This window comes from Streptomyces sp. NPDC028314 (assembly GCF_055565795.1).
The window spans coordinates 170066-283683 of sequence record NZ_JBVHTP010000011.1; the positions used below are offsets into that span (position 1 = coordinate 170066).

Below are 113618 nucleotides of genomic sequence, written 5' to 3' on the forward strand. Positions count from 1 at the left end.
AGCCCGAAGGTGATGTCGTGCGGGCCCACGTCCGAGGGCGAGATGATGTCACCGCGCAGGGCTGCCGTCATCAGCCAGATCACGCCGACCCCGAGGACCGGCGCGCCGAGCGCGAGCAGCGGGCCGCCCAGGCGGCGCGCGTACGCGCGCCCCAGGGGCGCGCGGGCCAGGACGAGGCACAGGCCGACGCCGAGGACGCCCGTCACCACGGCGATGGCGCAGCCGATCAGCAGTTCCTCGAGCTTGCCGAGCACGAAATCCTGACGCCCCTCACGCAGGGGATAGGCCAGGACCAGCCAGGTCACGGCTACCAGCCCCAGGATCGTGCGGCCGCGCTGCATCCAGGCGATGACCGGGTCTTCGATCCGGCCCGGGCCGGAGGGGCCGGTCAGCGCCCGGGCCGCCGCTATGGGATTGGGTATGGAGCCGACGTGCGCGTTCAGGCGCTGACGGGTGGTCAATTGTGCTCTCCGGAAAGTGTTCGCGTGTTTCGTCGCGTGTGCCGGGGCGGCCGGACTTGGCCGCCGGGCGTGCCCCGGCGGCCCGTGTCCTGGCATGCCCACGACACTATTATCGTCGCAGCGACGATAATAAGCCATCGCCGTCGCATGAACGAAGCACCGGGCGAGAACACCGGTCCCACGGACAGCTCGGCGGCAGACTGTGGCGGGAGCGGCACGGGAGCGGTCCGGCAGCGGTCCGGTCAGCCGGTGTACTTCGTGCCCTCGAAGGAGTACGGGAGGTTCGACTCGGCCGCGACGGACACCTCGCCCGAGGCGCCCGCGGAGACCTTCAGCACGGTCAGGCCCATGATCCGCTGGGTGTACGAGGTCCACGGGATGCCCGTCGTACCGGCCCAGCCGCTGCTGCTGAAGGTCGTCGACCGCCCCGCGCCCAGCTCCGTGTACGCCTTGCTGACAGCGGTGCAGGCCACGAGCGCCCCGCCGTCCGTCGTGCGCCAGACGGGGCCGTGCGGGGTGCGGTTGATGTCGACGCCGACGTCGACCTTGGCGCCCTTCCCGAGCGACTTGCGCATGGCCTCCAGCCCTTCCGCGGAGGCCGTCTTGCGCTCGGTGACGTCCTGGCTCCACTTCACGCCCCCCGTACCGGAGCCGGTGTGCAGGTAGTCGCCGTACTGCCCGCAGACCTTCGCCGGGTCGGCCCCGAGCCCCGCCGTGTCCCCGCCGGTGACCGCCCGGCCATCGGGTCCGACCGCGACCTGGGGCAGCGCCGTCGGCTCGGGAGCGCGGGCGACGAAGGCCGCGAGCCAGGGCGCACCCGCCCGCTGCTGGTGGAACAGCGACCAGCGCAGCACGGCCTCCTTACCGGCGTCGCCGATGGTGTAGCCCTGGACCTCGTGGGCGCCGAGGATCCACCGGTCGCTGCCGTCGTCCTTGCCGGTGCTCCACGTGTGCACCGCAGGGTCCGTCTCCGGGGAGTTGGCAGGCCTCGACTCCCGGTCGGTGCCGTACTTCTTGCCGGTCTCCACGACGGCGAGCTGCTGCTCCAGCAGCGGGCCCTCGGTGACGCCCTTCCAGTACGCGGCGTCGAAGTTGTCGGCCTCGACCTTGAGGGTGAGGTCCTTGACGACGCCCCGCGCCTCCTCCTGCGAGAGCGGAGGCGCCTTGACGGGGGCCGAGGGGCTGCTCGTCACGGGGCCGGCAGCGGGCTTCGCCGGGCCGTCGGCGCCCGCCTTGGCGCCCTGCCCGCCGCAGCCGGTCGTGGCGGCAAGTGCGAGCAGGACGGCCAGGGCCGCGGGTACGGGTACGGGTACGGAGCGTCTCATCAGAATCCCCCTAGGGAACGGTGCAAAGGCTCCTGATCATGCACGACGCCTCCGCCAGCCTCCGCACCGCCCGCACCATGATGTCGCCGCCCGAGCCCGCGAACCCTGCGCGACGAAATCAACCGGGCCGCGCGGATCGCGCTGGCCCGACCTCCTGTGGGCGCAGACGCCGGGTGGATCTACACTCGCAGCGTCCCGGCGAACATCTGTCAAAGGAAGCAACTACCTTGCGCAAAACACGAATAGGCACTGTCCTCGGTGGTATCGCCGCCGCGACCTTGCTCACGATCAGCACCGCTTCGGCAGACATCGACTTCGAGATCGACAGGGCCGACGACGCACCGTGGGACGGAAGCGTCTCGTACCCCTTGGTGTGCACCACCAACTCCGTGGGGAAGGCGTGCTTCCGCGAGGAGGGGGACTGGTTCGAGATCGTCGACCACAAGGAGGACGGGCACTCGGCCCTCGTTGCCTGGCGCAGCATCTACCCCGAGAGCCAGGCGACGGTTCGGCAGGGGACCATCTGGAACACCAGCGGCTTCCAGAAGTACGCGTACAAGAACAAGGACCTGCCCGAGAAGTGGATCCTGGAGTTCCGGGTCTGCGCCGGCGAGTACGGCAACCTGCACGTCATCGACAACACCTGCGGCCCGTGGAAGACGACCAAGTCCTGACGCGCCCACCGCGCATCGGATCACCAAGGGCCAGAGCCTTCCGGTGAGCGGGCGCCAGTCTGCGGCGTCGCAGCGGACGCGGCGCCCGCCCCCGCCCGGCGGGCAGGCGCGCGGGCCACACCCTCTACGACGCCGGGCCGTCGAACGACTCCTCCTCCGCGCGGCGGCAGATCATCGTGTCCCTGCCAGGCACCTGCTCGGCTCGGTCGAGGATGAGGAGGGGCATGAACGAGTTTCCCCAGGCACTGCGGGCCTGGTTCGCCGAGAACGAGGAAAGTCTGCGGGCACGCGGACTTACCAGTGACGTGCGGCGATCCCCCGAGGACGGCCGGCCCAAGAGCAGTGCCTGCCTCACCGTGGAGACCGGTGACCACCTCGCCATGCTCATCGTCTGGAGCAGCGGTGAAGCGGAACTGGAGTACGGGAACCTGGACAGCGGCCAGACGTATCAGGAACACCGAGACTTCCGGTCCCAAGAGGAACTCCTCGATTCCATCCAGACCGTTCTCGGATGGGTCGAGACGCACACACCAACGAGCGACGCTTCGCGGCCGTGACGTGTCACGAGGCTCTGAGTGGGCCTGAGCTGACCCCGGAGCGCGCGCTGCGGTTCTACACGGACCAGCTCGGCCTGGAGAAGCGCGTCGACTACCCGGGTCCTGACGTACGACCAGCAGGTCGGGGACCAGCTCTGTTCCTTGCCGGCGAGTGCGCTGAACTCACCAAGGGCTCCGCACCCTGACGCCGAGGGCCCGGACGCGGTCCTGGGCCTGCGGGTCGAGCTTCAGCAGCAGGTCCTCGCCGACGACTCCGTCGCGCCGCCAGATGGTGCAGAGGGTCTCCAGACCCGCTTCGGCGACCTCCGGCTCCGCGTCGGCCGAGGTCTGCACCAGGGCTTCGACGACCGGCCTGCCCTGCAGTCCCGCGACCGCCCGTGCCATCCGGGCCCGCTGCTCTGCGGGGACGGCCGGGTCGGCGAGCGAGCGCAGCACGTCCGCCGTGTCGCGGGCGTCCTGACAGGGCAGCACCCACACCAGGTACACGAGCTGCGCGCCGAGCACGATCAGGTACTGCAGCGGCACGAGAAGGGCCACGGGCAGCAGCAGGACCAGGGGCAGCACGATCAGCCAGCCGCCCCGGATCCGCGAGGGACCGCCGGTCGGCGGCTCGAACCGCCGACCGGCCAGCAGGACGAGTACGAACATGGTCACGACCGTCAGGAGCGGCACCACGATCAGCCCCGCTCCCAGCCCCGCGCCGAACGACGCCCAGAAGGGATCGTCGCCCAGAACGGGCAGCACCAGGGCCGCGGCCACCCAGCCGAGAGCGGCGGTCATGACGTAGCGCTGTAGGCAGACCCACAGCCATCTTCCCGTACTCATTGCAGCTTCCTCATCTCAGCAGCTCTTCGTACAGGTGCCGTTGATCCACGTCCGGTCGTCGCGGTCCTTGTAGAAGGGGCCGTCGAGACCGTCGGGGGCATCGTAGCCGCTGGTGCGGGCCATGCTGTGGTGGGCGATCCACCGCGGCCTCTGGTGCTTGCTTCCGGTGCTGCACGACCTCCATTTCCGGCCGCAGCCGACGATCCACCTCCGGCGGGCCCTGAAGGACGAGGAGCCCCGGCTGCGACAGCTCGACACCGCCTGGGGCCCGAGCCCACTGCGACCGCCGCAAAGAAGCACCGCACCAGAGTCCACCTTCCCGGCCTCCCCTGCCGGCGTCCCAGCAGCACGAGTTGGCTTGTCAGAGGCATCCGCTAGCTTGTGGGCCATGGGAAACTCAGGCGGATCATTGACGACCCGGTCCACGGGGGAACTGCACCAGCTCATGCGGGCAGCCGGGTTCACGGGCATCGACGACCCGGAGGCGTTGGCGGAGGGCTGGCAGGTCACGGACTTCGCCGACGCCGGGCGGCGCAGCCTGGCGAACCTCGTCCAGAGAACCGGGGCACCGGCCGTCATGGTGTCCTTCCTGGACGGCGACGTGGGATTCGTCGAGGCCGTCACCCCGGGCGGGAGCAGTTGGGAAGCCCTGCTCAATCGCGAGACGGCGAAGAGCTACGAGATACCCCTGGAGCACTTCCCCGTCGAACCCGCCGTGGCCGGCGCACTCGCTTGGTCGGCGGCTGCCGGACTCACACCCGACGAGGAAGCCATCCGGCAGACGCTCACCGGCTCGGCCCTGTTCGCGGAGGAGCTCTCCTCAGCCCTCTTGGCCGCCCTGGGGCTACCCGGCGCGACCTAGCCCACTCAAGCCAGGACCTGGGGGAGGGAAATACCCGCGCCGGTACGGTCCCTGGCCCCGGGTAGCCCAGACCATCACCCGTCGGCGAGTCGATACCGGTGGGTTCCTTCGAGCCGAACTTCAGCCGGACGACGAACAGCGCCAGCCGGATCCCGGCCTACTTCCTCGCGTACGGAGCCCTGCGCGAGCGCCCCCGAAGGAGCCCCTCCGGTGAGCGGCCGCCTCCCCGTCCGGGCAGGACCGTGCCAGGATCCGGGCGTGGAACGCGTACTCGTCCTGGGGATCAGCGGGGCCGGCAAGTCCACCCTGGCGCGGGCGCTGGGACGGAGGCTCGGCCTGCCCTTCCACGAGCTGGACGCCCTGCACTTCGTCGGACCGGGGTGGGAGGTCAGTGCCACGTCCGCCTCGCTGAACGGGTGGACCGGGGCGGCCGGGGAGAACCGGGGCGGCCGGGGAGAACCGGGCGCCCTGAACGCTCCGCTCAGCAGGCGAGCGTCCCCCGCCGCAGCGCGTGGCCGCCGGTGTTGCCGTGAACAGGGAGATTCCCTCGCCCGGGAGGGCCCGGGCCGGCCCTCCCGGGCCCTCCCGGGCGAGGAGACCGGCCGCACGTCCTGGAGGAAGAGGCGACACCCACCTCGTGGCCTCCGCTAGCGCATCACTTACCCTCCCCGGTGATCATCTCGATCAGGCCGTGGGCCGTGTTGTCGCCCGACAAGATCTCGGAGAGCTCGGCACCTTCAAAAGTGGCGTCCTCCGTGCTGCGGAGGAACATGGCCTGCTCGTACTCGGCGAACGCAGCCTCGATGTCGTCGGGGTGCACGGCAAGGGCCCTGCCGAGCTCGGCGCCGTCGAGCATGGCCAGGTTGGCGCCTTCGCCGTTCGGGGCCGCGAGGTGGGCGGCGTCGCCGAGCAGGGTCACCCCCGGCACCCGGTCCCACCGGTGCCCGGTCGGCAGGGCGTAGTGGGGGCGCAGGACCGGCCCGGTGTCGCCGTCGGTGATCAGGGCGGTGAGCTCCGGCGCCCAGCCGTCGAACTCCCGCGCGATCCGCGCGCGGGCCGCGGCGGCATCGGTGAAATCGATGGCGGCGAACCAGTCCTGCGGCCTGGCCAGCGCCACGTAGGTGTGCAGGGTGTCGCCGCTCTCCCGGTGCGCGAAGATCTCCCTGCCCGGCGCGGGCGCGATCAGCATCCCGCCGCCGACCGCCTTCGCGGCGGCAGGGTGCCGGGTGTCGGCGTCGAAGAGGTACGTCTCGACGAACGAAGTCCCGGCGTACTCGGGTGTGGCGGCGGAGAGCAGCGGCCGGACCCGTGACCAGGCGCCGTCCGCGCCGACCAGCAGGCTGGTGACGACCGAGCGGCCGTCGGCGAACGTCACCTCGTGGCGACCTTCACCGAGGGCGCGGGCGGCGCTGACCTTGTGCCCCCACCGGACGGTGCCGGCCGGGAGCGAGTCGAGCAGGATCTGTCGCAGCTCGGCCCGCTGCACCTCGGGGCGTCCGCCCGTGCCGTCGTCGGCTTTGTCGAGCAGGACGGTCCCGTCCCGGTCGAGGACCCGCCTCGCCTGACGGCCCTCCAGGACGATGGCGTGGAACTCGTCCATCAGGTCGGCGGCTTCGAGGGCGAGCTGCCCGTTGTAGTCGTGGATGTCGAGCATCCCGCCCTGCGTGCGCGCCGACGGCGAGGACTCCGCCTCGTAGACCGCGACCGGGATTCCACGGACGTGAAGGACGCGGGCCAGCGTGAGTCCGCCGAGTCCCGCGCCGATGATCGTGACGGGCGTGTGCATGGTGGCTCCTTCGGGATCGGGCCGTCCGGCGAGCTCCGGTCGGCCGTCTCCGGAAAGGTGCCAGGCCCCGCCGACGAGCCGCCGACATCGGACCGACAGCCGCCGATGGATGACCGACACCCGCGGCCCCGCCGCCCGATCACCCCGGGTCAGAGCGCCGATCAGCCGGGAGGAGGCTCAGCGCACCATGTGATGCGGATGCCCCTCAGGCCCGAGTGGCCACCCGACTCACTTCACTCTTCACTCTTCGCTGAGACAGTTCACCTGGTGCCGCGGCGTGGTGCGCGCCGGCCGGGGCGGGGCAACGGCGCAGCTGGCCGCCCGCGCAGGGCCGTCACGTCTACGGTGTGATGCCCAAGGACCGGATGAGCTGGGCGAGTTCTTCGCGGAAGAGCTTTTCCGGGCTGAGGGCCTGGGTCTGCAGGTGGCCGTAGATCTCGAGTGACACCAGGCCGTGCAGGTGGCTCCAGATGCGCAGGGCAAGGGCCACGGCAGCCGGTGGCAGGTCGGGGAAGGCCGGGCGGACCTTGTCCAGCAGACCGGGGTCGAAGTCGGACCACTCGAAGTCACTGTCCGAGTAACGGAGTCCGGCGTGCGGCCAGGCCGCGGCCGCTAGCGCGGTGATGCCGGTGCAGACACGGTGGGCGGCTTCCGGGGCGGCGCCGCCCTCGGGGGGCCGGTAGCCGGGGACGGGGTCGCCGTAGATGAGGCGGAAGCCCTCGGGGTTGGCCAGTGCCCAGTTCCTGAAGGCGTGGGCCCATGCCTGGATCCGGGCGGCCGGGTCATGGGCGGGGGCGGCGTCCCAGGCGGCGTCCACGGTGTCGGCCAGTGCGGTGTAGACGTTGCTGATCAGCGTGGTGACGAGGTCGTCGCGGGTGGCGAAGTAGCCGTAGATGGCGTTGGCCGTCATGCCCATCTCGCGCGCGATGGCCCGCAGCGTGATCGCGTCCGGGCCCCCCGCGGCCATCAAATCCAGCGCGACCTTCTTGATCTCGGCGGTCGTCTCGGCCCTCAGCCGCTCGCGGCGCCCCTTGGTGTTTCCCACGCTTTCCATGGCCGCTCACTCTACAGCGTCACAATTCCGTGCCCCGTATCGATACTTCACACCGTATAGTTTCTCCATGCCGTGAAGGTGGGCGGCCGTACGAGCAACTACCCAGGGAGAGCCATGCACATCGGAGTCATCGGGGCCACGGGCGGCATCGGCAGTCGCGTCGTCACCGAAGCCCACGGCCGCGGGCACCAGGTCACGGCCTTCAGCCGCGACGCCACGCAGATCGAAGAGAACCGGAAGAACGTCGTCTGGAAGAGCGTCGACGTCCTCGACGCCGACGGCGTGGCCGCCGTGATACCCGGCCTCGACGTACTGATCAGCGGATTCCAGCCCGGAAACGCCGCCAAGGACATCGCCGACACCGTGGCCCGCTCGATCGCCGACCCCACGGTGTACGCCACTGCCGCGCGAGCACTCCTGAAGGCGTTGGAGAGCCACCCAAGGACCCGGCTCATCGTCATCGGCGGCGCCGGCAGCCTGGAGATCGAGCCCGGAGTCGTACGGGCCGACTCCGACGAACTCCTGCACGAGGCCCTCGACGAGATCGGCCTGCCGAGGGAGTACTCCGCCGCGGTGCGCGGCCACCGCGACGCCCTGAACGTCCTGCGCACCTCCAACCGGCTGTGGACCTACTTCAGCCCCGCGGAGGACATCGCACCCGGCGAACGTACGGGCCGGTTCCGGATCGGCGGCGACCAGCCGGTCCTCGACGCGGACGGGCGCAGCCGCATCTCCATGGAGGACGCCGCCGTCGCCCTCGTCGACGAGGCGGAGCTGCCGCGCTTCGTCCAGCGCCGCTTCACCATCGGCTACTGACCCGCGCAGACGGCCACGCCCGTCCTTCGGCCGATCGTCAGCGTGCGGCTGCGGCTGCGGCTGCGGCTGCGGTGCGCAGGGCTGTGGTGGCCTGCGCGGCGTCCGCGAGATCGGTGGGGGTGACGATCTGGAGCGCTCCGAAGGTGGTGATGTCGCTCCACGCGCAGGTGGCCCGTTCGCCCACCGGCCATGTGACGTATCCGCAGTTGAGGACGCCGCCGACCGGTCCGGGGGCGAACTGCGCGACGTCGTGGGCTTTGGCACCGGCGAAGAAGCTGCGGAATTCCTCCTCCATCGGCTTGCTGGCCTTTTCTTCCACGAGCGACTGGTCCCACGCCGAGCTCTTCACGCTGAGGATGGCGTGCAGGCTCTCGTCCCCTTCCTTGCCGTAGTACCAGAGCCTCCACGCGGCCGGCGCGGACCTGCCTCCCCGCACGCTGGCATCGGCTCGCTCGGCGGCGGCACCGGTCAGCAGCCGGTAGGTTCCGAAGGCCTCCGGCGCGGTCACCAGGCTTGCGCGGGTCGGCGCTGCCGCGGCGGGGCCGGGGGGTGCCGACGCCCCCGCGTCACTGGGAGGTGCCGCCTGCGGTGCCGACGACGACGGCCGAGCTGCGAGCACGGCCCCGGCGACTGCGGCAGCCGCGATCAGCACCGTCGCACCGGTGATGATGCTGCGGCGTTTGCCCTCCAGCCGCACCGTCGCAGACGGATCGCCCCCGTCGGGGGTCGCCGGCGCACGCCACGACGCGCTGAGCCGCCAGAGCAACCCGACGGCGACAGCGCCGACAAGGAGCACGCCGACGACCCAGCCGAGGGCGAACTCGTGAGCCGTTGAGTCCATCGAAAGGGAGATCATGCGGTGATCGTATGTCTCCCTGCTGGGTGGGAGCTTGTGGCACCGACTGACTACATGACCAGCTGTTCGTAGAACTGCTGACGTGCCTTCAGCTCGTCCCACAGAGCGCCGTAGTCGACAGGAACGGGCGTTTCTCGCCTCTCTTCATGGGGTGAGGATCCGCAGGCACTCCATGACAAAGCCCCGCCTGCAAGCGGGGCTTCGGTCGTCGAGAGGGGCGTGTCCATCCGGCCAGAGCTTCCGCCACGGCTCCAGGCCACAGAGTGATTGCAGCTCGGGTAGGCAACCGGGCCGACTTCGGGCCAGCCGTCCCTCCACTCCGCAGACAGGCGGTCTGGTGCCCGGCCGGCTCGTGGCCGGGCACCAGACCCATGTGCGTACCGTCAGCCGCCGGTGATCGAGAAACCGATCACCACGCCCGCCGTGACACTGATCTTGCCGGGGGTGAGGTCACCCTCGCCGCCGGCGCCACCAGCTTGGCGGTGCCCGCGGTAGGAGTTCTGCAACTGATCGGCGTCCACGTCCTTGATGTGGATGACGGGCCCGAGCCGGACATCGGCGGCCTCGGCATACAAGGCCGCTTTCTCACGTGCGGCGGCTACGGCGGCCGTGCGCGCCTGGGCGCGAAGTTCCTTCTTGGTGCTCACATCGAACTCGACACCATCGACCTGGTTCGCCCCGGCCTCGACAGCGTCGACGAGCACCGTCTCCAGGATATCCAGCTCACGCAGCTCGATCACGAACGAAGCCGTGCACTCGTAGCCGAGGAACGTGCGCTCATTGCCGTAGGCCCATGAGGACTTCAGGTCCAGGCGCGATGTGGACACGGCAGTGTCCGGAACCCCGTGACCGCGCAGCACCTCCCGGATCCGGTTGACGCTGCCACGGGTGACCTCGAACGACTCTCCGGGCTTGTGCCTCGTCTGCTTGATTGCCAGGCGAAGTCGGGCAACATCCGGTGTGGCATCCACGCTCGCCGCGCCGAATACGGATATGCCCCAAGGGGCGTCTATGGACTGAGTACCGTTCATGCCGCCCATCCAACCAGGGAGCGATCAGCGAGGTGCGATTTCAGGTCGCCTGACATCACCGTACGGATCGACCGGACCACCACCCGCCAGGGATCTCGCAGTCCGGGGAGTTCGGAGCGTGCGCGAAGAGGTGCAGGCCCCGCTCGGAGGTCGTCGCGTGCATCGGGTGCCGGCACTCCACGCAGGCGATCGGGGCGGGGCGGCCGGCCCTCCGCACCGCCTCCCACGCCCGCCCGCACCCAAGGTCCGGCAGGTGCGAGAGCACGTCCGGCGGGCGGTTCGGGGTGGGTCACACCCAGGTGTAGTTCGCGTCCGTGATCGCCTCCAGGGCCGCGTCGGTGACGGCGGCGCGGGGGTCGGTGAGGGCGGCGAGGGCGGGGCCGATGGGCGGGAAGATCGGCAGCTCGGCGGTTTTGCGGTAGTCGATCCACTCGATCACGCCGACTTCATGGCTGCCGTCGGGGAGCTCGTCCAGCTCCTGCTCGGCGAGGGTGGCGCGGATGTCGGGGCTGATGTGGAAGCGGTAGATCAGGTGGAGCTTGCGCGGTGGCGGGGTGGGGCCGGGGCGGGTGACGCGCTGGTCGACCACCCACATCAGGTCCCCGCCGTCTGCCAGTGCCGTGTCCAGGGCGAGTTCTTCCGCGAGTTCCCGGGCGAGGGCGGCGACGAGGTCCTCGCCGTCTTCGACGTTGCCGCCGGGTGGGCTGTAGTGGGTGGAGTCGGCGCGGTCGCGGCGGATGAGGGCGACGTCGTCGCCGCAGAACACCAGCGCCGCGGTCCGGATCTTGATCCTGGAGAACGGGACGGGTGTGGCAGGGGTGTTCGTCATGGTCGCCAGTATCTCGGACGGCTCCGGCGGCCAGGCGGGCTTTGCCCGTCGCCCTGGGCCAGCGGTGCAGTGGGCTCCTGCCTCGGATACTGCTGCGGATGGGGAGTGCGGAGTCTCCGATGTAGTCGCCGACGCCCCGGACCTCTTCGCCGAGGCGGACCTTCGGTTGGTGCAGGTCGTCCAGCTCGTGCCTTGATGTGCTCGGCCAGGACGGGGTCGGCCCACAGGGGTGCGGCTCCTTGAGGTTGCGGCCCGGCTTGACCACGATCCGGCCGGCGGCGGTCTCCTGGGGGTTCGCCTCCGCCGTCTCGGCCGTGAAGCAGGAGTCGCGCTGAGAGGCGCGCCGGTCAGGCGGCCTCCCGGCGGCCGGGCGCCTTCCGCGTCTTCACCCCGCCGACGATGAGCGCCAGCCCCACGACGAGGACGCCGAGGTAAGCGGTGGACGGAAGGTCGACGACCTTGTGCATCCAGCCCCACTCCGTGCCGAAGAAGGTCTGCGAAGCGAAGCTGATCAGCCCCTGGGCTCCTACGACGTAGCCGATGCTTTCGACGGTGTATCCGATGGTTGTTCGCACGGATCAATCCTCTCGCGGCGGTGCCGCAAGATCGTCCTCCCCAGGGCCGAAAACACAGTAGGCCAAAGGATGCAGTCGTACCCACACCACCGGGACACGGCCGACGGGCTTCGCTGAGACAGGTCAGGAGTAGGGGAGGCCGGGCGGACTACGGCCGAGGCTCGCCTGATTCCCCGTAGGCCTTGACGACGTCGCGTGCCTGCCAGGCCAGCCGGTAGGCGAGGATGATGATCTGGAAGATTTCGGCCGTGCTCGGCAGTTCCTCGCCGGGAATGATGGACGCGACATGGCGGTAGTGGACCGTGTTGGCGACGGCGGTGACGCCGGCGGGAAGCAGCCCGTCCTTCTCGGCCCGCTGGTAGGTCTCAACGACGTTCGATGACCAGCTTCCCGGGATGTCGCCGTAGTAGCAGTGCGCCAGTTGCAGGGCACACACGCGCAAGACCTCCCAGCTCGATGTCAGGGCCCGCTTCGGGTCTTTCGGCGCGACCGCGCACGCCTCCTCAAGGCTCAGGCCCGTGGTGATCTCGGGGATGTCGGTACGGACGGACGTGAGCCAGTCGGGTACCGGCTGCACCGCGGCCGGTCGCCCTCGCGCCGCGACCCACCGATCACGCAGGTCGTCCGCATCCGCGCCGAGTGCGGTGGCAAGTTTTTCGACGAGCGGCCAGGTAGGGAGGCGCCGCCCGGCGAACGCCTCGCTGATCGTGCTCTTGCCGTACCCGGTCCGTGCCGCCATCTGGCGGGTGGAGGGCGCGCCCGCTGTGGCGTGCAACTGGCGGAGATGGTGGGCGAAGTCCTCAACTGCGGTCACGGCAACCTCCGGTGGTGCGGATGTGCCCGCCCAGCGTAGAGGCGTCCGATGCCGCTGTCCGGCTCTGTCCGGTAACCGTCCGGACAGAGCCGCAACTGTGCCGGAGTCCTGTCCGGACACCCGCCGGACACGGTTTCGTGGACATCGCCGACCCACCGCACACCAAGGCCAAGAGCCAGGAAGAAGGCCGCCTGATGAGCACGTCGACGCAGCAGCCGGAGGCGTCTCCCGCACCGCCCGCGCCCCGGACGGGCATCACTCGCAGGACGGGCGTCACCGTGCTGGGCGGAGCCGCCGCGATCAGCGCGCTCACCTTCGTCGGGGCGCCCTGGTGGGTGGTCGCCATCGCGGTGGTGCTCGCGATCGTCACGCCCGGCGCGATTCTCCTCGTCCAGGCCGTCGTCCCTCAGGACTCCGAGCACAAGCGGGATCTCTGGCTGGCCGGGATACGGCTCATGGACCGCTGCTCCCGACCTGAGCGGACCGGCCGCACCCGTAACTCCCACGGCAGCTATCGGGTCCGGCCACACCCGGTGTCCGGGCCGTCCGGCCGGCGCCGGGGCCGGGACGCCTGACGGACACCGGTGCACGCGGCCAGCGCCACGTCCTCGCCCGCGCGGGCATCCAGCTCACCGCCCGCACCCGGGCGCCGTCCACGCCGGCACCGGCCCCGATGGCTCCCAGGCGGTGAACGCCCGGGCCGGCCCGCACCCGGGCCGGCCCGCACCCGGGACTGCCCACCGACGCCGCCCGGGAGCCCGCCGCCCTCGCGGCCGAGGGCACCCCTACGATCGGCGGCATGTACCACCCCGCGCGCGGCCACGGCCGCCCGCTGTCCGACCTGGCAGCGTTGGGTGCCGACATCACCACCGACGCGGAGGCCCACTGATGCCCGTCCCGTTCACCGACGACGCCACCGCCCGCCTGACCGAAGCCCTCGACGCGGTCATCGCCGACGGCGCCACCCCCGGCGGGATCATCGCCCTGGGCACCCTCGGCTCCGAACCCCGCTTCCTGACCGGCGGCCGGATCGCCGGCGAACTCGGCGAGACGGCCCCCACCCAGGACACCGCCTACGACCTCGCCTCCCTGACCAAGGTGGTCGCCACCTGGCCGCTGCTCTGCCGGGCCTTCGACGCCGCCCCCCACATCGACCGGACCGCTCCTGTACGCGACTACCTGCCGCCCTTCGACGGCCCCGCACCCAGCGGCTCCGCCACCGTCGAGCAGCTGCTCACCCACACCTCCGGCCTCAAGGCGTCCACCCGCCTCGACCACTACCGCGGCAGTGAACTCCCGCTGCACGAGCTGCTGTGCCGCGAACCCCTCGAATCCGAGCCCGGCGCCCACCGCTACATCAACCGCGGCTACATCCTCCTCGGCCTGGCCCTCGCCCATGCCCACGACCGCCCCCTCGACGCGCTCGGGCGCGAGCTGTGGGAAGACCTGGGGATGACCTCCACCCTCTACGGGCCGCTCGCCCGCGGCCCCGAGGTCGCACCGACCGAGCAGCGCCTCCTCGGCGCCCCCCGAATCTGGGGACAGGCGCACGACGACAACGCCGCCCTCCTCGGCGGCATCGCCGGCCACGCCGGGGTGTTCTCCACCGCCCGCGACCTCGCCCGCTACGGCGAATACCTCCTCGACCCCGGCACCGACCTGAACGGCTGGCTCCGCGCCTCCATGGTCCCCGCCGCCCCGATCGAACCCGGCCTGAACCGAGGCCTGTCCTGGATCGTCGCCCCCGGCGAAGTCGCCTACCACCACGGCTTCACCGGCACCAGCCTCTACCTCGCCCCCGCCACCGGCCGCTACCTCGCGCTCCTCACCAACGCCGTCTACCACGGCGAAGCCCGCGGGGGACCAGGGCGGCGAGGCGTACGCCCTCTACAACCTGGGACTCACCGCCCGCCACCTCGGCCGCACCGACGAGGCGGTGGCCAGGCACCGCGAGAGCGCCGAGCTGGGAGCTAGCTACGGCTCTCCCGTCATGGAGGCGATGAACCTGGTGTCGGAAACGGCCGCCCAACTGGCCGGGAACCGCCTGCCGGACGCCGTGGAGTGCGGCGAGCGGGCGGTCGCCGCGACCCGCCGGCTCCGCTGGCACACCGCCGAGGACCGGGCCCTGCGCCTCCTGGGCAGCGCCCTGGCGGCCGCCGGCGACCGCACGCGCGCCGGGGCCCGACTGGAACAGGCCGCAGAGGCGCTCACCCTTTCCGGCCTGCCCCACCCCCTGCACGCTCCCCTCCTGCCCCCGGCCTCCCGTCGCCCTGACCCGCCCGCCCGAACTACCGGCTGAGCGACTTGAGCGCCGCCGCGTCGTACGGCTTCAGCTCGTCGAAGCGGTTGCCGAGGACCTTCGCCGCCCACTGCGGGTCCTGGAGCAGCGCCCGGCCGACGGCGACCATGTCGAACTCGTCGCGTTCCATGCGGTCCAGGAGGTTGTCGATGTCGCCGAGCGCCGCACCCTCGCCGGCGAAGGCGCGGAGGAAGTCGCCGTCGAGGCCGACCGAGCCGACGGTGATGGTCGGCCGGCCGGTGAGCTTCTTGGTCCAGCCGGCCAGGTTCAGGTCCGAGCCCTCGAACTCCGGGAGCCAGTAGCGCCGGGTGGAGGCGTGGAACGCGTCGACGCCCGCCGCCGCCAGCGGGGCCAGGATCGCCTCCAGCTCCTCCGGGGTCTGCGCGAGCCGTGCGTCGTAGGCCTCCTGCTTCCACTGCGAGTAGCGGAAGATCACCGGGAAGTCGGCCTGGACGCGCTCGCGGACCGCGGCGACGATCTCCGCGGCGAACTTCGTACGGGCCACCGCGTCGCCGCCGTAGGCGTCGGTGCGGCGGTTGGTCCGCTCCCACAGGAACTGGTCGAGCAGGTAGCCGTGGGCGCCGTGCAGTTCGACGCCGTCGAAGCCGATCCGCTCGGCCTCCGCGGCGGCGTCGGCGAACGCGCCGATGACGTCGTCGAGGTCGGCGCGGGTCATCGCCTTGCCGGTCCCCTCGGTGCCGTCGACGCGGATGCCGGACGGGCCGACGGCGGGGGCGTCGGCGTACGGTGCCTCGCCCTGCTTGCGCACCATGCCTATGTGCCACAGCTGGGGCACGATCGTGCCGCCCGCCTCGTGCACGGCCGCGGCGACCTTCGCCCACCCCGCCAGCTGCTCCTCGCCGTGGAACCGCGGCACCCGGTCGCTCTGCCCGGCGGAGTCGTGACCGACGTAGGTGCCCTCGGTGACGATCAGGCCCACACCCGCGGCGGCCCGGCTGGCGTAGTACGCCTGCACGTCCTCGCCGGGTACGCCGCCGGGGGAGAACATCCGCGTCATCGGCGCCATCGCGATGCGGTTGGGGACGGTCAGGCCGTTCAGCTTGACGGGCCGGGACAGGATCTGGGCCGCGCGGGAGGCGGTGGACGTGGTGACGGTCATGCGGGTCCTCCGGGTTGAGCTGTGGCTCGTCGGGGTGGGACGAGAAGTGCATAGTACACACGCTATGTATCATGCATATTGCAGTGCCCGGCCGTCGTGCGGCGCCGCCCGCAGGACCAGCCGTGCAGGGGCCCGCCGGTTCCCGGGTTCACAGGTCCGCGATAATGGAGCGCCGGAAGGAGTGGGAGGGCGCAGTGCTGGAGAAACTGGAGCGGGAACTGATGCTGCTCTCGCGGCACCAGGTGCTTGCCCGCCGCGAGCGCGACCCCGAACGCCTGGAGCGGTCGGCGTACCTGCTGCTCAGCCGGATCGACACACAAGGCCCCATGTCCATAGGACAGTTGGCGGAGGCCTTCGGGCTCGATACCTCGACCGTGAACCGCCAGACGGCCGCCCTGCTGCGCTGCGGACTGGCCGAGCGCGTCGCGGACCCGGACGGCGGCATGGCCCGCAAGCTGTGCATCACCGTCGAAGGCGGGCGCCGGCTCGCCGAAGACCGTGAGGTCAACCGGTCCTGCCTGGCCCGGGTGGTCGCCGGCTGGTCCCCTGAGGAGGTACGGGAGCTGGAGGACGTCCTGGTCCGGCTCAACCGCAGCGCCGAGGCCCTCGAAGGACGGTACTGGCCGCGCACGGAGGAAGGCGACCCCTGCGCCGCAGTCCCCCCGCCGGTCCCCGCTCCGCAGGCACCCGCGGCCCCCGCCCCGTAGGAACGCCCGCGCACGGGACGCCGCAGCGGTCCGCGGGCCGGCGGCCCGGGAGGAGTGCATGACCATGAACCCGAGCACACGGAGATGCCGCGCCCCCCTCCCACCGCGCAGCGCCGTCAGCGCCACACCGTCCACACCGCGACCGTCACCGCCAGCAGCGCCAGGCCGGCGAGGGCGAACAGGCCCTCGAAGGGCCGGCTGAACGCCTTTGCGATGCTCTTGCTGCTGGCCAGGCCGACTTCCCGCTGGACGTGGCTCTCCTTCCTGCTGTCCACGCGCAGGCTCAGCGCGTGCAGCGGCAGGACTTCGCGCAGCGCCTTCAGGCCCAGCATCGAGGTGACCACCAGCAGGGGCCGTGCCTTCTCTCCCAGCAACTGCGCCTTGGCCGGGTCGAACACGCCGTCGCGGGCCTGCTGGTCCACCTCCAGCAGGATCGCGGCCGCCCGGCGGCGGGTGTCCCCGGTGTCCCGGTCGACGCGGACCAGCCCAGGATCGTACGGATTGGCCTGCTCAGGGCCGGCCGGCAGCCCCGCCCGGGCCTCGGTGAGCAGGGCCGACCACCTGTTGGCGTCCACCGCGAAGCCCGCGGTGCCGGCCGGCAGCCCGTAGACGACCGGCAGCGGGTCGGACAGGCCGCCCAGCAGGAAGCGGTGCGTTACGGCCAGCAGATCCGCCGGCGGCAACCCGGACCCCGATCCGGAGCCGATGCCGAGGACCGAGGCCCGGATGACGCGGCCCATGTGGTCGGGCTGGTCGTCCGGCGCCCCGGGCAGGCCGGTGATCAGCAGCAGCCAGACCGGCCCCGCCCCGGCACCCGCTCCGCCGTTCCCGCCACCGGCGCAGTACAGCAGCAGCGAGGAGGCGGAGTCGTCGATCAGGTCATACACCGCCTTCCCCCGGCAGCCCCGCGCCAGCAGCTTCGCCGCCGCCCGGACGTCCTGCCCGCCCGCCCCCGCCGCCTGCCAGCTGTAGTCCTGCTCCGGCAGGTAGCCCCGGGACTCCACGAACCAGCTGCTGTCCGACACCGGCGTCACCGCCCCCCGCGCGTGCCGGTGGGTGACCCCAGCCGCGGATGGTCCTGCAGGACTCGGATACCCGGCCGGGAGACCGTACCGGAGGCGAAACTGTCCACCGCGGCCCGCAGCGCGTCGTCCGTGCTGAACATCCCTTCGACGGCTTCCCGCCAGAACCCCCGCCGGTCCTGCCGGTACACATTGAGCACGAACCGCAAGACGTAGCGCAGCGGCTGATCGGTGTCGACCGGGGAGTACGGGGCCCCAGGGCGGCGGCTGCGGTAGTGGAACTGGAGCCGGCCGTCCGCGGACTCGGTGATCGAGGAGAACACGATCGACCCGGTGGTCTGCGCGGGCACCACCACACAGCCGACCCGGGGCCGCACCTCCTGATGCGCCAGATGGTCCAGCAGCGGCTTGTACCCTTCACGAAGCCGCTCCAGCAGATGGTGCGCCCCCGCCTCGGTACACACGTACTTCTCGCACTTCAGCGGCACGATGACCAGCAGCCGGTGCCGCTCGTCCCCCTGGAGCAGCGCCTTGATCTGCTCGTACATCAGATGTGCCTGGTTGATCCGCTCGTGGTACAGGCCGTCCTGTTCGAGCAGGGCCGCGGTGTCCACCGTCAGCAGGATCACCGGGCTGTTGGCCAGGGCCTGCTGGACCTGCTCGCCGACTCCGCCGCCGCCCCGCTCCCGCAGCAGTCCGCCCGCGTAGTCGGTGAACCGCAGGGTGAACCTCGGCTTCTTGCCCTTCCGGCCCACCGCGATGAGATACCGGTGCAGAGCCTTACGGGCGGTGCCGTCCACGCTGTCCCGCACCTGCACGGACCGGGACAGCGACTTCAGCCGGGCAACCGCGTCGGACAGCTTCACCGCCGTGTCACCGACCGGCGACAGCTCCAGATCCGTGGACCCGATGAGATCGGCGTACTGCGCGTACATGGAGGCGAGCAGCGAGGTCTTGCCGACACCGGAGGGCCCCAACATGCTCACTTCGATCGTGTACCGCTCTGGGGTGGTCATCGTGCCGCCTCCTCGGGCGCGTCGAGCAGTGCGGCGACCCTCGCCACCGCCTCGGACCAGCGCCGCAGGTGCGCGGCGTCCTCGGCGAGTGCGGCGAACCGGCCCGGCCAGATCTCCGCCCGCGCGTCCTGGTAGAAGACCAGCCACTCACCGGCGGCGCCGGCCGCCGAGACCACCCGGTCGTAGAACTCCTCGACGATCGAGAAGATCGCGGCGCTCGGCTCGGCCAGCGCCTTGTGAAGCTCGGCCCGGCAGGCGTACAGCGATTCGGTGTAGCAGACCTCCAGCATCTCCCTCACCTGCGCGGCCGTGGGCACCGGGCCCTCCGGGAACCGCATCGCAGGGGTGTCGGCGTGCAGCCCGTCCAGGCAGGCCCGCACCCGGTGCTGCAGCATGCCGCGATAGGACAGCTGGAAGTCGGCCAGCAGCCCGAGCGAGTACCGGATCTCGCTCTCGCCCTGCTCCCGCACCTTGGGGATCCGCTCGGCGAGCGCCAGCAGGAATCCGGCGCCCTCCGCGGTGCCGAGGGCGGCCAGACCACCCGGGCCCTTCAGGATCTCCGCGATCCGGTGTTGCATCTCGGTCGTCCGGACGTGCAGCGCGACATCGCACTCCAGGAAACGGCGGGAGATCCGGGCCCGCGACTCGTTGAGGTACTTGCCGTAGGCGACGCTCAGGCCGTCCTCGGCATCGGCGCGCACCACGATCTGTTCGACCGTCGGATGCCCGGGATCGCGGTGTGCCATGTCCAGGATCCCGTCCACCGCGTCGGCGAGCGAGGTGTCGGCGTAGTCCCGTTCCTCGCGCAACTCTCGTACGTACGCGGCGAGTGCCGTGGTCAGCCGGCTGGAGGCCTCCTTGAACAGGGTGGTGAACGGCAGGAACCAGACCTCGCTGGGCTGCGCCAGATCGGCGAGCCGGCCCGCCTGCGCGAGGAGCCGGGCGGTCCGCTCCCGCAGTTCGGCGGCCGTCTCGGTACGGGCCGCCAGGTACTGCGCGTCCAGGTCGTCCAGGTGGAGGAGGAGGTGGTCCAGCACCCGGTCCATCACGGCCGCCACCTCGGTCGGCTGCGAGCAGTCCGCGATGTGCGCCTCCGCGACCTCGAAGCGCGAGGCCGGCAGCCACTGGGTGAGCATCCGCTCCGCGTTCGCGGAGTTGTCGTTCCCGGGGCCGGTGCACCGGTTGACGATCAGGAAGGAGCACTGCTCCAGCCCCACGTCCGGCAGACCGTCCCGGACATGGTCGTACAGGTCGTGGTCGTACGTGCCGATGCCGTCGCCCAGCGCGTCGGGCCGGCGCACGAACACGACGACGTCGATCTCGTCCTTCAGCGCGGCCACGATCCGCTGCGCGTCCTGCAGGTTGGTGTCACCGATGCCCGGCAGGTCGATCAGCGCGAGCCCGGTCCAGTCCTGCTCCTCGAAGTGCGTGGTGATCCGGACGTGGCGCACCGCGCGGAACGCGTGCTGGGGGGTCTCCTTCTCGTCCGCCTGGGCCACGAACCGGCGGATCTCGCCCGCCGGTACGGGATATGGCGACGGGGTGCGCAGCAGCGCACGGTACTCCGGGAGCGCGGCGTGGAACCCGGCGAGGTGCGCGTACCGGTTGCCGTCCACGGCGCTGCCGCCAGGCCGCTCGGCGGGCAGTGGCCCGGCGAACCGGTCGAGCCCGGCCGGGGGAGCGCCCAGACCGAGTTCCGCGTAGTAGGGGGCGATGACCTCGTGCAGGAACGAGCGTTCACTGTGCAGGAACACCTGCGCCTGCGTGTCCACCCCGTCCTCGTGCCGGATCACGCTGGTCACCCCGGTGCAGAAGCTGCCGCTACTGGTCGGGATCTCCTCCTCGGACAGCCCGGTCAGGCTTTTGATCAGGCGGCTCTTGCCCTGCCGGGCCCGGCCGACGACGCCCACGTTCAGCGTGGGCCGCCGGAAGCGAGCTGCGACCGTCTCGATCTCCGCCGCCTCCAGCGGGAGTTGTTCCAGCAGTGAACCCAACTCCACTCCGATGGCGGCGAGTCTGCCCTCGGCCTCCGCGGGTACGCTGCCGAGCAGCTCCAGCCGCAGCGCTTCCATCGCGCGCAGTTCGGCCAGCACTTCCATCACCCAGCTGCGGCTGACGTCCAGTTGCTGTGCCTGCCGCTCACGGCGTCGCCGGATCTCCCCGATCCTGGCCGCACGGGACATGGCTCCCCCCTCTTTCCGCTTGCCCCTCGTCCCGGGTGGACCCGCAGTGGATCCGGCCGGGCGGTTTCACACGATGGCAGCAATCACCCGGCGGCGGGGCATGTTCGGGGGAACAGGGCCCCTGAGGGCCTCAGCAGCTACAACGTGCCGTGGCCCGGTGACAGGCCATGTCACTCCAACACCGCCGCCCTGACCGTCGCGGGCCTCGCGCTCATCGCCTGCACGGCCGGCCTGTCCGCCCGAGCGGCCGCCCGCGACGCCGAGCAGGTGCGCCGCCAGGCCGCCCAGCAGCGCTTCGCGGGCAAGGCAAGGTCCGTTCCGGAGCGCCGGGGCTAGTTTCTCCGTAGATGCAGGAACTATGCCGTAGTTGAGGGAAAACTGGGTAGAGTGAGCCATAGTTCATCTCGCCGAGGGGGAAATCGTGAAGCTGACTGTGTTTCAGTTCGAGGGGACGGCTGCGGAGCTCGACGCATCCCAGGCTGTCCAGCAGCTGATTGCCCAGGGAGGCAGGTCGTCTGCGGGCGTCGTGGGTGGAGCGCCGGCTCCGTCCGTGGCTTCCGATGCGGTCGCGATCCCGGGTCTTGCTCATGAAGGGCAGGCGACGGTGCGCGCGCTCCTCCGAGGCAACCCGGCGGCCGATCCCTTCGTCGGGTTCCTCGCTGAAGCCACCGCCTGGCCTGACGTCAAGGTCCACGGCATCAAGCGTCAGCGGGCCGGGGCGGAGTCGGCGTTGGACTACGGGGACTATCTGAGGGTGCGCCGGCAGGGCTCGCCTAAGGGCGCGTTCGCGTACGTGTACGCACACAACGGCGTGATCAACCTGCGGCTTCCCTACGACACGGACGACGAGCTGCTCGGCAGTCTCGCGCCCGCCGCCTACCGCCTAGAAGGCGGCAACCGCGAATATCGCATCAGTGTTCGGATCGTGGACGAAAAGACCCGCGACCAGGCCATTCAGCTTGCAAAGGTCGCCTACGAACGCACCTGATACCGCTGTGTCGTGGGCGAGGGAACGCTGTTGGTGACGGTCGCCAGTTCTGATCTTGGCTGCCGTGAGGTGACCAGACGACTCTCAGGGGCCTGTTAGGACCTCTTACAGCCCGGCCTGAGCGAGCAGGGATTCTGCCTGCTGCCGCGTGAGTTTCTGCGGGGCCGGTGCTGCTGGGGGACACGTGTGGGTGCCGCGACTGAACGACAGCATCCACTCAGCAACGGGGCCGTCGGGTTCCAGGGCGGCCACAAGCTGTTCACGCAGCGCCGGCGGGATGTCCGCCCGGGCCGCGATCGCGTTCCTGACGAAGATGTCCTGGTCCTCTGCCAGCAGGTCACGCAGACCGGGAGGCAGGTCCGGATGTGCGGCGAGGGCCTCACGGACATCGGGATCTGAGTCGGCCGCCAGTTCAGGGGTCGGTACGGCATGCGCGACCGTGGCAGCGCGGGTCGCCGGATCCGCCAGCAGTCCGGGCATGAGGTCTGCGGGAGGGGCGAATGCCCGAACGCTGCCGCTGCGGATGTCTGGGTCGGCATCCGTCAGCAAACTCCTGCGCACGTCGTCCGGAGCATCGCGCCAGCGCCGGATGACCGACGACCGCACACTGGCCTCCGGGTCCGAGGCCAGGAGGGCCAGCAACTCCGTCGGCAGATGCTCGTTCATCGCGAGGAACGACCGCACGGAAGGGTCCGGGTCGGCTGCCAGCCGGGCCAGCAACCCCAGCGGCTCGTCCCTGGCGCTCGCCGCGACCGCACACCGAACAGCCGGTTCCGGATGCTCCGCAAAGCGGGCCCTGATTCGAGAGGGCACGGAGCAGTTCGCGGCGAGAGTCCGTACGGACCCGAGGCTGATGATCTCAGCTATCAGTTCATCAGTCAGGTCCCGACGCAGCAACGCCACAGAGCGCCGAGCCCCCGGATGCTGGAGCAGGCGCCGCACCAGGTCAGCGGGCAGGTCCTCTTGGGCTGCTAGAGCACTGAGTTCAGCATCCAGTTCCATGGAAAGCAGGGTAAGCCTCGGGCACTGGAAGACCACGACGGGTAGCGGTAGACGGTCGGGCGCCGTCGTGCTCGCGCGGGGGCGCTGACGGCCGTCATGGGGCGGGGCAGGGTGGGTTGAAGGCGACGGCCGGAAAGTACTGGGCCCATTGGGCTCTGGTGATCCGGGGGTACGCGCTGTCGCAGATGCGGGTGGCGACCCTGTCCAGGGCGGTGTCCCGCAGCCGGATCGTGAAGTCGTTCCCGCCGGTGGCCAGGGTGTTGCCGTCCGGGCTGAATGCCACGGCCGGTACGGGGTTCGAGTGGCCGGTGAGCACGGCGGGAGTGGCCGCGCCGTTCACGTTCCACAGCAGGGCCTTGCTGTCCGCGGCGCCGGCTGCCAGTCTGCGGCCGTCCGCGTCGAAGATCACCGTGTAGAGCCAGGAGCCGGATGCCGGTAGCTGCGCCACCTTCGCCGGGCGGCCGATGTCGCTGACGTCGATCAGCCAGACCGTCTTGTCCGTACGGTGGAAGGCGGCCAGTCTCCGGTTGTCGGGGCTGAACACGCCGCCCGTCAGAGGGTCGGACCGGAACGGGGACGGCCGTTCCCGGGGGATGCGCGGTTCGCTGATGTCCCAGAACCTCAGCGAACCGGACTCGCCGGTGCTCGTCACCAGCGTGCGGCCGTCCGGCCGGAACGAGGCCATCGTGACGGGCGGCCCGCCCTCGGCGATCCGGCTCAGTGGCCGCGGGTTGCCTGGATCGGTCAGGTCCCACAGTCCGGCCGTGGCTTGTGCCCAGACGGCCAGCAGACGGCCGCCCGGGCCGAAGGCGGCGCCGGCGACTTCGCCGCCGCCGGGGCTGATGACCGATGTCAGCCGGGGCTTACGTGGATCCGTCACGTCCCACACGCGGACCGTGCCGTCCTCGCCGGCGGTGACGAGGGTGCGCCCGTCCGGGCTGAACGACACGCACCGGACGAACCTGCTGTGCCCGCGCAGGACCGACAGCGGCCACAGGGCCCGACCGCCGGTGACCTGCCACAGCCGTGCGGTGCCGTCCCAGCTGGCGCTGGCGAGCAGGTGGCCGCCGGGGCCGAACGCCAAGGACGTGACCACGTCGTCATGGGTCGCGAGCGACAGATCCCGCAGGTCCAGGAGCCGGTCGGAGTTGGCGAGCACACGGCCGTCCGGGCTGAACGCGGCTTGGTAGAACCCGCCCTGGATCGTGCTGGTCCGCTTCGGGTTCGCCGGGGCGGCGACGTCCCAGAACAGGGTCGACCCGCCTACGGAGACGAGCGTGCTGCCGTCCGGGCTGAACGCCACCGACCAGACGATCGCGGGATGGCCGGGCAGGACGGCCAGCTGCCGCGCTCGCCCGCTGCCGGCGATGTCCCAGACCCGCGCGGTGCGGTCCCAGCTCCCGGTCGCCACGGTCCGGCCGTCAGAGCTGAAGGCGGCCGAGGTCACGGTTTCGGTGTGGCCGCGCAGGACGTCGAGGAGGAGCGGATTCGCGGGGTCGTTGACATCCCACAGTCTGGTGGTGGTGTCGCCGGTGGTCGCCACCGTGCGGCCGTCCGGGCTGAACGTCACCGAGGTGACCGTTCCGGAGTGACCGGGCAGGGCGGCCAGCAGCCGCGGGTGGCGGGGATCGTTCACGTTCCACAGCCGCGCCGCACCGTCGGTGTGGCCGGTGGCGATGAGGCCGCCCGGCCGGAACGCCACCCACGTCGGCGCGGCCCGCTGGTCCGGCAGAGTGCTCAGCTCGGCGGGCGCGCTCCGGTCCGCCACGTCCCACAGCCGCACCGAGCGTTCGCTCGCCGTGGCCAGGACACGGCCGCCCTCGTCGAAGGCCACCGACACCAGCCGATCCGGCTGACGCACGACGGCCAGCTGTACGGGGTGGTGGGTGTCCGCGATGTCCCACAGCCGGACCGTGCGGTCCCAGCTCGCAGTGGCCAGGACCGTGCTCTTCGGGGCGAAGGAGATCGAGACCACGTCGGAGGTGTGGCCGGTGAGCCGACTCGTGTACGGCGTCGCGAACGTACTCATCAGCTGGTCGCGGACGTCGCCGGTGGCTGCCAGCCGGTAGGCGGCCAGGTTCAGCTGCGCGGCGAGCGAAGGGTTCTGCTGCCGCACCTCGGCCGCGTCCGCGGCCGCCTTCCGCGCAATGGCCACGTTGCGCTGCTGGACGGCGGAGTCGCGCGAGTCGACGGCCAGCCCACCCGCGGTCGCCGCGATGACCACCAGCACGGTGAGCAGCGTGACCAGCTGCCGCAGGCGGACCGTCCGTCGCCTGACCGCCGCGATCTCGCCGGCCTGCGCTTCCCGGCTCGCGTCGAGGAAGCGCCGTTCCTTGGCCGTCAGCCGGCTGCCGTCCGCGGCGGCCAGGTCCAGCGCCGCGGCCAGGCGGGCACCCCGGTACAAGGCGTGCGGGTCGCGGTCCTGCGCCTCCCAGCCGGCGGTCGCGTCGGTGAGCTGCCGGTGCAGGAGCAGCCGGTCCCGGTCTTCGGTCAGCCAGCCGCGCAACCTCGGCCAGCACCGGATGATCGCCTCGTGGGTGATCTCGACGCACCCCTCGTCCAGCGTCACGAGCCGTTGCCGCGCCAGGGATTCGAGGACGTACACGGTGTCGGGGCCCGGGTCCAACTCGTCCCTGGTGATCCGGCGCCTGGTGTCCTCGGTACCGTCGCCCAGCGCGGTCAGCCGGAGGAACAGCGACCTGGCGAGGTCTTGCTGCACCGGCGACAGAGCCCCGTAGGCGGCCTCCGCGGTGTGTGCGAGCGCGTGCTGGATTCCGCCGGCCGCCAGATACCCCTCCAGGGTCAGGCGGTTGCCGCTGCGCCGGCGCCAGGTCTCGACCATCGCGTGCGAAACCAGTGGCAACGCACCCGGCTGACCGGTCGCGTCCGCGACCACCGCCGCCAGCAGCGGACCGGTCACCGTGCAGTCGGCGAGCACGGCCGGCCGGGTGATGGCCTCGCGCAGCTCCTGGCAGCTCATCGGACCGACCGCGATCTGCGCGTCGCGGATCGTCTCGACCAGCCGGGAGTCCTGGACGCAGTGGCCGTAGAAATCGGCGCGCACGCCGAGGACCACCCGGGTCCGGCTGGTCGCCGCCGTGGCTGCCGCGATCAACAGGGCGATGAACGCGTCTCGTTCGTCCCGGTCCCCGCAGAGGGTGAAGACCTCCTCGAACTGGTCGACCACGATCAGCGTGTCGACGTCCGGTGTGCGCTCGACCATGGCCTTGCGGATCCTCAGGTGCAGCGCCATGGGATCGTCCAGCAGCTCGGTCACCAGCGCGCCGGGGGCCTCTCCCGTCGCCGCGGCCAGGTGGATCGCGCACTCCTCCACGGGATGCGGGCCCGGCGTGAACAGCATCACCGGCCACCCCGATGCCCGAGCGCGGGCCACGAGCCCCGCCCGCAGCAACGAGGACTTCCCCGACCCGGACGGCCCGAAGACTGACAGGAAGCGGCGGTCGCGCACCTTCGCGAGCAGCTCGCCGGTCAGCCGCTCGCGCCCGAAGAAGCGGTCGGCGTCTTCCGGCTGGAATGCCGACAGCCCGGCGTACGGCGCGTTCTGCCGGGTGGTTTCCGCGGGCTCATCGCGATGTGCGCTCGCGGCGATCTCGGCGGCGGCCGCATGCCATCGGGCTTCCCAGGCCCGGCGGTCACCCTCGCACGCCTCGACATAGGCGAGCGTGACGGCAAGGCTCGGAAACGCGTGCCCGCCCGCGGCGTCCGACAGTGTCGTGGACGAATAGTGTGCCCTTTTCGCCAGCGACCGATAGGGCGGCCGTCCCGCCGCCTCGCGCAGCTTCCGGAGGTCGGCCGCAAACCGTGTCAGCGGACCGGAGTCCAGGTCGAGCGGGCGTTCGGGGCGTGGCATTGCCTTCCTTCCTGCGTCTTTCCGCAGCCGTGATGGGTGGTGTTTGTCCAGCTTTTGATGTCCGGAATCCTCGTTCCGGCGCCGGACATCAACCGGCGGCTAGACAGGGTCCAGCGCAACCGCGCAACGGCGATGGGAAGGGGAAATCATGAGGTCCGTACGACGACTGATGCTGCTGATGGCGGTCACCGGGCTGCTGGCCGGCCCTGTCTTGACGGGCTCGCCCGCGTACGCGGCGGCACCGCTGCTCAAGTCCAACCTGAACGGAAGGTGCGCCGACATCTTCATGTTCCATCAGGAGAACGGGGCCTCCACCGTGACGTGGGACTGCCACGGCGGCACCAACCAGCAGTGGTACTGGGACGGTGAGCGGATCCGTTCCAGCATGAACGGGAAGTGCCTGGAGATCTACGGCCCCCATCTGGGTGACCAGGGCTCGGTGAGCATGTGGGACTGCAACGGCGGTCTCCACCAGAAGTGGTACCGCAACGGGAGCGAGATCCGTAACCGGGTGAACGGAAAGTGCCTGGACATCCTGGCCGGCCGACCTGACAACGGCCAGCTCCTGGTGAGCTGGAGCTGTAACGGCGCGCGGAGCCAGAGCTGGGACTTCTGAACGCCTGCCCGGCCCGGCACACAGCGTGCCGGGCCGGGCGGGGCCGGGCCGGGCCGGCGGGGCCGGCGCCCGGGGAAAGGACTGCAGGCGGTGGTGCCGGCGGTGGTGCCGGCGGACGAGTTCGCCGTGGGAGCATCTCGGCATGCGCCTGATAGCCGACGGGACGACTCCCGTCTCGAAGTCAGTACTGGTCGACGTCCTGAAGACGGACGACGGATACGTCTTCGAGCTTGTCGACCCGCTCTTGCTGTCCGCGGGTGATCGGATCAGCATCGACGCCGCCGAACTCGTCATCGCACGGGCTGACGGAGCACGGCTGACACGCGCCGGTCACTGGTCCACCCGATGCTGACCCGGAGCTGAGCCGGAGTGAAGTTCGGCCTTCCCGGGGCGGAGATGGTTGAGCCGCCTCCGGATGTCCTCCACCTGCTTGCGGTGGCCGGCGTTGGTGGCCAGGCCCTCGGCGAGGGCGATCGCCTCGGCGAAGGGGTAGCGGTCGTTGGGCAGATCCCTCGCGAACCCGAGGTCTCCAGCGATCCCGTAGACGGCGTCGTGGATCCCCCCGATGACCGCGACCCGGGTGCTTGCACGTCCGACCAGGCTGACCACCCGGTCGAATTGTCCGGCAACCGCGTACAGGGCGGCCAGCGTGCGCAGCGCGTTCTGGGTCGGCGTGGACGGGTCGATCGCCGCCGCGACCCGCTCGCGCAGACCGTCGAAATCGTCGGTGTCGAGGCTGTAGTCGAGGAGCGCCCAGCGTGCACCGTCGGCCGGGGCGACCCGGTGGTAGCCGCGACCGTGCTCAGGGGAGGCCAGCTCGCTGATGAGGGTGTCGAGGATCGGCGTGACGTCGGTGTGCCTGAGCCTGTGGATGTTGCGGACCAAGCGCATGGCGGCGTGACGAACGGCCAGTTCTTCCTCTCCGAGGCCGTCGAAGAGCGCGAGCAGGCATGGCACCGACAGGGGGAGGCGAAGATCGATGCGGTGGACCTCCGACGGCGCCACCTGCCGCAGGCGTCGAACAAGGTCCGCATCGTCGCTGCGGCACGCGTGGATCAGCAGGGCCTGGGTGGTGTACTGGCGGTTTTCCCCGCGCAGATGCGCGGGCTCGGTCGGCTCGTTGATGAATGCCTGCCGGTCGCCGAGCAGGGCGACCAGCTTGTCGGTGTCATCGGGGGCGATCGCCGCTCCGGCGTGCGCCGCCCTGGCGACGCCGCGCGCCTGGTCGCGCACATAAAGCGCGCTCGGGCCGCCACAGCCCTCGAGCAGCAACTCATCGGCGAACACGCATTCGGAAGTGGGCGGGGAGCTGGTCACTTCCCGACCCTATGGCATGGGAACCAAGCCGACCGTCCTCGTGGCCTTCGGCCACCGGCGCCGCACTAGCAGGCCGGGGACGAGCCCTTCTGGCCCTTGAGGTCGCGGTTGTACAGCCACCCGGTGGCGTTCGTGCCGTCCACGCGCACGAACGTCCACTGGTTGCCGTACGAGTTGACGGTGTAGCACTGGTACCAGAGCTTGGTTCCGTCCTTGACCAGGCTGCCCTGCGCGCACTGCTGGTACGGCGCGGCCAGCAAGTGGTGGTCGCCGGAGATGTAGCCGTAGGTGCCCGGCGCCGGGTCCCGGTGGGTCCAGCCGGCGCAGCCCGTCGGTACGGGGCTGGGCTTGGCCGGGGCTGGCGAGGAGCCCTTCGGGGAGGGCGATGACGTGCCGGCCTTCTTCGAGGCGCTCGCGGACGGCTTCGCCGTAGGTCCGGAGCTGGTGCCGGTGCCGGAGCCGGAGGGATGCGGTGTCGGGGTCTGCGCGCCCGGCTGCCCGCCGGCGGCCGGGGAGCCGCCGGGCGCCGGAGTCGGAGCCACCGCAGCCGCTCGCGTCCGGTCGCCGTCGCCGTCGCCGCCCGAGGCCACGGCGTAGGTGACGCCGCCGGCGGCGAGTACGGCGACGACCGCTACGGCCATCGCGGCACGGCTGCGGCGCCGCGCCCGATCCACGGCCGCCGAGCCGGCCGGGTCGACAGTGAACGGCTGACCGGGAAGGGGGCCCTGCGCGAGGCCGTGTGACGGGAATCCGGGCTGCGGGGTGGGGGCGTAGGGCTGCGGAAACGATACGCCGCCGACGTCGAAACCGGCCGGGGGCGGGGGCCCGAAGCCGGGTGCGGGAGCGGGCGCGGACACGGGCTGCGCGGTGGGGGTCGGCGGGACCGCGGCGGGCGCCGCCGCGGGGGCCGCGCCGCCGCCCGCCGCCACCTGCTCCAGCATCGCGCGGGCCTGGCCGGCGGTGGGCCGGTGCTCCGGCTCCTTCGCCATCAGGGCCCGCAGCACGGGGGTGAGCGGCCCCGCCTGCCGAGGCTCGGGCAGCGGCTCGCCGACGATCGCGGCCAGCGTGGACCACACCGAGGTACGGCGGAACGGCGAGACGCCCTCGACCGCCGCGTACAGGGTCATCCCGAGCGACCATATGTCGGAGGCCGGTCCGGGTTCCCTGCCCTGCGCGCGCTCCGGCGGCAGGTAGTCGAGCGAGCCGACCAGCTCACCGCTGCGGGTCAGCTTCGCCATGGCCTCGTCGTCGGAGGTCTCGATGGTGGCGATGCCGAAGTCCGTGAGCACGACCCGGCCGCCGCGCTCCAGCAGCACGTTGCCCGGCTTCACGTCGCGGTGCAGGACGCCCGCGCGGTGCGCGGCGTCGAGCGCGTCCATCAGCTTGGCGCCGATCGCGGCGGCCTCGTACGGGTCGAGCGCGCCGCGCTGCGTCACCACCTCGTCGAGCGAGGGCCCGTCGACGAGTTCCATGACGATGACGGGCAGACCCTGCTCGTGCGTCACGTCGTGCACGGTGACGACGCCGCCGTGCCGGATGCGGGCGGCGGCCTGGGCCTCACGCTCCATCCGGGTGCGCAGGTCGGCCAGTTGGGCGTCACTGGCGTCGGTGAAGGCCCGCAGGACCTTGACGGCGACCTCGCGGGCGAGCAGCTCGTCGACGGCGCGCGCGACCACGCCCATGCCGCCGCGGCCGACCACGGAGACCACACGGTAGCGCCCCCCGAGCACCTTTCCGATCAGGTCCCCGTCGTTCGCTTCCCCCGCTTGACCCGCTGGCACCATGCGCTCCGTTCCACGACCGGTCGTCCGTCTCGACTCTCTGACGAGGCACAAGCGTAGATGCATGATCCGCACAGGCCGACCGCGCGCCTGCCGCCTCCCCTGCGGCGCACGGCAGATGCGCCACCGCTCCCTCGCGGCCCGAACCGCCGACCCGGCCGGGGCGTGCAAAGAGATCCCCTGCCGTAGGTTCCCGGACATGAATACGAACACACGGCCCGAGGCGATTGAGCTGATCCGCCTGGCCGACCCTGGCCAGAGCGTCAGCGTCCGTATGCGTTCGACCGAGCCGACCCGCGAAAGCCCGGGCGTCCGGTACTACGACGCGGAGGCCGTGGTGACCAGCGGCTTCGTGAACGGAACGGTCTACCTTGGGTTCGACTCCGAGGACCTCGCAGACTGGGGCCGGCTTCTGGACGCAATCGAGGAAGTCGAGCAGGAGGCCAACCTCGACGAGCCGTTCACGGCGGACTGGCCCCAATCAGGCCGCACGGCCTACCTCCGATTCATTGCCGAAGACCCCTACGTGGTCGAAGTCCATGACGGGACCAGCACCCAGATCGTCGTCTCGGTGCCGCTCGACATGGGCGAAAAGTGGATAGCCGAGTCCAGGGAGCGTCTGATGGCGGCCCGAGCCGCTCTCGGCGTTGACACAGAGGCTCACCTTGGCGCACGTCCCTGACCGCGAGCCGCCCTAATGGCGGTCCCGGCACGCGCGAGGGCCTCGAAGCGTACTTCCGGCACTGCCGGGAACAGTGGGACACCGCCGGGCCGCTCCGCGCTTTCGGCATCCGGGTAGGCGCCGACGAGGCACTCGCGGGGACGATCGACCTGCGGTGCGCAGGAGAGGGCTTGGCCCCCGGCCAGGTAAATGTCGCCTACGGCCTCCATCCGTCATGGAGGGGGCGTGGCCTGGCTACCCGCGCGGTCCTGTTGGCGTCCCAGTACGCGGCCGGTGAGGGCGGGGAGGAGGCGGTGATCCGGGTGGAGCCGGAAAATCCCGCCGCCGCAGTCGCGCGACGGGCAGGCTTCGCCCCCAGCAAGCAGTCGCACAGCAAGGACGGTTCACGGTTCGACTGGTACGTTCGGGACCTGCGCGTCGCTCCCCAGTGACGACCAGCAGTTGCGGGGACAACCCTCAGCCTGCCGTCCTGGAAGGCGAGTTCGGCAGCATCGGCCATGTCGTTGCCGGCGGGGTGTTCTGGGCGGAGAGCTCCGAGCCGGCCAATTACAGCAGCTTCCTGATTCCCAGCTACGATCTGCCGCGATTCCGACCGGACCGGCCGCTGCCCTCCGAGCCGGCCACCATCTACACCTGTACACGCAACCCTGTCCGGTGACCAGCCTTGTGGCAGGTCCCGCCCCGCGGTCCGCGAACTCCTCGACCTCCTCAACGAACCACAGCCGTACCGGCCCTGACCCCCGGCGGCCGCCGGCCGAACCCAAGGCTCCGAGCGGATCGGCCCCTGCCGCCGGGCCCGCTTGAACGCCTCCGAGCGAGGACCGCTATCCGGCAGCACAGCCGTCATATCGCTGGCTCCGTAAACGCGGCACCCGCCATGGCGTCGCCCGCCGGGACGTGGGGTCGTCCGGGCGGCCCGGCTCAGACGCCCGCGGAGACCTCGGCCCTCGCGTCGGACCCCGTGCCCTTCGCCTCGGCCGCCGCCAGCCTCCTGTTGCGCCGGACCGAGGAGATGAAGGACCAGGCGATCAGGATGACGCCGACGAGGCCCGTGATGACCTCGTGGATCTCGTACTGGATGGTGACGAGCAGGATCACGGCGAGGGCGCCGATGGCGTAGTGCGCGCCGTGCTCCAGGTACACGTAGTCGTCGAGGGTGCCCTGGCGGACCAGGTAGACCGTGAGCGAGCGGACGTACATCGCGCCGATGCCGAGGCCGAGCGACATCAGGACGATGTCGTTGGTGATCGCGAAGGAGGCGATGACTCCGTCGAAGGAGAAGGACGCGTCCAGGACCTCCAGGTAGAGGAACAGGAAGAACGCGGCCTTGCCGGCCATCACGACCGCCGGGACCTTCGTGCCGCTCCTCCTGGCCGCTTCCTCAGCCTGAGCCTCGGCCTCGGCCTCGTGCTCGCGCTCTTCCTCTTCCTCGAGCTTGTTCTCGAAGTAGCCGGAGAGGCCGCCGACGACCAGGTAGGTGATCAAGCCCGCGATGCCGGCGATCAGGACGGTCTCCGCCTTGTCCGCGTGGATGCCGCCGTACTGGTGAGCGTTGGTGGCGAAGGTCATCGCGGAGACGAGCAGCACGATGAGCGCGATGCAGGCAGAGAGCATGTCGATCTTGCCGAGCTTGGCCAGCGGGCGCTCCAGCCACGCAAGCCACTTGAAGTCGCGGTCCTCGAAGATGAAGTCAAGGAAGATCATCAGGAGGAACATGCCGCCGAAGGCGGCGATCGACGGGTGGGCGTCGGTCACCAGCTGCTGGTACTTGTCCTTGTCGTCCAGCGCGAGCTGTACCGCTTCGATCGGACCGATCGTGGCGCTGACGGCGACGATCACGACGGGGAAGACCAGGCGCATGCCGACGACCGCGATCAGGACACCGATGGTGAGGAAGATCTTCTGCCAGAAGGCACTCATCTTCTTCAGGATCCCGGCGTTGACCACGGCGTTGTCGAAGGACACCGAGATTTCGAGGATGGACAGGATCGCCACGATCCCGAAGCCGGCCCACCCCCCGTATAACACCGCCGCGATCAGGCCGAGCGCGGTGACCGCGAACGACCAGCCGAACGTTTTCAGAACCACTGGCTACCCAATCGTCGTGTACGGGGCTCCCCCGCGCCGTACATGGCTTTACGAACCGTTGACCCAAGACCAGGTGAGTCTGTCGCCCAAGCCCGCCCTGCGCATCGGGGATCACCCTGGCCTGGCCCTGGTCGGACCCTGACCTCACATCAGGGATCCGGAGGAAACGGCGGCCCGGGAGCACTCCTGGCCGACCTCACCCCTTCGAAGCCCGCCTGGAACACCTCACCCGCTACCCGCCCATCGCCGACCGCAAGGTGTGCGGCGCGTGCTCCATGACTCCGTTCACCGGGCGGCAGACCCTGGAGGCGGGCGACGGGCCCAAGGCGGCCCGCGAGGTGAGGGGCTTCGGGGACTCGGGGCCCATCACCTCAGGGTCATGACCGCCCAGGCCCGGCGAGGCGTTCCGTGGGCCCGGCGAAGGCGAGGAACAGGGTCCGCGCGGTGAGCAGCCAGGTGTCGTCCACCCTGCGGAACGTATCCTCGTAGTGCCCCACCTGAACCGGGGGCCGGGGCGGTACGAGGCCTTCGGTGTAGCCGTCGACACGGTACGTGGTGAAGTAGGTGGTGGCGGAGGCCGTGTCCGCAGAGTCCACAGTGACCAGGATGTTGGTGCATATACGGCGTGACAGCCGGTCTGCGGGCCGGTCGCCGAAGTAGGTGCGCAGAGCGTCGTGGCCCGCGATGCGGCGATCGCCGGCGGGCCATTCCCAGATCCCGTCCCGAGTGAACAGGTCCGCCACCGAACCGGGGTCCCCGAGGTCGAGCCGGTGGACGAACTCGACGATCAGCCGCTCACAGGCCCGCTCGGCGAGCAGACGCTCCATCGGGTCCAGAGTTTCAGCATTCATGATCAACTCATATCAGGTCACGCATGGATGGGATGCGTGAGCCTCACCCGAACCACGCGCCGGCTCCCGGGCTCAGGTTCTCCGAAGCCGTGCCCGTCCCGTCCGTGCCCGTCCCGTCCGTGCCCGTCCCGTCCGTGCCCGTCCCGTCCGTGGGCCCCTCCCGTGCTGGCCGCGCTCGCGGGCGGCGGCCAGGCCAGCCGCTGGGGTGGTGGCGTCCAGCGGCTCTCGTGCAACGAGGTGAAGCCGATTCTGCTCGCGAGGTTCGCCGTCCTCGTCGGCCGGCTGCTCGGCGCCGCACACCCGGGCCGGCCGCTGGTGGAGGGGCGGGCGGCCCGGGTATACCGGCCCGGCGTCAGGCGGGCGCGTTGCGCGACTCGGTGGTGCGGGGTCCGTGAGCCCGTCTCAGTTGCCGATGCCGGAGCTGCCGATGCCTGAGTTGCCGATGCCGTGGCTGCCGATGCCCGTGTTGCCGAAGCCCGCGTTGCCCAGACCCCAGTTGGCGATGCCGGCATTGCCGACACCGTCGTTGAAAGCGCCCGCGTTCCCGATGCCGTCGTTGAGCACGCCCGAGTTCCCGACGCCGTCGTTGAGCGCGCCCGAGTTCCCGATGCCCGAGTTCCCGAAGCCTGAGCTGCCCACGCCGTCGGCGCTGGCCGCGCCGGCGCCGCAGATGGCCAGCGCTGCCGCGGCGCCCAGCGCGGTCGCCACACGGAGAAGAGTTGTGCGCATCGTTGCCTACCTCCTATTTCGGTGATCTTGGCTCGCTATCCCTAGCACACAGTCATACCGTATATGGGGATAAAACGCCTGAATCTTCCATGTCGCCCAGGGGCCTCATCCGACTGCCTGCACGTCACACGTCAGCGGCTCCCGACGCGTGCTCATCGCGGAGGCGGCTGTGCCCGGTGCGCCAGCAGACCGTGTTCAATCCCGCCGGGATTTCATGTACGAACTTGACGCGCGCTCACCAGTCACGTCCGGTCCTCGCCCCAGATGCTCACCGAGCGCCAGGGCGAACAGCTACCGCAGTGGCTCGACGCCGTCCGGCGACCACCTGGCGGCGCGCCGACCTCCCCAGCCTCCACACCCTCGCCCCAGGCATCTGGCAAGTTGACCACCACCAGCCATAGGGTGACGGGGACGAGAGAAGAAGCACCATGGATCCCCGCATACCCCGCCTGCGTCGCAAGCTGGCCGCGGCCCCGTTCCAACCGCTGCGCAGCCACTCCTTCGGGGAAGAGCAACACAAGTTCTTCCTCGGTCCGAAGCTCGCGGAAGCACGCGCCGCTGCGTTTGACTCATGCCGCTGGAGCGGTGTTCCCTGCTCGTCATGAATCCGCGTGGAGAACCAGGGACACCCCGCGGCTTCGACGACGCAGGAGCCACGGCCACGGACGCGATCGGCCCTGGAACTCACCTCACCTCGGCTTCGCGCCCATCCGAACCGCCATCGCACGGCTCCGAGGATCTGACTCTTCGTAACAGGCACACGGAATGTGAGCCAGAACCAGAACCGGGAACGGGAGGCCTGTCCGCCGATGCGTCGAGAGGCGGCTGCCAGCTGGACTGTGGCCGACGGCTGACACGGTGAGCGGTCCGGCCCGCATGCCGAAACTTGGCGTGCGCACCGGCCCTGGACGTGTGTCAGGAACCGATCTTCCCGCGCACGCCCCGGAGGGCGTCCTGGAGGCTGTCCGCGCTGTGGTCGTGCCCGGTGAACCCCTCGTCGGGGCCCGGGTCCACGCTCCAGCCCCACCCGGTCGCGTCTTCGCCGTCGATCACCGCGGCGTGCCCCGCGACGGCGATGGTGATCGATGTGTTGCCGCCGGGGAAGACCTGCACATCGGTTCGCGCGGCGTCCCCGAGGACGCGGCGCACGGCGTCGCGCGCGGTCCGTTCGTCGGTCGTGCCGCTTCGCTCCGGGACGGTCAGGACGACGGTGCGGCCGTCGGGGTCGGTCAGCGTGTGCCGCCCGGCCGCACGCTCCCCGCGTGCCGGTGCCGTCAGTCCGAGGCGCAGGTAGCCGGTCTCCGGCCGGCGCGTGGCCGGGTACAGCTCCAGGACGCCTCCGTCGGCGAGGGTCACGGCGTAGTGGTCCGGACCGTTGCCGTGCCGCTCGGGAACGGGGTCGAGGCCGAGGCCGGCGTAGAAGTCGCGGCACGCCTCCAGTCGGGTCGTGTAGATGACGAGCAGGTCGATGGTCATGACGCACCACCCGTCCCGTGCACGGGAGGGGCGGGGGCGGTGCTTCGCCCGTAGCGCAGGGAGGCGTAGCCCTGGACGTCTACGGCGATCCCCGCTTCCACCGTCCAGATGGTCGGGGCGGCGGTGTTGGGGTGCCGAACGTTGGATTCGAGCATCCGTGTCCTCCCGTGGGTCGGGTGGCCCCGTCCCGGTTCAGATCCCAGCGTGGCAGCTCACGCTCGGCGCCACGGTGTTCGTACTGCGACGACGGGGAAGGGGGCGACGAGTCCGGGTGAGACCGGCTCAGGCCGCGGCGGGCACCGGGGCCGGGGCCGGGTCCGCGGCGGGCACCGGCATGGCTTCCAGGCGCTTGATCATGCGGCGCAGGACCAGCAGGGGGACGGCGCCGAAGACCCCGAAGGACATGTCGATGAGCGACCACCCGAAGGGGATGCCGCGGATCGGGCCGCAGACGAGGGCCAGCGGGACGACGCCGGCGCAGGCGATCATTCCGGCGTCGACGATCCAGATGTTGCGGACGGGGTCGCGGTGGACCCCGTAGAAGAAGACGGCGATGACGAGGTGGGCGAAGGCGAGCCAGTCGGTGCCGTACAGCAGGAAGGGGTAGGCGGCGTCGGCCTGTTCCAGTCCGTCGCCCACGCGCCGGAGCCAGTCGTGGTCCACCAGCGCGTTGGCCCAGCGGAGTTCGCTGACGAGGGGGAAGGCGGTGAGCCCGCTGAGCACGAGGCATACGAGGAACAGGACCAGCCAGGCACGGATACGCCTCTGAAGGGCGCTTCTCTCGCTCATGGAAGGAAGCCTACCCATCTTTCTGAACACGTTCAGCCAAAATGCTGAACGTGTTCAGTTCTGTGGCCGGACCGTGATCACAGCCCGACGACGGCGTTCCAGCGCCTGGCAAGCGAGCGAGCGAGCAAGCGGCGCTCGCTCGGCGAAGGAGATATCCCGCGCCACGACGACCCCTCAGCCGCCTGCGGGCAGCGTCACATCCGAAAACCGGCTACCAGCCGTGTCCCTCCTCCCCCCTCCCCTCCGCCCGGCCTCAGGTACCGCTCGGCTGGACCATCTTCCGGCCGGCGCCGCTTCCGCCGTCCACGGCGATCGACGCACCCGTCATATACGGGAAGTCGTCCGACGCCAGCCCGATCACCGCGCGCGCGATCTCCTCGGCTTCGGCCATCCGTTCGAGACCGTCGACGTTGAGCGGCCCCCACGCCTGCTTGTACCTCACCCAATCCGCGTCCGGGATACCCGGCGGGCGGACGAAGGGCGTGTCGGTGGTGCCGGGCAGCAGGGCGTTGATCCTGACTCCCTTGGGTCCGTACGCGAGCGCCGCGGACTTCACGATGCCCTGCACCGCCCGCTTGCTCGCGGTGTACGCGGCGCTGTTCGGCCGCGCCTGTTCGGCCGCCGACGACGAGGTGCAGATGATGACGCCGCGTTGCGCCCTGAGCATGTGCGGAATCTCGTACTTGATCGCGAGGAACACTCCTCGGGCGTTGGTGGTCTGGACGTCATCCCACTCCTCGACGCTCATCTCATGGGGCAGTTTGCCCCCGCCGATGCCGGCGTTGTTGAAGGCCACGTCGATTCCGCCGTAGCGGGTCGCGACCCGGTCCACGAAGCCCCGTACCTGGGCCTCCGCGCGGACGTCCGCCTCGACGTACATGGCTTCGCCGCCCGCGTCCCGGATCTCCCGTTCCACCTGGCGCCCCAACTCGACTCGTCTGCCGCAGAACCCGACATGGGCTCCCTCCCTGGCGAACGCCTTCGCCGCCGCCCTGCCGATGCCGGACGTGGCACCAGTGATGAGCACCGACTTGCCCTGGAAGCGTCCGGCGTCGGTGCGGGACCTCGACCGGGCGTCGGCCGCGTGGGCGGTGGTGCCGAAGGCCGCACTCCCCAGACCCCAAGCGGCCGCACCGCCGAGGAGGGAGCGCCGCCCCATGGCGGCGGATTCTGCGTTCGCGTCGGCACTCGTGTCCGTATGCGCATCGGTATCCATGACGATCACCCTCGCCGCCCTTCCGGGGTTCCCGGCTCCCTCCACGAGCCGGACATGGCGACCGGTGGGAGGAGGCGGCCTCCTTCCACGGCAGGACCCCGGGCGGACGCGCGGCCGCCTATCGTGGGCGTGTGAACCGACCTTGGATCGAGCCTGCGTTCGACAGGAGATTCGCCGGCGTACGGATCCTGGCGCTCGCCGGCGTACTGGTCGGCTACCTCCTTCTGCTCCAGCGGCCGTCCGGGCCACGAGACTGGAGTTTTGCCGCAGCCGGGCTCGTGCTGTGCCTGGCCGCGGGGAAGTGGGTGTTCGGCGCGCTCCTGGCGCAGTCGGTCCTGCTCGTCACCGCACACGCGTGGGGCGCGAGCACCGTTTCCTCGTTGAAGGTGCTGGCCGCCGTCACCCTCTTCGAGCTGGCGGTACAGCGGTCCGGACGACGGCTCGCCACCGGGGCGACGGCACTGGCGCTCGCCGTCGCGGTGAACCGTTTCGAGGACCTGCCCGGCGAACTCCTTTCGCTGCTGTACAAGCTGGGCATCGTCGCAGGCATACCCCTGCTCTTGGGTTCGTACGTGCGCGTGACCCGCGACGCCGCGGTGCACGCCCGGCAACACGCGGAGCAGCAGGAGCTGCGCGCCGATCAGAAGCTGCTGGCCGCCCGGGCGGCGGAGCGCGCCACCATCGCGCGCGAGTTGCACGACCTCGTGGCCCACCACGTCTCCTCCATGGTGCTGCGCGTCGGTGTCGCCAGACACGTCACCGCCGCCACCGGCACAACGGACCCGCGGATCACCGACGTCCTCGACGACCTGCACGCCAGCGCCGGCGCGGCACTGACCGATCTGCGGCGCCTGGTGGCCGTACTGCGTGCCCCGGACCGGACCGGTCCCGACACGAGCTCCCTGGTCGCGCCCGGGGCACTGCCGGCGGCCTTGGAGTCGGTGGTGGAACACAGCCGCCAGACAGGACTGGCCGTGACCGCTTCCGTGGATCCCCGTGTCGCGCGGCTCGACGCCGTACGTGGCCTCGCGGTCCTCCGCCTGGCCCAGGAGGGCCTGGCCAACGCAGCCAAGCACGGCGGGCCCGGCGCCCACGCCGAGCTGGCCGTGCGGGTGGCCGATGACGCCGTCCACGTGACGATCCACGACGACGGCGCCGGAAGGGCCCGGCCACCGGCCCCTGGCCCTTCCGGACACGGCTTGATCGGCATGCGGGAACGCGTGGACCTGCTCGGCGGCCGGCTGGATGCGGGCCCCGCAGCCCAGGGCTGGCGCCTTGCGGCCGAACTGCCCTCCCTCGTAACCGACATGGAGCCACGGCCGTGATCCGCATCCTCGTCGTCGACGACCAGCAGCTCGTCCGCATGGGACTGCGCATGCTCTTCGAGCAGGCGCCGGACATCGAGATCGTGGGCGAGGCGGACAACGGAGCGGAGGCGGTACGGCTGGCTGAACGCCTGACTCCCGATGTCGTCCTCATGGACTTGAGAATGCCCGGCATGGACGGCACGACGGCCACCCGCCGTATCCTGGCCGCGCGCCCCGCCACCCGGATCGTCGCCCTCACCACCTTCGACGACGACGACCACCTGTATCCGGTGCTCGCGGCCGGAGCCTGCGGTTTCCTCGTCAAGGACACCCCACCGGCCGAACTCCTGGAGGCGGTACGCCGGGCCGCCAACGGAGAGGCCCCCTTCAGCCGGGACGTCCTCGACCGACTCGTCGCCCAAGCGCTCCACACCCGTTCCTCCTCGGACACCCCCGCGAACATCGCGGTGCCGGCCATCACGCGGCGCGAGCGCGAAGTACTGGGACTGCTCGGCGTGGGCCTGTCCAACAAGGAGATCGCCGATCGGCTGCATCTCGGGGTCACCACGGTGAAGACGCACGTGGCGAGCCTCATGGCGAAGACGGGCCGGGACAACCGCATCCGTCTCGCCGTTCTCGCTACCCTCACCGGCATCACTCCGGACTGACCCGCCCCTGCCCCGCGCTTCGGCTACGACCAAGTGATCCTGCGCGACCAGATCGCCGACGCCGGCGAGTTCGACATCGTGGTCGACATGGTCGGCGGCCCGACCCGCCGCACCAGCCTGGACCGTCTCGCTCCGATGGGACGGCTGGTGGTGATGGGCGACGTCAGGACCTGCGCCGCGTGGTGGTTGTCGGCTTCAGCCGCGGGCTCGGCCCTGGATGTCGTCGGCGGGCCTGCGCCGCGCGGCCGGGGGTGCATGAGGACGGCGAGCGGCAAGGCCGTACGCTGCGGACGGCAAGACTGGGGGCTGCTGATGCGGCGTAGCCGTCCGCTGCACGGGGCGGCCCAGTTCGTATCAGGTGCTCGACGAATGACCAGGAGGTTGACCGGTGATCACTCTGACCGCAGTCGCAGGGGTGGCCCTGGTCGAACTGGGCATGGCCCTGACTCCGGGACCGAACATGATTCACCTCGCCTCTCGCGCGATCACCCAAGGTCGTAGGGCGGGCCTGGTCAGCCTCAGTGGGACCGCCGTGGGATTCGTGTGCTACCTGCTGGCGGCGGCTGCGGGCCTGTCGGCGTTGTTCGCCGCCGTGCCGATGGCGTTCCTGGTGGTCAAGCTTGCTGGGGCCGCCTATCTGGCCTACCTCGCCTGGGGCATGCTCAAGCCCGGCGGCCGCTCGCCCTTCGCCCCGGCCCAGGACCTGCCTCCCGTCTCCGACGCCCGCCTGTTCTCGATGGGGCTGCTGACGAACCTGCTCAACCCCAAGATCGCTCTCATGTATGCCGCCCTCCTGCCCCAGTTCTTGGACCCACAGGCAGGCCCGGCCTGGGGGCAACTGCTCCAGCTCGGCGGGGTGCAGATCATCGTGGGGATCTCGGTGAACGCTCTGATCATGTTGGGCGCAGCGCGGGTGTCGGGGTTTCTGGCCGCCCGTCCGCGTGCCATGACTGCCCAGCGGATCACGGCCGGTGGCCTGCTCGGCGTCTTCGCGCTGCGCACCGCGCTGTCCCGTACCCCTGTCTCCGCCTGAACCAGGCCCGCGCCCCGCGGATCCCGCCCCCGAGCTCGCCGCCCGCCCGCCTGCCCGCCCACTACGTCGCCTTCGTCGCCCTGCAGTCGACGGCACTGTGGCACGGGTGGAGGGCATCGTGCGCAAAGCGTGCTCAACGGCCTGCCCGCGCCGCGACCATGAAGCGGAGATGCGCCCCTACTGCGGCGCTGGTTCGGTGAGGGTGGCGAGACCTGAGCACAGCAGCTGTACGGGGCGCGGGTGAACTTGTCGTCCTCGGTGAAGGCCGAGGCGGCGGCCACGGTCAGGGGGAACCGGGCGTGCAGCGCTGCGGCCACCACGGCACCGACCCCCGCACCTTCGCGGGCAGTTCGGGCGCCACCTCCTTCCTCCTCGCCCGTCCGGCTGCGCTCCGCCCTCGTCCGGCCTGCCGGAACACCACCCGCCCGGCCTGAGCTCCGGATTCCGACTGCGGCGACCAGTCGGCGCGGTGCGGGGAGGCCGGGCCACGCCTGAGTCAGCCCGTGCTTTGCCGGTCCTGGATGTCACAGTCGGTGTAGACCGTGGGCCTGGTCATCAGCGCCCCAAGCTCCCGGGCCAGCTCGCTGGTTTCGGGCGAGTTGCTGTTGGCCATGGCCGCCTCGTGTGACTCGAACTCCACCACGGCGAGATAGCGGTTGGGGTTGGCCCGGTCCTTGAGCAGGGTGCGGGCGGCGGGCGCACCGGTCCGTCCCTGCGAACGCTCCTCGTAGGTGCGCAGAAGGGCGCGCACCTCGTCGATACGCTCGGTCTCGAAATCGACGATCTGGGCAAACTTCATGATCCGGTTCCCTCTGGAGCTTTGACAGGCCCGCGGGTGGGCCCTCCTGCCCTCAGCAAACACCGCCGTGCGCGGCACCCCCGGCCCACACGCCCGCCCGCGCGGCGATTCCACGAGCTTGGCGGGTAGGCGCAGGCAGTGGCCGGGCTGGATCTGCCCGGGCACTTCGGCTCGTGGAAAGGCACCCCAGGCACGACGCGGCCGCGGCAAGAACATGATCGCCCCCTACTTGGCGCTGTTCACGGCCCGTCCGGGACACCGAGCGGCACGGTTAGCCGGGGCTGCCAGCCTTCCTCCGTCAGCACCACCAGCTGGACCGCCGCCGCACGGGCGCGCAACGGCAGCAGGCTGTCGATCGCGGCGCGGACATGGGCGGCAGCTGTCGGGTCGTCCGCACCCATCGCGACCGTGACATGCGCGGCGGGCCGCGCCCCGAACCGGCCGCTGTACGGGCGCAGCCCGGGCCACTGGGCGTGGAACGCGTCGACGATCGGTTGGAGCCCCGGAACGGTGACGGCGACGAAGCCGGGCGCCGTCACGACCTCCTCCAAGAGCAGCTCAGCTGCCGGTGAACTCGCCGCCAGGGAACACACGAGCTCCTCGTCCTGACCTGTCAGCGCCGGTTCCGGCACGAACGGGTAGAGGAGCGAGACGTGCGCCGGCACCCCACGACGCACCAGAGCGGGGTCGATACGCCACGCCGCGTCGAGGAGCGGGGCGGCATCGGGCAGGACGATGACGACGGCAGTGGTCCCTGGCTCTGGCACGCCGTCATCATCGCAGGCCAGTCCGCTACCGCGTGACCGCCCACCGCCCACCGCCCGGCGCCCACCGCCCACCGCCCACCGCCCACCGGCCGGCGTGACTGCCTTCGGTCAGGGCGTGGTTCTGGTGTCGTCGAGCCGTACGAGGCGTGCCACGTTCTCCCGGTCCTCGGGCTCGGTGCTCGCCTCGGCGGCGAACCAGGCGTCGAGGATCTCTACGAGGAGCGGTTCCGAGGTCAGGCGCAGGCTGAGGGCGAGTACGTTGGCGTCGTTCCAGCGGCGCGCACCGTCCGCGGTGTAGGCGTCGGTGCACAGGGCCGCGCGTACGCCGGGCACCTTGTTCGCGGCGATCGACGCGCCCGTACCCGTCCAGCAGCACACGACGGCCTGGTCGGCGTTCCCGGCGGCGACCTCGCGGGCCGCCGCCTGCGAGCAGGCGGCCCACTGCGGATCGTCGCCGGGGTTCAGCGCCCCGTACGCCACCACGTGGTGTCCGCGGTCGCGCAGTTGCCCGAGGAGGGCGCGTGCCACGGGTTCGTCCATGTCCGAGGAAACGCAGATCCGCATGCCCCGAGACTAACCGGCCGTGGAACGGACGGCCGCCGCAAGTCGCGTCGCGCAATGAGCGCCTCGGCCTTCGCAGCGGTACCCGCTTCGCCAGGCGCACCGGCGCCCCATCGCCCGGCCGGGGGTCCACCGGCGGGGGAGCCAGTAGTCAGGAGCCTGTGCGGCATCAACGGCCCACCACCGACTGCTCCGGCTACCGGGCCCAGGCCTGGCCGAGTGCGGCGAGCGCGGCACGGCTGTGGGGACCCGAGGGAAGCACGAGTTTTGAGCATGTTCAAATAGGGGTGTGGCCGCAGGGCCGGACATCCAACCTCTGGGGAGAGGTCTGTGAACATGAGTGCTGGAGCTGTGATGATCAGGGGGAGGGGCGGACGGTGGCTCGTTGCCGCACTGGCGGCTTCTGCGGTGCTCATTTCAGGGTGTGCGGTCTCGGTCGATCCCGACGAGCTGCCCGGCGTGTACCGCAACGACAAGACGGGCGGCGAGATCCTGCTCGGGTCCGACGGGTCGTTTTCTGCTACTGATGTGTCGACAGACGGGGCCTCCGATCCCGCCGACTTCCACGGCCGATGGGAGTTCATCGACCGCGACGAGTCCGATGACTTCGTCTACCTGACGGTCAAAGACGGTGGACTCGGCAAGATCGCCGGCATCCAGCTCTACACGCGCTGGCGAGGGACGTTGGAGTTCAGTGAGCCGGACGAGCCGCCGTCCCTGGTGCTCAAGAGGGTTGCCGCGCCCGCCCAGTCCGGCAAGGGGCTACGCCGCGCGCCTTGACTGCGAAGCGTTCGACGACCCTCTGGGGGGCTGGGCATGAGCCTCCACGGCCGGCAGGGGGCTCAGACGCACTCGGACCTCGGGTTCGACGGAGTGAAGTCCGACGCACCGACGGCGTTGACCGCCCGCACCTGGAAGCACTGCTTGCCCAGCGGCAGGCCGGTCCAGACGAACGACGTGGTGTCCTTCGTGACGCCCTTGGCCTGTCGGAGGGTGCTGTTGAAGATCTCGAAGTGCGTCTCGTCGGTCGCGGGGTCCGACCACTCCAGATTCACGCGGGTGGGGTCGGCGGGGTCTCTCGTGGCGACTACGTTCGTCGGCTCGGCCGGCCTGCCGATGCCGATCCCCTTGCCGCCCTCGTGCTCCAGGTCGAAGTTCACGCGGGCGTAGTCGTCGGAGCCGACCTCACCGTTCTTGACGGACATCTGAAAGCCGTTCAGGCTCTCGCCCGGTTTGAACCCCTGCTCAATCAACCGGGTCGACCCGTCCAGGTCGTTGGAGAGGCAGTCCGAACCCTCGAAGATCCTCAGCGAAGGGTTGACCACGACCATCTCATCGGACCTCAGGTGGACTTGAACACTGACCTCACCCCGGGTCTCGCCACCTACGCACGCCGATGCCGTCAACGTCTGGTCCGGTCTGTCGTGACTCAATCTGACCAACCTGTTGAACGGCGTACTTCTCGTGGTTCTGCCCGACCCCAGACTGGGCGCATCCGAAACGGTCAGGGTCCCGGCCATGGTGATCGTGTGCGTGCTGGCAGCAGCGGCGGGGGGAGCCGTCCACACGCACAACACGGTCACCGGCGCGATCGCCGTCAAGGCCGCAGCACGTCGCAACCTCATCGCCACACCTCGCAATCGCCGCATCCGGCTCGTGGGAGATGCCTTCATCGTCCCGCCACCCCACCATCCCGGCCACCGGGGGCCTTTTCCCGGGCGTACCCGTCACTGCCCGGTTCCGTTGGTGAAGGACGCTTGGGAGGCGGTCGGTGGTGCGAACAGTGTCTGGACAGTCTCGGCGGCCATTTCTCGCAGCCAAGTGTGGGCGCGGTCGTCGTCGTAGCGCTGGTGCCACAGCAGGTAGAGGGGAACGTCGGGCAGCTGGAGCGGCAGCGGCAGCGTGACCAGGCCGAGCTGGTCCCGGGCCGCGCGGGTGACCGCGTCCGGGAGGGTGACAACCAGGTCGGTGCCGAGGGCGAGTTGCAGGGCGAAGGCGGCGGTGGGCCCGGCGGCGACGACACGGCGTTCGGTGCCGCGTGTGGTCAGGACGTCATCGATCTGGTCGCGCAGGCGTCCGCGCCGCGAGACGGTGAGGTGTTCGGCCGCCGCGTAACGCTCGAGGGTCAGCGGGCCTTCGACGAGCGGGTGGCTTGGACGAACGGCGACGACCAACCGGTCCCTGCCGACGAGGCGGTGGCGGATGTCGGGGAGCGTCGGAGCGCTGGCGCTCGATTCGAGGTCGACCTCACCCCGGCGCAGCTCGGGGGTGTCCGTGCCGGGTTCGGCGGGAAGGCGCAGCTGGACGCCGGGGGCCTGTCGATGGACCGCGGTGATCAGGGTGGTGCCGCAAGCGGCGGCCAGGGCGTCGTGCCAGCGGACGGTGAACACCCTTTCCAGAGCCGCCAGGTCGAGTTCCTGCTGCGCGGACAGAAGTCGGTGGGCCTGCTGTACGAGGGCGTGGACCTGGGCGCGCATGGCCAGCGCGCGGGTGGTGGGCACCATGGTGCGGCCGGTGCGAACCAGGATCTGGTCACCGGTGGCCTTGCGGATGCGGCCCAGGGAGCGGCTCATCGCCGGCGCGGTCACGTGCAGGCGGGCTGCCGCACCGGCGACACTGCCCTCTTCCAGCAGAGCGTCCAGCGCTGTAAGCAGGTTCAGATCCAGTTGCATGAGAGTAACTCTACGAGTGAAAAGCATGCACTTGTTGTTAATCAGCCGAGACCCTAACTTCGAAGTGCGGACGCGGACAAGCCCGCCCCGTGTCCACCGACCCCAGGGAAGCCCGCCATGAGCACAGCCATGCCTTTCGACGCCGACACGATGCTCATATCCGATGTGACCGCCGCGGTGAAGACCGCCGGCCTCACGCTGCGCGACCGCTACGACCGCTACGACAGCTCGCATGCCCGAGGCGTGAGTCTGGACGAGGTCGTCGCCGAGATCCACGCCAACGACGACGCGGTGCTGGACGTGCTGCGGGAACCGCTGCTGCGGGCGCGGCGGGGATCTCAATGGGCCGAGGACGAGCTGGCCGGCGGCGCGCTCCCGCCCGGGGAGTGGTGGGTCGTCGACCCCGCCGAGGGCAACATCAACCACGTCCACGGCATGCCGGACTGGGCCGTGACCGCCACCCTGGTCCGCGACAACCATCCGGTACTCACCGTCGTCCACCTGCCGCTTACCGGCGACACCTACACCGCCGTCGCCGGCGGCGGTGCCCGCCTCAACGACCGACCCCTGAAGGTGTCCGCCAAGACCGACATGGGCGCCGCGCTCATCGGCACCGGCCAGGCCAAACCCGGCGAGGACGAGCGCACCTTCCGCCGGATCGGTGACTCCGTCACCGCCATGCTCGTCAACGGCCTGGTCGTGCGCGTGTCCGTTCCCGCCACGATGCAGCTCATCCACGTCGCCGCCGGACGCATGGACGCGTTCTGGCAGTTCTCCGACGTCCGCTCCGGCCTGGTCGCCGGTGCACTGCTGGTCTCCGAGGCCGGGGGCGTCGTCACCGACCTGGCGGGCGAACCCTGGAACACGGGCAGCCGCGACTTCCTGGCCGCCGCCCCCGGCATCCACGGCGCCGCCCTCAAGGTCCTCTCGCCGATCGCCTGACCTGGGCACCTCCGCTGTTCCCCCCGTACCGCAAGGAGCTTCACCACATGACCCACATCGGCATTCTGGGCACCGGCCGCGTCGGGGCCAACCTCGCCGGCAAACTCTCCGTGGCCGGACACCAAGTCACCCTCGGCTGCCGGAACCCAGGAGACAGCGCCGCCCGCGCCGCCGGGGCCGCCCCGAGGATCGCCTTCGCCGACCAGCGCACCACAGCCCGCACCGCGGACATCGTGATCAACGCGACGCCCGGCGACAGCTCCCTGGACCGCCTCACCGACCTGCGTACCGAGCTCTCCGGAAAGATCCTCGTCGATGTTTCCAACGCCACCCGCGACGCCGATGACGGCCTGCCCGGCGACCTGTGCTATCCCGGCAGTAGCCTCGCCGAGAAGCTCCAGGCCGCGCTCCCCGACACCCATGTGGTCAAGACCCTCAACACCATGCTGTTCATGGTCATGACCGCTCCCGAAATCCTGGCCACCCCACCGACCGTCTATGTCTCGGGCGACGACGAGAACGCGAAGAAGACCGTCAGCGGCCTGCTAGGCGACCTGGGCTGGCAGCCCGCACGGATCGAGAACCTCGGCGACATCAGCACAGCCCGCGCCACCGAGGCCATGATCCTGGTCGTGCCCCACATCCTGCGTCGACACGGCTTCAAGCCCTTCGCCGTCTCCCTCGCCCGCTGACCTCACCAAGACCAGGTCGGGTTCAGACGAAAACCAGTTGTCAGCGGTGGATGGGATGATCCCCGAGACTTCCCCGTCAGCCGCGTCGTTCGGCTTCGGTGATGCGGAAGCGGTAGGACTTGGTGCCGGTCTGGATGCGGGTGCAGTGGAAGGTGATCCGGTCGGCGATGGCAGATCGACGCGCTGGAAACCGCCTTCCAGGAACTGCCCGAACCGGTCGTCCCACCCCAGACCTGCGACCAGCAGCCGCGACACGCAGCGCTGCGGCGGTCTGCAAGGTCAGCCGAAGGCTGTCGCCGGGCGATGGAAGTGCAGGTCGTGCAAGCGGTCTCCGTCGCACGCGCCGGCCGGGACAGCAGCGGGGCGGTCACGCTGGTCAGCGCGACCGCCCCACTCGTGACCTTGAGGTCAGCTTCCGGCGCCGTGGGCCTCGTCGTTGATGTCACTGACCAGCCACGCGAGCATCGCGGGAGTGGCGTCGAAGTGCCCGCCGTGCCCGGCATCGGCCTGTCTGATCAGCGTCGCGGTCGGCATGCGTGCGGCGAGCCACTCGCCATGCGCAGGGGGCACCAGGGTGTCGAGGCCACCGTGCCAGATCCGCGCCGGGACCTTGATGTCTGCCGGGTCGAATCCCCATTCCGTGCCGAAGAGCGCAGTGACGTCGTCCACCCAGCCGTCCAGCCCCGGCCGGACCGCTTCGGCGAACGCCGGGCCGATCATCGCGCTGATCTCCGGTCGGGAGAGGACTGCCTGTTCGATCTCCGGCAGGGGCGGCAAATTGGCCGTGCCGAGATTCGCCAGGTGTTCCGTGACGGCTTGCCTCCCGGTCAACGCCAGGGCAGCGCTGCGGCGGTTTCCCTCGCTCATGCCGGCGGTCCAGTCCAGCCCGGCCGCATCACGCGGCGCCAGGCTCGCCAGCGCCCCCAGGCGGGTCACCCGCTCGGGATACCGGGCAGCGAAGGCCATGGCATGCGGGCCGCCCCCGGACACCCCGAACACCGCGAAGCGGTGCAGACCGAGTGCGGCGGTGATGGCGGCCACGTCGGCGGCGGCATCGATGACCCGACGCCCCGGCATCGGTGTGGAACCCCCGAATCCGGGCCGGTCATAGGTGATCAGCCGCACGCCGAGCTCGTGGAACAGGGAATCGTCCGGGTATCGGGCCAGTCGGCTCATCGGGCTGCCGTGTAGGTAGACGACCGGCATCCCGGTGGGGTCGCCCCATTCCTCCACCGCCAACGTCCGACGATCGTCGGTGATCAACTCGCGCATGGCGGCCAAGTTAGCCTCGGCACTGATCGACGGCCAAAGCTTTTCATTCACAGCGCAACACCGCCGTACCGCCGTACCGCCGTATGCGCGGGTGATGGCCCGTACGGTCTGGTGGTGCTCGTCCGAGCGCGGGAGGGTCGGCTGCTCGACTGAGGCGAGAGGACAACGTCCCTCCTGAACTCCTCGCACCACAGCCGAAAAATGACCGTCAGGTGACCGGGGCCCCTGCTACGGTGATTGACATGAAGCGCGCTGCCATGACGACGACGCCGGAGAGTGTCCCGGCGCGCTGACAGACGACCTGATCCGAAGCCCCGGGGCAAGTGCCCCGGGGCTTCGTCGTAGGCCCGGTCACTTGCCCCGCAACCGCAAGGAGACCGTGATGACCACCGTGCACGACCACCGCAAACTCGGCCGGGGACTGAACCTGTTCGACACCGACCCGCTGATCGGCGCCGGACTGCCCTACTGGCTGCCTGACGGCGCGGCCGTGAGGCACACCCTGGAGGAGTACATCCGCACCGCCGAGCGGCGAGCGGGCTACCAGCACGTGTACTCTCCGGTGCTCGGCAAGCGCGAGCTGTACGAGATCTCCGGGCACTGGGCGCACTACAGCGACGACATGTTTCCCCCGATGGACGTCGGCGGCGAGCAAGTCGTCCTGCGGCCGAGCCTGTGTCCTCACCATGCGGTCATCTACCGCTCCCGCTCCCACAGCTACCGCGAACTGCCCCTGCGCATGGCCGAACTCGGCGGTATGTACCGCTCCGAACTCTCCGGCGTGCTCGGCGGGCTGACCAGGGTTCGGGCCATCCACCTCAACGACGCGCACATCTTCTGCACTCTGGACCAGGTCGCCCAGGAGGCGCAGGCCGCGCTGGAGATGATCCGCCGGGCTTACGAGGCACTCGGCATCACCGCGACCCGCTACCGGCTCTCCCTCCCCGGCCCCGGTGGCAAGTACGTCGCCGCGCCCGAGAAGTGGCAACGGTCCACTGCCCTGCTGACCGACGTCCTCGACCGCTCTGGCCTGTCCTACGAGGCGGCCGAGGGGGAGGCCGCGTTCTACGGCCCCAAGATCGACGTCCAGGTCACCGACGGCGCCGGACGGGAGTCCACCCTGTCCACCGTCCAGGTCGACTTCCACCAGCCCGAACAGTTCGATCTGCACTACATCGGCCCGGACGGCGCCAAACACCGCCCGGTCATGGTCCACCGCAGCATCATCGGCAGTGTGGAGCGAGCCGTCGCTCATCTCATCGAACAACATGGCGGTGCCTTCCCCGCCTGGCTCGCCCCCACTCAACTGGCGATCCTCCCGATCTCCGATAACGAACTGCCGAACGCCGCAGCGCTTGCCCAGCGGTGCACCGACCTCGGACTGCGTGCTGAAATCGCCGGTCCGGAACGCGGCAGTCTGGGCGCACGCATTCGAGAGGCCCGCCTGGTTCCCTACCAAGCCGTCATCGGCGCCAAGGAAGCCGCCGACAATCTCGTCGCACTGCGTCTGCGTGACGGTCGACGACTCGGCCCGCAGCCGGTCAGCGACGTCCTGACCCACATCAGCACCCTCAACGATGCCCACAGCACCGAACTGTGGGCCGGCGCGACCAGTTCATAGCAGGTGAGGTCAACCTCGACGTATCCCGAAGGCAGAGGGAGGAGGCCCGCACCCCCTCCCTCTGCCGTGTGGAAGCCAGGTCCATCAAGCAACCAACCTGTCCCGGCCCCCTCCCGGGACGGAACCCGCCTGCACTCCCGCCTGCCCAGACACGCGCCCCCGCCGCTCGCGTGCCGCTCCGCCGGGCCCGCGGGTACCCGACGGCTGGCACCGGCCCGGCCACCGCGCTTCACTGGGAAGTGCCGGTAAGACCGAAGCCAGCACGCCCCGGGAGGTCCCGTGAACACGCACACGCCGCCGCGCTTCGACCCCACCCGGGTTCCCCACCTGCTGGGCTCGTTCGCGCCGGTGAGCGAGGAGGTCGACGTCGCCGTCCTTGAGGTGACCGGCGAGATCCCGCCGACGCTGGACGGACTGTACCTGCGCAACGGTCCCAATCCCCGTTTCACCCCGATCGGCTCCTACCTGTACCCCATCGACGGGGACGGCATGCTGCACGGGGTCTGGCTCTCGCAGGGCCGCGCCCGCTACCGCAACCGCTTCGTACGCACCCCCGCGCTGCGGGCCGAGGAGCGGGCCGGCCGCGCCCTGTGGGGCGGCCTGGAGTCGATGATCATGCCGGGCGCCGACCAGGTCGGGCCCGAACTCGCGGGCACTTTCCGGGACATGCCCGATATCAACGTCGTACGGCACGGCGGCCGGCTGCTGGCCCTCGCCGAATCCGCGTGCCCCTACCGGATCGGCGCCGGTTTGGAGACGCTCGGCCGCGAGGACTTCGATGGCGCCCTGCCGATGGGCATCACCGCCCACCCCAAGATCGATCCCGTCACCGGCGAGATGGTCGTCTTCTGCTACGGCCTGGAGGCGCCGTACCTGACCTGGTCGGTCATCGGCCGCGACGGTGCCGTCACGCGGGGGCCCACGCCGGTCGACGGCGTGGACGAGCCGATGATGATCCACGACATGGCCCTGACCGAGCGCTACGCGGTCATCGTCCTCGCCCCCGCCTTCTTCGACCTCGCCGGGGCCATGGCCGGCGGCTCGTTCCTCGCCTGGCGGCCCGAGCGCGGGACCCGCGTCGTCCTCGTCCCGCGCGACGGCGCACCGCCGCGCTGGGCCGCCGACGAGGCGTTCTGGCTCTGGCACACGGTGAACGCGTACGACGACGGACCCGGCCCGGATGCCCCGGTGGTCCTGGACTACGTGCAGTGGAGCCGGCTGACCGTCGGCGGAGAACCGGAGCCCGGCGCGGCCCCCGCGAGCGGCGGACTCGTACGGGCGCGCATCGACCCGGTGGCGGCCACCATGGCCCGGACCCCGCTGGACGACGCCCGGGTGGAGTTCCCCCGCATCGACGACCGACGCATCGGCCGACGCCACCGCTACGCCGCGCTGGCCACCGAGACCGGCCGGACGGACCTGCTGCCCGGCGAGTACGACGCCGTGCGCTTCCACGACACCGAGACCGGCACCGCCCGCGTCTGGGACGCCGGGGACCTGTCCGTCGGGGAGCCGGTCTTCGCACCGGTGCCGGGGCGGGACTCCGAGGAGCACGGCTACTGGCTGACGTTCGCCACCGACCGCACCGACGGGTCCGCGTGGTTCCTGGTCGTCCCGGCCCAGGACCCCGCCTCCGGCCCCGTGGCCCGCGCCCGAATCCCGGTCCGGGTCCCGCTCGGCCTGCACGGCTGCTGGCTGCCGACGGGCGGCGGCTGAGCGACGCGGCCCCGACCGGCCGGAACGGGAGCTACGCGGTCGGTCGCATACCGACGTGGAGCTCCTCGTCCCCCGGCTACCGCAGCCCGCCGAATACGAGACCGCCTGACCCGTGCGGTCCCGGGGGCCGCGGCTGTGGTGTCAGTGGGGCGGGCTAGTCTTCCGGGCACCGCACACCGACCGTGAGGACCACCAGAAGTGACCGGCCTGTCCGCCTTCCCGCTGCCCTTCCAGACCTCCCGTTCCCCGGCGTTCGCGACGCCCCGGACGCTGCGGGAGTTGCAGATGATGCAGTGCAGCTCGCACCTGCGCGCCAAGCCCGCGTGGTTCGACAAGATGAACGACGCCGACATCGTCGCCAGGTGGACGCAGGAAGCGGTGGCGCAGGGCCTGACCGAAGCCCAGGTGCGCTACGTTCTGGCCGAGTTGGGGCACTACGCCGCGTTGCGGGACGCGCACACCGGCATCGAGGTGTCCGCCGTCGACGGGGTCTGGCAGTCGGACACCCTCGTCGACGAGCAGCTCGGGTCCCGGTTGCGTGAGGCGGTCCGGGTCCTGGAAGAGGTTCCCGAAGCGGAGCGGGACTGGCATCCCGGATCCGACGGCCACGTGCTGGATCTTGTGCACCCCTCACTGTTCTGCCTGGTGAGGGAGGTGAGCGGAGGGCCCGAGCGGGCCTGGCAGAACCCGACGAACCACTACTCGAAGTACGAGTTCTCGGAGAGGTTCCAGTGGCTGCCCACGGACGTCGACGTCAGTGACGACGGCGCCGTCGCCTTCCGCTCGTACGTCAACAACGTCCACCCCGAGGCGCATCGCGCACTGGCCTCCGTCCTGCCGGATGTGTTCGCGCGGCTGCGCCCGTTGTTCGAGAACGTGCTCACCGATCTGCGGCACCCGCGGCCCCTGCGGATCGAGGCCGATCCCTACGGCTGGTACGACTCGGAGCCGGAGTATCCGCGCCAGTCGTCCTACAGCGACAAGGCGGCCTACACGGCTGCCCGCGCTGCCTGGGAAGAGGCCTATGAGGCCTGGTGGGAGAACCGCCGCCCGGTCGTCCCGGACGCTCCGGCCTTCAGCCCGCCTGCACTGCCCGACGCCTCCGCCCGGGTCGACCTGCGGGGCCGCCGGCTCCAGGTCATCGTCAAGCTCGCCACCGTCCACCTCACCCCGGACAAGCCCGAGTACGCCGGAGGTTCCTGGCACGTCGAGGGCATGCTGAACGAGCGGATCGTCTCGACCGGCATCTACTACTGGGACAGCGAGAACATCACCGAGAGCCGGCTGGGATTCCGGGCCGCACTCGACGACCCGCACTATGAACAGAACGACGACGCCGGGCTGCGCGAGGTCTATGGCCTTCAGGACGAAGACGCGCTGAACCAGGTGCTGGGCTCGGTACCGACCCCGGCGGGCCGCTGCCTGGCGTTCCCGAACGTCCTGCAGCACCGCGTGGACGCGTTCCGCCTCGCGGACCCCACCCGCCCGGGACACCGCAAGATCCTCGCGTTCTTCCTGGTCGACCCGGCGGAGCGGATCGTCTCGACCTCCGACGTACCGCCGCAGCAACCCTGGTCCGACACATCGACCATGACGCTCGAGCAGGCCAACACGTACCGCGAAGAACTCATGAAGGAAAGGAAGTTCTTCGTCGACGAACACAACGAGCAGCTCTACGAACGCGAGTTCTCCCTCTGCGAGCACTGAACCGCGGGTGTGATGGGCGCCGTGTGATGCGCGCTGGGCGTGCGTCACGGGCTTTCACCGATGGTGGGCACGGCGAGCTTGGGTACCGCGTCGCTGGGTGTCGTTCGGCTGGTGAAGGCCTGATCAGGGCTCCAACAGCGTCCTCGCACGCTCCGCGAGCAGAGGCATCAATCGCTCCCGCCACGTGGCGAGAGAGACCATTCCGCTGGACATGCCGCCGTGGGCGTACTGCTCCCGGTACGCGGACGACACCAGGTCGCCGACGAGGTCAATACCCACGAGCTCACTGAACGCCGCCCGCAGAAGGCGGACCACTTCGTCGACCGATTCCGGGACGTCCGTACCAGACAGGTGATCGCGAAGGGCTCGCCAGACGTAGGGGTCGCCCCGCAGGCCCCACGTCTTCGGCTCCGGATCGAAGAGATCCGCCATCTTCGCGACCGCGTCATCATGTGCCATGGTGTCAGTTTCGCAGAGCTGTGCCTTGACCTGCGGCTTCGAGGTGTTCTCGGGCTGAAGTGGGGGCAGGGCTCGACGCCCTCGGCGGGCACCCGGGGGCCTCGTCACGGCCGAGGGGCTTGCCGCCGCTCATCGCGCAGTCCCCGACGTGGACACGCAACGCCTTCGGCCCGGACCCGGTCCGGATGGATTCGCGGCAGTCCCGGCGGCGGAGGCGGGGCCAGCGGGCCGCCTCGGCAGCCGGCCCCACCTCCAGCTTGCTGATCGCCGACAGCGCAGCTGCCGTGAGACATCCTCTTGCGAAAGCGGTGTCGGCGGGGTGCCCTTCGCGGAACGCTTCGCGACGATGCTGGTCTGCCCCTGGTCGGTGTTCCCCGGCACCTGCACAGAGCCCGTGTTCCCCACAGGAAGTCTTGGCCCCGGTTGAGTCTCCCGTGGGGGGAGACATCAAGCTGGGGGCATGGACAGCGGCACGCTCTATTCCATCGGAGAACTATCCCGCCGGACCGGCCTGACGGTGAAGACCATCCGGTTCTATTCCGACAAGGGCATCGTCCCGCCAACCGACCGGAGCCCGGCGGGCTACCGCCTCTACGGCCTCGACGCACTCGCACGCCTAGACCTGGCCCGGACGCTGCGCGACCTCGGGCTCGATCTGGCTACCGTGCGCAAGGTGCTGGACCGGGAAGCATCCATACCGGAAGTCACGGAAGCACACGCCAAGGCCCTGGACGTGCAGATCCAGACTCTCCGCCTGCGCCGGGCAGTACTCCGCGCAGTCGCCAGACGCAGCCCCACCACCATGGAGATGGACCTCATGCACCGACTCGCCACGCTCTCCCAGACCGAACGACGCCGACTGGTATCCGCCTTCATCGACGACGCCTTCAAAGACCTCCGCACCAACCCCGAGTTCGTGACCCTGATGCGATCCGCCATGCCCGAGCTCCCCGACGACCCCACGCCCGAACAGGTCGAGGCGTGGGTGGAACTCGCCGGACTCTGCCAGAACGCAGACTTCCGTGTCGCGCTACGCCGCACAGCTGAGGACCAGGCGGAAGAGCCTTCCCAGCAGGACGTCAGCACTCTGCACGATGCTCTCAACCAAGCGATGCGTGAACGAATCGCCGAGGCCGTATCCGCCGGCCTCCTGCCGGCCTCCGCCAATGGTGCATCCCTTACCGACTCGCTGGGCGGCCTCTACGCCGACGCATTCGAGCGTGCCGACGGAAGCGATCTGTGCCGCTGGCTCCTCGCCCGCCTGCAGACAACGGCCGACCCACACGCCGAGCGCTACTGGCAGCTCCTGGCAACGATCAATGGCTGGCCCGCATCCCCAACGCTCGCTCCCGTTTACTCCTGGTTCACCGCCGTCTTCGCCAAGAGCGCTGACGACCATCACAAAGGTCTGATGCGATGAGGACGCGCGACCTGAAGTTCGGCCTTTACGCAGACGAGCAGGGGCTGGCATGGGTCAAGAAACTCGTTGAGGGCGCTGTGGGCTCCCGGAGCGCCCGGATCATCAGTTCGGCGGTGCCGGTGTCCATGTCACAGCTGGGGGACGTACGGGGCGAGGCCGACGATGAGGATGGACCGTTCGCCCGGCCCGGGCTCGGAGCCCGCTCGGAGCGGGCCGACGTAGTGGCTGACTCTGTGATCGTGGACGGCGTAGCCATCCAGTGGGTCGGTGAGGGTGAAGCCGGCGTGGATGTCCGTCCACGGGTCCTCGGGCTGGAGGCCCGCGCTGCCCGGTGTGGCGATGACGTTCTGCCCGCCGGTGACGTTGGTACGGCTGATCAGGTGGGCGAATGTGAACGTGCTGGCCGATCCTCCGTCCTGGTGCAGGCAGTTCGGGGAGGAAACGGCTTCCTGGCCGGGATGGTCGACGCCGAGCCTGATCAGGTGGACACCGGCCCACAGCGGCCGTCGCCCCAGATCCTTCAGGGACAGGACCTGTTCGATGTCCCAGCGCAGGAGTCGCAGCAGCAGAGCGTTGCCGCGCAGCACCTCGGGGATGTCGGGGAGCACGCGCCGTGTCCGCGGGTACGCAGGGTCGTCCTCGCCCTGGGAGAAGTCGGTGACCGTTCCGTGTACGGGGTCGGGGGTTCCGGGAATCCAGGACAGTTCGTCCTTCCACGGCAGGTACACGGCATGGGAGTACCGGCGGAACCGATTCGTTCCAGGAGCGTACGGGTCGGGCGGCAGCGCCGCGAAGACCTCCCGGATCCTGGCCAAGTCCCGCGCAGCGGAGCCGTCGTCCGGGCTGATACCGAGCTGCTCGGCGCCGTAGCGGGCGAACCCGCGCTCGCGCAGACCCTCCAGCCCGTCACCCAGACCACCCGCATCAGAGTGCGACCGCCGCTGGGGATCAGTCTCTTCCACGCTTTCCTCCAACAGGTCACCGCCGGACCACGGCGTCCGCGCCTCGTGCCGACCTTACGCACGCCTCTTCCGTCAGGCACGGGCTCAACGCGGCCCTGCCACGGAGGCCACAGCCATTGCGGCCTGGTAGCCGAATTGACGCCGAAGTCGGCTCGGCTGTCGCAGATGAAGGCCCGGCGGCGGGATCTGCGGGCTTGTTTCATTTGATATTGCCCGCTGCTCGCACCTGATTCCGGGATAAAACACCGGGAGAAAACGACTCCTCAGCCCGCTGAGTTGTCGGTGGCGGCGATCGTCTGGCGCAGAAGGTTTCGCGCGGTCTCCAGGTCGGCGGCACGCTGGTCGAGGACGTTCAGCTGGTCGCGGAGGCTGGTGAGAACGCCGGGACAGGGGTGCAGCGTTGCCTCGCCAGAGGTGCAGGGCAGGACCTGGCGGATGATGCGGGTGGGCAGGCCCGCGGCCAGCAGGGCGCGGATACGTCGCACCGTCTCCACCGCGTGGTCGTCGTACTCGCGATAGCCGTTGGTGCGGCGCTCTGAGCGGATCAGCTCCATCCGCTCGTAGTAGCGCAGCAGGCGTTCGCTGACTCCGACACGACGCGACAGCTCGCCGATCAGCACCGACCAGCTCCTTCCGGCTTGACCTTCCCATGGTGTCAGGGAGCAACAGTGCACTGGTCGGCCGCATTCCGGGCCGATCGTCAAGGAGGGAATGAACCTTTGATCATCGATGCACACAGCCACGTCCACGACCCCGTCGAGGCACATGTGGGGCTGCTGGACGAGGCCGGGGTGGACCGTGCCGTGCTGTTCGCCACCCGCCCACACCCGGAGCGGGCCGGAGACCTCGCCTCTCTGCGCCGGGAGATGGCGATCCTGGACGCGGCCATCGGGGGCCGGGCCGGCACGGCCGAGGCGTATCGCGACGCGTGGCGGGAATTGGACGCCGCACTCGCCGCACGGCCGGAGCGGTTCATCGGCTTTCTGTCCGTACCGCTGGACATGGAGCCGGAACAGATTGCCGCGACCGTCGAACGCGAGGTCGTCGGGCGTGGGCTGCACGGGATCGGCGAGCTGACGCCGCCGCCCGGACGGGCAGGGACGATCGAACCGGTACTCCAGGCCGCGGCCGATCACGGTCGGCTGCCCGTGGTCGTGCACGGATCCGCCCCGACCACGGCAGACGATCTGCGGACTCTGTCAGTGCTTGCCGGCCGGTATCCGACGGTTCCTCTCGTGGTCAGCCAGCTCGGCGGGCTGAACTGGATGCAGGCTGTCGACCTGGTCCGGGACACCCCGAACATGTACCTGGAGCTGTCCACGGCCAACATCGTCTTCGCCGTCCGGCTGGCCATCAAGGAGATCCCGGACCGGACTCTGTTCGGCTCGGACGCTCCGTACGGCGACCCAGTCCTCGCCCGGGCGATGGTGGAGCGGGTCACCAGCCCGGGAGAGGTACGTGACCGGGTGCTCGGGGGGACGATCGCGGAACTGGCCGGGCTCGCCTGAGGCACGCTCGACGTCCCCAGGGTGCGACCTCGACAGCCCGCCGGCGGCCGGGGCCGACGCGGTCCTTGCCTCGGTAGCCGGGGTCCGGGTCAGTGGTCAGTGGTCAGCGGAAGCCGAGCATGCCGGGGGTGTCGGTGCCGATGGCCAGGATGCCGGGCGGGTAGCGGTTCTTGTCGTCGGTCAGGAGGATCGGCATGCCGCCGGTCCCCGTACGGCGCAGCGCGGTGTAGAGGGCGTGGCAGGTGTCCGTGCCGCCGTAGCCGTCGCGGAACATGGTGCCCACGGCCGGTGCGTCGATCTGCCCGAGCGGCTCGACATCGGTGCACGGGTATCCGAGGACGGCACGGGAGATCCTGGGTGGCCGACCTCGGCCTCGGCCTCGGCCTGCGCCAGGCACAGCGCCGGCACGAGGAGCCGGTCGCCGCTCGCGGTGACGTTGACCGCGAGCGCGTTGAGGGCCTTGTACCCCGAGGCCAGGGCGATCACGGAACTGGTGTCGAGAATGATCACGCGACGTTCCTGCCCGGCATCGCGAGGAGCTTGTCCACCGCTATCCGCCGCAGGTTGCCGAGCACATCCAGCGCGGCGAACGCCTCGTCGCTGACGTCGACGCCGATCACCCCACGCACGTGCGCACGCGCAGCCGCGACCCGCTCGGCCCGCTGAACCCGCTGCCCGAGTTGGGTGCCGGTAAGAACCGTTCTATCGGGGTCGCCCGGTCTTCAGGTGTCCTGCTGAGAGTGAGCGTTTTCAGCTTCGCCACTCCAGGGTGACGCCGCGGCCCTCGCTTGAGCCTGGAAGCTCCTCGGCTGGGCCCGCCGGGCACGGTGGATTGTCTGTGAAAAGTCGCGGGCGGTCACTTCGCTGAGGGGCCGGTCCTGCGCTTCGGGGCGGAAGGTGATTGTGGGGAGGGATGGAACGCATGCTCGAAGTACCATCCCTGCAAGGTTCTCCGGCCGGTACTTCCCAACCTCCGCAGTGGCGTAGTCGGACGGAGGCATCCCTGTAGAGAGGACAGAGGGCATAGGGCGATGAGTGTGGCTGAGAGTTGGTCGCGTGTGATGAGCCTTCTTCGAGAGCACGCGCCGGCCGATCACGCGGATCTGCCGGGGCCCGCTACGGAGCAGATGCTCGCGGCAGCCGAGGAACGGATGGGGATCTCCCTTCATGGGGACCTGCGGACGTGGCTGTTGCAGAACAATCTGGATCTGCCGGAGGAAGACGTCGACGACGACGTGATGTGCTGCGGCTTCGACGGGTTCCCCGACGAGGGAAGCTTCTTTCTGGGCATCCGGGCGATGGAGAGGCTCTACGCGAATCACCCCTTGTCCGGTGGGAGCGAATGGCGCGAGGAGTGGATCCCGTTCCTGTCGGACCGGGACGGCTGGATGGGAAAGTTCATCGACGCGAGGGACGGACGTATCGGCAGATGGTTCGTGGGTGCGCCCACGGTCACCGGCGAGTACGCGTCACTGGCTCACTACTTCGACTCCGTGGCGGAGATGCTGACGAGGATCGGCGCGGGGGACTATCCGGTCTGTTCCGTTGCCGAAGGGCGACTTGTCTGGTCGTGAGACGGTTCCCAACTGGATGACGGTCATTGCCACACCGGTGAGGGAACGGGAAGGCCGTTCAGCTTCCGTTCAGGTGCCCGCGGACGCACTGCGTGTACTGGTGGAAGCTGTCGGGCTGGTAGCACTCCTGCGTCGTGTTCGCGTACCAGACCATGAACACGGCGAGCAGCCCGGACACCGCGATCGCGAGGGAGGACGTCACCACGGCGGTGACGGCCTTGCCCCGGCCCACGCCGGTCCGCTTGGCCGCCATCAGCGCGGCGACGCCCAGGATCAGGCCCAACACGGCGAGCGGGCCGCCGACGAAGACGACCGAGGTGCACAGGCCGATGATGCCCAGTGTCATGGCGGCCGTGGCCAGGCTGTTCTTCGGTGCTGTCAGGCCCGGCGCCATTGCGTTCGGTGCCGTCCGACTCCGTACGGCATGGTCCTGAGCGGACACCGTGTGATTCAGCGGCGTCTCGATCCCCTGAGCGTCCATCAGCCCGTCCTTCCGTCCCGTCAACTGGTGAGACCCCGATTCTGGTTCCGGGGGGCCCGCGGACACATCGCGGGAAGGCGGGAGAGTTCGCTCCCCCGATCGGGGGAGGGCGCCGGTGGGCCGTCCGGTCATACCTACCTGGCCATGTTCAGAGGAATCCGGCCGCTGCTGCGCGGCTCCACGTATTCGGGTGCGCTATTCGCCTATTGCGGCGCGTTGGCGAGCCTTCCGTTGCTGCCTTTCGCGGCACTACCGGCGGTCGCGTAAGCCATCCGCTCCCGGGGGAGTGCAGTTCGCTCTGACCGTGCTGGTCTGGTCCGTACTGATCGGGGTGATCGGGCTGGCTCGTACCACGCGGCGGGTGCTGATCGCCTGACGGGGCGTCTCCGTCCACGGCATCGGGCGCCGACCGCCTGCGGACCCCGCTCTGGCTGCTGTCGCACGTGGTGCTGGGGTGGGCGGGGGCGCAGCTGAGCATCCTGCTGTTCGTCGCGGGCCTGCTCCTTCCCGGCGGTTGGGCCGGCGCCGAGGCCGGGGTGAGTGTGAACGGCTGGTCGCTGCGGGTGGAGAGCGGCTGGCAGAGCTGCGCAGCGGCGCTCTGCTGCCTGCTGCCTGCTGCTGGCGGCGGCTCTGTGCCTGGCGGTGACGTACGCCCTGCGGTGGCTGGCGCCCAGGCTGCTGGGTCCGTCGCCGTACCTCTTCGCCACCCCCAGCCCCGCCACCTGGCCGCCGCCCCCGATGCCGTAAGGCCTCACCGGCGCTTCAATTGCCCACGCGTCCCGTGTGTGCGACTCCGAACTCGGCTTCAGCGACTGGTTCTACCGAGCCTTGACTGGTCAGATCGCGACTGACTGGTTGCCGGAGTGGAATCCAGGACCACACCCACTGGAAACCTCGAACGAGTGAGCTCGCAGCAAGCCTCCAACCTCCGGCAGACCCGGGAGGCGGTGAAAAGACACCTCATGCAGTCAATCCGTCACGAGGGCACCGCCCCGGCGGAAATCGCTACTCGATGCGGACACAGCCTGCGACGGTGTGCAGGTGACTGAGACGACCCCTTACGACGCCGACCGTGCCCGATTCACCCGCCACGCTCTGGCACGGCTGGTCCTCTGCGATCACGCCGTGGACGTCGCCGATGGCGCCGCCGGCCTGGTCGCCACCGCCAACGACCCGGACACCGGTCCCGGGGGCCGGGTCAGCCAAGCCGCCCAGCTCATCGAGCTCGCGGAGCGCACTCTGGTCTCGGCCGTCATCTACGAACGAGAACGGGGCAGCTCCTGGGCGGACATCGCCCAGTACCTGGGCATCAGCCCCGCGGAAGCGGAAGAGCGCTTTGCCGCGCACCTGGAAGGCTGGAACACCGCCTTCGACGCCCCCTACCGGCCCGACGACACCGGCCGCAAGCGGATACCCCAGCTGCCCACCGCAGCGTACGACCCGGCCTGGGCATGCGACCGGCTCGACACCTGGGCCGGAAACCGGCTCATCCTGGTCAACGACGAGCGCCCCGTCAGCTCGGGCCTCGTCATGGCTGTGCCGAAGAAGTAGCAACCCTGATCACCTACGCCCGTATCCGACGCCGAACCACGGCGCGGCACGGAACGCTGGAGGTCGAGTTGTAGGGGTGGCCTACCGGACGGTGCGGTGGGCGGCGAACTCCGTCTGGACGGACCCGCGGACCGCCCTCGTCCGGCCATGTCCATGCCCTGCAGTAGTTTTTGGGCATGAGAGACACGGAATGGAGTGGAGGTCAGCTGGCGGTGGTGCGGCCCGCCTCGGGAGGGTTCCCGCGGCACAGCCACGATGAGTACGTGATCAGCGTCAACCTCTGTGGCCTGGAGCGGGTCCGGCTGGATCGCACCACGTTCGACGTGTGCCTGGATGAGGTCACCGTCTACAACCCCGGCCAGGTCCAGTCGTGCACCACGCAGGCCCCGCCCGATACCTCCTTCACGGCCGTGAGCTGGTACGTCCCGCCGACGCTGGTGGAATCGCTGACCGGCGAGGACCTGGTCGACTTCGAACGTCCGGTCGTCCGCTCTCCCTACCTTCGCGGCGAGCTCCTTGCTGCCGCCAAAGCCTTCCGCGAGTTCACGGCTGACGGGCACTCCGCGCCGGCCGAATCCGCAGTTCTGCTCCAGGAGCAGCTGGAACTTGTGCTGTCGCGGCTGATCGACCTGGCCGCGGGACGGCGCGCGCGTGCTCCCGAGCCCGCCGACACCCGGATAGCAGCGGTCCTTGACCGCCTTCGTGACCTGTCCGAGGCGCCCAGGTTGGCCGAGCTGGCCGCTGAGGCCGGGATGTCACGGGAGCACCTGATCCGGACGTTCACCCGTGCCACCGGTACCCCGCCCTACGCCTGGCACCTGTCGGCCCGGCTGGCCGAGGCGCGGCGCCGCCTGCGCAAGGGCGAGCCCGTCGCCGACGTCGCTCACCTGCTGGGCTTCGCCGACCAGGCGCATTTCCACCGCCACTTCACTGCGGCGTACGCCATCACACCCGGTCGGTTCCGTCGGCTGCCCCAGATCAACATCTGACAAGACCGCACGGAGAACCCCCGGCACAGTGGCCGCCATGATCGAGATCTTCATGGTGGCTCTGTGGTTGGGGCTGGTGTTCAACGCGGCACCGGGTGCGGTGTTCAGCGAGTCGCTACGGCGCGGGATCCGGGGCGGGTTCGGCCCGGCCTTCGCGGTCCAGGTCGGATCGCTGGTCGGCGACGCCGTCTGGGCGGCCCTCGGCCTGGCGGGGGCAGGGGCACTGTTCGCCGTGCCGACCTTGCGTGTGCCGCTCACGGTCGCCGGGTGCTTGCTGCTGGCGTGGCTGGGGGTGGTAGGCCTACGCGACGCATCCGCGCGAAAGGGACCAGACCCGATGACGGAACCGCAGGGAGGACAGGACCGCAAGGCCATGGCTGTGGGGGCGGGCATGTCGTTGGCGAACCCATGGAACGTTGTCTACTGGTCGGGCGCGGCCGGCGGGGTGGGCGCTGTACTGGGACCGGGCGGAGCGTCGGAGCTGGGCGTCTTCTTCGCCGGGTTCATGGTCTCCTCAGTGCTCTGGTGTCTGATCTCGGCGGGGCTCATCGTGGTGCTGCGCAGGGCGCTGCCGCCAGTGGCCGTACGCGTGCTGGAGGCATGCTGCGGTATCGCGCTGCTGGTCTTCGCCATCATCCAGCTGTACCGGCTCATGTGACGTGCCCGGAATTGTGCCTGCCTGAGCGGCTGGAACGCCTCTGACACCCTGACGCGATCGACTCGCGCAACGCCGCGGCCCATGCGGTCGGCGAGTGCCGATCGACCTGGCCGCGTCAGCGACACGGCACTCCTGCGGCTGGTTGACGCTCTCCCAGAGCCTCAAACCGCGGATCCCACGGGTGGTCGGCGTTGATGAGTACGCGATGCGCAAGGGGCGTGTTTACGGGACCGTGCTGATCGACGTTGAGACCCGCAGGCCGGTAGACCGCGCGACCACCACCGAGCCGCCCCCAGAGAAGGCTCTGGCTCCAGAATCGGCCGACAGCGATTCGCCATGACCCACCGGGCACCGCTTCGCCGACCGCACCCGCGCCAAGCACGCCACCGTCCACGCGTTGCTGGCCGCCGGCCACAGCCGACGCCCCGACCCCGGAAACCCTGTTCCAGGGGCAGTGGCAAAACCGAAGGACCAAGCTCGACGACTTCAGGCCTTACCTACACGAGCGATGGGCCGAGGGCTGCACGAACGCCTGGACCCTCTGGGAAGAGATCAAGGAACACGGCTACACCGGCGGCTACGGAGCCGTCCGCGCCTACCTCCAGCCGTTTCGCACAACCCCAAACGCACCGGCAACCCGGCCACCGTCGCCACGCACAGTCGTCCCGGGATTTCCTCATCAAAGGGTGTTGCGAGGTTCTTGAAGAGGGTGGTGTTCTATCCACCGCGCGTCAAACTTCGGCCTGGCGGAGGGTGTGCCAGGCAGGCGCGGTTCGCGACGGTTGGGCCACCGACCCTTCAGCTGCTAGTGGACCTTGCCGCGTCTGCGATCGATGTGCCGGCGCGGTCGCCGGTGCCCGGCAGGTCCTTGGCGAGCCGGCCTGCGAGTGCGCTCATCGGGCATCGACCGGGTGAGGACGCCGAGTGTGAGCAGAGCGAGCGCCGGCAGCACGGCGACGATGATTCCCATCGGCAAGGCGTCGGTGGCGCCACCCGCGCCGGCCAGCGGAGCAAGTGCCCCGCCGATCATGAACTGGCTGAAGCCGAGCAGAGCGGCGGCCGACCCGGCGTGTCCGCCGTGGTCGGCCAGGGCCTGGGCCGCGGCGTTCGGCATGACGAGGCCCACGCTGGAGACCAGGACGAACAGGCCGATCAGGAGCGCGGGCAGGGGTGCCCGTGTCAGCACCGCGCCCAGGACCGTGGTGCCACCGGCTGTCGCGCCCAGCAGACCGGCGAGCAGCAGCAGGCGGGCGCCGGCCCGGGCCACCAGCCGGCCGCTGATCTGGGCGGCCGCAATGAGTCCGGCGGCGTTGACGGCGAACACGGCGCTGTACTGCTGCGGTGACAGGCCGTGGATTTCCTGCAGGACGAACGGCGAGCCGGAGATGTAGGCGAACATCGCCGCGAAGACCAGGCCGTTGGCCAGGACGTACCCGGTGAAGGCCCGGTCGCTGAGCAGCTGCCCGACGACAGCCGGCAGCGGCTGGCGTGACGCGGAGGACCGGGTCTCCGGCAGTCCTGCGGCGGAGGCCGCCAGCATCACGGCGCCGAGTACGGCCAGGCCCACGAAGATCCCCGGCCAGGCCGTGACGCGCAGGAGCTGGCCGCCGAGGACCGGCGCGAACACCGGCGCCAGGCCGGTGATCAAGGTCAGTGCGGAGAAGAGACGTGCGGTGCGGGTTCCGGAGGTGCGGTCGCGGACCATGGCGTTGGCGATGACGATGCCGAACGCCCCGCCGATGCCCTGGACCAGGCGTAGGCCGACGAAGGTCCGGACGTCTGGCGCCACCGCGCAGAGCGCGCTGGCGATCGTGTAGAGGGCGAGGCCCGCCAGCAACGGACGCCGCCGGCCGTAGGTGTCGCTCAGCGGCCCGGCGATCAGCTGCCCGATGGCCAGCCCGGCCAGGCAGGCGGTGATGGTGAGCTGGGTGGCCGCGGCGCTGGCGCGCAGGTCGCCGGCGAGGTCCGGCAGTCCGGGCAGGTAGCCGTCGATGGACAGTGGTCCCAGGGCCACGAGCGCTGCGAGCAGGACGATGAATCGGGTTTGCCGGCCGGCGGCGTCGTTGCTCATGGCTCAGTACGCCACGGTGATGCGGCGGCGGATCGCGGTGCCGCTCTCGATCGTGTCGGCCAAGGCGATCGCGTAGTCGGCGTACGAGATGCGGCTGTTGCCGTCGTCGTCGGTGAGCAGGGTGTCCCCGGCGCTGCGGTAGGCCCCGGTCCGCTCGCCCGCTCCGATGACTGCGGCGGGCGACACGTACGTCCAGTCGAGGTCGTGCACGCCGCGGTAGAGGTCGAGCGCTTCGGACTGGGCCTCGGCGTTGGCCTTCCACACCGCGGGGAAGTCCGGGTCGTCCATGACCCGGGCGCCGGTCGGCGTGCGTAGGCTACCGGCACCGCCGATGGTGACCAGGCGGGTGACACCGGCTCGGCGGAGTCCGTCGATCAGCGCACGGGCGGCACCGACGATCGTGGCGCGGTCGTTCTCCTGGCCGATCCGGGGGCCGACGGCCGACAGTACGGCGTCGTGGGAGGCGGCGAGGCCGGCGACCGCCGCGGGGTCGGTGACGTCACCGGTGGTCACGGTCAGGGCCTTGTGCCCCAGTCCGTCGATGTGGCCGGCTCGGGTGACCGCGGTGACGGTGTGGCCGCGACGCAGTAGTTCCTCGGTGGCGGGCCGGCCGATGTTGCCGCTGGCACCGAACAGGACGATCTTCATGTGTTGCTCCTTGTTTCTGATGGTCAGAGGACGGGCTGGCCGTCGGCGATGATGGCCGCGGTGATGCCGCGCTCGTCGGCGGCGTACTGGAAGCGCTGCTCGATGTCGGGTTGTTCGGTGTAGAACGGCGGGTTGTGGAACAGGCCGTAGTGCATGGCGCAGACGGTGCCGGCGCCGAGTGCCACGGCGGCCTCGACGCCCTGCTCGGGGGTCATGGTCGCCGGGACGTTGGCCGCGTAGCCCTCGAAGTGGGCGATGACGCCGTTGACCGGGACGAACGCGACGTCGAACGGGCCGTGGTCGCGGGCGATCTGCCACCAGCTGCCGTGCCACTGGGTGTCGCCGCAGTGGATGACCCGCCGGCCGGCGCCTTCGACGACCCAGGCGACCTGGTCACAGTCGTTGCCGCGCCAGTCCAGCGAGGTCACCGGGGTGACGGTCAGCTTTCCGATGCGGCGTGACTGGCCCAGGTCCTGGGCGACGGGGGTGATGCCCACCTCGTGCAGCGCCGCCGCGCTCGGGGTGTGGCAGCCGATCGTGCCGGTGGCCGCGATCCGGGCGATCAGGTCGTGGTCGTAGTGGTCGGGGTGCAGGTGGGTGATGAGGGCGTGGGTGCCGGGCGGGGTATCGACCGGGCCGACCGGCCGGTGCGGCGGCCCCATCACCGGCGCCAGCGGAGCGACGTTCTCGAGCGGGTCGATCAGCAGGCGCGTGTCGCCGAGACGGATCTCGACGCCGGCCCAGGCCAGCCGACGCACGGAAAGGGTGGGGGTCATGGGCAGCGACGCTAGACCGACGTTGTTGAGAAAGTCAACAAGAGAGTTTTGAATCTCAATACCACGATAGGGTGGTGGCATGCGCACCTATGGGCAGTACTGCGGCATCGCGAAAGCACTCGACACCGTCGGCGACCGATGGACCCTGCTGATCGTCCGTGAACTGCTCGCCCTGGGTCCTTGCCGGCACACCGACCTGCGCAACGGGCTGCCCGGGATCGCCAGCAACCTGCTGGTCGACCGGCTCCGCGAACTCGAGGAAGCCGGCCTGATCCACCGCGAGGCCGCCCCGCCGCCGGTGGCCACCACCCTGTTCTCCCTCACCGAGCGTGGCCGCACGCTGGAGCCGGTGCTGCGGGAGCTGAGCCGGTGGGGCGTGCCGCTGTTGCGTGAGCCGGGCGGCAACGACACCTTCCGCACCCACTGGCTGGACATGCCCGCCCGGGCACTGACCGACCACCGCCCCGACCAGCCGGCAATCGCCCTGCAACTGCACGCCGACGGCAACGAAGACCTGGTCATCGAAGTCAAGGACGGCTCGGTGCACACACACGCCGGCCGGGTCGACCACCCCACCGCGTCACTGACCGGACCGCCGCACCTGCTGGCCGCGACCCTGCTCGGCGACCTCGATCTGAGCGCCGCGGTACAGCAAGGCCTGCGGCTCAGCGGCGAACGCGAGGCAGTAATCCGCATCCTGCCCCGCTGATCGACCGGCCGCTCGCGGGCCTGTCATTTACTACAGAGAGCTACTTGTCACAGTCGGCCAGGGCGACGAGCTTTCGGTACTCCAGTTCGTCTGTCCGGCCGGCGGTGAGGTGGACGTGAACGTCGGTGAGGAACTCCTTCAGAGCGCTATGCCCGGCGGCGTACGCCCCCTCCTGCCCGCTGGCATCCGGCGGCACCCACAAGATCAGCAGCGGTTCGTGCCTTCGCGTGCCTTCCCGGCTGGCGAAGGACAGCTCATGGACGACCAGCCGCGGTTCGTCCGCGGGCAGGGCCTGCAGCAGCTCGTCGTGCGTCAGGTTGCCCTCAGCCTCCCGGACCAGGACACCTGCGGCGTCGGAGCGGCGGAGGATCACGGTGTTGATCTCCCGCGTCTCCCGCAGCCGCTGCAGGGCAGCCAGGGAGTCTTCCGGAAGGCCGAACACTCTGCTCACAGGAGTCTCACCTCGGTGGTGGTCAGGACCTGGGCAGCCGGAACGCCGCTGCGCCAGGCCGCGGGCCGGCCAGGCGGGCCGGGCGGTGGTCAGGTGTGGAGGCGGCTGTTGGTGCCGTCGTGGCTGTCGGCGTGTTCCTCGTCGAACCAGTGGTCGCCGGCCGCGAGGTAGCGGAATGCGTGTGAGCCGCGGGCAGGGAGGGTGACGGTTGCGGCGCGAGTGCCGTCGCCTCGGGGCTCGAGCGGGTGCGCGGCGGGATTCCAGTGGTTGAAGTCTCCGACGACACTGACCGGCCCGTCCGGGGTGTGGTCGGGGAGGATGAAGGTGACCTTGGTGCGGTCCTTGAGCTTTTTGCGTTCGAGCACGGAAAGGACTCCAGCGGCGAAGGGGCGGGGAACCGGCTCATGCATCCTCGCTCCGGCGTGGCCGCGGTGCGGCGGTACGCGGCCGTGGGCCGGGTGGAGGTCACCCGGGCGGCCGCCTGCCGGCCTCCCGGCGGCCCCGGTAGAGAGGTGGGTGCGCGCGCTGTGGTCAAGTCGTCGGGCGTGCGTTGATGGGGAACAGCTGCTCGGCGCCGATGAGTTCCAGCAGGCGCATGAACCGCGGCCAGGACGCTCCTCACCTTGGTGGCGGCGATGGCCGATCGATGAGTTCCCCGTCCGGCAGGGCCTGTGGGTAGGGGAAATCGACGAGGTCCACCGGGGTGAGCGTGCACCGCACCGGGGTGTAGCCGTAGTCCGGGTCCTCCTGCCGTAGGGGCAGCGGGGGCGACGCGAGTATTCGCGTGACGTCGGCGCTGTTCCGCCAGCGGATCTCGGCGACCGGGCTGACATCGGCGTGCGGAGCCGGCGGATCCCAGTGCGCGTTGGGGCACCACAGGAGCTGGAACACATCCTTGCCCTCGGCCACCAGTCGCCCGGTGCGTCCCGCCGGTACACCTGTGCCACCGCCACCATGGCGGTCGCCGGTGGTCCGGAATCGGACTTCTCGTCCGGGATGTCGCAGTGCGGCCAGGCCTCCTCGACCGGCCAAAGCAACGGTCCACCCACGGAACTCTGGTGGACCGTCGGCTCCCCCGGTGCGGGGGCCAGTACCACGGCTGGCAGTGCGTACGGTGCGAGTCGAGGCACAGCTGCGATGATCTCTTTCGCGGAGGGCCTGGTGTTGTAGGGCAGCTCCATGGCCGGAGATTAGCCCACCCCTCTGACAGCAAGGCCGAATCGGCCTGCCCGGCCCCCGGCCCGGCTATGGAAGGGGACAGGTGAGCGGGAGGACGCGCTCGGTCAGCCGGCCGGTGAGGTGGGTCCCGGTGACTTCGGCGTCGGCGAGCCACTCCGCCTGGGTCAGCTGTTCCACCAGCATCTGGAGCTCACCGGGGTTGGCGGGATGCCAGGAGGCGAGCAGCTCCAGACCGAGGCCCTGGCCGAGCGGGCCGAGTCGTCCGTCGGCGCTGGTCTGGGTGGCCAGCGTCAGGACGAGCAGCCGGGCATCCGCGGCGAGCTTGGCTTTGCGGAGCTTCTTGTCCGAGACGACCCTCTGTGCCCAGCCGCTGAGCTTGGGTCGCGTCGCCTTGCCGAACGTGAACGGACCGGGTTTGTTCCAGTGGGGCATGAGGGAGGGAACGCTGACGCTGGTGGGGTTCTCCGGTTTCGAGGCAAGCAGGTCGGCGGCCGTGCCGGGGAGGACCAGCCAGCCTCGGTCGGCCAGCTGCCCGACCAGGTGCTCCGGATCGGTCAGGCCCAGCCCGGTGAGGTCCTGACCGACGACGTTGCCGATTCCGGTGAGCGCGGTGCGCAGCGTGAGCATGATCGCGACCAGGCGTGCTTGCGGGCAGGGCAGCGGGGCGTGGTCGGCCACGTGGGCGAGGACGGACCGTGCATGTTCCCATTGAGCCGGCGCGGTCAGCAGGCGGGCGACCGGCGGACCGTCGCCGTCCGCGCTGTGGCCTGTGCGCTGCTGGTGTTGGAGGCGGGCGGTGGCGGCGGCTTGTTCGGCGCGTTGGGCTTCCCAGCGCAGGCCGGTGTCGCCGGTGACGTCGGCCCAGGTGGTGAAGGCGCGGGCCTTGCGCTCCTGGAGGCCGGCGAGCTCTGCCAGGTCGGGTTCGGTGCGCTGCTGGTAGGCGCGGAAGAGGTCGCCGAGTTCGATGAGCTCGTCACGCAGGAAGACGGGTCGCAAGTCGGCAGGGATGATCCGTTGCGCGATCTTCCCCTGCCGGGGACGGCGGGGAGCCGGGGCGGAGCGGGGAGCCGGCACCTCCTGAGTGCCGGTTGCGGCCGGGCGGTGCGAGAACCGCAGCGCGTCGACAGGTGCAGCCGAGGGGCGGCCGGCAGCGTCGCGACGGCTGGTGACCGGATCGGCAGCGGGCGGGGCGGTGGCGACGACCTTCGCTCCGGGTGCGGCGGCCGCGCAGCGTGAACAGCACTCCATGGCCCGCCACCAGCGCCCTACCCGGTCGGTGACGACAGCGAGGACGACTGCCCCGCCACACCGCCACCGTTCGGCCGGCGCCGGCCGGTCATCGGGGCGGATGTGCGTGGTGCAGCCGTCCGTCTTGCATGCGCAGTACGCGTCGGTGCGCGGCGCGGCGACGGTCTTGAGGTGGGCTTTGAGGTGGGCGACCGCTGCGGCACGGCCGGCGGCCGCGGACGGTAGCAGCTGATCAGCACAGGAAGGACGGCTGCACGAAACACGCACGGCCGTACTACCCCGGCCGGCGGCGTCCAGACGCACGGTCCATCTGCGTCCCAGCACCCGCTCGTCCATCTCCCGGGCCGTGACCTCCGTCATCCCGTCGTCCTCTCTCTGCCGGGTCCGCACTGCCCGCACCGCCCCCGCCATGCCGGACGGGATGTCAGCGCGCGCCCACCGTACGCGGCATGGGTCCGGAGGACCGGTCAACTCGGGCCTTGTTCACCGGTCCGAGTGCACGTCCCGCCCGGCGTGTGCAGGTGCAGGGTGAAAACGACGGCGAGGGCAGCCCGGCGGCTCGACCGGCCGCCAGGCAGCTGCCGGGGACGGCAAGGTCGTTTCCCCGGTGAATCGAGGCAGCCACCCGGGTGAAGTTGACCGTGCGCGGCGTGTGCAGTGCCGTGCTGTCCGCGCTAGACCCTGCCATGTGATGAACCTGCTGTGGCGCGGCCTGCCCGCGCTCACCCTGGCCGCCCTGCCCCTCCTCACCACCGCCCCACCCCGCCCATGCCGCTGCCCACCGTCCGGCCGTAGCCTCCGCCGTTCCCACTGTGGCCTGGGCTGCCGGTCCGGCGGTGTTCCAGGCGGCTCCGTCGCGGAGGACAGCGTCCGCGGCGAGCGGCAACTGGTACCTGGCTCCCTCCGGTCACGCTGGTTGCCCGGGGACCCGGCCACCGTGATGGGGTCCTGGAGGGCATAGCCTCCAGGGCCCCACACAATCAGCGTCGATCGTGGTCCGGTTTCACGATCCTGAACTTGGCTACGTTCTCCCCGGTCGTCCACCGGTGGAAGCCGGCCTTCTCCAGTACTCGGACTGAGGCCGGGTTCGACAGTTCCACGTCGGCGGACACCGTGTGGACATCCGGCGAGGTGAGGGCGAACTCGGCCAGGGCCTGGGTGGCCTCGGGGGCATAGCCCCGGCCGCGGCGGGAGGCCACGATGCCGTATCCGATCTCGAGGACGCCGTCGCTGGGCGGCCAGAACAGGCCGATGGAGCCCACCACCAGGCCGCCGTCGCGCTCGATGACCAGACGGTGGCCGTAGGTACCGAGCCAGGCGGGGTACTGGTCGAAGAGGCCCGCGACCACGCGATCGCCTTCGGCGGGAAAGTCGTCCGCCCAGTGCGGGTACCGGGTGTCGTCGAGGACCGCGGTGGCCTCGTTCTTGGTCCAGGGCCGCAGGACGAGGCGCTCGGTGACCACGTCGGCGTGGGCGGATGAAGAAGAGGAAGAGGAAGACATGTGTCTCTCCTGGTCGTTGGAACGACCGGCCGCGCTTCTGCTAACGCACGGGCCGGACAAGGGCATGCTGATGAGGGCCGACGGCGGCCATATTCATCAACCTCCTCATCCCGAGATCACGCGTCAGTCGCGCTGGCGTGAGCGTAGTGACCCCTCTCCAGCCAGGGCAACCCATTTCCGGGCCGCTGACGGGGGCTTTCGCTCGCTGAAGGTCGTGTCCCGTCGAGCGCCGGCTCGTGCTCTGATCATGCTCAGCAGTGATGCCGCGGAGGGCTGGGCTTCGGCGTCGTCGGGCGGCGAGGTTCCAGCGGGGCTTGGTCGCGGTCCACCGGGCGGCGCACTCGCAGTGGTACCCGCTGGCAGTCGGGTCACAGCGTGCGTGGGGGCAAGGTGCCCGTGCGTTCGCCAGGTGAGACGAGTCCTGTCTCGTAGGCGAGGACGACGGCCTGGGCCCGGTCGCGCAGGGTGAGTTTGGCGTAGAGCCGCGCCACGTGGGTCTTCACTGTCGCCTCGCTGAGCGTCAGTTCCTGTGCCAGTTCGGTGTTGGAGAGGCCCTGGCCCATGAGCGTCAGCACCTCGCGCTCGCGCGGCGTCAGTGCGGCCAGGTCGCGGTGGACGGCCGGGGTTGCGAGGCCCGAACCGGCGCCGGGGGTGCCGGGGGCGAAGCGTTCCACCAGGCGGCGGGTGATGGAGGGGGCCAGGAGGGCGTCGCCGGTGTCGACCAGGCGTACGGCGGCGGCCAGGTGCGCGGGGGTGACGTCCTTGAGCAGGAAGCCGCTGGCTCCGGCGGCGAGGGCGGCGTAGACGTATTGGTCGAGGTCGAAGGTGGTCAGCATGATCACCCGACAGTCCGGGGCCTGGGCAAGTACGCGTCGGGCGGCTTCCAGGCCGTCCATGACCGGCATCCGGATGTCCATCAGTACGACGTCGGGCCGCAGTCTCCGCACGGCGGCAACGGCCTCGGCTCCGTCGGCGGCTTCGCCCACCACGTCGATGCCGCGGGCGGTCAGGATCAGGCGGAAGCCGGTACGGACCAGCTCCTGGTCGTCGGCGATCACGACGCGGGGGCCGGGCTCGGCGCGCGTCGTCATGGCCGGTCCAGCGGGATCCGGGCGCGGACGCGGTAGCCGCCGCCGAGGCGGCGGCGGGCATCCAGGTCGCCCCCGTAGACGGCGACCCGCTCTCGCAGGCCGAGCAGCCCGCGTCCCGTTCCGTCCGCCCTGCCCGGGGCCGGCTTCTTCCGTGCGGGCCCGCTGCCCGACAGGACGCTCGGCCCGCTGTTCAGCACCTCCACCCGCAGGTAGTGGTCCGCGTATCGCACCGTCACCTCGGCTCTCTCTCCGTCCCCGTGTTTGAGGGCATTGGTCAGGGCCTCCTGAATGATCCGATAGGCGGTGACGTCGATCCCGGTCGGCAGCGGGCGCGGCTCGCCCGAGATGCGCATCTCGACGGGCAGGCCGGCAAAGGCGATCCGGTCGATCAGCGGGCTGAGCCGGCTCAGGCTCGGCTGCGGGGACAGGTCGATGTCGTAGGGCTCGTCGTCGCCGTTCTGCGCGGGTGCGAGCAGGCCGAGCAAGTGTCGCAGCTCGGTCATGGTGTTCCGGCCGGCGGTCTCGACGGCGCTCATCGCCGCTGCGGCCTCGTCGGGCATCGTGGCCAGCACCTCGCGGGCGGCCCCGGCCTGGACCACCATGAGGCTCACGTTGTGGCTGACGATGTCGTGGAGCTCGGCGGCGATCCTGGCCCGCTCGGCGTCGACCGCCGTCCGCGCGGCGCTCTCGCGTTCCCGCTCCAGCAGCCAGCCGCGCTCCTCGATGGCGGCCTGGTGCAGCCGCCGCGCCCGTACCGCCGCCACGTACAGCCACCCGGCGGCGCCAACTGCCGCCGCCAGGGCGACAACCAGCCACATCATCCCGGATTCCCCCACCGATTCCCCCACCTGATCATCTTCGCAGGTGTCCTACGCGCCCGCGTCGGGCCCCGGATGCAGCGCCGTACATCCCCGGGATGACCCGACCGGACGGATACACCCGGGGGGTGACGCCCCGTCATCGACCTGGACCTAGGTTCGAGTCATGACAACCGATCACGACAGTGCCCGGCAGGTAGTGGTCCGACTGGACGGCGTACACAAGGAATACGGCGACGCGAAGGCCCTGGACGGCCTCTCGCTGGAGATACGGGCGGGCGACGCGGTTGCCGTGATGGGCCCCTCCGGCTGCGGCAAGTCCACCCTCCTCAACATGGTGGCCGGCCTGGACCGGCCGACCTCGGGCACGGTCGAGGTGCAGGGCCACGATCTGAGTGAGCTGAACGAGACCGGCTTGGCCCTGTTCCGGCGACGGAACGTCGGCATGATCTTCCAGTTCTTCAACCTCATCGACGACCTGCCCGTCCTGGACAACGTGGCGCTCGCCGCACAGCTGACCGGGACACCGGCCAGGCAGGCGCGCCGCCGCGCTCTGGAGCTCCTCGACGAACTCGGCGTCGCCGGACGCCGCGACAACTACCCGGCGACGCTCAGCGGCGGCGAGCGGCAACGGGTCGCCGTGGCGCGGGCCCTGATGAACCGTCCTGCGCTCCTGCTGGCCGACGAACCGACCGGCGCCCTCGACAGCCGCTCCGGAGAACAGGTGATGGACCTGCTGATCGACCTCAACCAGATCGGCCAGACCCTGTTGATCGTCACCCACGACCCGCAACTGGCCACCCGCTGCGCCAGCCGGCTGGTCGAAGTCGCCGACGGCCGGGTCGCCCGCGAAAGCACGCTGGAGGCGACCGCGTGAGCGCCGTGTGGAGAGCCTCGCGCGCGGCCGTGAAACGCCGCCGGCTCCAGACCTTCGTCATCGGACTCGTCGTACTCTGCTCCACCACGACCGTCCTGCTCGCGCTGGCCCTGCTGACCGCCGCCTCCAGCCCCTTCGAGACGGCCTACGCCGAACAGCGCGGTGCCCACACGGTGGCGGCATTCGACACCACGAAGGTCTCGCAGGAACAGCTGGCGCGGACCGCCCGGCAACCCGGGGTGGAGGCCGCGGCCGGACCGTTCGGACAGGCCGTCGTCGGCATCCCCGAAGACTGGCTCTGGATGGCGGGAGGCACCCTCACCGTGGTGGGCCGCCCCGATCCGGCAGGCCCCGTGGACCGGATCGAGTTGCTGGAAGGTCACTGGGCCACCGCACCCGGCGAGATCGTCGTCAACTGGCCCGTCCAGGGCTCCCCCGGCACGGAGCTCCTCGGCAGCAAACTGGAGACCCCAGGCGGACCGACGCTGACCGTCGTCGGCTTCGCCGCCAGCATGAGCCAATCGGCGAGCGCCTGGGTCTCGCCCGAGCAGATGGCCGCACTGCACCCGTCCTCCGCCCAGATGCTCTACCGCTTCACGGATTCCTCGACGCAGGCCCAGCTGAGCGCCGCGCTGGCACGGGCCACCACCGGACTGCCCGAGGACTCGCTGACCGGCACGCAGACCTATCTCACCCTCAAGCAGACCTTTTCGGCACTGGCCGACTCCTACCTCCCGTTCATGACGCTCTTCGGCGTCCTCGGCCTGCTGGTCTCCACCCTGATCGTCGGCAACGTGGTCAGCGGGGCGGTCGTCTCCGGGTACCGGCACATCGGGGTGCTCAAGGCCCTGGGCTTCACCCCGAATCAGGTCGTCGCCGTCTACCTGACGATGCTCTCCGTACCGGCCGTGGCGGGCTGCGTCCTGGGCACCCTGCTGGGCAACGCGCTCGCCGGACCGATCCTGAAGATCGCGTTCGCCGGCATCGAAGTGGGCCGGGCCTCGATCGGGGACATCAGCCCGTGGGTGTCCGTGGCCTGCCTCGCCGGCATGCCCGCCCTCGTCCTGCTGGCCGCGCTGGTCCCCGCCCTACGCGCCCACCGGCTGCCCGCCGCTCGGGCGATCAGTGCGGGCGGCGCGCCGCGGACCGGGCGCGGGCTGCGCGTCCAGCGGGTGCTCGGCGCCACCCGGCTGCCCCGCCCGGTCAGTCTGGGCCTGGGCCAGCCGTTCGCCCGCCCCGCCCGCACTCTGCTGACCATGGCGGCCATCGTCCTCGGAGTCACCACCGTGACCCTGTCCTCCGGACTGACCAGCACCTTGCTGGCGTACGGCAACGTCGGGCGGGAGGACGGGGGCGCACGGATCCAGGTGACCACCGAAAGGTCGGGCGACGACCGGACCCCGCCCAGGCTCAGCGACCTGCAGGTCGAGGAACGGCTGCGCTCCCTGCCGGGCGCGCGGGGGGTACGGGCCCGAGCGCTCTCCCAGGCGAACATGGCCGGCCAGAGCCAGCCCGTGTTCGCCGACTTCTACCGCGGCGACGCATCCCTGTACGACCACACCGTCGTCAAGGGCCGGGCGCCGGCCGCGGCAGGCGAGATCGTGGCCGGGCCGGCCTTCCTGACCCAACGCGGACTGAAGCTCGGCGACCGGGTCACGCTGGAACTGAACGGCAAGAAGATCACCGCTACCGTCGTGGGCCGGCTCATCGAGGGCAACGCCCGGGCCCTGGAGGCCACCTGGCAGACCCTCGCCCTGCTCGCACCGGACGCCCACGCCACCGAATACACGGTACGGCTCACCCCCGGCGCCGACGCGCGCGCCTACGCCGAGGCGGTCGCGGCGCTCGACCCGGCCCTGCACGCGTCGGTGATGGACGACGGCAACGCCGGCCCCGCCACCATCATCACCTTCTCCACCGTGTTCACCGTGCTGCTGACTCTCGTCGCCTCGCTCGGCGTCTTCAACACCGTCCTGTTGAACACCCGTGAGCGGCGCCGGGACCTGGGCATGCTCAAGTCGATCGGCATGACCCCCCGGCAGGTGGTGGTGATGACGGTGACCTCGGTCGCCGGGCTCGGCGCGGTCGGCGGCCTGCTCGGCATCCCTCTCGGGATCATGGCCCACCGCCTCGTCGTGAACCATGTCGGAGTGATCGACTTCCCGGAGTACATGAAAGACGTGTGGCACGCGCCTCAGCTTGCCGCCATGTTCCTCGCCGGTGTGACGATCGCCGTCCTCGGCGCCCTGGTCCCGGCCCGGTCGGCAGCCCGGATGACCATCGCCTCGGTGCTGCACACCGAGTAGATCACCCCTCGGTACCAGCCTCTGGATAACGGCGACGGGGGCGACGGCGTTGCCTGCGAGTGACACGGCTGACGGGCAAACGTCCTGGCCCCGCGGGATCGCCACGGTGCCCTGAGGTGTTTCCCGGGACGGGTCGCTTGTCCGGGGTGGGTGGTGGAGGCCGATGCCGAGGCGCTGGTCGAACCGGGGGAGGGCGCTTGCGGTCCTGGCGGGCCCGATGCACCGGGCGGGCCCGATGGGTGGTGTGCACCCGGGTATGACATATGTACTGCGCAAGACAGGATCCGAGGCCCTACAGGATCATTCGTCTCTCTCCGTAGGCTCCATGTCATGTCGAAATCACACGAGACCGGACGAGACGAGGCCTGGGAAGGCGTCGTCACCGGTAGGTCGCGGGGCATGCTCGACGGCTCGAACATGTACCACTTCGTCGAGGTCCGCCTCATGGACGGCACATCCGTCAAGGTCCGGATCAGTCGCCGACTCTGGAAGTCGATCGCGGTCGGCGACCGGATCGCCAAGCAACCGGACACGGACCCGTACAGGGCGTAGCCCGCCCCGTTGCCCAGGCACCGTCCGCGCGCGGCCGACCGTCCTGCGCGGCTCGCACGGCTGGGCGGGCGTTCCCTCTCCGGCTACCGGATCTGCCGGCGAAGTTGCGCATGACATCTCGCCACCAGCCCGACTTGCTGGGGCCGGCGTCGAAGGCGTCCATCGCACCGGACGAGCTGAGCTGCACTGCCACCCCGGCAAGCGCGAGCCCTGTCAGGGCCACCGCCGCCCAGGGGATGCGCCGCCCGTGCAAGCGGAGCTTGGGCCAGGACTCGGCGTCGAGGCCCGTCATCATGCCCCTACCCGTCCTTTGGGCCAAGGCCGGCAAGCGCGGCTCCCAGCCGACGCACACCTTCGGTCAGTTCGGCGAGGTCGGCCGTGACAGCGAAGCCGATACGCAGGTGCGCCGCTGGTGGCTCGGTGGCGAAGTAGCGGCTGCCGGCGCTCACGGCGACACCGCGTTGCCGGGCGGCGCCGGTGAGGGCGGCGCCGTCCACGCCGGACGGCAGGCGAACCCACAGGTGCAGTCCGCCCGCAGGCAGCCCAGCCGGGGTCGCACCAGGGATCTCCCGCGTGAACGCGACGGCCAGCACGGCGCACCGCTCCCGCAGTGCCGTACCGAGGCAGCGGACATGCCGGTCCCAGGACGGAGAGCTGAGCACCTCCAGGGCGGCCTCTTGCAGCGGGCGGGTGACGAAGAAGTCGTCGACCAGGCGCACCGCCCGCATGCGCTCCATGACCGGCCCGCGGGCCACCAGCGCCCCGATGGCCGTCTACGCGGCATTGGCCTTTCGGTATGCGGTCATGACCGTCATCATGCCAGCCTCACGCCTACGCAGTCAGGTGGTTGAGGGGCTCTGCGGCCCACGGCCCTTCATCCCGTCATCACTGCTTGAGCGGCGCTGGGTGTGGCCGCCGGTACCGGGGACGTACACGCCGCTCTGACCGCTGCGCGAACCTTTGGCAGCCCGGGCGGGCCTCAGCGGTTTCGGAGGGGTCGGCGACTCTTGTAAACAGTTCTTTAGGAAGATACGTTTAGAAGCATGGCCGAGATCACGCCCGACGCCGCCGGGGGACTGCGGCGGTCCGTCCATCTCACGGACCCCCGCGCTCTGCGCGCCTACGCCCACCCGACCCGTATGAAGCTGGTCGCACTGCTGCGGGTCGAGGGGCCCTTCACGGCGACCCATGCCGCGCAGCTCACAGGCGAGTCCGTCGCCAGCTGCTCCTATCACCTGCGGACGCTCGCGAAGTACGGTCTGGTCGAACACGCCGAGGGCGGTCAGGGCCGGGAGAAGCCCTGGCGCGCCACGGCCCAGTACACCAACTGGCAAAACGCCGACGGTGAGGCGGCCGACGCACTCAGCACGGCCATGGCCGAGCGCTACTTCGAGCACATGACGCACGCGATCGAAACCCGGCACCAACTACCGAGCGAGTGGCGTCAGGCGGAGTGGTTCGGCGACGACGTCGTCTACCTGACTGCCGCCGAACTCACCGAAGTGGGGAAGCGCTTCTCGGAGATCCTGGGCTCCTACGGCGAGCGGCTCGACGACCCCTCCCTGCGACCGGACGACGCGGCACCGGTGACCATGCTGCGCATCGCGTTCCGCAACCGCAAGACGACCAAATGACAGTCGAACGAACTCGCTGAACCCGGAGTGAACACATGCCACCGACCAAGACCTCAGCACGTGGAGAGTTAGCGAAGCCGGCGCACCGCGATCCCAATGTCTTGCGTTGGGTGGTTGCCTATACCGCCTCGGTGGTGGGCAACGGCTGCTTCTTCCTGGCTCTCGGCTGGGCGGCGAGCCGGACCGCCGCACCGGCGGAAGCCAGTTTCGTCATGGCGGTCGGCGCCGTTCCTCGCGCTGTGCTCATGCTGGGCGGCGGAGTGATCGCGGACCGTTTCAGCCCCCGCTACGTGATCATCGGCAGCGACATGGTGCGCTGCGTGGTGATCCTGGCCGCAGCGGCAGCGCTTGCCTTGGCGTCCCCGGGTCTTTGGCTGCTTGTCGCGGTCGCTCTTGTCTTCGGGGTGGCCGACGCCCTGTTCCTTCCCGCGGTGGGCGCGCTGCCGGCCCGGCTCGCCGACGCCGAACAGGTCCTGCGAGTCCAGGGCATGCGGTCCCTGGCGGTCAGGTTGGGCAACAGTCTGGGGGCGCCGCTCGCCGGCCTGGTGATGGCCCTGAGCGGACCCGCCGCCGCGTTCGCTGTCGCGGGCGGTCTGTTCGCGCTGTCGCTGACCTTGCTCTTCACCGTGCGCATACGCGCTCTGCCCGTGCAGAAGCCCGACCCGGAGGCGGAGGCGGAGGCGGCAGAGGCGACGGAAAAGGTCAAAGCCACCGGAATGTGGCAGGAGATGACGAGTGGGCTGCAGTACGTGCGGAGACAGTCACTCGTCCGCATCCTCGTCCTTGCCCTGGTCGTCGTCGAACTCGGCTGCGTCGCCCCCCTGAGCATCGGATTGGTGCTGCTGGCGCGTGACCGTGACTGGGGAGCGGCCGGCGCCGGCTGGCCCCTCGGCACGTTCAGCGTCGGAGCCGCTGTGAGCTCGCTGCTGCTCACGACCATGGGCCGGCTGCCCCGCCCCGGCGTCTTCTACATCGCCTCGCTCGCTGCCGGTTCAGCCTCGATAGCCTCGCTCGCCCTGGCCCCGAGCCCCCTGATCGCGGCTGCTCTCGGAGCCGTCGGGGGCCTGGCCCTCGGACTGAACGGCGGTATCTCCTACGCCCTGGTGCAGTCCGCTTGCAATCCCGCCTATCTGGGCCGGGTGATGTCCCTGTTGAGCCTCGCGAGCTTTGGTGTCGGACCCCTGGCCCTACCGGTCTTCGGCGCTGCGGTGGCCGGTTTCGGAACGGCTCCGGCCTTCGCCGTGTTCGGGGGAATCGCCGGTCTCGGGGCAGTGGCCTGTCTCTTCTCGGCGGACGTCCGTCGCGCCGAACTGCCCAACTGATCCGCCGGAGCCGGCGAGTCCTCGCCTCACATCACCTCGGGCAGGACCGACTCCAGGATGCCGCTCACACTGACGTCTTCCTCGTTGGCCAGGATCGCGACCGTGACGTCGAGTTCGGGCAGACAGGCGAGAAACGACAGATAGCCGGGGTTGTCGCCCGGGTGGAAGAAAGCCGCTCGGCCGGCCACGGTGCCGAGGCAGTAGCCGTACCCGTAGCTGTCGGCGACGACAGGTCCCAGGGAACCCCACTTGTCGGTGATCGCTGTCCGAGGGGTGATCATCTTCTCGCGGGAAGCCGGCGTGACGACGGCCCCGGAGTTGAAGGCGGCCGTGTATGCGGCCAGGTCACCCACGGTGGACCAGACGTCCGCCGCACCCGGAAGGGCGGCGAACTCGACGACGTCGACGCGCCGGCCCGTTCGGTATCCGCGTGCCGCCTCTCGCGGCGAGGGTCCACCGAGGGAGGTCTCCTCCAGGCCGCACGGGCGCAGGATGCGATCGGTGACGAAATCGGCGTACGGCCGGCCGGTGGCCTGCTCGATGATCCGGGCCACCACGAGGTATCCGGGCGAGCTGTAGTGCCAGGCCTCGCCAGGCACGCTGCGCAGCGCAACCGTGGCGAAACGATCGAGGAACGTGCCGACATCCCTCAGATCCTCAAGTCCCAGGCCGGGAAGGGCCTGCCAGTGTCCCAAACCCGAGGTGTGGGACAGAAGGTCGTGAAGCGTCAGACCACGCCACTGCGCGGGGCAGTCGTGCCACCACTCGGGGATCGGGACGTCCAGGGCGAGAACCGAGTCCTCCACCAGGAGCATGGCGGCAGCCGCAGTGAACTGCTTGCTCAGGGAGGCGACTTGGAACCGGGTCCGGGGCGTACACATCGCTCCCGACCCGGCGTCCGCGATGCCGGCTGACGCCCGCACCACAACATCCCGGCCCTTCAACACCGACACCGACCCGCTCAAGCCGTCAATCTCAGACACCCCGTCACACTAACCTCAGGAGTGTCCGGGGGAGCGCTCTTCGGCTGACCCGGACGCATCGCGGGCCGTGGTGTCGAGTCCGCCGTCTTGCGCGCCGTCTTGCGCGCCGTCAAGTCCGCCGTCCAGCGCGCCGCCCCGGCATCCGGCTACGGGCCGTGCTTGGGCTTGGTCTCCCCTCCGCGATCGGAGTACGGCAGCTGTGCGTAGACGATGACCACGGACTCGGCACGCGGATCCCGGCTGTCGCGGATCGCCAGCTGCTCCGCCTTCTGCCGGAACATCTCCGCGAGCGCCTGGGCCGATTCCGGAGTGAGCCGGGGCATCGTGTCGACGATGCCCGAGCTCTCGACCCATTCGGGGCCGAGGCGCCCCGAGTTGATGTCCTCCTCGTGCCGCAGCAGCGAGCGCTGCAGGTGCTCTATCTGCCCGCGGCGGATGACCTTCATGAACTCCGTGCCGGCCACGGAGTGCGCCATCGTCTCGTTCTTCCAGACGGTCATGGTGTGCGCCGCCTGCCACCGGCGTTCCTTCGCGTTCCGGGCCTCGGCCGCGACGATGAAGCCGTATTTGGCCAAAACTCGTAGATGGTAGCTGGTGGACGCGGAGGACTCGCTGACCGCCGCGGCGAGTTCGCTCACGGTGGCCGGACCTTCCATGCGCAGTCGCCCGAGCAGCCGGGTGCGCAGCGGGTGCGTCAGCGCCTTCAGCGCGGTCGCATCGCGAGCAGGGTCGAGCTCTCGCTTCTGTTCAGCATCCATGCTGCGACCTTAGTAGATGCTCGGCGCTTCCGAAAGAAATTTTTGCAAAATAGTCTCTGGAATGTTTGTTCGGTCGGACGTTCGTCCCCGTTCCGTCAGGCGCGGGGCGTCCGCGGGGTGTTCGCGGGGTCGCGGGGCGCCCGCGGGGCGGAGCGGGCGCCTCCGTGTGGGTCGAACCCAGCATCTTTTTGCAAAAGTTCTTTTGTCTAATTCTGAACCTTGCTAGCGTCGGACGACATGACCTTCGACAGATGGAATGCCGCGGCCCGGTACACCCTCCCGATCAAGCTCCGGACGCGAGAGCCCGCCGTCGCTCGCAGGTTCCCGCGCGGATGCGCTCAGGTCAGCAGTAGTCGTGCTGCGTCACATGGATGTTGAGTGTCCGACAACGGGGGTGAGATGGGCGATGGCGACTGTGTCAGCGGGGGCTGCGGTCGGATCTGCTTCTGAGGTGAACACTGGAGGCGCGGCTGGTTCGCGGGCTGAGGCCTCCGCGAGCGCGGTGCGCAAGGGCTTTCACGTGATGTGGGCGCTCGGCGAGCTGGAGCGCGAGCGCCCTGGACCGCACGCACTGGGCAGCATCGCTCGGAGGGCGAGGCTGTCCGAGTCGCACACCCACAAGATCCTCGCCGATGCACGGGCGCTGCCGTTCAGGTACGTCACCCAGGCGGGGCCCGGCAAGGGATACCAACTGAGCGCCAGTGGCCGGCGGCTGCTCGGCACCGCCGCGTGCAACCACCTGCCCCAGCCGAGTTCGTTCCGCTCGATGCTGGAGGATCTGCGGGACCTGACCGGGCACTCCGCCCTGCTGCACTACCGGACCGCGACGCTGGACGGCGGTCTGTTATGCACGTTGGGTGACCTCGCCATCGCGGGAGAACGGCAGATGGAGGAGCAGGTCCTGGACCTCGCCTTCCGGCCGGAACCCACCAGGACCGCGGCGGGCCGGGTGATGCTCGCCAGCCTCTCCACGTCCGCGTTCGAACGGCTGCCGGCCGCCCAGCAGTTGAACGTCACCAGGGTGCTCGGCATCCGGAACCTGGGCTACGAGGCCGAGACGCACCGACCGCCGACCGCCAGCAGTCCCTGGCGCACCCTGGCGGTGCCCTTGTTCTACGACGGCAACGATGTCGCGGGCGCCCTGACGCTCACCGGGCCGGCCACGCACCACCTCAGCGCCGAAGAGGCACATCTACGCCATCTGCGCACCGTTGCCGACGGCATTGTCCGCATTGCTTGTCTCAGCGACGGAATATAACGAGCACGCAGAGTTTCCCGGTTGGACCCCATCCACCGTTTCTCCTCTGCCGCGCCTGAGGCGTGTACGCATAGTCTGTCATGTGTGCTCTGTGCAGGTGCTTTCCTCGTGGGAAAAGTCCTCAGGGTATGTCCTGGGACGACAATCGCCCGGGATTCCGTCCCCGCAAGACAAGCAAGGGCCGATCGTGCCCGGTTATGCAATTGACCGTCTAAGGTCTTCTCCAGCGTCCGGGGCCCCGGGTGCCATGATGTCCGTTCCCGAGGAAGGTAGGGCTTCCCATGCCTGTCGTGCGAACCCATCGATTCACCGTCGACCCGGCAGATCTGGACGAATTCTGCAAGCGACGCGCCGTTGCCGTGGACGCCGTGCGAGCGGTTCAGTCCGGACTTGCGGAGACCCGACTCATCCGTCTCGAGGACGGAACTCTTGTCGACACATGGCTGTGGGAATCGGCCGAACAGCTTCAGGCGGCGGTGCAGGCCCGGGCCGGTATTCCCGAGGTTTCCGCGGCGAGAGCCCTCACGAGGGACTTCACTGATGAGGACGGCGAGGTCGTGAACGCCCAGTAGCCAGACGAAGCCGGCCCCCTCTCTCCCCTCACCCATGACAAGGAGACGCTGCCATGAGTAGTGGCACGATCACCGTGCTGCCCGGCGATGGCATAGGCCCCGAAGTGACGGCGCAGGCCCTGAAAGTACTGCAGGGAATCGAGCGGCGGTTCGGCCACACCTTCACGATCCATCGAGGCCTCGTCGGTTCGCAGGCCATCGAGAGCGAAGGCGCCGCGATCTCGGATGCCACCTTCGCGCTCTGTGCACAGAGTGACGGGATTCTGTTCGGGGCGGTCGGCTCCCCTGCGACAGCTGTTCGCCGCCCCGGCGAACAACGACCGGAAGAGGCGCTGTTCCGGCTCCGCAAGGGATTCGGTCTCTTCGCCAACTTACGGCCCATTCGACCCGCCGAGTGCATGTACGAGGCGTCTCCGCTGAGGCCCGAATACGTCAAAGGCACGGACATGATGTTCGTGCGGGAGTTGTCGGCCGGCCTCTACTACGGGCATCTGGAGGGCGTGCCCGGAAAGCCGAGCGAGATCCGCAGGAACGGACAGCGCTCCGAGGCCATCGACACGCTGCTGTACACGGATCAGGAGATCGAGCGCGTCGTGCGTGCGGCCTTCACGATCGCCCGCGACCGGCGACGCAAAGTCACGTCGGTAGACAAGGCCAACGTGCTCAGCTCGTCCCTCCTGTGGCGAGAGGTCGTCGAGCGGGTTGCCGGAGACTATCCCTCGGTCGCATACGAGCACATGCTCGTCGACACCTGCGCCATGAACATCCTCAGAAGCCCGTCGGAATTTGATGTCATCGTCACCGAGAACATGTTCGGCGACATTCTCACCGACGAAGCGTCGATGTTGACCGGATCGATCGGAATGCTGCCGTCGGCCAGCATCGGAGTCGGGCATACCGGCAGCGGCACATTCGGACTGTACGAGCCGATCCACGGGACTGCGCCTGAGATGGCCGGCCGGGACCTGGCCAACCCGATCGCCTCGATTCTCTCCGCGGCGCTGTTGCTCAGCCATTCGCTCGGGCTGAGCCGGGAGGCGGCAGCCGTCGAAAGAGCGGTCCAGGACGTGCTGAACGAGGGGCACCGGACAGCGGATATCAGTGCCCCAGGATGCGCGAGCATCGGCACGGAGGAAATGGGTCAGCGGATCTTCGAGAGACTGCTGCGGTCCTGACAGCAGCTGGGAGGGGTGTCGCCGATGTACGAACCGAATTCCTCGCCGCTGGGGGCCGGCCTCGATGAGCAGCGCAGACTGGTACGGAAGACCCGTCTGGAGATGCTGCAGGACCGCACCATACGAAACGCGGTCGGCTTGGAGCCGCCCATGCGGGTCATGGCACGCATCGTGCAAGACCTGGAACGCGAGTGCGCGGCGCGCCAGTTCGGTGAAACGGCCGTTCGGCGCGAGATCGTGAATCGAACGATCGGTGACGTCAACGTACGTCTCATCACCGAGTGCGAGGGGGAACCGGGTGGCCCCGGGGACTACCGGGCGCTCGGTGACGAACTCGGCACGGCGTTACCGGGGGAGAACCTCAACGGCTACCGGGCGACGGGTGCGACCTACCGGTGGTTGCGGGCGCAGATGACGGACGCCGAGCGCCACCTGCTCGCCGTCGGCTACGACCCCCGTATGTACGACATCCATGGCGTCGGCAATCCCGTGCTGCGTGATTGGCTGGCGGCCGACATGAAGCAGTGGGGCCTTGACGTGTCCGCGTCCCAGGTAGCCCTGGGGCTGGGCGCCACGGACTGCAACGACAAGGTTCTTCGGGGCCTTGCCCAGATCGCCCACCATCGTTCCCAGTCACCCGGTGCGGTTCTCTTCCCGGCTCCTGGATTCAATATGCCGGAGCTGCAGGCCAAGGCCTACGGCTACCGGATCCACATGGTTCCGATACGACCCGAAGACGGCTTCAAACTGACCGCTCCGCTGTTGGCGGAACAGCTCGCGGAGCACGAGGATGTCAATGTCGTCTATCTGGCGGTGACAAATAATCCGACGACTTTCGCCTACAGCCCCGAAGAGCTATCGGCGATAGCAGCCGTGCTCAGGGATTTATCACGCCAAGGGCGTCGCGTCTGTCTCCTCGCCGACCTGGCCTATATCGGCACCGGTCCGCCGGCCGCAGACCTGAGCCGGATGCAGAGCCTTGCGGCCGAGTCTGAGATCGCCGGTCAGATCATTTACGTGAACAGTCTGTCCAAGACGTACACGCTGACCGGCGAGAGGTTCGGGTGGGTGGTGTTCGGCGATTCCGATTTCGCCCAGACCATGGGTTCGAGCTGGACGAACAGCATGAGTACATTGCCCGGAGAGTGGCAGCTGCGCTTCATGGCCTATCACACGCTGTTCCGTCGGCGCCCGGAACTGATCGAGAAGATCCGGGCCCTGTACCGGCTGCGGAGGAACCGGCTCCGCGTCCAGCTGAAACGACTCGACGACGTGCATCACATTTTTGAGCGTGTCTACCTGGACGACGATGCAACTATTTACAGCTGGAACAAGCTGCGGCCGGGCGAGGACTGCTTCTCCGTCTTCGAGAAGACCGGAATCGCTGGAATACCCGGATCCACTTTCGGCTATTCGGATGACTATGTCCGCTTCTCGGTCGGAATCCTGCCCGTTGAATTGGACTGACTCGGGTTTCATATCTCAGATGCTCGCTCCGTCGGCAAGGAGATGTCATGCGTGAGGTAGTACCAGCCAACTTCAACTGGAACAGAGACGGCAGCCCGCTGTCGCCTCTTCCAGAGGAAATGCCAGGCGAACCCGCCGCCGCGCAGGCTGCCTCTGCCCGGATACTTTCGGAGTGCCTGCGAGACGGCCTTCAGGGCATTTCCGGCTACCCCTCCGTCGACCAGATGATGGAATATCTGCATCTGCTGGAGGAGTTCGGCGTATCTGCTGCCACCGTCGGCATATACCCGGGTGATGCCGATGTGCTGGACAGGACCATGAAAAGGCTGCTGGCCCGGATGCGGGACGAGACGCCCGGCATCGTCCCGTCAGTGCTCGCCATGTGCACAGAGGAATCACTCAAGTGGACCGCCGAGTGCAAGGACATCCATCCGGCGCTCGAGTCCGTCGTCTTCATGGGGAGTGCGCCGTCCCGGAGGCTCGTTCAGGAGTGGGACCTGGATTTCATCCGGAACAGTCTCAACACGTTCATCGTCAAGACCGTGGAACTGGGAATCCCGGTCATCGCGGGGACGGAGCACACGACTCAGACGTCGCCCGAGGATCTGCGCGCGATCACCCGCACGCAGGTCGAGAGCGGCGCCTACCGCGTCGTGCTCGCCGACACCATCGGGATCATCCGCCCGCTCGGCGCCTACCGGATCGTGCGCTTCCTGCGGAACGAGCTCGATGCTCTCGGCGCGTCGGACGTGCGGCTCGACTGGCACGGCCACCGCGACACCGGAAACGCCCTGGGCAACGCCATGATGGCGATCGCGGCCGGCGTCGATCGCATCCACGTCGTTTCGCGGGGCGTGGGCGAGCGGGCCGGCAACGCCTCCCTGGAAGAGATCGTGCTGAACCTCGCCGCCATCCAGGAAGAGGCCGGCCTGCCGACCTCGTGGAACATGCCCCGGCTGCTGGAACTGATCTCCTTCTACCAGGAGATGGTCGGTGTGCCACCGGCGGACCACGGGGTGCTCGCCCGGCGCTACAGCCACACCTCCTCCGGCATCCACTCGGACGCCATCCTCAAGGCACAGGCGCTCGCCGACCGCGCCCACGAGGAGGGCGACTTCGAACGGGAGAAGCAGCTGCGGGCAATGGCCCGCACGGTGTACTCGGCCGTCGATCCTAGCTCGGTCGGCGGCGTGCAGTCGGTGGGTGTCAGTCCGTGGAGCGGCCAGAGTTCGGTGAAGCTCGCCTGTCTCCACAGCGGGCGTGATCCTCGGTCGCTCACCCCGGAACACATTCAGCGGATCCTCGCGGACGCGAACCGGCTGGGGCGCGAACTGACCCCGGAGGAGCTGGAGGAGTACTTCGCCCCCGTGTACGGACGGCAAGGAGCCTGAGTGCTCCCCGGAGGCGCAACCGGCAGACCTGGGAGGGGCGGATCGATGCCGAGAACGATGTTCGAAAAGATCTGGGACGCGCACATCGTGCGCGATGAACCCGGAGAGGTGCCGATGCTCTACGTGGACCGGCACCTCACACACGAAGCCACTTCGCCACAGGCGTTCGCCGGGCTCAGGGCGCGGAATCTCCCCGTGTACCGCCCGGAGTCCGTGGTGGCGGTGATCGACCACAACGTACCCACCGTGCCGGGGCGTGGACTCCTCGACGTGGTGGACCGCCAGAGCCTCGTGTGCATCGAGACGATGGAGGAGAACGCCCGGGACTTCGGGGTCAGGCTCCTCGGCATGAACCACGAGGAGCAGGGGATCGTTCACGTCATCGGCCCCGAGCTCGGGCTCTCGTTGCCGGGCATGACGGTGGTGTGCGGAGACTCGCACACCTCTACGCACGGCGCCCTGGGCATCTTCGCCGTCGGGATCGGCACCAGCGAGGTGGAACACGTCCTGGCCACGCAGTGTCTGCTGCAGCGACGACCCAGGACGATGAACATCCGGATAGACGGGACGCTGTCGCACGGTGTGACGGCCAAGGACGTCGCACTGGCCGTGGTCCGCCGCCTCGGCACCGCCGTGGGCACCCACCACGTCATCGAGTTCAGCGGCTCCGCCGTGCGCTCGATGACGATCGAAGGCCGCATGACGCTGTGCAACATGGCCATCGAGGCCGGTGCCCGGGCAGGCATGGTCGCGCCCGACGACGTCACCGTCGAGTACGTGCGCGGCCGCCCGTACGCCCCCTCGGGAGAGCTGTTCGAGCAGGCGGCCGCGCACTGGAAGCAGCTCGCCAGCGACCCCGGTGCCGCATTCGACGCCGTGCACGAGGTCGGCGTCGACGACCTGGCGCCGCAGGTCACCTGGGGCACGAACGCCGGCATGACGGCCGACATCACCGGTACGGTGCCGGACCCGGCCGACCCGGCCATCCCCTGGAATCGCGCGGAGGTCGAGCGGGCGCTGGACTACATGGGTCTGGAGCCGGGGCAGCGCATCGAGGAGCTGAGGGTCGACACCGTCTTCATCGGTTCGTGCACCAACTCGCGCATCGAGGACCTGCGCGCGGCGGCGGACCGGGTGGCCGGCAAGCACATTGCGCCCGGCGTGCGGGCCATCGTGGTCCCCGGCTCGATGCGGGTGCGCCGCCAGGCCGAGGCGGAGGGGCTGGCGGACATCTTCCGGGAGGCGGGCTTCGAGTGGCGCGAGGCCGGTTGCAGCATGTGCATCGCCATGAACGGCGACCGCCTCTCCGCCGGTGAGCGGTGTGCTTCGACGAGCAACCGCAACTTCGAAGGACGCCAAGGGCGCGGTGGACGGACACATCTGGTCAGTCCGGCGACCGCTGCCGCCACGGCCGTGGCCGGCCATTTCGCCGACGCCCGGCAGCTGTAAGGAAGGGCCCTGTGGAGAAATTCAGCAAACATGACGGTATCGCCGCGCCGCTGCCGCGTACCAACGTGAACACCGATGACATCATCCCGGCGCGCTATCTCAAGTCGATCCTCCGCACCGGGTTCGGCGAGTTCCTGTTCGCCAACTGGCGCTACCTCGACGGCGGCCACGTCGTCGATCCCGAGTTCGTACTCAATCGACCGGAGTTCGAGGGTGCGAGCATCCTGGTGGCGGGCGAGAACTTCGGCTGCGGCTCCTCGCGCGAGCATGCCACCTGGGCCCTGCGCGAATACGGCTTCCGGTGCGTGATAGCGCCGAGCTTCGCGGACATCTTCTACAACAACTGCTTCAACAGTGACATCCTGCCGATCAAGCTGGATGCCCCCGAGGTCGACGAGCTCGTCAAGATCCTGGAGACGGACGCACCGCCCAGGCTGCACGTCGACCTGCCGGCCAACACCGTCACCGCGGGAAGCGGCGTCACCTTCACGTTCGATCTGGAACCCTTCCGCAAGAGCTCGGTGCTCGCCGGACTCGACAACATCGGTTGGTCCCTCTCGCATCGGAGCGAGATCAAGGCCTACGAGGAACGCCGCAGCCAAGAGGTGCCTTGGCTGTTCGCCGATCGGCCGGCGCAATGAAAGCCGAGCAGGCCGATGGCTGAGACCGGGAGCGGACACGCGAGCAGTTTCGGGGCCGAGCTACGGCGGATGCGGGAGGAGCAGGGGATCTCGCTGCGGGCGCTGGCCCGCCGAGTGGTCTACAGCGCCGGCTGGTTGAGCAAGGTCGAGAACGGCGTGGCCCCGCCCACCCTGAAACTCGCCGAGCTGTGCGACACGGAACTCGGGGCGAGGGGTGAGCTGGCCGCCCTCGCACGCAGCCGAAGGCCGGAACCGGGTGCCTGGACCCTGCCCGCACAGCTGCCCCGCAGCCCCGCCCCCTTCGTGGGACGGGTGGACGAACTGCTGGAGCTGGACCGTTGCCTGGCCGAGGCGCAGCGGACGAACAGCGGCATGACCGTCGCCGTTGACGGTGCCCCTGGGGTCGGCAAGAGCACGCTGGTTACGCAATGGGCGCATGCGAACGCGGATCATTTCGGCGACGGCATCCTGTTCCAGGACCTGAGGGGATTCTCCGGTACCGCGCCCCCGCTGGTCCCGGCGGAAGTGCTCAAGGGCTTCCTCAGCGCTCTCGGGGTGCCGAGCGCCTCCGTTCCGTACGGCACGGAAGCCCGCGCCGCGATGTTCCGGACGCTCGTCGCGGGCAGGCGCGTGCTCGTGGTCCTCGACAACGCCGCCGGGTCGCACCAGGTCGGTCCGCTCCTGCCCGGATCCCCGAGCTGTGGCGTGGTCATCACGAGCCGTCGGCAGATGACGGGGACCGCCGCCCACGCCGGTGCGCGGCGGGTGTTCCTCGATCCCATGTCCATGGGGGAGTCCGTCGAGTTGTTCGGTTCCGTCCTGGGGCCCGCCCGGGTCCGTGCCGAACCGGAGGCGGTGCGTTCGCTGGCGGCCCTGTGCGCCCGGCTGCCGCTCGCCCTGCGGATCGCCGCGGAACGGCTGGCCTTCAGCCGGCACCGCTCCATCGCGGGGCTGGCGGGCGAACTCGCCGGCCTCGACGACCCGGAGGGCAAGCTGGACCTGCTGGCCGACGGGGACGTCATGACCGTACGGGTCGCATTCGAAGCCTCGTACCGCCGGCTCGATGCCGAGTCCTCCCGGGCCTTCCGGCTGCTGGGGCTGACATGGGGGCGGACGGTCAGCTCCGCGACCGCCGCCGCCCTGTTCGGCAGGCCTGCCGGAATCGCTCGGCGGCTGCTGGAGGGACTCGTCTCCCTGAACCTGCTGCAGGAGGTCGGGCGCGATCAGTACCGGCTCGACCGCCTGCTGCTGCTCTTCGCCGCCGCACGCGTGGCCGCCGAGGAGGAGCGGACCGACCGGGAGGCAGCCCGGCAGCGGCTCGACGCATGGAGCCGGCGGGTGTTCGAGAGCGGTGGGAAATTGCTGGTCCGGCACGTGCGTGCCGAGCCTGTGAGCTGTTCCGCTTCGACGGCAGAGCGTGCCGCCGGAGTGCTGGTGCCGGGATCAGCCCCGGAAGGCAACGACCGACAAGACGTATGACTGCCGTTCTGGAGGGCTCATGGCTGCGCAGACGACCGATATCGATGGCAAGCTCCTCAACACCGGCCTGATTCGGGTCGTTCACGGAGAAGGTGCACCCGATCCAGCCGACTTCCAGGAGCTTCGCCGCCGACGCCGGCATCAACTCGGCGAAGAACTGGAACGGGACAAAACCCTGGACCGGTACTTTCCGGTGCTGTCCGTACTCGCGCCGGTCATGACCCAGACGGAGGGTGAGATCACCTATCCGGGCGACCCGATGTGTCTGTACGCAGCGCTCAGTGTCGCGGTCCATCATGCGGTGCACGACGCCGGACCCCTGGAGAAGGCGGAACACTACAACGACCTGGCCCCTGAGTGGACCCGATTCCCTTCCGAGGAATACCGACTCGCGGTCAGTCCCGACGGTTTTCGCGAGTACGGCACCGACCCCAACACCGATCAGACGGTTTTCGATCCCCGGGTATGGGACGACGCCTCCCGTGTCAGGTGGATTCGCCTGCTTCGCGAGGTCAGGCCCGGAGTGGTGCTCATCAGCGCGGTCTCGCCGGCGCATCGCTATGCGCTGGAGATCGCCGCCCTGGTCAAGAGCGAGGTCCCGGAAGCCTTCGTGGTACTCGGCGGCCGGCACGCGGATGAAACCCTCACCGCCACCCACGACGGCGAAGGTGTGCTGGTCAAACCCAGCGCCACGGTGGCGGTGATACAGAGCGGCGACGCGCCGCAGGTGATCGACGCGGTCGTCAGCGGCGAGGCCTACCACGCGGTGGACCTGCTGATGCGGGCCCTCGCCCTGGCCACCGACCTGGAGCGCCGCTGGGTGGACCGCGACCAGGTGCTGCCGTGCCTGCAGGGGCTGCTGGCCGCGGAAGGCCCCGGGCCGGGCAGGTCGCTGATCGTCACGGCCCAGCGAGACTCCTTCGTCGCGGTCCCGGTGTCAGGGGCGTCGTTGGACCTCGGGTCCCTGCCCGCGCCCTACGAGGCCTTCGCGATACGTTCGCACTTCCCCATCTTCACCCATCCGCTGACCGGCGACGTCATGCGGACCGCACACTTCATGGTCTCGAACGCCTGCCCCTATCAGTGCAATTTCTGCTCGGAATCCGCGCAACTCGTCGGCGGACTCAAGCGGTTCCGCGGGAACGGTGCCGAGATCGCCGTGCAGCGGGTCTGCGAGTACATCAGCTACGGATGCGAGGCGTTGTTCTTTGACGACTCCGTGTTCTGGAGCGGGCGGTACCGAGACATCAAGGAATTCTGTGTCCAGCTCCGTCGGATACGCGAGACAACAGATTTCTCCCAGCTCGATCCGCGACTCCAGCGGTACCTCGGCAACCCCGACTCCGTCGAACGGCTGAGGGGGCTGCAGTGGGGCGCCCAGCTGACGGTGGACACGCTCGCGGCACTCCACGATGCGGCCGCCAGCACAGAAGTGCTGCGGACCATGCGCGAGGCAGGCTGCACCTACGTCTACATCGGCATCGAAAGCATGTCGAGCCAGGTCATGAACGGTATCCACAAGAACCTTCGCCGGGAGGAGAACCGCCCGTGGCGCCAGAAGGTTCGTGAGGCGACCGGGCTGGTGAAGTCGCAGGGCATGCAGGTGGGCACGTCGGTACTGTTCGGCCTGGACGGGGAGACGCGTTCCAGCATCGACGAGACCATCCACGAAGTGGGCCGGCTGATCGACGACAAGCTCGTCGATCTCGCCAGTCCCAACATTCTCACCTACCATCCGGCGACCCCCATCACGCGCAAGCACGCGATGCAGGACCGGCTGAACTACCACTCGCCGCGCATCGACAACAGGAAGCCGTACACCTATTTCGAGGAAGCCTTTCCCGGCGTCGTCTCGGTGGTGCTCTCGGAGGACGACATCTGGCACATCCACCGGGAAACGCAGCGCCGGTGGGGAGGCGCCCGCAACGACAACACACCCCTGCTGGTCGACGTCGCCGATCCGGCCGCGACGGCCGAGGTTTCGACGCCTCGCGTAGACGTGGCGACATGAGCTGGCTCCGTGCGCTGGACGGGCGGGCGGACGCCACCCGGCACCTCGTCTGCTTCCCACACGGTGGCGGGTCTGCCTTCGCCTATCGGGACTGGACGCCGGACGCACCGGACGTGCAGGTCCACGGAGTCCAGTACCCCGGGCGCGGGGACCGGTTCAAGGAACCCCTCCTCCAGGACGTCCGCATGATGGCCCGGGAGGCGGCGGCCGCCGTGGCGCCGCTGACGTCCCAGCCGGTCTCCCTGTTCGGACACAGCCTCGGGGCGTACATCGCCTACGAGACGGCCCTCTTCCTGCAGGCCACGGGGCACCCCGTCCGCGCCCTGTTCGTCTCGGGCGCACGGGCACCCCACGACCCGGCACGCGGGAAGCGGAGCTGGGCGGACCTCGAGGACGAGGTGCTCCTGAGCCTCGTCGCAGATCTCGGGGGGACCGAGGCGGAACTCCTCGGGGACAAGGATCTGCGTGGTGTTCTGCTGCCGATCCTGCGCACCGACTTCCGCGCGGCGGAGAGCTACGGGGCGGGGCCCGCGGCGGCGCTCAGTTGTCCCGTCGTTTCGCTGTGCGGCAGGGGCGACCCGGTGACGGATCCGCGGGACGCGCTCATGTGGAGCGAGTACACCCGCGGTGCCTTCGCCTCCCGCACCTTCGCCGGGGGGCACTTCTTCCCCCACGAGGAGTGCCACGCGGACGTGCTCGCCACGCTGATGGACCACCTGACGGACAGGACGACGGAACATGGTCACTGACGTGTCACTCGACGACCTGGACGTGAGCCGGCTCGCGCAGCGCGACGGCGAGAAATGGGCGTCGGCCGGGGACGGCGTCCTGGCCTCCTGGGTCGCGGATATGGACTTCCCCGTCGCACCCGCGATCCGCGAGGCCATACGCCGGCGCGTGGACGGCGATCTCGGGTATCCGGCATGGTTCGACGAAGCGGACGGCGGGCCGCTGGGCGGGGTGTACGCGGCGCGGATGCTGCGCCGGTTCGGCCATCGGGCCGATCCCACTCACGTGCGGATGTTCACCGATGTCAATCAGGCGATGCTGGCCACTGTCCAGCTCGCCACCGAACCGGGCGACGGCGTGCTGCTGCAGTCACCTGCCTGCCCGCCCTTCACCGAAGTGCTCGAGAAGATCGGCCGCCGTCCGATGACGGTGCCGATGACTCCGGCCGGCCAGGGGTGGGAGTGGGATCTGGAGGCGGTGGAGAGGCTGGCGGGCGACGAGTCCCGATGCTGCCGCGTGCTGTTCCTGGTCAACCCGCACAACCCGACCGGACACGTCCTGCGCCGGCCCGAGCTGGAGCGGATCGCCGAAATCGCCCTGCGCCGGGATCTCCTGGTGATCTCGGACGAGGTGCACGCCGACCTCACCCACGAACCACACCGGCACATCCCCTTCGCGTCCCTGGGCGCGGAGATCGCGGCCCGGACCGTCACCCTGTCCTCGGGCAGCAAGGCGTTCAACCTCGCCGGCATCCGCTGCGCCGTGGCCCATATGGGTCCGGCGCATCTGCGCGCAGCCGTGGACGCCAAGCGAGGCCTGCTCTACGGGCAGGTCGGGGTGCTGGCCGTGGAGGCGCTGAAGGCCGCATGGACGGAGGGCGACGCCTGGTTGGACCAGGTGCGCGTCGTACTGGACCGCAACCGCCGCACCCTGGCCGAACGGCTTCCGGCTGCCGTCCACTACCGCATGCCGGAGGCGACCTTCCTGGCGTGGCTCGACTGCCGGTCCCTCGGACTCGAAACCGAGCCATCGGGCTTCTTCCGGGACGCGGCCAAGGTGCTCTTCTTCTCCGGCGATTCCTTCGGCCCCGAAGGCAGGGGGTTCGTGCGGATGAACTTCGCCACCTCCGCCGAGGTACTCGAGCGGAAGCTGACACGGATAGAGGCCGCGGTGAATGGGCTCGCCGTCGGTTCACACGGCAAACAGGGGGTCTGACATGGCAGGTGTTCCGCAGTTCTGCGTCATATCGGGTGATCAGGTGCAGGACACCGTCGCCGGACGTGAGAAGGACATCCTCCGGGTCGTGGAGTCGGCCTACCGACTCCACGGCGAAGGCGGCGCCGTCAATCCCGGCTCCCACTTCCTGCGCTTTCCGGACCGGCCGTCGTCACGGAGCATCGCTCTGCCGGCCGCAGCCGGGGGCGAGGTGGACACCTTCGGAATCAAGTGGATCGCCAGCTTTCCGGAGAACATCGGTGCGGGTCTCCCGCGCGCGTCCGCCGTGCTGATCCTCAACGACGCCGCGAACGGCTACCCCTTCGCCTGCCTGGAAGCCTCGATCATCAGCGCCGTGCGCACCGCGGCCTCGGCGGCGCTGGCGGCATCCCGACTCGCCGAGGCCCGTTCGGGCACCCCGGCACCGCGGAGGGTCGGTTTCATCGGTGCGGGACTGATCGCCCGATACATCATGACCTACCTGGACGCGGCCGGGTTCGACTTCGCGGAGGTCGGGATCCACGACCTCGCCGACACGCACGCGGAGGGACTAGCCGACCATGTCCGGCGCACCTATGACGGGCAGGTCACCGTCCACGGGAAGGCGGAAGACCTGATCCGCTCCTGCGACCTGATCGTGTTCGCGACGGTGGCCGGCCGGCCCCACGTGATGGACCCGGCATGGTTCGATCACCACCCCCTGGTGCTGCACGTGTCCCTGCGTGATCTCTCCCCCGAGGTCATCCTGGCCTCGTACAACGTGGTCGATGACGTCGATCACTGCCTCACGGCCGAGACCTCGCCGCACCTGGCGGAGCTGGCCGTCGGGAACCGCGACTTCGTGGCCGGCTCGATGCACGACCTCCTGACTGGCGGCCTCAGGCCTCCGTCGGATCGTGCCGTCATCTTCTCGCCGTTCGGTCTGGGCCTGCTCGACCTGGCCGTCGGACGTCACATCTACGACCGACTGGCCGCGCAGGACGCGCTGGTGCAGATCCCGGGGTTCTTCCACGAGCTGCGGCGGCACGGCTAGACAGACCGTTTCCTCGGATTGGCAACACTTCAACACTGGTGCGCCGACATCTTTCTGATCGACCATTGATGACGCACCCATAGCGACGCTTACCATCACCTGAGGCCGAATGGGGACCTACGTTGTCGTACGAGCCGGAGATGCGGGACAACCTCATTGACGTCTTCGCCTCTCGAGTGGCAGCCGACAGGAACGCCACCGCGGTGACTTTCCGAGGCGAGAACACCTCGTACGGGCAGCTGGACGCCCTCTCGGGACGTGTCGCGGATTTTCTGCGCGCACGCCAGGCAGACGCGGAAGAGCCCATCGGGATTTTCATGGACCGCGGGGTGGAAGCCGTCTCGGCAATCGTGGGCATCGTCAAGGCCGGTTGTGCGTACGTGCCGCTGGACACCAGCTCACCCGCCGCGCGCCTGCGCCTCATTGTCGCGGAATGTGCCCTCGGCCGCGTTCTGGTCGACACCCCCGACCGTGCGGATGCGGTCAGGCAATTCTGCGGTCCCGATGTCGACGTCGTGGTATTCGGCGACCTTGCTGCAGAGCGTTCCGAACCCTCCCTCGGCGAAATGCCGGAGGATTCTCATGTTTCGCTGATGAGGCTCGCCTATATCGTCTATACGTCCGGATCGACCGGAACGCCCAAGGGGGTAGGCGTCTCGCACGGCAGCCTTGTCGGCTTCGCGCTGGATGCCTGCTGGTCGAACGGCCTCGACGAGAGCGTGTTGCATCATTCCCCGCTGAACTTCGACGCCTCCGTGTTCGAAATATGGATGCCGCTGCTGCGCGGCGGGCGGGTGGTCGTCGCGCCCAATGGTGAGGCGGACGCCCACGCCCTGCGCCGGCTCATCGTCGATCAGCAGGTCGCCTGCGCCTTCGTGACGACCTCGTACTTCAATGTTCTGGTCGAGGAGTACCCCGGCATCTTCGCCGGAATGCGTCAGGTCTGGACGGGCGGTGAAGCCGCCAACCCCTCCGCGATGCAGCGCGCCATCCGGGCCTGCGGCTCGGGTTCGGTGGTGAACGTCTACGGGCCCACCGAGGCGACGGTCTTCTCCACCTTCCACGTGGTGCCCGATGAGCGGGACGCCGTCGTTCCGCTGGGTCGGCCGCTGTCCGGCGTGCGCGCGTACGTACTCGACGAGGACCTGCGGCCGGTGGAGAACGGTCGACCCGGCGAACTCTGCCTGGCCGGCGCCGGGGTCGCACGGGGATATCACCAACGCCCTGCCCTGACCGCGGAGCACTTCGTACCCGATCCCTTCGCCGGCGACGGCAGCCGCATGTACCGCACCGGGGACCTGGTCAGGCCCACGGAAGACGGTCAGCTGGAGTTCGTCGGCCGGCGTGACAGGCAGGTGAAGGTCAGGGGCTTCCGGATCGAGCTGGGCGAGATCGAGAACAAGCTCGTCCGACGGGACGACACGGCTGCCGCGGCGGTCGTGTCACACCGGGACGCGCACGGGGACAACGCCCTGCACGCGTATCTCGTACGGCGGGCACGACCTCGAGACGCCGACGGCGTTCCCGCGAAGGAAGCGCCGGAGCTCCCGGACCAGGAGTGGGGGCGCCGGGTGCTGGCGGAGCTGCCCGAGAGCGTGCCCGCCTACATGGTCCCCCTGACCTTCACGGTGCTGGACCGCATGCCGCTGAACGCGAACGGCAAGCTGGACCTGCGCGCGCTCCCCGCGCCCGCCAGGACCGTGGCGGACGGCGCGGCCGGCACCCCGCACGAGGAACGGCTCCGCCACATCTTCGCGGAGGTCCTCGGCCTGGAGGACATCGGCATCGAGGACGACTTCTTTCAGCTCGGAGGGCATTCGCTGCTCGCGGTACGCGTGGCGGCCCGCATCGAGCCGTTGTGGGGCGTGCGCCTCGGGGTCCGGGACCTCTACGACGCCCCGACGGTCACCCGGCTGGCCGCGCGCCTGGGCGCAGCGTCAGACACCGAGCCCGGTGCTCCCGCCCGGCTCACGCCGCGCGCTCGGACCGCTCACGTGCCGCTGTCGTACGCCCAGCGCCGCCTGTGGCTGCTCAACCAGGTGGACCCCGCCAGCGGCCCGGCGTATCACATCCCCGTCGTCTACCGGACGCGGCAGGACGTGGACGCGGAGATCCTGAGGGACGCGCTGGGGGACGTGATCGGCCGGCAGGAGAACCTGCGCACCATCGTCGTCCCCGATCCGGAGGTCCCGGGGCAGCGAGTGCTGGGCGCCGGGGAGTGGAGTCCGGACGTCAAGGTCACCGTGTGCGCGCCCGAAGAGCTGGAGGACCGGCTCGTCGCCTCGGCACGCGCTCCCTTCGACCTCGGCCGGGACCTGCCCGTCCGGGCGGAGATCTTCAGGACCGGCGAAGAGACCGTGCTGCAACTCGTACTCCACCACATCGCCGCCGACGGCTGGTCGATCACCCCGTTGTCCAGGGACCTCGGTGCGGCCTACGCGGCGCGGGCGATCGGCCGGGACCCGGAGCTCGATGCCCTTCCCGTCCAGTACGGCGACTACGCGCTCTGGCAGCAGGAGTTGCTGGACCGGGACGAGGACACCACATGGGAAGACCAGCTGTCCTACTGGACCACTCGGCTGAAGGGGATCCCCGAGGAGCTGTCCCTGCCGTTCGACCGTCCTCGTCCTGCCGTCGCAAGCCACCGCGGTGATCTCCTCGACTTCGAGCTGCCCGCCGAACTCTGCCGGGAACTGGAGGGACTGGCCCGCCGGAGCGGCGCCAGCCTCTTCGCGGCGCTCCACGCGGGGCTCGCCGCCCTGCTGACCAGGCTGCGCGCCGGGGAGGACATCGTCGTCGGGAGCCCGATCGCCGGCCGCCAGGACAGCGCGCTGGACGAGGTCGTGGGCTTCTTCGTCAACACCGTGGTGCTGCGTACGGACACCTCGGGCAACCCGAGCTTCCGCGAACTGCTCGACCGGGTCCGCGAGGGCTGGCTGTCGGCGTACGCCCACCAGGACGTGCCCTTCGACCTGCTGGTGGAGCGGCTCAACCCGCCCCGCAGCCTGGCCCGGCACCCGGTTCTGCAGGTGGGACTGGGCCTCCTGAACACGCCCGGAATGGACCGGAGCGTCGAGGGCCTGTCGGCGTCCTGGAACCTGGGCAACACCCGGGCCGCCAAAGTCGATCTCTACTTCACCCTGATGCCCCAGCTCGCCGGGAACGGCGGCCTGGACGGGACCGTGGAGTACTCCACGGACCTCTTCGACGCCGGCACCGTGCGCCGCATGGTCGACCGGATGCTCCTGCTGCTGCGCGATGCCGTGGCGCATCCGGATCTCCCGCTCGGATCACTCCGGATCATGGACGAGGGCGAACGGCGTGGCCTGCTCGCCGGCCCGGAGGAGCAGGCGGACGGCGACACCGTCGTCCAGCTGTTCCGTACGCAGGTGGAACGGCATCCGGAGAAGATCGCGGTGAAGGACGGGGACCGCCTCCTCACCTACCGCGAACTGGACGCGCGCTCCGAGGCCCTCGCCCGACGCCTCTCCCTACGGCAGGCCGCCCCCGAGGCGTGCGTGGCCCTGCTCCTCGACCGCGGCGAGGCGGCCGTCACCTCTCTCGTGGGAATCCTCAAGGCCGGTGCGGCCTACGTCCCGATCGACCCGCAGCTCCCGGCCGCACGGATGGCCTGGATGCTCGCGGCCTGCGAGGTGCGGACGGTGCTCGTGGACTCGGCCGAGCGGCTCGACCTCATGCGGGGGTGTGCTCCCGAGGGCACCGACGTGGTGCTGGTCGACGCGGCGGTGCGGCAAGGGCTCGCGGCCGGGCCGGAGCGGGTGGTCGCCGGTGCGGCCGGTCCCGACCAGCTGGCCTACGTCATGTACACCTCCGGATCGACCGGCACACCCAAGGGCGTCGGGGTGAGCCACGGGAACGTCGTCGGCTTCGCCACCACCTCGCAGCTGACCGACGCCGACGTCGAGCGGGTGCTGATGCACTCGTCCCTTGCCTTCGACGCCTCGAACTTCGACGTCTGGGTTCCGCTGCTGCGCGGTGGCTGCGTGGTCGTGGCACCGGTGGGCGCGGACGGAGTGGCAGGGCTGCACCGGGTCCTGGTGGACGAGGACATCACCGCGGTGGCCATGACGACGGCGCTGTTCAACCTCACGGTCGAGGAACATCCGGAGGTGTTCGCCCGGCTGGCACGCGTCTGGACCGGCGGTGAGGCGGCTTCACCAGCCGCGATCGCCCGGGCCCGGGAACTCGCCGGCCCCGGCGTGATCGTGAACGCGTACGGGCCGACCGAGGCGACCACCGTCGCGATCTGTCACCCCGTGCACGAGGTGGACGCCGCCGGCGTTCCGCTGGGCGTCCCGCTGAACGGCGTGCGCGCCTATCTGGTGGACGAGTTCGGGAATCTGGCCGGAATCGGAATGTCCGGCGAGCTGTGCCTCGGCGGCACCGGCGTGGCCCGCGGCTACGTCGGGCAGCCGGGACTCACCGCGGAGCGCTTCGTGCCCGACCCCTTCGGCCCGCCCGGCTCCCGCATGTACCGCACCGGTGACCTCGTGCGGCGGCGTGCCGACGGAGAGCTGGATTTCGTCGGGCGGCTCGACCGGCAGGTGAAGATCCGTGGGTTCCGCATCGAGCCGGACGAGATCGAGACGAGGCTCACCGGGCTCCCAGAGGTCGGCCAGGCCGTCGTGGAGGTACGCGACGACGCGGCCGCCGGCAAGATCCTGGTCGCGTACGTGGTGCCGGCCGCCGGACACGGCGGCGACCGGGACACGCTCCCCGAACGGCTGCGGGACTCACTGGGAGATCGGGTACCGGCGTACATGGTGCCCTCCGCCGTAGTGGTCCTGGACGCGCTGCCCATGACGACCAACGGCAAGATCGACCGACGGGCGCTGCCGGCCCCCGTCGTGCGGACCGGAGGCCGGAAGCCGCGGACCGACGAGGAACGCGTGCTGTGCGGGCTCTTCGCCGACGTCCTGGGGCGTGACGAGGTCGGTGCCGACGACGGGTTCTTCCAGCTGGGCGGCCACTCCCTGCTGGCGGTCCGGCTTGCCGGCAGCCTGCGCGACAACCACGGCATCGACATGTCCGTCGGCACGCTGTTCGCCTCGCCGACCCCGGCGGAGCTTGCCGTGGCCCTGGGCGACGAGGGCCGACGGCTGCTGGAAGGGCAGACGTCCGCCCCGGAGCAGGCCCTGGTGGCCGGCTCCACCTCACCCGACGCGCCGGTGCCGCTGTCCTTCGCTCAGCAGCGGCTGTGGTTCCTCTCCCAGCTCTGGCCGGGCAGGCCTGACTACAACCTGCCGGTCGCGCGCCGGCTGAAGGGCCCGCTCGACGCCGGCCGGCTGCGTTCGGCGCTGACCGCGCTCCTGAGCCGCCACGACATCCTGCGCACACGGTACGAGGTGCGTGACGACCAGCCGGTACAGCTCGTCGAGCCGGTGGCCGAGCCGGAGTTCCACGTGGTCGACCTCGACGCGGCGACGGGCGACGAGGCCGGGAGCAGCCGGGCCCGCCGCGAGATCGCGGCGGAGGCCGCCAAGCCCTTCGACCTCGGCGTCGGGCCGCCGGTGCGGTTCTGCCTGTTCAGGCAGGCGGACGACGACCACATCCTCCTGATGACCGTTCATCACATCGCCGCGGACGGCTGGTCCACCGAGTTGCTGTGGCGGGACCTGGCCGAGCTGTACGGCGCGGGCACCCTGTCGGCGCGGCCCGCGGGCGGTCTGCGGTACGCGGACTACGCGCACTGGGAGCGCACGCAGCAGCTCACGTCGAGGAGCGAAGCGGATCTGGACTACTGGCGGGAGCGGCTGAAGAACGTCGATCCGGTGGAGCTGCCGGCCGACCGGGAGCGCCCCGCGACGCAGAGCGGCCGGGGAGCACAGCTGGACTTCGAGATCCCGCGGGAACTGCGCGGCAGGCTGCTCGAGCTCGGCAAGCAGTGCGGGGCCACCCCGTTCGTGGTGCTGCTGACCGCGTTCCAGCTGCTGGTCGGCAAACTGACGAACCGACGGCACGTAGAGGTCGGCGTGCCCGTGGCCGGACGCGCGCGGCCGGAGCTCGACACCCTCGTCGGTCTCTTCGCCAACACCCTGGTGCTCCGCGGCGAGATCAACTCGGCGTGCACCTTCGCCGAGCTGCTGCGCAGCGGTCAGCAGCACGCCGCCGAGGCCTACTCGCATGACGGCGTTCCCTTCGAGCGGCTGGTCGGAGAGATCAGCCCCGAGCGCGATCTCAGCCGAAACCCGCTGTTCCAGCTCATGTTCTCGATGTCCGACACCGTCGCCGGTGGCGGGTCCGAGAGGTGGGAGGGCCTGGCCGCGGAGGCGTTCCCGGTCATGTTCATGGCGGCGAAGTTCGACTTCGAGATCGCGGTCACCGACTGCGGCGACCGATTCGTGGGAAATGCCTTCTACGCCACCGACCTGTTCGCCGAACCGACGGTCGACCGGCTGCTGCGGCTGTACCTCGAGCTGCTGACGGCGGTCGCGGACCGTCCCGGGGTACCGGTCGCGGATCTCGACGTGGTGACCGTGGAAGCCGAGCGCCTGACGCGGCAGGAATGGAACCGCACCGCGACCGAGTTCGATCTCGACCGCTGCCTGCACGAGATCGTCACGGCGCAGTCCGAGCGGACCCCGGCGGCGACGGCCGTCGAGCACGGTGAGCAGGTCATGACCTACGCGGAACTGGATGAACGGTCCGACCGGCTCGCCCGGTCGCTCATCAGGGAAGGCCTGGAGCCGGGCAGCCCGGTGGGCGTGTGGATGGACCGGTGCGTCGAGCTGCCGGCTGCGCTGCTCGGCGTGCTGAAGGCGGGGGGCGCCTACGTGCCGCTCGACCCCGATCTGCCTCCGGCCAGGGCGGCGCAGCTGCTCGACGAGGCCCAGGCCCAGCTCTGCCTGGTACAGGATCCGCCGTGCGGTGTGCTGCCGGCGGAGTGCGGTGTGCGGGTGGTCACCGCCGGAGAGGAAGCGGGGAGGGAGCCGGCCGCCTCGTCTCCTGGCCGGCGCGTGCGACCGGACGACCTCGCCTCGGTCTTCTTCACCTCCGGTTCCACGGGGACCCCGAAGGGCGTCGCGAACACCCACCGGGGCTGGGTCAACCGGATGTGGTGGATGCATCAGCAGCACGGTCTCGCTCCCGGTGAAGGCGTGCTGCACAAGACCGTCCTCAGCTTCGACGACTCCGCCGTGGAGCTGTTCTGGCCGCTGATGGTGGGCGGCCGGGTGGTCATGCTGGATCCGGGCATGCACCGTGACCCGCGAGCCGTGCTGCGCGCGGCGACGGCGCACGACGTGGCGGTGCTGCAGTTCGTGCCGAGCATGCTCGCCCTCTTCCTCGACGAGCTCACCGATGAATCGGTGGCGCGACTCGGCGGCCTGCGCCATGTGATCTCCAGCGGCGAGGTGCTGCGGCCCGACCTGGTGGCGAGGTTCCACGAGCGCCTGGGCGCGGTCGGATGCGCCCTGCACAACCAATGGGGGCCGACCGAGGCTTCGATCGACGCGACCTGGCATCGGTGCGTTCCGGAAGACGCCGGGCGCACGGGCGTCCCCATCGGGCGGCCGCTGGCCAACTACCAGGTCCACGTGTTGGACGGTTCGATGCGGCCGGTCTTGCCGGGCATCGAAGGAGAGCTGTACGTCGGCGGCGTCGGTCTGGCCCGCGGGTACTGGAACGACCCGCGCAAGACCGCCGAGGCATTCGTCCCGGACGTGTTCCGGCCGGGCGAGCGCCTCTACCGCACGGGGGACCGCGGGACCCGCCTGGCCGACGGGACGGTGCTGTTCCACGGCCGCGTCGATCACCAGATCAAGATCCGCGGCGTCCGGGTGGAGCCGGCGGAGATCGAGGCAGTGCTGCTGGGGCGCGAGGACATCGCCGAAGCCGTGATGCACAAATGGGAGCTCACCCCCGGTGACCAACGGCTCGCGGGCTACGTCGTTCCGGCGGGCGACGAGACGCTGGACACCGAGGAACTGCGCGGGTATCTCGCGAAGAGGCTGCCGCCCTACATGGTGCCGAGCCATGTGACGGTACTCCCGGGGCTCCCGCTGCTGGCGAGCGGTAAGGTCGACCGCAAGCAGTTGCCGCCGCCCCGGGCCGAGGCGCTCCCCGTGGCGGGGGAGGCGACGCGACGGCCACCGCGCACGGACAGCGAACTCCTCGTCGCGGGCGTGTGGTCGGACTTCCTTGAGGCGGGCGATGCCGAGGCCAACTTCTTCCACCTGGGCGGGCACTCGCTGCTGGCCTCGCGGATCATCTCCCGGCTGCGACGGCTGCTGGACGCGGACCTCCCCCTGGTCATGATCTTCGAGCACCCGACCATCGAGGAGCTCGCCGCGGCCATCGAGCGGGAGCTGCTGGGCGCGACGCAGCACGTCCTCACGACCGACGGGGAGAACTGATGCGTGATCACACCGCGGATCGGCAGCAGTCGGTGGCGGAACGTCTGCGCGCCGCGCGGGCCAGGCTGGCCGCCGAAGGGCAGGCTCACGACGGCGCACCGGCGGACGGCATTGCGCCGCGGGCCGCCGACGCCCCCGCCGTCCTGTCGTACGAACAGCGACGCATCTGGCTGGTGCACCACATCTTCGGGGAGTCCCGCGACTACAACGTCCCCCAATGCGTCCTGGTCGACGGAGATTTCGACGAGCAGTGCTTCGAGGCGGCCTTCGCGGCGCTCACGGCGCGCCACGAGATACTGCGCACCGTCTTCCGCGAGGTCGGCGGAGAGCCGCAGCCGGTCGTGCGGCCCCCCGGCTCGGCGACCGTCGCGGTCACCGACCTGCGCCACCTCGGCGCGGCGACGACCCCAGCGGTGATGGCTCGCGTCCTGGAAGCGGCCGCGGCAGAGGCGGACCGCCCCTTCCGGCTGGCCGTGGAGCCGCCGGTCCGGGCGCGCGTGCTCCGATGCGGTGAGCGGCTGCGTCTGATCGTACTGACGGCTCATCACATCGCCACGGACGGGCCCTCCATGGAGCTGATGTGGCGTGAGCTGTCGGACCGCTATGCCGTCGCTGCGAGCGGGCGGGAGGCTGATGGGGAGCCGCCCCGCTTGCAGTACGCCGACTTCGCGGCGTGGGAGCGCGACCGGCGCCGGCCGGGAGGGGCCGCGGACGCTGCCGACGTCGCGTACTGGACCGGCGCACTGGCGGGCCTCCACGAGGATCCGCTGCCACTCGACCTGCCTCGCACACACGAGGCGGGCAGGAGGGGAGCGGAGGTCACCTTCACCGTTCCGGCCGACGTGTCCGACCGCTTGGGCCGGCTTGCCGTGGAATGCGGGGCCACGCCGTTCATGGCCATGCTGGCCGGCGTCAAGGCGCTGCTGGCCACCGCTGGTGGGATCACCGACATCGTGGTCGGCTCACCGATCAGCGGACGCAATCGCGAGGAGCTCGAAGAGCTGCTCGGGCCGTGTATGAACGTCCTGCCGCTGCGGACCGATCTGAGCGGCAGTCCTTCCTTCCTCGAACTGATCCGGCGCGTGCGGGAGACCACCCTCGGCGCCTTCTCGCACCAGGACCTGCCGTTCGCGCGGATGGTGCAACAGCTGCGACCGGAACGTGTCCTGGGAAAGAATCCGCTGTTCCAGGTCCTGTTCACGCACGGGCCTCGAGAGCGGATGCCGCTGGACATCGCCGGCGCGTCGGTCCGGCCGGTGGAGATCCCGGTTGCCCGTTCCAAGTTCGACCTCAGCATCACGCTGACCGAGGAGGAGGGGACCCGAGACGTCTCCGGGTCCCTGGTGTACGCCACCGACCTCTTCGAAACCGACACGGTACGGGCACTGGCCGAGCGTTTCGTACTCCTGCTGCGGGTGGCCACCGAGCAGCCCCGGACGGCACTGGACCGGCTTCCGCTGCACAACCCCCACGAACTCCACACCCTGATCCACCGGTGGGGGCGGGGCGAGAGGCGTGACATGCGGAGTCACCCGATGCTGCCCGGCAGCATCGTCGCGCAGGCCGCCCGCACCCCGGACGCCGTCGCCGTGTCCTGCGCGGACGTCGTGCTGACGTACGCCGAGCTGGATCAGGGCAGCGCCCGACTGGCCCGGGAACTGAGGCGCCGTGCGCCGCTCTCGCAGGAGCGGCCCGTCGGCATCTGCCTGCGGAGGTCCACCGATCTCGTGGTCGCGATGCTCGCCGTGCTCCGCGCGGGCGGCAGCTACGTGCCGATCGATCCGGAGCTCCCCGCCGATCGCATCGGGTACATGCTCCAGGACTGCGGCGTCCGGCATGTCCTGGTGCACCGGGCAACCCTCGACGCCGCACCGTGGGACCGCCTCGGCGTCGAGCTCCACGATCTGGACGCGGACGTCCCGGTCACCGCGGTCGGCGGAAGCGACCCGCTGCGGCCTGAGCCCGACCTGGATCCGGGCCGACTGGCCTACACGATCTACACCTCGGGCTCCACCGGCCGCCCCAAGGGCGTGATGGTCAGCCACCGGGCTCTGGCGAACTTCGCCGCGGACATGGTGGAACGTCTCACCCTGCGGGGATCGGACGTCGTGGCCGCCCTGACCACCATGTCGTTCGACATCGCCGCGCTCGAGTTGCTCGTTCCCCTGACCGTCGGCGCTCGGGTGGAGATCTTCTCCCGCGACGAGGCAGCGGACGGCACGCGCCTGGGCGCGTTGCTCGGTAGCCGCGGGGTCACCGTGGTGCAGGCGACCCCCGCCGGATGGGCGCTGCTGGTCGCCGCCGGATGGCCGGGCGGAAGCCTGCGCGCGGTGTGCGGGGGTGAGGCGCTGCCGCATCAGCTGGCTGCCGAGATCCGGGCCCGCACCTTGGAGCTGTGGCACGTCTACGGCCCGACCGAGACGACCGTCTGGTCCACCGCACACCAGGTCGACGCCGGACCACCGGCCGGAACCGGGCCCTCGCTCGGCCGGCCGCTGCTGAACACCTCGGTGTACGTGCTCGACCCACAGCTGTCGCCGGTCCCGATCGGCGCTGTCGGTGAGCTGTACATCGGCGGCGCGGGTGTGGCGCGCGGCTACGCGGGTCGACCCGGCCTGACCGCCGAACGCTTTCTGCCCGACCCCTTCGCCGCGGGAGAGGGCGCGCCCGGAGCCCGGATGTACGCGACCGGCGATCTGGTGCGGTACTCGCGGAACGGTCACCTGGAGTTCCTGGGCCGACGCGACCACCAGGTGAAGATCCGGGGGCACCGCATCGAGCTGGGCGAGATCGAGGCACGCCTGGCCGAGCACCCGAGCGTGGCGCATGCCGCGGTCTCGGCTCTGGGCGAGGGCACGGACCAGTACCTGGTCGCCTACGTGGTCACCGGGGACCAGCACGAGTGCCCTGCCGACGACATCCTCCGACAGCTGCGGGGGACCCTCCCCGCGTACATGATTCCGCAGCGGATCATCACACTCGACAGGCTACCCCTCACGGCCAACGGCAAGGTCGACCGGAAGGCCCTGCCGAGCCCCGCCCCGCTCTCCTCCGACGACGCGTACGCCGGGCCGGCGACGGACCTGGAACACGGTGTCGCCCAGGTGTGGGCAGACGTGCTCGGCGTCGAACGTGTCGGCGTGCACGATGACTTCTTCGCGCTCGGCGGGCATTCGCTGCGAGCGGCCCAGCTCGTCGCGCTCCTTCAGGAGCGGCTCTCCGTGGTGGCGGAGGTGCGCCTGGTCTTCGAGGCACCCACGGTCCGGGAGTTCGCGTCCGCACTCGACATCGAGCGCGAGGCGGAACCGCTCGCCGCGGGCACCGGAGCCGGCCGGGCCCCGCTGTCGTACACCCAGCAGCGGCTCTGGTTCCTGGATCGGCTCCGGCCGGGACGGACCGACTACAACGTGGCGAGCGCCCTGCGCCTCACCGGCGCGCTCGACCGCGGCGCGCTGGAGCGGGCCGGTGCCGAGGTGCTGACGAGGCATGAGGTGCTGCGCAGCCGCTTCGAGAGCACGGCGGACGGGCCGGTGGTGGCGATCGATCACGTGTCGGCCGACTGGCTGGCCTTCGCGGACGTGAGTGCGCTCGGTCCATCGGCCGCGGAGAGTGCAGCCGCGCGCCAGGCGCAGGAGGAACTCGGCCTGCCCTTCGACCTCGAACGCGGGCCGCTGCTGCGCGGCCGGCTCGTCCGGATCTCCGCGCGCGAGCATCTGCTCGTCGTCGTGATGCATCACGCCGTCGTCGACGGGTGGTCACTGGAGCTCTTCTGGGGCGAGGTCTCGCAGGCCTACCGGGCGTTCGCCGCGGGGGCCACGCCGGAGCTGCCCGAACTGACCGTGCAGTTCGCCGACTTCGCCCGCTGGGAGAGGCAGACGGACACCCATGCGGATCTGGACTACTGGCGCGGCCGGCTGGAGGGTTTGGACGCCACCGAGATCTCCCCGGACCGGGTGCGGCCGCCCGAGTTCGACGAGGCGGGTGCCGCCGTTTCGTTCGAGATCCCGGAGGAACTGCGACAGCGGCTGGCCGAGGTGGCGCAGCAGCTCGGAACCACCCGGTTCGTGGTCCATCTCACCGCCTTCATGGCCGCCCTGGCCCGGCTGACCGGTCGTGCGGACCTCGTGGTCGGCACTCCGGTCGCCGGCAGCGGGAGGCAGCGCCCGGAACTCATACGGCTCATCGGTCCGTTCCTCAACACGGTGGCCCTGCGGGTCGGCCTCTCCCCGGACGACAGCTTCGCCACCGGTGTGGCCGCCGTGCGGGAAGCCGTCGTCGGCGCGGCCGCACACCAGGATCTGCCCTTCGAGCAGCTGGTCCAGGCGCTCGCGCCCCATCGTGACATGGGCAGGCACCCGCTCTTCCAGATCGCGTTCGCGATGGACGCGGACGAAGCCGCGTCCATCGATCTGCCCGGCTTGGACGTCGAGGAATTCCCGCTGCCGAACCCGACCACCAAGTTCGACCTCAGCCTGGTGCTCAGGGACCGGCAGGAGGGACTTGCCGGTTCGCTGATATTCGCCACCGCCCTCTACGACCCGGAGACCGCGCGTGGCATCACGGACCTTTACGTCCGCCTGCTCGCGGAGGCCGCCGCACGGCCGCACACCCCGCTCGCACGGCTGCCCCTGCTGGACGACGCCGCGGCGGAGCGGCTGGCACCCGTGCAGCATCGGGCGCCGGACCACGGCTGCATCCACGAACTGGTCGAGGCGCGTGCCGCGGAGCGGCCGGACGCCGTCGCGGTCGTGCAATCCGGAGAGGTGCTGACCTATCGCGAGCTGAACGCGCGCGCCGACCGGCTGGCGGACCACCTGCGCAATTGCGGTGCCGGCGCCGGCAGGTTCGTCGGCGTCGCCGTTCCGCATTCCTTCGATCTCGTGGTGGCGCTGCTGGCCGTCCTGAAGTCGGGGGCCGCCTATGTGCCCGTCGACCCCGGCCACCCCACGGCCAGGAACGCCGCACTGCTGGCCCAGGCAGGGGTGTTCGCCGTCCTGACACCGGAGGGACACACGGACCTGCCGCTGCCGCCCGGAGTGCGCGTGCTCGGGACTGCCGGCGCCCCTGGAGCGGAGCCGGCGCCGCAGGTTCCGGTCCGTGTGCTGCCTGCGGACATCGCCTACGTGACCTTCACCTCCGGGTCGACCGGCAAGCCGAAGGCCGTCCCGGCCACGCACGCATCCGTCACCGGGTATCTCCGCCATCTCGTGGAGGAGTCGGGCCTGGGCGCCTGCGACACCGTGCTGCAACTCGCCGCCATTTCCTTCGACGCGGCCAGCCGGGACATCCTGGGGACGCTCACGGCTGGCGCGCGACTGGTCCTGCTGCCCACCGAATCGGCCCGGGACCCCCGGGCCATCCTGCGGGAGGTGCACGAGCAGCGGGTGACGGCGCTGCTGTCCACGGTGCCTTCGCTGCTGACGGCGCTCGCCCTGTCCGCCCCTGCCGGGCCGGCGGCCGGCCTGCCGGGGGCTTCGTTACGGCTCGTCCTGGTCAGTGGGGAGAAGCTGAAGCCAGAGGTGGCACGGCGCACCCTCTCCCTGGGCCCCGATGTCCGCCTGGTCAATCTGTACGGCCCCACCGAGTGCACCATGACCTCGACCGCGCACCAGGTGACGCGGGAGGACCTCGCCGCGGGGCAGATACCGATCGGGGTGCCCGCGCCCGGCGTCAGAGCGCTCGTGCTCGACCCGGCGGGGGAGCCCCTGCCGACCGGTGCGACAGGAGAGCTGTACCTCGGCGGCCCGGGGGTCTCCTACGGGTATCTGGGTGCCCCGGCCCTCACCGCCGAGGCCTACGTCCCCGACCCGTTCGGCCCGAGCGGCAGCAGGCTGTACCGGACGGGCGACCTGGTCCACTGGGACCACCACGGGCGGCTGATCTATCACGGGCGCATCGACCACCAGATCAAGGTGCGCGGCGTCCGCGTCGAACCGGGTGAGGTGGAGGGAGCGCTGCTGGCTCAGCCCGGAGTGCGGGAGGCGGCCGTGGTCGTCGCCGACCCGGGTGGCGAACTCGTCGCGTGGATCGTCGCGGACGCGGACGCCGACCTCCGCCGCCTGCGGCACGCGATGGCCGAAAGGCTGCCGGAACAAATGCGGCCCACCCACTACATGCGGCGTGACGAGCTGCCGAGGACCCCGCACGGAAAGCTCGACCGCGGTGCGCTGGCCCGGTGTGTGCCCATACGCACATCGGAACCGGCGGTGGTGCCGCCCAGGAACCGGCTGGAGCTCCAGCTGCTGGGCATCTGGGAGAAGGTGCTGCGCCAGTCGCCCATCGGGATTCGCGACAACTTCTTCGAGGCGGGCGGGCACTCCCTGAAGGCCGTCGAGCTGATGGCGGAGACGAACAAGGTCCTGGGAGTGGACCTGCCGTTGCACACCTTCTTCCGCCGGCCGACGGTCGAAGGACTCGCGGCAGCCGTCACGGCGGCCGACGACGACCCGGAGACGAGGAACCGTCTCGTGGTGCCGCTGAACGACGTCAGCGACGACGCGCCCCCGCTCTTTCTGGTGCATCCGCAGTCGGGTGACGTCTGCTGCTACGTGGACCTGGTGCGGGAGCTGGGCGACTGGCGTCGCGTGTACGGAATCGAGGCCGTGGGCTACAGCACCGACGCACCCCCGCTGGAGAGCATCGAGGCGATCGCCGCCCGGTACGTCGAGGAGATCAGGGCCGTCGCTCCGCACGGGCCGTATCTGCTGGGCGGCTGGTCGTTCGGCGGCAGTGTCGTGGTGGAGATGGCCGCGGCGCTGGAGGCCGCGGGCGAGGACGTGGCCTTCCTGGCACTGATCGACGCACGTGCCTTCGGCCAGGACGAGCTGGAGGAATGGTATGTGAGCAACACCGAGCTGGTCCGGTTCGGCCTGGCGCACGGAATGCGCGAAGGCGATCTGCCGACGGACGACGAGGCGGTGCTCGCGGTCCTGACCCGGCACCTCCACGACATCGATCGCACCACCGAATACGCCGATTCGGGTGCGGTACGGCGAATGATCGACGTGTTCACCGTGAACGGCCGCGCCGCCGACAACTACCACCCGCAGACGGTGGTGGCAGCCCCGCTGCATGTCTTCAAGGCGACGGAGCGGCACCCGACCCTGACCAATCCGCTGGTGCGTCCGGAGAGCTGGCAGCCGCGCACCGAGGGTGCGGTGCACGTGATCGAACTGCCGGGAAACCACCACGACCTTGCGAGTCCGCCACACGTGAAGGTGTTCGCCGAGCGCCTGCGGCATGCGGTTGATCAGTCAGATGCGAGGCAGAGGAGCGTCGAGCGGTGAAGAGCATCGGCATTGTGGGCGGCGTCGGCCCGTACGCATCGCTGTATTTCTGTCAGGAGCTGCTCCGGCTCAGCGGCGCCACCACGGACGAAGACTATCCGGCCACCATTTTGGTGGCCGAGCAGATGCCGAGCCGCATCGCGCACCTGCTGGGGAGGGGCGAGAGCCCGCTTCCCGCGCTGCTTCGAACCGTGGAGAAACTGGAGCACGCGGGTGCCGACGTGATCGCGATTCCCTCCGCGACGACCCATGCGTACCGGCCGCAGCTCGCGCAGGCAGTGGACATCCCGGTGTGCGATCTCCTGGCCGAGACGGGACTCGTACTCGCCGCGAACCGGAGCCGGCGGCCGCTGTTCCTGGCCACCGAAGCGACGGCCGCACTCGGTCTGTACGAACCGCATCTCGCCGCCGGGACCGTGGCGCGCTATCCGGATCGGGCGCGGCAGAGCGAGGTGAGTGACTTCATCGAGCGCGTAAAGCGCGGCGACCCCTTGCCCGAGCAGCGGGAGAAGTTCGGGCACTGGATCGACGCCCTGGGTATCGAGCACGGCGGCGACCCGGACTGCGTGGTGCTGGCCTGCACGGAGCTGTCGCTGATCGCGCCGATGACGTCCGATGCCACGCCCGTGGTCGATGTGACGCACGTGCTGGCGAGTGCGGTGCTCGCCTACTGACTTCCGTATTGCGGTCAGCGGACATTTCCGAGACGAGGAGAGGACTGGCATGGCAGACGACAGCTCGCTGTGGCGGGTCGTGGTGAACGATGAGGAGCAGTACTCGATCTGGGCGACCGGGCGGGATGTCCCGGACGGGTGGCGGGCGGTGGGCCCGGAACGCTCAAGGCAGGAATGCCTGGCCCACATCGAAGAGGTCTGGACCGACATGCGCCCGAAGAGCCTGCGGGACCAGCTCGGCAAGCCTGTGGGCGCGGTCATCCCGCCCTCCGCCACGGCATCCGCCGACTGAGCGGGCGGGCCACCATGTATCTCACACAGTTTCGGCAGAGTGCGGAAGCGCTCACCCGCTGGGCCTCGG

Annotated in this window: 102 protein-coding genes and 3 pseudogenes (1 of these 105 cut by a window edge); 54 read left to right on the forward strand and 51 right to left on the reverse strand. The window is 70.0% G+C overall.

Features of this window, described 5'->3' with window-relative positions; genetic code table 11:
- Both ACZ4TG_RS24990 and ACZ4TG_RS24995 read right to left on the reverse strand, forming a co-directional pair.
- Positions 1-461, reverse strand: partial view of a hypothetical protein gene (locus ACZ4TG_RS24990; protein ID WP_468166473.1) — the 5' portion only. It extends 373 nt beyond the left edge of the window; the window shows 461 of its 834 coding nt (coding positions 1-461); the start codon lies at positions 459-461; its stop codon lies beyond the left edge, outside the window.
- A 242-nt stretch (positions 462-703) separates the two neighbouring features.
- A complete protein-coding gene (locus ACZ4TG_RS24995; protein ID WP_468166475.1) occupies positions 704-1786 on the reverse strand; it encodes a DUF8094 domain-containing protein in 1083 nt (360 codons plus the stop codon).
- A gap of 227 nt (positions 1787-2013) precedes the next feature.
- Here ACZ4TG_RS24995 and ACZ4TG_RS25000 point away from each other — a divergent pair, with 227 nt between their 5' ends.
- On the forward strand, positions 2014-2460 hold the full coding sequence (locus ACZ4TG_RS25000; RefSeq protein WP_468166477.1) for a hypothetical protein: 447 nt from the start codon (positions 2014-2016) through the stop codon (positions 2458-2460).
- Between the two features lie 224 nt (positions 2461-2684).
- Positions 2685-3017 carry an immunity protein TriTu family protein gene (locus tag ACZ4TG_RS25005; protein WP_468166479.1) on the forward strand — a complete coding sequence of 111 codons (333 nt, stop codon included), beginning with the start codon at positions 2685-2687 and terminating at the stop codon, positions 3015-3017.
- 162 nt (positions 3018-3179) lie between these two features.
- On the opposite strand, the gene ACZ4TG_RS25010 is transcribed toward ACZ4TG_RS25005, so the two are convergent.
- Positions 3180-3842 (reverse strand): hypothetical protein, encoded by a 663-nt coding sequence (locus tag ACZ4TG_RS25010; protein WP_468166481.1) that lies wholly within the window; start codon positions 3840-3842, stop codon positions 3180-3182.
- 388 nt (positions 3843-4230) lie between these two features.
- On the opposite strand from ACZ4TG_RS25010, the gene ACZ4TG_RS25015 reads away from it, so the two are divergent.
- A complete protein-coding gene (locus ACZ4TG_RS25015) occupies positions 4231-4704 on the forward strand; it encodes a hypothetical protein (RefSeq protein WP_468166483.1) in 474 nt (157 codons plus the stop codon).
- 258 nt (positions 4705-4962) lie between these two features.
- Positions 4963-5097, forward strand: a pseudogene (locus tag ACZ4TG_RS25020) (AAA family ATPase); the annotation flags it as partial.
- A gap of 262 nt (positions 5098-5359) precedes the next feature.
- Here the strand turns inward: ACZ4TG_RS25020 and ACZ4TG_RS25025 are convergent.
- Both ACZ4TG_RS25025 and ACZ4TG_RS25030 read right to left on the reverse strand, forming a co-directional pair.
- Positions 5360-6490, reverse strand: a complete 1131-nt coding sequence (locus ACZ4TG_RS25025; protein WP_468166484.1) for an FAD-dependent oxidoreductase — start codon at positions 6488-6490, stop codon at positions 5360-5362.
- Positions 6491-6830: 340 nt separating this feature from the next.
- A complete protein-coding gene (locus tag ACZ4TG_RS25030; RefSeq protein ID WP_468166486.1) occupies positions 6831-7544 on the reverse strand; it encodes a TetR/AcrR family transcriptional regulator in 714 nt (237 codons plus the stop codon).
- A gap of 114 nt (positions 7545-7658) precedes the next feature.
- Here ACZ4TG_RS25030 and ACZ4TG_RS25035 point away from each other — a divergent pair, with 114 nt between their 5' ends.
- Positions 7659-8360: an NAD(P)-dependent oxidoreductase gene (locus ACZ4TG_RS25035; RefSeq protein WP_468166488.1), complete on the forward strand. Its 702-nt coding sequence runs from the start codon at positions 7659-7661 to the stop codon at positions 8358-8360.
- A gap of 37 nt (positions 8361-8397) precedes the next feature.
- Here ACZ4TG_RS25035 and ACZ4TG_RS25040 read toward each other — a convergent pair whose 3' ends face one another.
- The 6 genes and pseudogenes from ACZ4TG_RS25040 to ACZ4TG_RS25065 all read right to left on the reverse strand — a co-directional run bounded on the left by ACZ4TG_RS25040 (position 8398) and on the right by ACZ4TG_RS25065 (position 12465).
- Positions 8398-9216, reverse strand: coding sequence for a hypothetical protein (locus ACZ4TG_RS25040; protein WP_468166490.1), 819 nt, complete (start codon positions 9214-9216; stop codon positions 8398-8400).
- A 383-nt stretch (positions 9217-9599) separates the two neighbouring features.
- Complete coding sequence (locus tag ACZ4TG_RS25045; RefSeq protein WP_468166492.1) at positions 9600-10247, reverse strand: SIMPL domain-containing protein; 648 nt, start codon at positions 10245-10247, stop codon at positions 9600-9602.
- A gap of 289 nt (positions 10248-10536) precedes the next feature.
- The gene (locus ACZ4TG_RS25050; protein ID WP_468166494.1) at positions 10537-11076 is read right to left on the reverse strand and encodes an NUDIX domain-containing protein; all 540 of its coding nucleotides are present in this window, start codon (positions 11074-11076) and stop codon (positions 10537-10539) included.
- Between the two features lie 109 nt (positions 11077-11185).
- Positions 11186-11395: pseudogene (locus tag ACZ4TG_RS25055) on the reverse strand (hypothetical protein); the annotation flags it as partial.
- A 28-nt stretch (positions 11396-11423) separates the two neighbouring features.
- Positions 11424-11651 carry a hypothetical protein gene (locus ACZ4TG_RS25060; protein WP_468166496.1) on the reverse strand — a complete coding sequence of 76 codons (228 nt, stop codon included), beginning with the start codon at positions 11649-11651 and terminating at the stop codon, positions 11424-11426.
- Positions 11652-11799: 148 nt separating this feature from the next.
- Positions 11800-12465, reverse strand: coding sequence for a helix-turn-helix domain-containing protein (locus ACZ4TG_RS25065; RefSeq protein WP_468166497.1), 666 nt, complete (start codon positions 12463-12465; stop codon positions 11800-11802).
- Between the two features lie 194 nt (positions 12466-12659).
- Here ACZ4TG_RS25065 and ACZ4TG_RS25070 point away from each other — a divergent pair, with 194 nt between their 5' ends.
- The 3 genes from ACZ4TG_RS25070 (at position 12660) to ACZ4TG_RS25080 (ending at position 14764) form a co-directional block, all read left to right on the forward strand.
- Positions 12660-13040 carry a hypothetical protein gene (locus ACZ4TG_RS25070; protein ID WP_468166499.1) on the forward strand — a complete coding sequence of 127 codons (381 nt, stop codon included), beginning with the start codon at positions 12660-12662 and terminating at the stop codon, positions 13038-13040.
- 313 nt (positions 13041-13353) lie between these two features.
- Positions 13354-14439 (forward strand): serine hydrolase domain-containing protein, encoded by a 1086-nt coding sequence (locus ACZ4TG_RS25075; RefSeq protein ID WP_468166501.1) that lies wholly within the window; start codon positions 13354-13356, stop codon positions 14437-14439.
- 16 nt (positions 14440-14455) lie between these two features.
- Complete coding sequence (locus tag ACZ4TG_RS25080) at positions 14456-14764, forward strand: hypothetical protein (protein ID WP_468166503.1); 309 nt, start codon at positions 14456-14458, stop codon at positions 14762-14764.
- Here the strand turns inward: ACZ4TG_RS25080 and ACZ4TG_RS25085 are convergent.
- Positions 14754-15884 (reverse strand): NADH:flavin oxidoreductase, encoded by a 1131-nt coding sequence (locus ACZ4TG_RS25085; RefSeq protein ID WP_468166505.1) that lies wholly within the window; start codon positions 15882-15884, stop codon positions 14754-14756. The genes ACZ4TG_RS25080 and ACZ4TG_RS25085 overlap by 11 nt on opposite strands.
- Before the next feature lie 164 nt (positions 15885-16048).
- Between ACZ4TG_RS25085 and ACZ4TG_RS25090 the strand changes: the two genes are divergently transcribed.
- A complete protein-coding gene (locus tag ACZ4TG_RS25090; RefSeq protein WP_468166507.1) occupies positions 16049-16591 on the forward strand; it encodes a MarR family winged helix-turn-helix transcriptional regulator in 543 nt (180 codons plus the stop codon).
- Between the two features lie 116 nt (positions 16592-16707).
- Here ACZ4TG_RS25090 and ACZ4TG_RS25095 read toward each other — a convergent pair whose 3' ends face one another.
- From ACZ4TG_RS25095 to ACZ4TG_RS25105, 3 genes are read right to left on the reverse strand one after another with little or no spacing between them, the layout of a single operon-like run.
- A complete protein-coding gene (locus tag ACZ4TG_RS25095) occupies positions 16708-17616 on the reverse strand; it encodes a hypothetical protein (protein ID WP_468166509.1) in 909 nt (302 codons plus the stop codon).
- A gap of 5 nt (positions 17617-17621) precedes the next feature.
- Positions 17622-18629, reverse strand: coding sequence for a TRAFAC clade GTPase domain-containing protein (locus ACZ4TG_RS25100; RefSeq protein WP_468166511.1), 1008 nt, complete (start codon positions 18627-18629; stop codon positions 17622-17624).
- Positions 18626-20812: a hypothetical protein gene (locus tag ACZ4TG_RS25105; RefSeq protein ID WP_468166513.1), complete on the reverse strand. Its 2187-nt coding sequence runs from the start codon at positions 20810-20812 to the stop codon at positions 18626-18628. Before ACZ4TG_RS25105 ends, ACZ4TG_RS25100 begins: the two co-directional genes overlap by 4 nt.
- 144 nt (positions 20813-20956) lie before the next feature.
- Between ACZ4TG_RS25105 and ACZ4TG_RS25110 the strand changes: the two genes are divergently transcribed.
- Positions 20957-21148 (forward strand): hypothetical protein, encoded by a 192-nt coding sequence (locus ACZ4TG_RS25110; protein WP_468166515.1) that lies wholly within the window; start codon positions 20957-20959, stop codon positions 21146-21148.
- Positions 21149-21233: 85 nt separating this feature from the next.
- Complete coding sequence (locus ACZ4TG_RS25115) at positions 21234-21800, forward strand: hypothetical protein (RefSeq protein ID WP_468166517.1); 567 nt, start codon at positions 21234-21236, stop codon at positions 21798-21800.
- Between the two features lie 105 nt (positions 21801-21905).
- Here the strand turns inward: ACZ4TG_RS25115 and ACZ4TG_RS25120 are convergent, their stop codons facing one another.
- Together ACZ4TG_RS25120 and ACZ4TG_RS25125 are read right to left on the reverse strand one after the other, a co-directional pair.
- A complete protein-coding gene (locus ACZ4TG_RS25120) occupies positions 21906-22802 on the reverse strand; it encodes a hypothetical protein (RefSeq protein ID WP_468166519.1) in 897 nt (298 codons plus the stop codon).
- Positions 22803-22896: 94 nt separating this feature from the next.
- On the reverse strand, positions 22897-26673 hold the full coding sequence (locus tag ACZ4TG_RS25125) for an nSTAND1 domain-containing NTPase (RefSeq protein WP_468166521.1): 3777 nt from the start codon (positions 26671-26673) through the stop codon (positions 22897-22899).
- Positions 26674-26821: 148 nt separating this feature from the next.
- Here ACZ4TG_RS25125 and ACZ4TG_RS25130 point away from each other — a divergent pair, with 148 nt between their 5' ends.
- Positions 26822-27289, forward strand: coding sequence for an RICIN domain-containing protein (locus tag ACZ4TG_RS25130; protein WP_468166523.1), 468 nt, complete (start codon positions 26822-26824; stop codon positions 27287-27289).
- Between the two features lie 142 nt (positions 27290-27431).
- On the forward strand, positions 27432-27641 hold the full coding sequence (locus ACZ4TG_RS25135) for a hypothetical protein (RefSeq protein WP_468166525.1): 210 nt from the start codon (positions 27432-27434) through the stop codon (positions 27639-27641).
- Here the strand turns inward: ACZ4TG_RS25135 and ACZ4TG_RS25140 are convergent.
- Both ACZ4TG_RS25140 and ACZ4TG_RS25145 read right to left on the reverse strand, forming a co-directional pair.
- Complete coding sequence (locus tag ACZ4TG_RS25140; protein ID WP_468166527.1) at positions 27620-28606, reverse strand: hypothetical protein; 987 nt, start codon at positions 28604-28606, stop codon at positions 27620-27622. The two genes, ACZ4TG_RS25135 and ACZ4TG_RS25140, sit on opposite strands and share 22 nt — an antisense overlap.
- Positions 28607-28671: 65 nt before the next feature.
- On the reverse strand, positions 28672-30390 hold the full coding sequence (locus ACZ4TG_RS25145) for a serine/threonine-protein kinase (RefSeq protein WP_468166529.1): 1719 nt from the start codon (positions 30388-30390) through the stop codon (positions 28672-28674).
- Between the two features lie 196 nt (positions 30391-30586).
- Here ACZ4TG_RS25145 and ACZ4TG_RS25150 point away from each other — a divergent pair, with 196 nt between their 5' ends.
- The 3 genes from ACZ4TG_RS25150 to ACZ4TG_RS25160 are packed head-to-tail and all read left to right on the forward strand — an operon-like array spanning position 30587 to position 31727.
- A complete protein-coding gene (locus ACZ4TG_RS25150) occupies positions 30587-31069 on the forward strand; it encodes a DUF5959 family protein (RefSeq protein WP_468166531.1) in 483 nt (160 codons plus the stop codon).
- Positions 31066-31500 (forward strand): GNAT family N-acetyltransferase, encoded by a 435-nt coding sequence (locus tag ACZ4TG_RS25155; RefSeq protein ID WP_468166830.1) that lies wholly within the window; start codon positions 31066-31068, stop codon positions 31498-31500. Before ACZ4TG_RS25150 ends, ACZ4TG_RS25155 begins: the two co-directional genes overlap by 4 nt.
- Positions 31497-31727, forward strand: a complete 231-nt coding sequence (locus tag ACZ4TG_RS25160) for a hypothetical protein (RefSeq protein ID WP_468166533.1) — start codon at positions 31497-31499, stop codon at positions 31725-31727. Before ACZ4TG_RS25155 ends, ACZ4TG_RS25160 begins: the two co-directional genes overlap by 4 nt.
- Positions 31728-31990: 263 nt before the next feature.
- Here the strand turns inward: ACZ4TG_RS25160 and ACZ4TG_RS25165 are convergent, their stop codons facing one another.
- The 7 genes from ACZ4TG_RS25165 to ACZ4TG_RS25195 form a co-directional block, all read right to left on the reverse strand.
- Positions 31991-33157 carry a DUF475 domain-containing protein gene (locus ACZ4TG_RS25165; RefSeq protein ID WP_468166535.1) on the reverse strand — a complete coding sequence of 389 codons (1167 nt, stop codon included), beginning with the start codon at positions 33155-33157 and terminating at the stop codon, positions 31991-31993.
- Positions 33158-33534: 377 nt separating this feature from the next.
- Positions 33535-34008, reverse strand: a complete 474-nt coding sequence (locus ACZ4TG_RS25170; RefSeq protein WP_468166537.1) for a nuclear transport factor 2 family protein — start codon at positions 34006-34008, stop codon at positions 33535-33537.
- A gap of 402 nt (positions 34009-34410) precedes the next feature.
- Positions 34411-34716, reverse strand: coding sequence for a hypothetical protein (locus ACZ4TG_RS25175; RefSeq protein ID WP_468166539.1), 306 nt, complete (start codon positions 34714-34716; stop codon positions 34411-34413).
- A 936-nt stretch (positions 34717-35652) separates the two neighbouring features.
- A complete protein-coding gene (locus tag ACZ4TG_RS25180) occupies positions 35653-36213 on the reverse strand; it encodes a VOC family protein (protein WP_468166541.1) in 561 nt (186 codons plus the stop codon).
- On the reverse strand, positions 36210-36368 hold the full coding sequence (locus ACZ4TG_RS25185) for a hypothetical protein (protein WP_468166543.1): 159 nt from the start codon (positions 36366-36368) through the stop codon (positions 36210-36212). The genes ACZ4TG_RS25180 and ACZ4TG_RS25185 overlap by 4 nt, the downstream gene beginning before the upstream one ends.
- A 127-nt stretch (positions 36369-36495) precedes the next feature.
- Positions 36496-37002, reverse strand: coding sequence for a hypothetical protein (locus ACZ4TG_RS25190; protein WP_468166545.1), 507 nt, complete (start codon positions 37000-37002; stop codon positions 36496-36498).
- Between the two features lie 253 nt (positions 37003-37255).
- Positions 37256-38218: an SDR family NAD(P)-dependent oxidoreductase gene (locus ACZ4TG_RS25195; RefSeq protein WP_468166547.1), complete on the reverse strand. Its 963-nt coding sequence runs from the start codon at positions 38216-38218 to the stop codon at positions 37256-37258.
- A gap of 131 nt (positions 38219-38349) precedes the next feature.
- On the opposite strand from ACZ4TG_RS25195, the gene ACZ4TG_RS25200 reads away from it, so the two are divergent.
- From ACZ4TG_RS25200 to ACZ4TG_RS25210, 3 genes are all read left to right on the forward strand, one after another.
- Complete coding sequence (locus tag ACZ4TG_RS25200) at positions 38350-39543, forward strand: sensor histidine kinase (protein WP_468166549.1); 1194 nt, start codon at positions 38350-38352, stop codon at positions 39541-39543.
- A complete protein-coding gene (locus ACZ4TG_RS25205) occupies positions 39540-40193 on the forward strand; it encodes a response regulator transcription factor (protein WP_468166551.1) in 654 nt (217 codons plus the stop codon). Before ACZ4TG_RS25200 ends, ACZ4TG_RS25205 begins: the two co-directional genes overlap by 4 nt.
- Before the next feature lie 388 nt (positions 40194-40581).
- Positions 40582-41226 (forward strand): LysE family translocator, encoded by a 645-nt coding sequence (locus ACZ4TG_RS25210; protein ID WP_468166553.1) that lies wholly within the window; start codon positions 40582-40584, stop codon positions 41224-41226.
- Between the two features lie 496 nt (positions 41227-41722).
- On the opposite strand, the gene ACZ4TG_RS25215 is transcribed toward ACZ4TG_RS25210, so the two are convergent.
- From ACZ4TG_RS25215 to ACZ4TG_RS25225, 3 genes are all read right to left on the reverse strand, one after another.
- Complete coding sequence (locus ACZ4TG_RS25215) at positions 41723-42025, reverse strand: putative quinol monooxygenase (protein WP_468166555.1); 303 nt, start codon at positions 42023-42025, stop codon at positions 41723-41725.
- A gap of 239 nt (positions 42026-42264) precedes the next feature.
- The gene (locus ACZ4TG_RS25220; protein WP_468166557.1) at positions 42265-42792 is read right to left on the reverse strand and encodes a 2'-5' RNA ligase family protein; all 528 of its coding nucleotides are present in this window, start codon (positions 42790-42792) and stop codon (positions 42265-42267) included.
- Between the two features lie 108 nt (positions 42793-42900).
- Positions 42901-43356 (reverse strand): RpiB/LacA/LacB family sugar-phosphate isomerase, encoded by a 456-nt coding sequence (locus ACZ4TG_RS25225; protein WP_468166559.1) that lies wholly within the window; start codon positions 43354-43356, stop codon positions 42901-42903.
- A gap of 333 nt (positions 43357-43689) precedes the next feature.
- Here ACZ4TG_RS25225 and ACZ4TG_RS25230 point away from each other — a divergent pair, with 333 nt between their 5' ends.
- Entirely contained in the window at positions 43690-44133 is a 444-nt protein-coding gene (locus ACZ4TG_RS25230) for a hypothetical protein (protein WP_468166831.1), read from the forward strand.
- Between the two features lie 62 nt (positions 44134-44195).
- Here the strand turns inward: ACZ4TG_RS25230 and ACZ4TG_RS25235 are convergent, their stop codons facing one another.
- Both ACZ4TG_RS25235 and ACZ4TG_RS25240 read right to left on the reverse strand, forming a co-directional pair.
- On the reverse strand, positions 44196-44678 hold the full coding sequence (locus ACZ4TG_RS25235) for a fibronectin type III domain-containing protein (RefSeq protein WP_468166561.1): 483 nt from the start codon (positions 44676-44678) through the stop codon (positions 44196-44198).
- A gap of 402 nt (positions 44679-45080) precedes the next feature.
- On the reverse strand, positions 45081-46025 hold the full coding sequence (locus ACZ4TG_RS25240) for a LysR family transcriptional regulator (RefSeq protein ID WP_468166563.1): 945 nt from the start codon (positions 46023-46025) through the stop codon (positions 45081-45083).
- Between the two features lie 117 nt (positions 46026-46142).
- Between ACZ4TG_RS25240 and ACZ4TG_RS25245 the strand changes: the two genes are divergently transcribed.
- Together ACZ4TG_RS25245 and ACZ4TG_RS25250 are read left to right on the forward strand one after the other, a co-directional pair.
- Complete coding sequence (locus ACZ4TG_RS25245; RefSeq protein WP_468166565.1) at positions 46143-46967, forward strand: inositol monophosphatase family protein; 825 nt, start codon at positions 46143-46145, stop codon at positions 46965-46967.
- 47 nt (positions 46968-47014) lie between these two features.
- A complete protein-coding gene (locus ACZ4TG_RS25250; RefSeq protein ID WP_468166567.1) occupies positions 47015-47659 on the forward strand; it encodes an NADPH-dependent F420 reductase in 645 nt (214 codons plus the stop codon).
- A 408-nt stretch (positions 47660-48067) separates the two neighbouring features.
- On the opposite strand, the gene ACZ4TG_RS25255 is transcribed toward ACZ4TG_RS25250, so the two are convergent.
- Positions 48068-48931, reverse strand: a complete 864-nt coding sequence (locus ACZ4TG_RS25255) for an alpha/beta fold hydrolase (RefSeq protein ID WP_468166569.1) — start codon at positions 48929-48931, stop codon at positions 48068-48070.
- Between the two features lie 391 nt (positions 48932-49322).
- On the opposite strand from ACZ4TG_RS25255, the gene thrS reads away from it, so the two are divergent.
- The 3 genes from thrS to ACZ4TG_RS25270 all read left to right on the forward strand — a co-directional run bounded on the left by thrS (position 49323) and on the right by ACZ4TG_RS25270 (position 53975).
- A complete protein-coding gene (gene thrS, locus ACZ4TG_RS25260; protein ID WP_468166833.1) occupies positions 49323-50552 on the forward strand; it encodes a threonine--tRNA ligase in 1230 nt (409 codons plus the stop codon).
- Between the two features lie 279 nt (positions 50553-50831).
- Complete coding sequence (locus ACZ4TG_RS25265) at positions 50832-52268, forward strand: carotenoid oxygenase family protein (protein WP_468166571.1); 1437 nt, start codon at positions 50832-50834, stop codon at positions 52266-52268.
- A gap of 198 nt (positions 52269-52466) precedes the next feature.
- Entirely contained in the window at positions 52467-53975 is a 1509-nt protein-coding gene (locus ACZ4TG_RS25270; protein ID WP_468166573.1) for a DUF4246 domain-containing protein, read from the forward strand.
- A gap of 123 nt (positions 53976-54098) precedes the next feature.
- Here ACZ4TG_RS25270 and ACZ4TG_RS25275 read toward each other — a convergent pair whose 3' ends face one another.
- Positions 54099-54434: a hypothetical protein gene (locus ACZ4TG_RS25275; RefSeq protein ID WP_468166575.1), complete on the reverse strand. Its 336-nt coding sequence runs from the start codon at positions 54432-54434 to the stop codon at positions 54099-54101.
- A gap of 460 nt (positions 54435-54894) precedes the next feature.
- Between ACZ4TG_RS25275 and ACZ4TG_RS25280 the strand changes: the two genes are divergently transcribed.
- Entirely contained in the window at positions 54895-55854 is a 960-nt protein-coding gene (locus ACZ4TG_RS25280; protein ID WP_468166577.1) for a MerR family transcriptional regulator, read from the forward strand.
- A gap of 128 nt (positions 55855-55982) precedes the next feature.
- Here the strand turns inward: ACZ4TG_RS25280 and ACZ4TG_RS25285 are convergent, their stop codons facing one another.
- Positions 55983-56816 carry a 2OG-Fe dioxygenase family protein gene (locus tag ACZ4TG_RS25285; protein WP_468166579.1) on the reverse strand — a complete coding sequence of 278 codons (834 nt, stop codon included), beginning with the start codon at positions 56814-56816 and terminating at the stop codon, positions 55983-55985.
- 263 nt (positions 56817-57079) lie between these two features.
- Complete coding sequence (locus ACZ4TG_RS25290; RefSeq protein WP_468166581.1) at positions 57080-57436, reverse strand: MerR family transcriptional regulator; 357 nt, start codon at positions 57434-57436, stop codon at positions 57080-57082.
- A 99-nt stretch (positions 57437-57535) separates the two neighbouring features.
- Between ACZ4TG_RS25290 and ACZ4TG_RS25295 the strand changes: the two genes are divergently transcribed.
- Positions 57536-58324, forward strand: a complete 789-nt coding sequence (locus ACZ4TG_RS25295) for an amidohydrolase family protein (protein WP_468166583.1) — start codon at positions 57536-57538, stop codon at positions 58322-58324.
- A 103-nt stretch (positions 58325-58427) separates the two neighbouring features.
- On the opposite strand, the gene ACZ4TG_RS25300 is transcribed toward ACZ4TG_RS25295, so the two are convergent.
- Complete coding sequence (locus ACZ4TG_RS25300) at positions 58428-58607, reverse strand: hypothetical protein (protein ID WP_468166585.1); 180 nt, start codon at positions 58605-58607, stop codon at positions 58428-58430.
- A gap of 223 nt (positions 58608-58830) precedes the next feature.
- Positions 58831-58953, reverse strand: coding sequence for a hypothetical protein (locus ACZ4TG_RS25305; protein ID WP_468166587.1), 123 nt, complete (start codon positions 58951-58953; stop codon positions 58831-58833).
- A gap of 432 nt (positions 58954-59385) precedes the next feature.
- Here ACZ4TG_RS25305 and ACZ4TG_RS25310 point away from each other — a divergent pair, with 432 nt between their 5' ends.
- Positions 59386-59898: an SMI1/KNR4 family protein gene (locus ACZ4TG_RS25310; RefSeq protein WP_468166589.1), complete on the forward strand. Its 513-nt coding sequence runs from the start codon at positions 59386-59388 to the stop codon at positions 59896-59898.
- Between the two features lie 58 nt (positions 59899-59956).
- Here the strand turns inward: ACZ4TG_RS25310 and ACZ4TG_RS25315 are convergent, their stop codons facing one another.
- Positions 59957-60244 (reverse strand): DUF4190 domain-containing protein, encoded by a 288-nt coding sequence (locus ACZ4TG_RS25315; protein ID WP_468166591.1) that lies wholly within the window; start codon positions 60242-60244, stop codon positions 59957-59959.
- Positions 60245-61420: 1176 nt separating this feature from the next.
- On the opposite strand from ACZ4TG_RS25315, the gene ACZ4TG_RS25320 reads away from it, so the two are divergent.
- The 4 genes from ACZ4TG_RS25320 (at position 61421) to ACZ4TG_RS25335 (ending at position 63917) form a co-directional block, all read left to right on the forward strand.
- Positions 61421-61930 carry a hypothetical protein gene (locus ACZ4TG_RS25320; protein ID WP_468166593.1) on the forward strand — a complete coding sequence of 170 codons (510 nt, stop codon included), beginning with the start codon at positions 61421-61423 and terminating at the stop codon, positions 61928-61930.
- A gap of 176 nt (positions 61931-62106) precedes the next feature.
- Positions 62107-62919, forward strand: a complete 813-nt coding sequence (locus tag ACZ4TG_RS25325; protein ID WP_468166595.1) for an AraC family transcriptional regulator — start codon at positions 62107-62109, stop codon at positions 62917-62919.
- 37 nt (positions 62920-62956) lie between these two features.
- Positions 62957-63577 carry a LysE family transporter gene (locus tag ACZ4TG_RS25330; RefSeq protein ID WP_468166597.1) on the forward strand — a complete coding sequence of 207 codons (621 nt, stop codon included), beginning with the start codon at positions 62957-62959 and terminating at the stop codon, positions 63575-63577.
- Positions 63578-63671: 94 nt separating this feature from the next.
- Positions 63672-63917: a hypothetical protein gene (locus ACZ4TG_RS25335; RefSeq protein ID WP_468166599.1), complete on the forward strand. Its 246-nt coding sequence runs from the start codon at positions 63672-63674 to the stop codon at positions 63915-63917.
- 465 nt (positions 63918-64382) lie between these two features.
- Here the strand turns inward: ACZ4TG_RS25335 and ACZ4TG_RS25340 are convergent, their stop codons facing one another.
- The 3 genes from ACZ4TG_RS25340 to ACZ4TG_RS25350 are packed head-to-tail and all read right to left on the reverse strand — an operon-like array spanning position 64383 to position 67072.
- Positions 64383-65648 (reverse strand): multidrug effflux MFS transporter, encoded by a 1266-nt coding sequence (locus tag ACZ4TG_RS25340; RefSeq protein WP_468166601.1) that lies wholly within the window; start codon positions 65646-65648, stop codon positions 64383-64385.
- Positions 65649-65651: 3 nt separating this feature from the next.
- Positions 65652-66296 (reverse strand): NAD(P)-dependent oxidoreductase, encoded by a 645-nt coding sequence (locus tag ACZ4TG_RS25345; protein ID WP_468166603.1) that lies wholly within the window; start codon positions 66294-66296, stop codon positions 65652-65654.
- A gap of 23 nt (positions 66297-66319) precedes the next feature.
- Complete coding sequence (locus ACZ4TG_RS25350) at positions 66320-67072, reverse strand: MBL fold metallo-hydrolase (protein WP_468166605.1); 753 nt, start codon at positions 67070-67072, stop codon at positions 66320-66322.
- 79 nt (positions 67073-67151) lie between these two features.
- Here ACZ4TG_RS25350 and ACZ4TG_RS25355 point away from each other — a divergent pair, with 79 nt between their 5' ends.
- Entirely contained in the window at positions 67152-67781 is a 630-nt protein-coding gene (locus ACZ4TG_RS25355) for a winged helix-turn-helix transcriptional regulator (RefSeq protein WP_468166607.1), read from the forward strand.
- Positions 67782-67821: 40 nt separating this feature from the next.
- Here the strand turns inward: ACZ4TG_RS25355 and ACZ4TG_RS25360 are convergent, their stop codons facing one another.
- From ACZ4TG_RS25360 to ACZ4TG_RS25390, 7 genes are all read right to left on the reverse strand, one after another.
- A complete protein-coding gene (locus ACZ4TG_RS25360) occupies positions 67822-68232 on the reverse strand; it encodes a cofilin family protein (protein ID WP_468166609.1) in 411 nt (136 codons plus the stop codon).
- A gap of 89 nt (positions 68233-68321) precedes the next feature.
- On the reverse strand, positions 68322-68597 hold the full coding sequence (locus ACZ4TG_RS25365) for an isoamylase early set domain-containing protein (protein ID WP_468166611.1): 276 nt from the start codon (positions 68595-68597) through the stop codon (positions 68322-68324).
- Positions 68598-68850: 253 nt separating this feature from the next.
- Positions 68851-69141, reverse strand: coding sequence for a hypothetical protein (locus ACZ4TG_RS25370; protein WP_468166613.1), 291 nt, complete (start codon positions 69139-69141; stop codon positions 68851-68853).
- Between the two features lie 336 nt (positions 69142-69477).
- Entirely contained in the window at positions 69478-70407 is a 930-nt protein-coding gene (locus ACZ4TG_RS25375; protein ID WP_468166615.1) for a hypothetical protein, read from the reverse strand.
- Between the two features lie 1232 nt (positions 70408-71639).
- Positions 71640-72161 carry a GNAT family N-acetyltransferase gene (locus ACZ4TG_RS25380; protein ID WP_468166617.1) on the reverse strand — a complete coding sequence of 174 codons (522 nt, stop codon included), beginning with the start codon at positions 72159-72161 and terminating at the stop codon, positions 71640-71642.
- Between the two features lie 368 nt (positions 72162-72529).
- Positions 72530-73252, reverse strand: coding sequence for a response regulator (locus ACZ4TG_RS25385; protein ID WP_468166619.1), 723 nt, complete (start codon positions 73250-73252; stop codon positions 72530-72532).
- A complete protein-coding gene (locus tag ACZ4TG_RS25390; RefSeq protein ID WP_468166621.1) occupies positions 73249-74073 on the reverse strand; it encodes a sensor histidine kinase in 825 nt (274 codons plus the stop codon). Before ACZ4TG_RS25390 ends, ACZ4TG_RS25385 begins: the two co-directional genes overlap by 4 nt.
- Before the next feature lie 163 nt (positions 74074-74236).
- Between ACZ4TG_RS25390 and ACZ4TG_RS25395 the strand changes: the two genes are divergently transcribed.
- The 3 genes from ACZ4TG_RS25395 to ACZ4TG_RS25405 all read left to right on the forward strand — a co-directional run bounded on the left by ACZ4TG_RS25395 (position 74237) and on the right by ACZ4TG_RS25405 (position 77805).
- Complete coding sequence (locus ACZ4TG_RS25395) at positions 74237-74947, forward strand: ABC transporter ATP-binding protein (protein WP_468166623.1); 711 nt, start codon at positions 74237-74239, stop codon at positions 74945-74947.
- Positions 74944-77253 (forward strand): FtsX-like permease family protein, encoded by a 2310-nt coding sequence (locus ACZ4TG_RS25400; protein ID WP_468166625.1) that lies wholly within the window; start codon positions 74944-74946, stop codon positions 77251-77253. The genes ACZ4TG_RS25395 and ACZ4TG_RS25400 overlap by 4 nt, the downstream gene beginning before the upstream one ends.
- A 330-nt stretch (positions 77254-77583) precedes the next feature.
- Positions 77584-77805: a DUF7489 domain-containing protein gene (locus ACZ4TG_RS25405; protein WP_468166627.1), complete on the forward strand. Its 222-nt coding sequence runs from the start codon at positions 77584-77586 to the stop codon at positions 77803-77805.
- Positions 77806-78104: 299 nt separating this feature from the next.
- Here the strand turns inward: ACZ4TG_RS25405 and ACZ4TG_RS25410 are convergent.
- Positions 78105-78572 (reverse strand): annotated as a pseudogene (locus tag ACZ4TG_RS25410) (PLP-dependent aminotransferase family protein); the annotation flags it as partial.
- A 276-nt stretch (positions 78573-78848) separates the two neighbouring features.
- Here ACZ4TG_RS25410 and ACZ4TG_RS25415 point away from each other — a divergent pair.
- A complete protein-coding gene (locus ACZ4TG_RS25415; RefSeq protein ID WP_468166629.1) occupies positions 78849-79439 on the forward strand; it encodes a winged helix-turn-helix domain-containing protein in 591 nt (196 codons plus the stop codon).
- A gap of 35 nt (positions 79440-79474) precedes the next feature.
- Positions 79475-80761, forward strand: coding sequence for an MFS transporter (locus tag ACZ4TG_RS25420; protein WP_468166631.1), 1287 nt, complete (start codon positions 79475-79477; stop codon positions 80759-80761).
- A gap of 26 nt (positions 80762-80787) precedes the next feature.
- On the opposite strand, the gene ACZ4TG_RS25425 is transcribed toward ACZ4TG_RS25420, so the two are convergent.
- Together ACZ4TG_RS25425 and ACZ4TG_RS25430 are read right to left on the reverse strand one after the other, a co-directional pair.
- On the reverse strand, positions 80788-81744 hold the full coding sequence (locus ACZ4TG_RS25425) for a serine hydrolase domain-containing protein (RefSeq protein WP_468166633.1): 957 nt from the start codon (positions 81742-81744) through the stop codon (positions 80788-80790).
- A gap of 146 nt (positions 81745-81890) precedes the next feature.
- A complete protein-coding gene (locus ACZ4TG_RS25430) occupies positions 81891-82502 on the reverse strand; it encodes a helix-turn-helix domain-containing protein (protein ID WP_468166635.1) in 612 nt (203 codons plus the stop codon).
- Positions 82503-82953: 451 nt separating this feature from the next.
- Between ACZ4TG_RS25430 and ACZ4TG_RS25435 the strand changes: the two genes are divergently transcribed.
- The 16 genes from ACZ4TG_RS25435 to ACZ4TG_RS25510 all read left to right on the forward strand — a co-directional run bounded on the left by ACZ4TG_RS25435 (position 82954) and on the right by ACZ4TG_RS25510 (position 113549).
- On the forward strand, positions 82954-83760 hold the full coding sequence (locus tag ACZ4TG_RS25435) for an IclR family transcriptional regulator (RefSeq protein ID WP_468166637.1): 807 nt from the start codon (positions 82954-82956) through the stop codon (positions 83758-83760).
- A 281-nt stretch (positions 83761-84041) separates the two neighbouring features.
- Entirely contained in the window at positions 84042-84332 is a 291-nt protein-coding gene (locus ACZ4TG_RS25440) for a hypothetical protein (RefSeq protein WP_468166639.1), read from the forward strand.
- 53 nt (positions 84333-84385) lie between these two features.
- Positions 84386-85507, forward strand: coding sequence for a 3-isopropylmalate dehydrogenase (gene leuB / locus ACZ4TG_RS25445; protein ID WP_468166641.1), 1122 nt, complete (start codon positions 84386-84388; stop codon positions 85505-85507).
- 24 nt (positions 85508-85531) lie between these two features.
- Positions 85532-86974, forward strand: coding sequence for a pyridoxal phosphate-dependent aminotransferase (locus tag ACZ4TG_RS25450; RefSeq protein WP_468166643.1), 1443 nt, complete (start codon positions 85532-85534; stop codon positions 86972-86974).
- Between the two features lie 47 nt (positions 86975-87021).
- The gene (locus ACZ4TG_RS25455) at positions 87022-88365 is read left to right on the forward strand and encodes a hypothetical protein (RefSeq protein WP_468166645.1); all 1344 of its coding nucleotides are present in this window, start codon (positions 87022-87024) and stop codon (positions 88363-88365) included.
- 45 nt (positions 88366-88410) lie between these two features.
- Positions 88411-89814 carry a 3-isopropylmalate dehydratase large subunit gene (leuC, locus tag ACZ4TG_RS25460; protein WP_468166647.1) on the forward strand — a complete coding sequence of 468 codons (1404 nt, stop codon included), beginning with the start codon at positions 88411-88413 and terminating at the stop codon, positions 89812-89814.
- Positions 89815-89825: 11 nt separating this feature from the next.
- Positions 89826-90455 carry a 3-isopropylmalate dehydratase small subunit gene (gene leuD / locus ACZ4TG_RS25465; protein ID WP_468166649.1) on the forward strand — a complete coding sequence of 210 codons (630 nt, stop codon included), beginning with the start codon at positions 89826-89828 and terminating at the stop codon, positions 90453-90455.
- Positions 90456-90470: 15 nt separating this feature from the next.
- A complete protein-coding gene (locus ACZ4TG_RS25470; RefSeq protein WP_468166651.1) occupies positions 90471-91934 on the forward strand; it encodes a helix-turn-helix domain-containing protein in 1464 nt (487 codons plus the stop codon).
- Positions 91935-91953: 19 nt separating this feature from the next.
- A complete protein-coding gene (locus ACZ4TG_RS25475; RefSeq protein ID WP_468166653.1) occupies positions 91954-93945 on the forward strand; it encodes a B12-binding domain-containing radical SAM protein in 1992 nt (663 codons plus the stop codon).
- The gene (locus ACZ4TG_RS25480; RefSeq protein WP_468166655.1) at positions 93942-94694 is read left to right on the forward strand and encodes a thioesterase II family protein; all 753 of its coding nucleotides are present in this window, start codon (positions 93942-93944) and stop codon (positions 94692-94694) included. The genes ACZ4TG_RS25475 and ACZ4TG_RS25480 overlap by 4 nt, the downstream gene beginning before the upstream one ends.
- On the forward strand, positions 94684-95889 hold the full coding sequence (locus ACZ4TG_RS25485; RefSeq protein ID WP_468166657.1) for a MalY/PatB family protein: 1206 nt from the start codon (positions 94684-94686) through the stop codon (positions 95887-95889). Before ACZ4TG_RS25480 ends, ACZ4TG_RS25485 begins: the two co-directional genes overlap by 11 nt.
- Position 95890: 1 nt before the next feature.
- On the forward strand, positions 95891-96922 hold the full coding sequence (gene sbnB / locus ACZ4TG_RS25490; RefSeq protein ID WP_468166659.1) for a 2,3-diaminopropionate biosynthesis protein SbnB: 1032 nt from the start codon (positions 95891-95893) through the stop codon (positions 96920-96922).
- A 140-nt stretch (positions 96923-97062) separates the two neighbouring features.
- Entirely contained in the window at positions 97063-105297 is an 8235-nt protein-coding gene (locus tag ACZ4TG_RS25495; protein WP_468166661.1) for a non-ribosomal peptide synthetase, read from the forward strand.
- Positions 105297-112583, forward strand: coding sequence for an amino acid adenylation domain-containing protein (locus ACZ4TG_RS25500; RefSeq protein ID WP_468166663.1), 7287 nt, complete (start codon positions 105297-105299; stop codon positions 112581-112583). Before ACZ4TG_RS25495 ends, ACZ4TG_RS25500 begins: the two co-directional genes overlap by 1 nt.
- Entirely contained in the window at positions 112580-113257 is a 678-nt protein-coding gene (locus ACZ4TG_RS25505; RefSeq protein ID WP_468166665.1) for an aspartate/glutamate racemase family protein, read from the forward strand. The genes ACZ4TG_RS25500 and ACZ4TG_RS25505 overlap by 4 nt, the downstream gene beginning before the upstream one ends.
- 49 nt (positions 113258-113306) lie before the next feature.
- A complete protein-coding gene (locus ACZ4TG_RS25510; protein WP_468166667.1) occupies positions 113307-113549 on the forward strand; it encodes an MbtH family protein in 243 nt (80 codons plus the stop codon).
- Positions 113550-113618: the final 69 nt, after the last annotated feature.

Excerpts from the sequence above, each read along its gene's own strand:
- ACZ4TG_RS24995 (WP_468166475.1), bottom strand. The coding sequence starts at position 1,786 with ATGAGACGCTCCGTACCCGTACCCGTACCCGCGGCCCTGGCCGTCCTG.
- ACZ4TG_RS25005 (WP_468166479.1), top strand. The coding sequence starts at position 2,685 with ATGAACGAGTTTCCCCAGGCACTGCGGGCCTGGTTCGCCGAGAACGAG.
- ACZ4TG_RS25010 (WP_468166481.1), bottom strand. The coding sequence starts at position 3,842 with ATGAGTACGGGAAGATGGCTGTGGGTCTGCCTACAGCGCTACGTCATG.
- ACZ4TG_RS25015 (WP_468166483.1), top strand. The coding sequence starts at position 4,231 with ATGGGAAACTCAGGCGGATCATTGACGACCCGGTCCACGGGGGAACTG.
- ACZ4TG_RS25025 (WP_468166484.1), bottom strand. The coding sequence starts at position 6,490 with ATGCACACGCCCGTCACGATCATCGGCGCGGGACTCGGCGGACTCACG.
- ACZ4TG_RS25030 (WP_468166486.1), bottom strand. The coding sequence starts at position 7,544 with ATGGAAAGCGTGGGAAACACCAAGGGGCGCCGCGAGCGGCTGAGGGCC.
- ACZ4TG_RS25035 (WP_468166488.1), top strand. The coding sequence starts at position 7,659 with ATGCACATCGGAGTCATCGGGGCCACGGGCGGCATCGGCAGTCGCGTC.
- ACZ4TG_RS25040 (WP_468166490.1), bottom strand. The coding sequence starts at position 9,216 with ATGATCTCCCTTTCGATGGACTCAACGGCTCACGAGTTCGCCCTCGGC.
- ACZ4TG_RS25045 (WP_468166492.1), bottom strand. The coding sequence starts at position 10,247 with ATGAACGGTACTCAGTCCATAGACGCCCCTTGGGGCATATCCGTATTC.
- ACZ4TG_RS25050 (WP_468166494.1), bottom strand. The coding sequence starts at position 11,076 with ATGACGAACACCCCTGCCACACCCGTCCCGTTCTCCAGGATCAAGATC.
- ACZ4TG_RS25070 (WP_468166499.1), top strand. The coding sequence starts at position 12,660 with ATGAGCACGTCGACGCAGCAGCCGGAGGCGTCTCCCGCACCGCCCGCG.
- ACZ4TG_RS25075 (WP_468166501.1), top strand. The coding sequence starts at position 13,354 with ATGCCCGTCCCGTTCACCGACGACGCCACCGCCCGCCTGACCGAAGCC.
- ACZ4TG_RS25080 (WP_468166503.1), top strand. The coding sequence starts at position 14,456 with ATGGAGGCGATGAACCTGGTGTCGGAAACGGCCGCCCAACTGGCCGGG.
- ACZ4TG_RS25085 (WP_468166505.1), bottom strand. The coding sequence starts at position 15,884 with ATGACCGTCACCACGTCCACCGCCTCCCGCGCGGCCCAGATCCTGTCC.
- ACZ4TG_RS25090 (WP_468166507.1), top strand. The coding sequence starts at position 16,049 with ATGGAGCGCCGGAAGGAGTGGGAGGGCGCAGTGCTGGAGAAACTGGAG.
- ACZ4TG_RS25100 (WP_468166511.1), bottom strand. The coding sequence starts at position 18,629 with ATGACCACCCCAGAGCGGTACACGATCGAAGTGAGCATGTTGGGGCCC.
- ACZ4TG_RS25105 (WP_468166513.1), bottom strand. The coding sequence starts at position 20,812 with ATGTCCCGTGCGGCCAGGATCGGGGAGATCCGGCGACGCCGTGAGCGG.
- ACZ4TG_RS25120 (WP_468166519.1), bottom strand. The coding sequence starts at position 22,802 with ATGGAACTGGATGCTGAACTCAGTGCTCTAGCAGCCCAAGAGGACCTG.
- ACZ4TG_RS25125 (WP_468166521.1), bottom strand. The coding sequence starts at position 26,673 with ATGCCACGCCCCGAACGCCCGCTCGACCTGGACTCCGGTCCGCTGACA.
- ACZ4TG_RS25130 (WP_468166523.1), top strand. The coding sequence starts at position 26,822 with ATGAGGTCCGTACGACGACTGATGCTGCTGATGGCGGTCACCGGGCTG.
- ACZ4TG_RS25135 (WP_468166525.1), top strand. The coding sequence starts at position 27,432 with ATGCGCCTGATAGCCGACGGGACGACTCCCGTCTCGAAGTCAGTACTG.
- ACZ4TG_RS25145 (WP_468166529.1), bottom strand. The coding sequence starts at position 30,390 with ATGGTGCCAGCGGGTCAAGCGGGGGAAGCGAACGACGGGGACCTGATC.
- ACZ4TG_RS25150 (WP_468166531.1), top strand. The coding sequence starts at position 30,587 with ATGAATACGAACACACGGCCCGAGGCGATTGAGCTGATCCGCCTGGCC.
- ACZ4TG_RS25170 (WP_468166537.1), bottom strand. The coding sequence starts at position 34,008 with ATGAATGCTGAAACTCTGGACCCGATGGAGCGTCTGCTCGCCGAGCGG.
- ACZ4TG_RS25180 (WP_468166541.1), bottom strand. The coding sequence starts at position 36,213 with ATGACCATCGACCTGCTCGTCATCTACACGACCCGACTGGAGGCGTGC.
- ACZ4TG_RS25185 (WP_468166543.1), bottom strand. The coding sequence starts at position 36,368 with ATGCTCGAATCCAACGTTCGGCACCCCAACACCGCCGCCCCGACCATC.
- ACZ4TG_RS25190 (WP_468166545.1), bottom strand. The coding sequence starts at position 37,002 with ATGAGCGAGAGAAGCGCCCTTCAGAGGCGTATCCGTGCCTGGCTGGTC.
- ACZ4TG_RS25195 (WP_468166547.1), bottom strand. The coding sequence starts at position 38,218 with ATGGATACCGATGCGCATACGGACACGAGTGCCGACGCGAACGCAGAA.
- ACZ4TG_RS25215 (WP_468166555.1), bottom strand. The coding sequence starts at position 42,025 with ATGAAGTTTGCCCAGATCGTCGATTTCGAGACCGAGCGTATCGACGAG.
- ACZ4TG_RS25225 (WP_468166559.1), bottom strand. The coding sequence starts at position 43,356 with ATGCGGATCTGCGTTTCCTCGGACATGGACGAACCCGTGGCACGCGCC.
- ACZ4TG_RS25230 (WP_468166831.1), top strand. The coding sequence starts at position 43,690 with ATGAGTGCTGGAGCTGTGATGATCAGGGGGAGGGGCGGACGGTGGCTC.
- ACZ4TG_RS25240 (WP_468166563.1), bottom strand. The coding sequence starts at position 46,025 with ATGCAACTGGATCTGAACCTGCTTACAGCGCTGGACGCTCTGCTGGAA.
- ACZ4TG_RS25245 (WP_468166565.1), top strand. The coding sequence starts at position 46,143 with ATGAGCACAGCCATGCCTTTCGACGCCGACACGATGCTCATATCCGAT.
- ACZ4TG_RS25250 (WP_468166567.1), top strand. The coding sequence starts at position 47,015 with ATGACCCACATCGGCATTCTGGGCACCGGCCGCGTCGGGGCCAACCTC.
- ACZ4TG_RS25255 (WP_468166569.1), bottom strand. The coding sequence starts at position 48,931 with ATGCGCGAGTTGATCACCGACGATCGTCGGACGTTGGCGGTGGAGGAA.
- ACZ4TG_RS25275 (WP_468166575.1), bottom strand. The coding sequence starts at position 54,434 with ATGGCACATGATGACGCGGTCGCGAAGATGGCGGATCTCTTCGATCCG.
- ACZ4TG_RS25280 (WP_468166577.1), top strand. The coding sequence starts at position 54,895 with ATGGACAGCGGCACGCTCTATTCCATCGGAGAACTATCCCGCCGGACC.
- ACZ4TG_RS25310 (WP_468166589.1), top strand. The coding sequence starts at position 59,386 with ATGAGCCTTCTTCGAGAGCACGCGCCGGCCGATCACGCGGATCTGCCG.
- ACZ4TG_RS25315 (WP_468166591.1), bottom strand. The coding sequence starts at position 60,244 with ATGACACTGGGCATCATCGGCCTGTGCACCTCGGTCGTCTTCGTCGGC.
- ACZ4TG_RS25325 (WP_468166595.1), top strand. The coding sequence starts at position 62,107 with ATGAGAGACACGGAATGGAGTGGAGGTCAGCTGGCGGTGGTGCGGCCC.
- ACZ4TG_RS25330 (WP_468166597.1), top strand. The coding sequence starts at position 62,957 with ATGATCGAGATCTTCATGGTGGCTCTGTGGTTGGGGCTGGTGTTCAAC.
- ACZ4TG_RS25340 (WP_468166601.1), bottom strand. The coding sequence starts at position 65,648 with ATGAGCAACGACGCCGCCGGCCGGCAAACCCGATTCATCGTCCTGCTC.
- ACZ4TG_RS25345 (WP_468166603.1), bottom strand. The coding sequence starts at position 66,296 with ATGAAGATCGTCCTGTTCGGTGCCAGCGGCAACATCGGCCGGCCCGCC.
- ACZ4TG_RS25350 (WP_468166605.1), bottom strand. The coding sequence starts at position 67,072 with ATGACCCCCACCCTTTCCGTGCGTCGGCTGGCCTGGGCCGGCGTCGAG.
- ACZ4TG_RS25355 (WP_468166607.1), top strand. The coding sequence starts at position 67,152 with ATGCGCACCTATGGGCAGTACTGCGGCATCGCGAAAGCACTCGACACC.
- ACZ4TG_RS25380 (WP_468166617.1), bottom strand. The coding sequence starts at position 72,161 with ATGTCTTCCTCTTCCTCTTCTTCATCCGCCCACGCCGACGTGGTCACC.
- ACZ4TG_RS25385 (WP_468166619.1), bottom strand. The coding sequence starts at position 73,252 with ATGACGACGCGCGCCGAGCCCGGCCCCCGCGTCGTGATCGCCGACGAC.
- ACZ4TG_RS25390 (WP_468166621.1), bottom strand. The coding sequence starts at position 74,073 with ATGATGTGGCTGGTTGTCGCCCTGGCGGCGGCAGTTGGCGCCGCCGGG.
- ACZ4TG_RS25395 (WP_468166623.1), top strand. The coding sequence starts at position 74,237 with ATGACAACCGATCACGACAGTGCCCGGCAGGTAGTGGTCCGACTGGAC.
- ACZ4TG_RS25405 (WP_468166627.1), top strand. The coding sequence starts at position 77,584 with ATGTCGAAATCACACGAGACCGGACGAGACGAGGCCTGGGAAGGCGTC.
- ACZ4TG_RS25415 (WP_468166629.1), top strand. The coding sequence starts at position 78,849 with ATGGCCGAGATCACGCCCGACGCCGCCGGGGGACTGCGGCGGTCCGTC.
- ACZ4TG_RS25420 (WP_468166631.1), top strand. The coding sequence starts at position 79,475 with ATGCCACCGACCAAGACCTCAGCACGTGGAGAGTTAGCGAAGCCGGCG.
- ACZ4TG_RS25430 (WP_468166635.1), bottom strand. The coding sequence starts at position 82,502 with ATGGATGCTGAACAGAAGCGAGAGCTCGACCCTGCTCGCGATGCGACC.
- ACZ4TG_RS25440 (WP_468166639.1), top strand. The coding sequence starts at position 84,042 with ATGCCTGTCGTGCGAACCCATCGATTCACCGTCGACCCGGCAGATCTG.
- leuB (WP_468166641.1), top strand. The coding sequence starts at position 84,386 with ATGAGTAGTGGCACGATCACCGTGCTGCCCGGCGATGGCATAGGCCCC.
- ACZ4TG_RS25450 (WP_468166643.1), top strand. The coding sequence starts at position 85,532 with ATGTACGAACCGAATTCCTCGCCGCTGGGGGCCGGCCTCGATGAGCAG.
- ACZ4TG_RS25455 (WP_468166645.1), top strand. The coding sequence starts at position 87,022 with ATGCGTGAGGTAGTACCAGCCAACTTCAACTGGAACAGAGACGGCAGC.
- leuC (WP_468166647.1), top strand. The coding sequence starts at position 88,411 with ATGCCGAGAACGATGTTCGAAAAGATCTGGGACGCGCACATCGTGCGC.
- ACZ4TG_RS25470 (WP_468166651.1), top strand. The coding sequence starts at position 90,471 with ATGGCTGAGACCGGGAGCGGACACGCGAGCAGTTTCGGGGCCGAGCTA.
- ACZ4TG_RS25475 (WP_468166653.1), top strand. The coding sequence starts at position 91,954 with ATGGCTGCGCAGACGACCGATATCGATGGCAAGCTCCTCAACACCGGC.
- ACZ4TG_RS25480 (WP_468166655.1), top strand. The coding sequence starts at position 93,942 with ATGAGCTGGCTCCGTGCGCTGGACGGGCGGGCGGACGCCACCCGGCAC.
- ACZ4TG_RS25485 (WP_468166657.1), top strand. The coding sequence starts at position 94,684 with ATGGTCACTGACGTGTCACTCGACGACCTGGACGTGAGCCGGCTCGCG.
- sbnB (WP_468166659.1), top strand. The coding sequence starts at position 95,891 with ATGGCAGGTGTTCCGCAGTTCTGCGTCATATCGGGTGATCAGGTGCAG.
- ACZ4TG_RS25495 (WP_468166661.1), top strand. The coding sequence starts at position 97,063 with ATGCGGGACAACCTCATTGACGTCTTCGCCTCTCGAGTGGCAGCCGAC.
- ACZ4TG_RS25500 (WP_468166663.1), top strand. The coding sequence starts at position 105,297 with ATGCGTGATCACACCGCGGATCGGCAGCAGTCGGTGGCGGAACGTCTG.
- ACZ4TG_RS25510 (WP_468166667.1), top strand. The coding sequence starts at position 113,307 with ATGGCAGACGACAGCTCGCTGTGGCGGGTCGTGGTGAACGATGAGGAG.